The sequence below is a fragment of the Shewanella goraebulensis genome, from assembly GCF_030252245.1.
Lineage (GTDB): Bacteria > Pseudomonadota > Gammaproteobacteria > Enterobacterales > Shewanellaceae > Shewanella > Shewanella goraebulensis.
Genome location: NZ_CP126972.1, coordinates 2,306,862 through 2,422,204 on the forward strand (window position 1 = coordinate 2,306,862; position 115,343 = coordinate 2,422,204).

General features: G+C 38.8%; 90 protein-coding genes and 2 tRNA genes (2 of these 92 cut by a window edge). 55 read left to right on the forward strand and 37 right to left on the reverse strand.

Going from position 1 to position 115,343, the window contains the following annotated elements; translation table 11 throughout:
- Positions 1-162: the 3' end of a transporter gene (locus QPX86_RS09690; protein WP_285165043.1), read on the forward strand. 798 nt of this gene lie to the left of the window's left edge; only the last 162 of its 960 coding nucleotides appear in the window; its start codon lies beyond the left edge, outside the window; it ends in the stop codon at positions 160-162.
- 178 nt (positions 163-340) lie between these two features.
- Positions 341-1,273 carry a DUF808 domain-containing protein gene (locus QPX86_RS09695; RefSeq protein WP_285165044.1) on the forward strand — a complete coding sequence of 311 codons (933 nt, stop codon included), beginning with the start codon at positions 341-343 and terminating at the stop codon, positions 1,271-1,273.
- Positions 1,274-1,284: 11 nt separating this feature from the next.
- On the opposite strand, the gene QPX86_RS09700 is transcribed toward QPX86_RS09695, so the two are convergent.
- From QPX86_RS09700 to QPX86_RS09720, 5 genes are all read right to left on the reverse strand, one after another.
- A complete protein-coding gene (locus QPX86_RS09700; RefSeq protein WP_285165045.1) occupies positions 1,285-2,631 on the reverse strand; it encodes a diguanylate cyclase domain-containing protein in 1,347 nt (448 codons plus the stop codon).
- Positions 2,625-3,725 (reverse strand): ABC transporter substrate-binding protein, encoded by a 1,101-nt coding sequence (locus QPX86_RS09705; protein WP_285165046.1) that lies wholly within the window; start codon positions 3,723-3,725, stop codon positions 2,625-2,627. The genes QPX86_RS09700 and QPX86_RS09705 overlap by 7 nt, the downstream gene beginning before the upstream one ends.
- Positions 3,726-3,933: 208 nt before the next feature.
- Complete coding sequence (locus QPX86_RS09710; RefSeq protein WP_285165047.1) at positions 3,934-6,453, reverse strand: glycoside hydrolase family 15 protein; 2,520 nt, start codon at positions 6,451-6,453, stop codon at positions 3,934-3,936.
- Positions 6,454-6,568: 115 nt separating this feature from the next.
- Entirely contained in the window at positions 6,569-8,152 is a 1,584-nt protein-coding gene (locus QPX86_RS09715; RefSeq protein WP_285165049.1) for an MFS transporter, read from the reverse strand.
- An 854-nt stretch (positions 8,153-9,006) separates the two neighbouring features.
- Positions 9,007-10,998 (reverse strand): glycoside hydrolase family 97 protein, encoded by a 1,992-nt coding sequence (locus QPX86_RS09720; protein ID WP_285165050.1) that lies wholly within the window; start codon positions 10,996-10,998, stop codon positions 9,007-9,009.
- 604 nt (positions 10,999-11,602) lie between these two features.
- Between QPX86_RS09720 and QPX86_RS09725 the strand changes: the two genes are divergently transcribed.
- Together QPX86_RS09725 and QPX86_RS09730 are read left to right on the forward strand one after the other, a co-directional pair.
- Positions 11,603-13,882, forward strand: a complete 2,280-nt coding sequence (locus tag QPX86_RS09725; RefSeq protein WP_285165051.1) for a molybdopterin-containing oxidoreductase family protein — start codon at positions 11,603-11,605, stop codon at positions 13,880-13,882.
- A 24-nt stretch (positions 13,883-13,906) separates the two neighbouring features.
- A complete protein-coding gene (locus QPX86_RS09730) occupies positions 13,907-14,449 on the forward strand; it encodes a 4Fe-4S dicluster domain-containing protein (protein ID WP_285165053.1) in 543 nt (180 codons plus the stop codon).
- Between the two features lie 126 nt (positions 14,450-14,575).
- Here the strand turns inward: QPX86_RS09730 and QPX86_RS09735 are convergent, their stop codons facing one another.
- Positions 14,576-15,022, reverse strand: a complete 447-nt coding sequence (locus QPX86_RS09735) for a hypothetical protein (protein ID WP_285165054.1) — start codon at positions 15,020-15,022, stop codon at positions 14,576-14,578.
- Between the two features lie 183 nt (positions 15,023-15,205).
- Here QPX86_RS09735 and QPX86_RS09740 point away from each other — a divergent pair, with 183 nt between their 5' ends.
- The 3 genes from QPX86_RS09740 to QPX86_RS09750 all read left to right on the forward strand — a co-directional run bounded on the left by QPX86_RS09740 (position 15,206) and on the right by QPX86_RS09750 (position 19,697).
- On the forward strand, positions 15,206-15,886 hold the full coding sequence (locus QPX86_RS09740) for a TorD/DmsD family molecular chaperone (RefSeq protein ID WP_285165055.1): 681 nt from the start codon (positions 15,206-15,208) through the stop codon (positions 15,884-15,886).
- 989 nt (positions 15,887-16,875) lie between these two features.
- The gene (locus QPX86_RS09745; protein WP_285165056.1) at positions 16,876-19,131 is read left to right on the forward strand and encodes a molybdopterin-containing oxidoreductase family protein; all 2,256 of its coding nucleotides are present in this window, start codon (positions 16,876-16,878) and stop codon (positions 19,129-19,131) included.
- 23 nt (positions 19,132-19,154) lie between these two features.
- Positions 19,155-19,697 (forward strand): 4Fe-4S dicluster domain-containing protein, encoded by a 543-nt coding sequence (locus QPX86_RS09750; RefSeq protein WP_220755508.1) that lies wholly within the window; start codon positions 19,155-19,157, stop codon positions 19,695-19,697.
- Between the two features lie 233 nt (positions 19,698-19,930).
- On the opposite strand, the gene QPX86_RS09755 is transcribed toward QPX86_RS09750, so the two are convergent.
- Entirely contained in the window at positions 19,931-20,374 is a 444-nt protein-coding gene (locus QPX86_RS09755) for a hypothetical protein (protein WP_285165058.1), read from the reverse strand.
- Positions 20,375-20,556: 182 nt separating this feature from the next.
- Between QPX86_RS09755 and QPX86_RS09760 the strand changes: the two genes are divergently transcribed.
- The gene (locus tag QPX86_RS09760) at positions 20,557-21,237 is read left to right on the forward strand and encodes a TorD/DmsD family molecular chaperone (RefSeq protein ID WP_285165059.1); all 681 of its coding nucleotides are present in this window, start codon (positions 20,557-20,559) and stop codon (positions 21,235-21,237) included.
- 90 nt (positions 21,238-21,327) lie between these two features.
- Here the strand turns inward: QPX86_RS09760 and QPX86_RS09765 are convergent, their stop codons facing one another.
- From QPX86_RS09765 to QPX86_RS09780, 4 genes are all read right to left on the reverse strand, one after another.
- Positions 21,328-23,385 (reverse strand): alpha-amylase family protein, encoded by a 2,058-nt coding sequence (locus QPX86_RS09765; protein ID WP_285165060.1) that lies wholly within the window; start codon positions 23,383-23,385, stop codon positions 21,328-21,330.
- 81 nt (positions 23,386-23,466) lie between these two features.
- A complete protein-coding gene (locus QPX86_RS09770; protein WP_285165062.1) occupies positions 23,467-25,416 on the reverse strand; it encodes a glycoside hydrolase family 13 protein in 1,950 nt (649 codons plus the stop codon).
- A 13-nt stretch (positions 25,417-25,429) separates the two neighbouring features.
- Entirely contained in the window at positions 25,430-26,905 is a 1,476-nt protein-coding gene (locus QPX86_RS09775) for a tryptophan halogenase family protein (RefSeq protein WP_285165064.1), read from the reverse strand.
- Positions 26,906-27,001: 96 nt separating this feature from the next.
- Positions 27,002-29,740, reverse strand: a complete 2,739-nt coding sequence (locus QPX86_RS09780; RefSeq protein ID WP_285165066.1) for a TonB-dependent receptor — start codon at positions 29,738-29,740, stop codon at positions 27,002-27,004.
- Between the two features lie 500 nt (positions 29,741-30,240).
- Here QPX86_RS09780 and QPX86_RS09785 point away from each other — a divergent pair, with 500 nt between their 5' ends.
- The 4 genes from QPX86_RS09785 (at position 30,241) to QPX86_RS09800 (ending at position 37,188) form a co-directional block, all read left to right on the forward strand.
- A complete protein-coding gene (locus QPX86_RS09785; RefSeq protein ID WP_285165067.1) occupies positions 30,241-31,869 on the forward strand; it encodes an alpha-glucosidase family protein in 1,629 nt (542 codons plus the stop codon).
- A gap of 128 nt (positions 31,870-31,997) precedes the next feature.
- The gene (locus QPX86_RS09790) at positions 31,998-33,263 is read left to right on the forward strand and encodes a sugar MFS transporter (protein ID WP_220754273.1); all 1,266 of its coding nucleotides are present in this window, start codon (positions 31,998-32,000) and stop codon (positions 33,261-33,263) included.
- A 183-nt stretch (positions 33,264-33,446) separates the two neighbouring features.
- Positions 33,447-34,664: an RsmB/NOP family class I SAM-dependent RNA methyltransferase gene (locus QPX86_RS09795; protein ID WP_285165068.1), complete on the forward strand. Its 1,218-nt coding sequence runs from the start codon at positions 33,447-33,449 to the stop codon at positions 34,662-34,664.
- A 271-nt stretch (positions 34,665-34,935) separates the two neighbouring features.
- Positions 34,936-37,188 carry a sensor domain-containing phosphodiesterase gene (locus QPX86_RS09800; RefSeq protein WP_285165069.1) on the forward strand — a complete coding sequence of 751 codons (2,253 nt, stop codon included), beginning with the start codon at positions 34,936-34,938 and terminating at the stop codon, positions 37,186-37,188.
- A gap of 54 nt (positions 37,189-37,242) precedes the next feature.
- On the opposite strand, the gene QPX86_RS09805 is transcribed toward QPX86_RS09800, so the two are convergent.
- Both QPX86_RS09805 and ald read right to left on the reverse strand, forming a co-directional pair.
- Positions 37,243-37,662: a secondary thiamine-phosphate synthase enzyme YjbQ gene (locus tag QPX86_RS09805; protein WP_285165070.1), complete on the reverse strand. Its 420-nt coding sequence runs from the start codon at positions 37,660-37,662 to the stop codon at positions 37,243-37,245.
- A gap of 445 nt (positions 37,663-38,107) precedes the next feature.
- Entirely contained in the window at positions 38,108-39,223 is a 1,116-nt protein-coding gene (gene ald / locus QPX86_RS09810; RefSeq protein WP_285165071.1) for an alanine dehydrogenase, read from the reverse strand.
- Between the two features lie 179 nt (positions 39,224-39,402).
- Here ald and lrp point away from each other — a divergent pair, with 179 nt between their 5' ends.
- The 8 genes from lrp (at position 39,403) to QPX86_RS09850 (ending at position 49,094) form a co-directional block, all read left to right on the forward strand.
- Positions 39,403-39,909 carry a leucine-responsive transcriptional regulator Lrp gene (gene lrp, locus QPX86_RS09815; protein ID WP_055026025.1) on the forward strand — a complete coding sequence of 169 codons (507 nt, stop codon included), beginning with the start codon at positions 39,403-39,405 and terminating at the stop codon, positions 39,907-39,909.
- A gap of 253 nt (positions 39,910-40,162) precedes the next feature.
- The gene (locus QPX86_RS09820) at positions 40,163-43,048 is read left to right on the forward strand and encodes a DNA translocase FtsK (RefSeq protein WP_285165072.1); all 2,886 of its coding nucleotides are present in this window, start codon (positions 40,163-40,165) and stop codon (positions 43,046-43,048) included.
- A gap of 38 nt (positions 43,049-43,086) precedes the next feature.
- Entirely contained in the window at positions 43,087-43,725 is a 639-nt protein-coding gene (gene lolA / locus QPX86_RS09825) for an outer membrane lipoprotein chaperone LolA (protein WP_285165073.1), read from the forward strand.
- Positions 43,726-43,785: 60 nt separating this feature from the next.
- Entirely contained in the window at positions 43,786-45,063 is a 1,278-nt protein-coding gene (locus QPX86_RS09830; protein WP_407696632.1) for a replication-associated recombination protein A, read from the forward strand.
- Position 45,064: 1 nt separating this feature from the next.
- The gene (gene crcB / locus QPX86_RS09835) at positions 45,065-45,442 is read left to right on the forward strand and encodes a fluoride efflux transporter CrcB (RefSeq protein WP_220754285.1); all 378 of its coding nucleotides are present in this window, start codon (positions 45,065-45,067) and stop codon (positions 45,440-45,442) included.
- A gap of 18 nt (positions 45,443-45,460) precedes the next feature.
- Positions 45,461-46,747 (forward strand): serine--tRNA ligase, encoded by a 1,287-nt coding sequence (gene serS, locus QPX86_RS09840; protein WP_220754265.1) that lies wholly within the window; start codon positions 45,461-45,463, stop codon positions 46,745-46,747.
- 136 nt (positions 46,748-46,883) lie between these two features.
- Positions 46,884-47,594 carry a hypothetical protein gene (locus tag QPX86_RS09845; RefSeq protein ID WP_285165075.1) on the forward strand — a complete coding sequence of 237 codons (711 nt, stop codon included), beginning with the start codon at positions 46,884-46,886 and terminating at the stop codon, positions 47,592-47,594.
- A gap of 333 nt (positions 47,595-47,927) precedes the next feature.
- Positions 47,928-49,094: a DcaP family trimeric outer membrane transporter gene (locus tag QPX86_RS09850; protein WP_285165157.1), complete on the forward strand. Its 1,167-nt coding sequence runs from the start codon at positions 47,928-47,930 to the stop codon at positions 49,092-49,094.
- A 112-nt stretch (positions 49,095-49,206) separates the two neighbouring features.
- Here QPX86_RS09850 and QPX86_RS09855 read toward each other — a convergent pair whose 3' ends face one another.
- From QPX86_RS09855 to punR, 6 genes are all read right to left on the reverse strand, one after another.
- Positions 49,207-49,545, reverse strand: a complete 339-nt coding sequence (locus QPX86_RS09855; protein WP_220754263.1) for a TusE/DsrC/DsvC family sulfur relay protein — start codon at positions 49,543-49,545, stop codon at positions 49,207-49,209.
- Entirely contained in the window at positions 49,539-49,829 is a 291-nt protein-coding gene (gene tusB, locus QPX86_RS09860) for a sulfurtransferase complex subunit TusB (RefSeq protein WP_220754262.1), read from the reverse strand. Before tusB ends, QPX86_RS09855 begins: the two co-directional genes overlap by 7 nt.
- Before the next feature lies 1 nt (position 49,830).
- A complete protein-coding gene (gene tusC / locus QPX86_RS09865) occupies positions 49,831-50,187 on the reverse strand; it encodes a sulfurtransferase complex subunit TusC (RefSeq protein ID WP_220754261.1) in 357 nt (118 codons plus the stop codon).
- A 24-nt stretch (positions 50,188-50,211) separates the two neighbouring features.
- Complete coding sequence (gene tusD / locus QPX86_RS09870) at positions 50,212-50,601, reverse strand: sulfurtransferase complex subunit TusD (RefSeq protein WP_220754260.1); 390 nt, start codon at positions 50,599-50,601, stop codon at positions 50,212-50,214.
- Positions 50,602-50,697: 96 nt separating this feature from the next.
- Entirely contained in the window at positions 50,698-51,360 is a 663-nt protein-coding gene (locus tag QPX86_RS09875; protein WP_153913230.1) for a Bax inhibitor-1 family protein, read from the reverse strand.
- A 311-nt stretch (positions 51,361-51,671) separates the two neighbouring features.
- Complete coding sequence (gene punR / locus QPX86_RS09880; RefSeq protein WP_220754259.1) at positions 51,672-52,574, reverse strand: DNA-binding transcriptional activator PunR; 903 nt, start codon at positions 52,572-52,574, stop codon at positions 51,672-51,674.
- 127 nt (positions 52,575-52,701) lie between these two features.
- On the opposite strand from punR, the gene punC reads away from it, so the two are divergent.
- From punC to QPX86_RS09905, 5 genes are all read left to right on the forward strand, one after another.
- The gene (gene punC, locus QPX86_RS09885) at positions 52,702-53,979 is read left to right on the forward strand and encodes a purine nucleoside transporter PunC (RefSeq protein WP_220754258.1); all 1,278 of its coding nucleotides are present in this window, start codon (positions 52,702-52,704) and stop codon (positions 53,977-53,979) included.
- Between the two features lie 81 nt (positions 53,980-54,060).
- Positions 54,061-54,151: transfer RNA gene (locus QPX86_RS09890), tRNA-Ser, on the forward strand.
- Between the two features lie 858 nt (positions 54,152-55,009).
- Positions 55,010-55,441, forward strand: coding sequence for a GNAT family N-acetyltransferase (locus QPX86_RS09895; RefSeq protein ID WP_220754257.1), 432 nt, complete (start codon positions 55,010-55,012; stop codon positions 55,439-55,441).
- 784 nt (positions 55,442-56,225) lie between these two features.
- Positions 56,226-57,836: a BCCT family transporter gene (locus QPX86_RS09900; RefSeq protein WP_285165076.1), complete on the forward strand. Its 1,611-nt coding sequence runs from the start codon at positions 56,226-56,228 to the stop codon at positions 57,834-57,836.
- 232 nt (positions 57,837-58,068) lie between these two features.
- Positions 58,069-58,159 (forward strand) — tRNA-Ser (locus tag QPX86_RS09905).
- Between the two features lie 563 nt (positions 58,160-58,722).
- On the opposite strand, the gene yegS is transcribed toward QPX86_RS09905, so the two are convergent.
- On the reverse strand, positions 58,723-59,640 hold the full coding sequence (yegS, locus tag QPX86_RS09910; RefSeq protein ID WP_285165077.1) for a lipid kinase YegS: 918 nt from the start codon (positions 59,638-59,640) through the stop codon (positions 58,723-58,725).
- 267 nt (positions 59,641-59,907) lie between these two features.
- Here yegS and QPX86_RS09915 point away from each other — a divergent pair, with 267 nt between their 5' ends.
- A complete protein-coding gene (locus tag QPX86_RS09915) occupies positions 59,908-61,680 on the forward strand; it encodes a DUF885 domain-containing protein (RefSeq protein WP_285165078.1) in 1,773 nt (590 codons plus the stop codon).
- 116 nt (positions 61,681-61,796) lie between these two features.
- Here the strand turns inward: QPX86_RS09915 and QPX86_RS09920 are convergent, their stop codons facing one another.
- From QPX86_RS09920 to QPX86_RS09935, 4 genes are all read right to left on the reverse strand, one after another.
- Positions 61,797-62,114: a hypothetical protein gene (locus QPX86_RS09920; RefSeq protein ID WP_285165079.1), complete on the reverse strand. Its 318-nt coding sequence runs from the start codon at positions 62,112-62,114 to the stop codon at positions 61,797-61,799.
- Positions 62,115-62,191: 77 nt separating this feature from the next.
- Positions 62,192-62,542: a putative quinol monooxygenase gene (locus QPX86_RS09925; protein WP_220754225.1), complete on the reverse strand. Its 351-nt coding sequence runs from the start codon at positions 62,540-62,542 to the stop codon at positions 62,192-62,194.
- A gap of 289 nt (positions 62,543-62,831) precedes the next feature.
- Positions 62,832-63,914: an ACR3 family arsenite efflux transporter gene (arsB, locus tag QPX86_RS09930; protein WP_285165080.1), complete on the reverse strand. Its 1,083-nt coding sequence runs from the start codon at positions 63,912-63,914 to the stop codon at positions 62,832-62,834.
- 124 nt (positions 63,915-64,038) lie between these two features.
- Positions 64,039-64,377 (reverse strand): ArsR/SmtB family transcription factor, encoded by a 339-nt coding sequence (locus tag QPX86_RS09935; RefSeq protein WP_220754224.1) that lies wholly within the window; start codon positions 64,375-64,377, stop codon positions 64,039-64,041.
- A 398-nt stretch (positions 64,378-64,775) separates the two neighbouring features.
- Between QPX86_RS09935 and QPX86_RS09940 the strand changes: the two genes are divergently transcribed.
- From QPX86_RS09940 to QPX86_RS09955, 4 genes are all read left to right on the forward strand, one after another.
- A complete protein-coding gene (locus QPX86_RS09940; RefSeq protein WP_285165081.1) occupies positions 64,776-65,447 on the forward strand; it encodes a response regulator transcription factor in 672 nt (223 codons plus the stop codon).
- A gap of 341 nt (positions 65,448-65,788) precedes the next feature.
- Positions 65,789-66,919, forward strand: coding sequence for a M14 family metallopeptidase (locus QPX86_RS09945; protein ID WP_220754222.1), 1,131 nt, complete (start codon positions 65,789-65,791; stop codon positions 66,917-66,919).
- A 7-nt stretch (positions 66,920-66,926) separates the two neighbouring features.
- On the forward strand, positions 66,927-67,244 hold the full coding sequence (locus QPX86_RS09950; protein WP_285165082.1) for a zinc ribbon domain-containing protein: 318 nt from the start codon (positions 66,927-66,929) through the stop codon (positions 67,242-67,244).
- Positions 67,241-67,522 carry a YeaC family protein gene (locus QPX86_RS09955; protein ID WP_220754220.1) on the forward strand — a complete coding sequence of 94 codons (282 nt, stop codon included), beginning with the start codon at positions 67,241-67,243 and terminating at the stop codon, positions 67,520-67,522. The genes QPX86_RS09950 and QPX86_RS09955 overlap by 4 nt, the downstream gene beginning before the upstream one ends.
- A gap of 112 nt (positions 67,523-67,634) precedes the next feature.
- On the opposite strand, the gene ansA is transcribed toward QPX86_RS09955, so the two are convergent.
- Together ansA and sppA are read right to left on the reverse strand one after the other, a co-directional pair.
- Positions 67,635-68,654, reverse strand: a complete 1,020-nt coding sequence (gene ansA / locus QPX86_RS09960; protein ID WP_285165083.1) for an asparaginase — start codon at positions 68,652-68,654, stop codon at positions 67,635-67,637.
- A gap of 197 nt (positions 68,655-68,851) precedes the next feature.
- Complete coding sequence (gene sppA / locus QPX86_RS09965) at positions 68,852-70,693, reverse strand: signal peptide peptidase SppA (RefSeq protein ID WP_285165084.1); 1,842 nt, start codon at positions 70,691-70,693, stop codon at positions 68,852-68,854.
- A 163-nt stretch (positions 70,694-70,856) separates the two neighbouring features.
- Here sppA and QPX86_RS09970 point away from each other — a divergent pair, with 163 nt between their 5' ends.
- The 5 genes from QPX86_RS09970 to QPX86_RS09990 all read left to right on the forward strand — a co-directional run bounded on the left by QPX86_RS09970 (position 70,857) and on the right by QPX86_RS09990 (position 77,553).
- Positions 70,857-72,872, forward strand: a complete 2,016-nt coding sequence (locus QPX86_RS09970) for an NADPH-dependent 2,4-dienoyl-CoA reductase (protein WP_285165085.1) — start codon at positions 70,857-70,859, stop codon at positions 72,870-72,872.
- Between the two features lie 191 nt (positions 72,873-73,063).
- On the forward strand, positions 73,064-73,333 hold the full coding sequence (locus tag QPX86_RS09975) for a hypothetical protein (protein ID WP_285165086.1): 270 nt from the start codon (positions 73,064-73,066) through the stop codon (positions 73,331-73,333).
- 268 nt (positions 73,334-73,601) lie between these two features.
- On the forward strand, positions 73,602-74,264 hold the full coding sequence (locus tag QPX86_RS09980) for an SDR family oxidoreductase (protein ID WP_220755648.1): 663 nt from the start codon (positions 73,602-73,604) through the stop codon (positions 74,262-74,264).
- A 309-nt stretch (positions 74,265-74,573) separates the two neighbouring features.
- Entirely contained in the window at positions 74,574-76,121 is a 1,548-nt protein-coding gene (locus QPX86_RS09985) for an AbgT family transporter (protein WP_285165158.1), read from the forward strand.
- A 136-nt stretch (positions 76,122-76,257) separates the two neighbouring features.
- The gene (locus QPX86_RS09990) at positions 76,258-77,553 is read left to right on the forward strand and encodes a sensor domain-containing diguanylate cyclase (RefSeq protein WP_285165087.1); all 1,296 of its coding nucleotides are present in this window, start codon (positions 76,258-76,260) and stop codon (positions 77,551-77,553) included.
- A 119-nt stretch (positions 77,554-77,672) separates the two neighbouring features.
- Here the strand turns inward: QPX86_RS09990 and QPX86_RS09995 are convergent, their stop codons facing one another.
- On the reverse strand, positions 77,673-79,073 hold the full coding sequence (locus QPX86_RS09995) for an MATE family efflux transporter (RefSeq protein ID WP_285165088.1): 1,401 nt from the start codon (positions 79,071-79,073) through the stop codon (positions 77,673-77,675).
- A gap of 123 nt (positions 79,074-79,196) precedes the next feature.
- Between QPX86_RS09995 and QPX86_RS10000 the strand changes: the two genes are divergently transcribed.
- Complete coding sequence (locus QPX86_RS10000) at positions 79,197-80,093, forward strand: LysR family transcriptional regulator (protein WP_220755549.1); 897 nt, start codon at positions 79,197-79,199, stop codon at positions 80,091-80,093.
- A gap of 176 nt (positions 80,094-80,269) precedes the next feature.
- On the opposite strand, the gene yfaE is transcribed toward QPX86_RS10000, so the two are convergent.
- The 5 genes from yfaE to ubiG all read right to left on the reverse strand — a co-directional run bounded on the left by yfaE (position 80,270) and on the right by ubiG (position 86,203).
- Complete coding sequence (yfaE, locus tag QPX86_RS10005; protein ID WP_285165089.1) at positions 80,270-80,623, reverse strand: class I ribonucleotide reductase maintenance protein YfaE; 354 nt, start codon at positions 80,621-80,623, stop codon at positions 80,270-80,272.
- Positions 80,598-81,728: a class Ia ribonucleoside-diphosphate reductase subunit beta gene (gene nrdB, locus QPX86_RS10010; protein WP_285165090.1), complete on the reverse strand. Its 1,131-nt coding sequence runs from the start codon at positions 81,726-81,728 to the stop codon at positions 80,598-80,600. The genes yfaE and nrdB overlap by 26 nt, the downstream gene beginning before the upstream one ends.
- Positions 81,729-81,782: 54 nt before the next feature.
- Entirely contained in the window at positions 81,783-84,071 is a 2,289-nt protein-coding gene (nrdA, locus tag QPX86_RS10015) for a class 1a ribonucleoside-diphosphate reductase subunit alpha (protein ID WP_285165091.1), read from the reverse strand.
- A gap of 609 nt (positions 84,072-84,680) precedes the next feature.
- The gene (locus tag QPX86_RS10020) at positions 84,681-85,349 is read right to left on the reverse strand and encodes an HAD family hydrolase (protein WP_285165092.1); all 669 of its coding nucleotides are present in this window, start codon (positions 85,347-85,349) and stop codon (positions 84,681-84,683) included.
- Positions 85,350-85,474: 125 nt separating this feature from the next.
- Positions 85,475-86,203, reverse strand: coding sequence for a bifunctional 2-polyprenyl-6-hydroxyphenol methylase/3-demethylubiquinol 3-O-methyltransferase UbiG (gene ubiG, locus QPX86_RS10025; protein ID WP_285165093.1), 729 nt, complete (start codon positions 86,201-86,203; stop codon positions 85,475-85,477).
- 356 nt (positions 86,204-86,559) lie between these two features.
- Here ubiG and gyrA point away from each other — a divergent pair, with 356 nt between their 5' ends.
- Positions 86,560-89,250 carry a DNA gyrase subunit A gene (gene gyrA, locus QPX86_RS10030; RefSeq protein ID WP_220755555.1) on the forward strand — a complete coding sequence of 897 codons (2,691 nt, stop codon included), beginning with the start codon at positions 86,560-86,562 and terminating at the stop codon, positions 89,248-89,250.
- Between the two features lie 109 nt (positions 89,251-89,359).
- Here gyrA and QPX86_RS10035 read toward each other — a convergent pair whose 3' ends face one another.
- Positions 89,360-90,526: a serine hydrolase domain-containing protein gene (locus QPX86_RS10035; RefSeq protein WP_220755556.1), complete on the reverse strand. Its 1,167-nt coding sequence runs from the start codon at positions 90,524-90,526 to the stop codon at positions 89,360-89,362.
- Between the two features lie 419 nt (positions 90,527-90,945).
- On the opposite strand from QPX86_RS10035, the gene serC reads away from it, so the two are divergent.
- A complete protein-coding gene (gene serC, locus QPX86_RS10040; RefSeq protein ID WP_220755414.1) occupies positions 90,946-92,037 on the forward strand; it encodes a 3-phosphoserine/phosphohydroxythreonine transaminase in 1,092 nt (363 codons plus the stop codon).
- Between the two features lie 72 nt (positions 92,038-92,109).
- Here the strand turns inward: serC and QPX86_RS10045 are convergent, their stop codons facing one another.
- Entirely contained in the window at positions 92,110-93,300 is a 1,191-nt protein-coding gene (locus QPX86_RS10045) for an amino acid aminotransferase (RefSeq protein ID WP_285165094.1), read from the reverse strand.
- A gap of 406 nt (positions 93,301-93,706) precedes the next feature.
- Here QPX86_RS10045 and aroA point away from each other — a divergent pair, with 406 nt between their 5' ends.
- From aroA to QPX86_RS10100, 11 genes are all read left to right on the forward strand, one after another.
- Entirely contained in the window at positions 93,707-94,987 is a 1,281-nt protein-coding gene (gene aroA / locus QPX86_RS10050) for a 3-phosphoshikimate 1-carboxyvinyltransferase (RefSeq protein WP_220755416.1), read from the forward strand.
- A gap of 181 nt (positions 94,988-95,168) precedes the next feature.
- On the forward strand, positions 95,169-95,846 hold the full coding sequence (gene cmk, locus QPX86_RS10055; protein WP_220755417.1) for a (d)CMP kinase: 678 nt from the start codon (positions 95,169-95,171) through the stop codon (positions 95,844-95,846).
- Positions 95,847-95,938: 92 nt separating this feature from the next.
- Entirely contained in the window at positions 95,939-97,627 is a 1,689-nt protein-coding gene (gene rpsA / locus QPX86_RS10060) for a 30S ribosomal protein S1 (RefSeq protein WP_259651398.1), read from the forward strand.
- 78 nt (positions 97,628-97,705) lie between these two features.
- Entirely contained in the window at positions 97,706-97,993 is a 288-nt protein-coding gene (gene ihfB, locus QPX86_RS10065; protein ID WP_153914705.1) for an integration host factor subunit beta, read from the forward strand.
- A 143-nt stretch (positions 97,994-98,136) separates the two neighbouring features.
- Complete coding sequence (locus QPX86_RS10070) at positions 98,137-98,433, forward strand: LapA family protein (RefSeq protein ID WP_220755418.1); 297 nt, start codon at positions 98,137-98,139, stop codon at positions 98,431-98,433.
- A gap of 1 nt (position 98,434) precedes the next feature.
- Complete coding sequence (gene lapB, locus QPX86_RS10075) at positions 98,435-99,595, forward strand: lipopolysaccharide assembly protein LapB (protein ID WP_220755419.1); 1,161 nt, start codon at positions 98,435-98,437, stop codon at positions 99,593-99,595.
- Between the two features lie 154 nt (positions 99,596-99,749).
- Positions 99,750-100,445, forward strand: a complete 696-nt coding sequence (pyrF, locus tag QPX86_RS10080; RefSeq protein WP_285165095.1) for an orotidine-5'-phosphate decarboxylase — start codon at positions 99,750-99,752, stop codon at positions 100,443-100,445.
- 117 nt (positions 100,446-100,562) lie between these two features.
- A complete protein-coding gene (locus QPX86_RS10085) occupies positions 100,563-101,405 on the forward strand; it encodes an SDR family oxidoreductase (RefSeq protein WP_374758527.1) in 843 nt (280 codons plus the stop codon).
- Between the two features lie 27 nt (positions 101,406-101,432).
- Positions 101,433-101,984, forward strand: a complete 552-nt coding sequence (locus tag QPX86_RS10090; RefSeq protein WP_220755422.1) for a DUF2058 domain-containing protein — start codon at positions 101,433-101,435, stop codon at positions 101,982-101,984.
- A 142-nt stretch (positions 101,985-102,126) separates the two neighbouring features.
- Positions 102,127-102,951: a CLCA_X family protein gene (locus QPX86_RS10095; RefSeq protein ID WP_285165096.1), complete on the forward strand. Its 825-nt coding sequence runs from the start codon at positions 102,127-102,129 to the stop codon at positions 102,949-102,951.
- Positions 102,952-103,153: 202 nt separating this feature from the next.
- The gene (locus QPX86_RS10100) at positions 103,154-104,911 is read left to right on the forward strand and encodes an acyl-CoA dehydrogenase C-terminal domain-containing protein (RefSeq protein WP_285165097.1); all 1,758 of its coding nucleotides are present in this window, start codon (positions 103,154-103,156) and stop codon (positions 104,909-104,911) included.
- A 114-nt stretch (positions 104,912-105,025) separates the two neighbouring features.
- Here the strand turns inward: QPX86_RS10100 and dacB are convergent, their stop codons facing one another.
- Positions 105,026-106,546, reverse strand: coding sequence for a D-alanyl-D-alanine carboxypeptidase/D-alanyl-D-alanine endopeptidase (gene dacB / locus QPX86_RS10105; protein ID WP_285165098.1), 1,521 nt, complete (start codon positions 106,544-106,546; stop codon positions 105,026-105,028).
- A gap of 378 nt (positions 106,547-106,924) precedes the next feature.
- Here dacB and pssA point away from each other — a divergent pair, with 378 nt between their 5' ends.
- From pssA to QPX86_RS10130, 5 genes are all read left to right on the forward strand, one after another.
- Positions 106,925-108,238 (forward strand): CDP-diacylglycerol--serine O-phosphatidyltransferase, encoded by a 1,314-nt coding sequence (gene pssA, locus QPX86_RS10110; RefSeq protein ID WP_285165099.1) that lies wholly within the window; start codon positions 106,925-106,927, stop codon positions 108,236-108,238.
- 177 nt (positions 108,239-108,415) lie between these two features.
- On the forward strand, positions 108,416-109,228 hold the full coding sequence (locus QPX86_RS10115) for a tRNA-uridine aminocarboxypropyltransferase (protein ID WP_285165100.1): 813 nt from the start codon (positions 108,416-108,418) through the stop codon (positions 109,226-109,228).
- Between the two features lie 78 nt (positions 109,229-109,306).
- Positions 109,307-109,630 carry a hypothetical protein gene (locus QPX86_RS10120; RefSeq protein WP_285165101.1) on the forward strand — a complete coding sequence of 108 codons (324 nt, stop codon included), beginning with the start codon at positions 109,307-109,309 and terminating at the stop codon, positions 109,628-109,630.
- A 34-nt stretch (positions 109,631-109,664) separates the two neighbouring features.
- Complete coding sequence (locus QPX86_RS10125; protein ID WP_285165102.1) at positions 109,665-111,671, forward strand: RecQ family ATP-dependent DNA helicase; 2,007 nt, start codon at positions 109,665-109,667, stop codon at positions 111,669-111,671.
- A complete protein-coding gene (locus QPX86_RS10130; protein ID WP_220755429.1) occupies positions 111,661-111,939 on the forward strand; it encodes a hypothetical protein in 279 nt (92 codons plus the stop codon). The genes QPX86_RS10125 and QPX86_RS10130 overlap by 11 nt, the downstream gene beginning before the upstream one ends.
- 59 nt (positions 111,940-111,998) lie before the next feature.
- Here QPX86_RS10130 and eco read toward each other — a convergent pair whose 3' ends face one another.
- Positions 111,999-112,565 (reverse strand): serine protease inhibitor ecotin, encoded by a 567-nt coding sequence (gene eco / locus QPX86_RS10135; protein WP_285165104.1) that lies wholly within the window; start codon positions 112,563-112,565, stop codon positions 111,999-112,001.
- A gap of 387 nt (positions 112,566-112,952) precedes the next feature.
- Between eco and QPX86_RS10140 the strand changes: the two genes are divergently transcribed.
- Positions 112,953-113,927, forward strand: a complete 975-nt coding sequence (locus QPX86_RS10140) for a GGDEF domain-containing protein (RefSeq protein WP_285165159.1) — start codon at positions 112,953-112,955, stop codon at positions 113,925-113,927.
- A gap of 223 nt (positions 113,928-114,150) precedes the next feature.
- Here the strand turns inward: QPX86_RS10140 and QPX86_RS10145 are convergent, their stop codons facing one another.
- A protein-coding gene (locus tag QPX86_RS10145; RefSeq protein WP_285165105.1) for an acetate--CoA ligase family protein crosses the window boundary here: on the reverse strand, positions 114,151-115,343 show its 3' portion. The gene runs 1,522 nt beyond the window's last position; the window shows 1,193 of its 2,715 coding nt (coding positions 1,523-2,715); its start codon lies beyond the right edge, outside the window; the stop codon is at positions 114,151-114,153.

A 115,343-nucleotide genomic window follows, 5' to 3' on the forward strand; every position in this document is an offset into this window, starting at 1 on the left:
ATTGATGCAGATGATGAACAAGACAACTCACGGTTTGGGCTCACATACTCTTTAGCTTTCAATCAACACCATAGTATGAAACTTTATGCCAGTACCGGTGTTATTACCCGAATTGGTAATGATTTCGATACGCTGGGGCTTGTCTGGCAATATGCTTTTTAACTGAGTCATTATGGCCTGTGTCGCTCATTTTATCGATAACACAGCTGATTGATAACACAGTTTATTGATAATTTAGTTCATTTAAAGCAACGTTTATTGAATTGGTACTCACAAGACGTATGTTTAAATCTCTCAGCTATAAATAATAGAAACGCATTAAACAACGCAAGGAAGAAACATGGCAGGTGCAAGCTTATTAATGTTATTGGATGACATAGCTGCGATTTTAGATGATGTTGCTGCAATGAGTAAAATTGCGGCCAGAAAGACTGCAGGTGTGTTAGGTGATGACTTAGCCCTTAATGCTCAGCAAGTCTCAGGTGTTGCCTCAGAGCGAGAGTTACCCGTAGTTTGGGCCGTAGCGAAAGGCTCCTTTATGAATAAACTCATATTGGTACCTGCTGCATTACTCATCAGTGCTTTTATTCCTTGGGCGATCACTCCGCTGTTAATGTTTGGTGGTTTATTTTTATGCTTTGAAGGGTTTGAAAAAATTCATCACTCCTATGTCTACCGAAAAGACAAAAAAGACGACATTTCAGAACAAGAGATTATTGAAAAGTCTCAGCAAGATATTGACGACTTTGAAAAGAAAAAAATCAAAGGCGCTATCAGGACCGATTTTGTTCTATCAGCTGAGATTATTGCTATAAGTTTGGGCGTAGTCGCTGAAAGTAGCTTACTAAGTCAATTTCTTACCTTGAGTGTGATTGCTATTATCATGACTGTTGGGGTTTACGGATTAGTGGCCGGTATTGTTAAAATTGATGACTTGGGGCTGTACTTAACTCAACGAAAAGGTGAGGGCACATTGGTCGTAATGTGGCATAAGCTTGGCTTTTGGTTACTTGCTTCAGCGCCTTATTTGATGAAAGGGTTAACGATTGTGGGCACTATTGCCATGTTTATGGTTGGAGGCGGTATTTTAACTCATGGTATTCACGCGATCAGTGCCCAGATAACAGTGATAGCCACAATGGTGAGTGACATAAGCTATATTGGCGGTTTACTTGGCGTACTCACTCCAAGCATTTTAAATGCGGTGTTTGGCGTGATTGCAGGTGCGATAGCGCTAAGCTTGATAAATCTACTATCGAAAATACGCAGTTAACCCTCATAACACTATTTGTTTAATTGCGCAGCATCGAGTAAATCAACATGGGCAAGTAACTCTTGCCCATCAAAACAACCACTTCCTTTGATCTGTTTGGCCTTATACATAAATTCGTCAGCTTGTTTGATTAAACTGTCTCTTGTATTAGCTTGAAATGGAAAATAGCTAACTCCCATACTGATATTTATTGATAGCTCTGAATGATTAATCCTAATTGGTGTGCTAAGGGAATCTAAAATCGTTTGTGCCTTATGGGCTATTTGGTCAAAGTTATCTACTAAGCCTAAGCAGATCACAAATTCATCACCACCTAAGCGCCCAACAATATCTGATTTACGTGTACAGGCCTGTAACCGTGACGATACTTGTTGTAGCACCTCATCACCGGCGTCATGACCAATTGAATCGTTTATATTTTTAAAGTCATCAATATCTAGAAAAAACAACGCCACCTTGCTTTGTGAAATTTTAGCGTTGAGTAAAATACTATCGATTGCTTTTTCTAAAGCTCTACGATTCATAATTCCGGTTAAATGATCTTTCTCAGATAGAATTAATAACTGCTGTTTTTGCCTCTCAAGCTCACTGGTTTGTCTATCAACTTCTTGTTGTAACGCTTGTTTTGACACCATACTCGCATCAAGCTTGCTGGTCATATTATTGAAGAATGAAGCCAGCATGCGAAATTCAGTATCTAAATTCTCGGAGTTTATTTTATGGGTCAATTCACCTTTTGATAGTTCATGTATCCCAAGCTTTATTCTGCCGAAACCTATCTTGAAACGTTGATAGATTGAGAAATTAATTGCAAGTACGAACATGGCTGCAAAAATTAACCCCAGCGCTGAATAAAGCATGACAGATGTGATAGATAACTCGTTGCTGTCTAGCGTTTTCTTATTTAAATAGGCGACTTCTTCCGACATGTTTTCGATCAAAATATTATAGCGGTAACGTAATAGCTGACGGGCTTGGTTAATTTGTTGCTCAGATAGTCTATTTGATTGGATTGAAAGCCTTTGCTCTTGTGATATTAATGACGCCATGTCATCGGTTAATTTTTTAAGGTTAAAAATACGTTGAGTATAAAAACTTTGCTTTTCCAGTTTAAGCGCAAGTGTTTGATGGGATAACTTTACTTGAGTAAAGCTGGCACTGTCTTGTCTTTGAGCAAATAACCACAATTGGCTGCGAAGGTCATCAATATTTTGCTGTAAACCAGAAAAAAACCTAAGCGCATCTGTCGTTTTATGCTGAGCTGAATGAATTTGTAAAAACGAAAAACTTAACAGCAAAGTAAAAATAAAACTAACGCAAAGCAAAAGTATCAGTTTTCCATTGATGGAATTTACCATTTCGCCTCCTTGGAGGCTTTGGATTGTTCAAATGGTTGTCTATAAATAACGTCACGAAAGTTAGGCTCTTGTCCTTCAACTAGACCACCTTGTTTTGCCCAGTGAGATTGAGTTTGCAGGCTTGATAGTAGAGAATTACCGATCGATAATCTAAATATGTAATCATTCCATGACCATTTAATTTGGTTTAATGGTACGTCAAGGTGTTTAGCCACGATAAGCATTGCTGCATCTGGGTGACTGTTTATCCAGTTTATTGATTGTTCCAGTACATTGATAAGTGAGGTTACTTGCTTATTTTTAACGTTGTTATCTAGTGATAATTTAGATCTTTTAGCGATTAAGTTGAAGCTAAGTTGGTAAATACCTTGAATGCCTAAATTGGTAATTGTGCTACTGGCACTCATGTTTAGTTGATATCCATAAGGCTCCCAAATAGATATTGCATCCACTTGATTTGCAATTAAGGCATTAACCAGCTGTTTAGGTGATAGGTATACTTTATCGATATGAGACACATCACCACCTTGTGCTACCAGTAAGGTGTCGAAATAATATTCGCTAGCACTGCCTTTGACTATACCAACCTTGTTAATATTGGTTTGGGCTGGGTTTTCTACTGAGTTACTTATGTTAGTGCCAGTAATTGCTTCTTTAGAGTCTTGATTGTTATTAAGCAGCAGATCCTTGTTTAAAGTAAGCAGCTTTAAATCATTTGTGGATTGGACAAAACTGGTTAACAAGGCAATATCTTGGGTTTGGTAGCTTTTAAACATCACTACAGACTCTGACACAGTTGCATAGTCAACTTGATCAGCAATTAAAGCCTCGCTGCAGGCAACACCGCCAAAACACTCGACCAATTGTACATTGAGATTAGCTTGTTCAAACATTGCAAGATGTTTTGCAATGATAAAAGGCGCGGTAAGCGGGGTTTGAGAAACGCCAATTTTGATTTCTGCAAAATGAGGTTGGGTAGAAACTCTGGTAGATAGAGTAAATAACAATAATGTGAGTGCGACACAGCTAATCAAGGTAATGGCCAGTCTTATAGAGATAGTCGAGTATAGTATGGCGCAGCGCTTACTTTTCAAAGTCCATTCCTTAGACAAATAAATACCTATTGTTAATACTAGAATAACTAACAATTTTTGTGTGGTTATTTAAAGTTTTTTTACGATTATTTTGACTGAATTAACTAATGCGATGCAAATTAGCTCAAATCACTGCTTGGATGATGCAAAAAAGCCACTTAATAAGTGGCTTTTTTGGGCTGAAAGATTACTAAAGATCCAATGTTGATTACTTAAGTCTATCTGCAACCACAGGGTAGAAATCCCAAACAGCTTTATCTGTCATAGATCGAACTAACTTAACGTATTCGGCATGGGTCCAAGCTAATGGTGTCGCAGAGTTTGTTCCTTGTCCCATTTCGTAGTTATAGCGTGTTGGGTTACCCACACCATCCCAAGATTGCTCTGGCAACATCATTCCTTCATTGGCAAAGGTTTCCATCCCTTGGACATAGGTATTAATGAGCTGCTGATGAACTTCAGGTGTTAGCGTATCAGTTGACTTCGCTAGAGCTAATTCGTAGTGGCCACGCTCACCAGTAAAGAAAGGCCAAACGCGACCGCGTTGATCTGCAGTATTGCCTTTTTCAGCGTAACTTAACCCCGTGGTGATATCTTCACCGTAACCGTCGTTACCATAGCGACGATAACCAGGAACTGTACTGCCATCTTTCGCGGTAAATTCATACTTTACTCGCAGGTTATGCTCTAAAGACGTATCGTCTATAAGCATGACACTGTTTTGAATGACGCTATCACTGGCATCTTTAACGCCATAACGGACTAACTCTAAAAAACCACCATCCAAAATGGTACGTTGGTCTAAGCCTGGCTTACCATTATTATCAAGTAACTTGTCATTATTGTTCGGGTTACCGTTAGGACTAATACGGACATAATAAGGTTTATTATCTTTAGCCAGGTTGCCGTTATTTGTCACCATGGTCGTTTCTAAACTGGCTTCAAGTTGTTTGGCGATAGCTAAGTACTCAACGCCTTGGTCATCTTTTGCAAGTTTGGCTAAATCACTGGCTGCTACAAGACCTGCTATCACTGCAGCAGTCGTAGAAGGGGAGAAACCGGCTTGCTCTTCCCAGCGCTCTTGTTGAGTATTAGGTGGAGTAATTTCAGTCTCGTTCCAGTCGAGTTTTACTTTACCGCCAGTCACTAAAAAGTCTGCTGCAGGTTTCAGCATTTCTTGATACCACTGGGTAATTTCAGCGTCAGTTAAAACACCAGCTTGCCATAATTTCCAACCTAGCATGATTGGCATTGCAGTTTGATCGAGTTGCACCCCAACCCATTCTATTTCACCATCAACATGAGTTTTTTGTAAGAACCAACCGGGTGTACCTACATATTCAGGTGTTTGTTGACTGACTTGTACCTTTTTCAAATACTCAAAGGCAACTTTAGGTGTTTCGGTATCGCCCATAGCCAGAAATGCCATAGCGCATTGATAGAAATCACGCGGCCATACAGCTTTATAGCCAGTGCTACCCACTTTAGCTGAAACTGAATCGCCCCAAGGGTTTGATAGAGATGCAATCAATGCACCTGCGTGGGTTTTGTCTTCTTGGGCTTTTAATACCAGTGCGCTGGTATAAAGTAGTTGTCCATTATCGGTGGTATTAGCGCTCATGGCGTTTATAGCAGGTAAAGAGGCTAGGTAATCTTTCCATCCGACATGTTTTTCGTCGCCTAAATATGCACTTAATACTTTATCGTAGCCCGCAGCAAGCGTCGCTTCAGTATTCGCCATACTACTTTGCTTATCAGCGCCGAAACCAATCGCCACATTCATCTCAAGTGTGTTGCTACCTTGTGCTTTATTGAGTGTTGGGTATTGCGCGGTAAGTGCAACGTTACCTGCAGAGTTGTTATCACTGTTAGAAGTAGTTAGATAAAGATTATCCAGTTTGCCATTGTCTTTTAAGTCAACTAATCCACCAGATGTGCCAACAAAACCTGCACTAGCTTGAGTGAAGGCTACATCTGATTTGATGGTCATCACTGATGAATCAGCGTTGCTGGTATGGGCAATAAGTGCTTGGCCTTCTACTGACGCAATATCATTGGCTCCGCTATTATCAATATGAGGGTTAGCATATAGATGCGGAGTAATACCATCAGCAAAAGCCGTGAACAGCACTTTCATCATCATGCTGTCACGATTAGGATCGGTGAAAAAATGTTTCTCAATTTGATATTGACCATTTTTTGCTTTGTTGGTGACTTTATAGGCTAAAGATAGTGGGCGACCTTGTTCATCTTGGTGTAAATATTCAATGGTGCTGATGGTGTCTTCTTTTTCTGTATCGACGAAGTCTTCGCCAGTGATGACAAACTGCATTTCTTTCAGCTGGGCATTGTGGATCATGCCGTACATGGTTTCAGTTAACACTCCTTGGGCAAGCGAAAACCATACTTTACTAACAGGGTTTTCAGCGCTGCTTTGGTATTGACCATCAACATAAGGCTCATAAGAGGTTCCAATGCCTGTTTTGCCCGAAAAAGCCCATGTTGGATCGATACCTGGAGCACCTGGTGCTACGTTAACAGGTGCATTGGTTACAGTTGATTTGGCAACTGCTGGAGACGTTTGTTTTTGAACACTTTCTTTAGTAATTGAATTAGTATCTGAACAAGCAGATAGGGTTAAAATTGATGCACTAATGATGACGGTATTAACTGCTTGTGCGATGGCCGATCTTTTAAGAATGGCTTTATTATTTAACAAGGTTTTCATTACTGACGTTCCCCAAATTGAATTCTTTTTTATAAATTTTTTGTTTTTTGATGAGGCAAATCCCTCATCAATATAATTTTTGTAAAATGATGATTGGTCCTATTATGATTAGTCCTTAGACATCATGAGTGGGTTGCTCAACAAATAGCACTGCGATACCTGCAATAATCATAAATACACCACCTGTAATAAGTGCAAAAATCGGTTCACCGTCAAACAAGGTTTTTAAAATCACACCTAATACACTCGCCGCAAGTAGTTGAGGAATGACGATAAAGAAGTTAAAAATACCCATGAATACGCCCATTTTCTTTGGCGGTAAAATTCCCGATAACATGGCGTAAGGAACTGAAAGAATTGATGCCCAAGCGATACCAACACCAATCATAGGTATCCATAATAAGGCTGGGTCTGTGATGAAGAAGAAGCTGATTAAACCTAAGCCACCTAACGAAAGGTTAATGGTATGAGCAAAGCGAATACCAACAGCTTTAGCAAGAAAGGGAATGGCAATAGCAGCTAATGCAGCAAAGCCATTGTATGAAGCGAATAACATCCCAACCCAGTCAGCGCCGTCATTGTAGGCTTTAGTTAATACATCTGACGTGCCGTAATGATATGAAGTGACCGCTGAAGTGGTGTAAATCCACATTGCGAACAAGGCAAACCATGAAAAGAATTGCACGATAGCAAGTTGATGCATTGCTTTTGGCATATGAAATAAATCATCTACTACATTAAATACCATGCCTAAAGATTCACGTTCTGAACTTTGATTGGACTTAACGGTTTTGAGTGCCATTGAGCAATACCATTGCAGTGGACCAAAAGCGAAAATACCAATTGTTAAAATATACAGTTGTTTATCTAAATCAAAACCAAAAACAAGCCCTGTGGTGATAGCACCGAGTGCCATCCATAACATAGCGGCGAACTGGTATTGACTCGCAGTGCGTGAACGTTGCTCGTCGGAAGACTCTTTGCCACTTTCAGCTTCATCTTGAGCCTGAAAAGCGCTGATTTCTTCTGGCGAATATTCTTTTGATGTAATGATTGTCCAACCAACAGCGAGAAATAATACTGCTCCTCCAAAGTAAAAGGCATATCGCACTGAGTCTGCTATTTGTCCTTCTGGTGCGGTATTAGCGACATCAAAATAATTGGTTAATATATAAGGTAGGGCTGATGCGACTACTGCGCCAACACCAATGAAGAAACTTTGCATTGCATAGCCTTGAGTACGTTGACTCTTAGGCAGGTTATCGCCCACAAAAGCGCGAAATGGCTCCATGGCAATGTTGATTGATGCGTCCATGATCCATAGCATGCCAGCTGCAACCCAAAGTACTGGAGAGTGAGGCATGATGAACAAGGCGAGGGTAGTACAGATTGCACCAATTAAAAAGTAAGGGCGGCGACGACCAAGACCATTCCAAGTGTTATCACTTAGGTAACCAATAATGGGTTGAACAATTAGCCCAGTTAGAGGCGCAGCAATCCACAGGATTGGAATTTCATCTATTTCGGCACCTAAGGTTTGAAAAATACGACTGACGTTAGCATTTTGAAGCGCGAAACCAAATTGGATCCCCAAAAATCCAAAGCACATATTGAAAATTTGCCAAAAGTTTAATTCTGGTTGTTGACGACGCTGTACCGGAGCTGAAGCCTGAGGCTGGTTATTATTCTCGGCAGACATGTATCTTCCTTTATGTTCCATTTTAAATGGTCGTTCAGCATCATGGCTGAATTCTTATTGTTACTGTTTTTTACAGAACTATCGTACTCGTTATTCTTGTTAGTTAACTTTGCTAGGTTCCCATTTCGACTTGGTTAAATCTAAAGTTAAAAAAATGGCGAATACTCATCTCCCTTAGACGGGTATTCGCCAAAGACCTCGTATTCTTAACTTCGGTTGATAATGAAGGTAAGAAAGGTACTCAAAACCTGATGCAACCCGATGAAGGTGATGCGTCAGTAACGACCTAGCCCATTCCATCCCCACAAGCAGAGGAAGAAATTTAGCAGGTTTTATATTAGCCTTGAGGCGGAATTTGGCACAACTAATTACATACGTATTCATCATTTCTGCACAACTAAATATGATCAAACTTGTAACAGTGCTGTGGTTGGAGTTTCGAATTTTCAAGGATCGCATTAGTTTTTATTATTTTTAGCTAAGTTAGGGCCTGTTGATCTTTCAAGGTTGTTTTGCAGCGAATTGTTAGCCATTTATACAAGGCAGAGACTTTGTGGTGTAGTTATTCTATATAAAAAGTCTATAACTCAGTAAAAATGGCCAACAAACGCTGCCCAAAGGGTTCGACAAAAGTGTTTTACTCTTTGTTGGATGAATCTTTTTAAATTAAGAGTTGCTTAGATGACTATGCATCAATCCATCCGCCTCAGTTAAAACGCTTTTATGTTGAACGAAATTTAACCAGTAATGAACAACAGGCCCTAATGTAAATGAAGAAAAACCTGAAGGCAATGAAGACATTGCACATCAGGCTTTTGGGGGGAGAACTAAGTTTTAAAATCTAGTATTTGATATTAGATTGCTTTAAAGCGGATAGCTGTGCCTCCACTTGTCGCCAGTGATAATGTCAGTTTATCTTTAGCAGTTACGGTCTTAGTTTCAATGACATAGTCATAAGGATTGGTCTCCCAGTTAGCTTTGTCACCGTCACGATATATTTGTGCTTGGTATTGTTTATCAGGAGATAAGAAATCCAATTTAATATCAAGCTTACGAGCATTTTCATCAGTCAATGCACCTAAATACCAATCTTCTGAAGCACGGTCTTTACGGGCAAAAGCAACAAAGTCTCCGATTTCACCAGCAACGGCGATACTCTCGCTCCAATCAGTTGGTACATCTTGAATAAACTGGAATGCATCTAATCGCTCGACATAGTTTCTCGGTAAATCAGCAGCCATTTGAATTGGGCTATACAGCACAACATATAATGCTAATTGTTTAGTGAGGGTGGTTTGCACACGATTAACCGCATCTAACCCTTTAGGTGCAAGGTCAAAAATACCCGGAGTGAAATCCATTGGGCCTGACAACATCCGTGTATAAGGTAAAATAGCCGTATGTTCTGGATTATTTGGCGGTGTGCCCCAAGCGTTGAACTCTTGTCCTCGGGCGCCTTCACGGGCTATCCAGTTTGGATATGTGCGGCGCAGACCGGTATCTTTAACGGGTTCGTGAGTATTAATGCTGATGCCCCGTTTAGCGGCTTCAGTCACACTGTAGAGGTATTCATTGACCATGAATTGTCCGTCGTGCCATTCATGTCGGGTAATACCGTTTTCATCAACACGCTTGATGTCACCACCATCTGCGACATAGCCCGTTTTTATTTGGGTTACCCCATGCTTTTTATATAAATCGTATGCATCACTCATTTGATTACGGTAGTTCGATACTGAGCCAGACGTTTCATGATGGCCTATCAATCGAACATTTTGTTTTGCACTGTATTCACTAACAGCATCAATATCGAAATCATCATAAGGCTGAGTAAAGCTGAACACATCGCCGTTATGAAACCAACTGCCATCCCAACCAATATTCCAGCCTTCAACAAGGACACCGTCAAAACCGTATGTGGCAGCAAAATCCATATAGCGTTTAGTTTCGCTTGTAGTAGCACCATGTTTATCACCCGAGCCCCACGTATTTTCATTTAAATGCATTCCCCACCAAATACCGACGTATTTACCAGGCTCAACCCAGGACACATCACCGAGTTTGTTAGGTTCATTTAAGTTAAGAATTAAATCTGAATTTAGTAACCCTGTAGCTTGTTCTGAAATTTGAATCGTACGCCAAGGAGTTGAAACCCCGGGTTTAGTTTTGACAAGAGTCCCATCAGACCACGGGGTTAAATCCGCTTTTAATGTACCGTCTCTGCGTTGATCAAGCACCATAGCAGCATAGTCGGTCAATGCTGCTTCATGAATACTTAGATGAGTGCCGGATTTTAGTTTATAGGTAAAAGGGGTATGAGCTCGGTCAACTTTATTTAAGCTTGTCGTGTTATATAAGTATTCATATCGGTTCCAGCCTCGTCCGGGGATCCACCAAGCGGTGGCATTGTGCGCGTCTGGGACTGAAAATTCGGTTAATTCATTGGTGATATTCAGTGATGCGGTGTCTGCCAGAGCAGTTTGTTTAGGTACGGTATAACGAAAACCAATCCCATCATCGAAGGCTTTAAACTCAATAGTAAAGCGGTAAGTACCATCAGAAAACGAAGAGGTGAGTTTGTTGTGGTTATCTTCAATCCATTCACGTTCACCCCAAGGTTGTTGCCAGCGACTTGATGAAGATGTTTTGGATGAATCTATGATATTAAAACCATTTCCAAATTCACCTTGTTGCTCAAATACCAAGCCCAAACGTGATGAAGAAACGACATTATTACCGTTGAAATTGACAGAGTATTCCGGTTGCCCATTCTTATCTGAAAGTATGACCTGAATTTTATTATCGGGTGAGTTGATTGAGACTGTTTTTGCGTAAACATTAGACATCGAGCTGGTCAATACAATGACGAACAAGAAAAGGAGAGGGCTAAGATTAAGCCTTCGCTGTTGAAGCGCACTACCAAATAATTGAAAACATCTATTGGTTAAGTTGGTAAGCGAAATGAGCATGTTGATTCCATATAATGTTTAGATTGTCCTGCACACATCATAGTGGTTAATTTTAGCGCCGCAATTTATTGCATACGTATTCAAAATGTCGCTAAACCAATTATTGATTTTTATATAAGTAATTGCGAGTTGTAACAATAATGCCGACATAAAAAGGTCAAATTTAACATTGGTTTAGTTCATGTTTTGCAACTGTTTTTGTTGTTGTATCACCTGGTTGGTGTTATGAGGTTTGATGCGCACACCCTTTACTGATACATCTGTTGGGTTGGTGTTGGGTTATTGTTTGTTTATGGGTGTATTTTTAAGTTGATTGTATAAAAACAAAGACTTTTACATTGTCAACTTTGTTAAAAAAAATTGTGATTGCTATCTTTTTTTTAACGAAACTCTGAGTTGTTAGCGCTTTTTATTAACTTTATTTACTTGCATGATAATGCGGTTGTTATGCTTTTTTTGAAAAAAATAAAAAGGAAAAACCATGACAATGAACAGACGTAGTTTTATAAAGGGCAGTAGTGCATTCGCATTTTCAGCCAGTATTATGGGGTGTTCTAGCAGTGATGATGATGACATTATTGAAGAACCTCCGGTAGTTGAGCCACCAATCGAAGTGCCACCTGAAGAAAGTATTCCAGATGGCGTTTATCATACAACGTGTCCACGTAACTGCGGTGATAGATGTAGCCTTATGGTTACAACTAAAGATGGCATCGCAGTGTCAATTACTGGTGACTCTACTCACCCTGTAACCGCAGGAACGCCCTGTGTGAAAGGTCACTCTTATTTACAATCTGTGTACAGTCCTGACAGAATTCAACAACCGATGAAGCGAGTTGGTGCTCGAGGTCCAGGTGCAACTTTTGAACCGATTACCTGGGAGCAAGCAAACAGTGAAATTGCAGCAAAGTTAAACGAAATCATCAATTCACATGGTGGTAATGCAATCGTTCCTTATTCATATTCTGGTTATAGTGGTATTAGTGCCGGTACTGGCGCAAACCGTTTCTTTAACCGCATTGGTGGTCGTAACCTACAACGTAATATTTGTGCGAGTGCTGGTTATTCAGGCATGAGTTCAATTTTGGGTGAATTTAATGGCCCAAGCCCTGAAGATTATGCCAATACAAAATGTTTTGTTTCTTGGGGTACCAACGAGCAAGCGACTAATATTCATCACCTTAAATTTATCAATGAAGCACGTGATAACGGTGCAAAAGTGCTTGTTGTTAACCCTGCACGAACTCCTCTGGCTTCTCAAGCTGATGTTTGGCTTCAACCAACACCAGGTACTGATGCAACATTAGTAGTCGGTATCAGTAAAATACTGATTGAAGAAAACTTACATGACACAGCATTCATCAGTGCAAACACCCAAGATTATGATGCTTTAGTGGCACGTCTTGCTGAGTTTACTCATGAAGAAATTGAATCAGAAACGGGTGTGTCTAAAAGCGAATACCAAGAATTTGCAAGAGCTTATGCAGAAGCTGAATGTGCGATGATCCGTATTGGTTACGGCTTACAGCGCTCATTAAATGGCGGCCGTATGGTTAAGGCTATTCCAACAATAGCTGCTTTGACAGGTAATATTGGTAAAGTTGGTGCTGGCGTTGTTTACTTGAATGTTATGTCTGGCGGGTTATTTGATTGGGGCTACAGTGGCGCAAGTCATTTAACGCCAGAAGGTGCTGAGCGTGGCACTGTCAGTATCAATGAAATCGGTAAGTTCCTATTGCCAGAAGATTATCAGCATGAAAATGGTTTAGTCGGTCCTATTTCTTATGGTGAGCCATCAGATCCAATCAAAGCGATGATTGTTTACTCTAGTAACCCAATGGCCATTGCACCTAATACTGATTTAATTGAAAAAGGGTTAATGCGCGATGACTTATTCTTAGTCGGTATTGATTTGTTCCAAACCGATACGATGGACTACGTTGATTACTTGCTGCCTACATCAAGTTACATGGAGCAATCGAATTTAATTGATAGTTACCAATGTTACTACGCTAAGCACAGTGCAAAAGCGATTATGCCTTTATATGATTCAAAGCCAGATACCGTTATCTTTAACGAACTAGCGAAAGCAATGGGCTTTGATGATGCTGAGTTTGATGAGTCAATTGATGACATCTTGCGTAATACTTGGAAAGGTAATATTAGTTACGATGAACTTTTAGTTCAAAAGTGGGACAGTCCTATTGTTGATTACCCATACCGTAAAGATTTAATCTTCCCAACAACAAGTGGCAAGATTGAATTTAAAGATACCAGTAATAAGTATTTTGATTCTGAGAAATTTAACCCTGTTATCGATACAGGCACACCAGAAAGCAATGAGTATGATGACAAGGGGATGACTGATGCTGAAAAAGCACGTGAATTCAGATTGTTATCACCTGCGCATGCGAAGTTAAGTAACTCGCAGTGGGCAAATGTAAAATACATTACAGGCACATTCCCACAACACACTATTTATGTCCATCCAACAGATGCAGCTGCTAAAGGCATTAGTGACGGTGACGAAGTGATTGTGACAGCAAGTCGTTATGGCAATGCAAATGCTCAAATTCAATACGTTGCGAGGGTTGAAAAAATGACGCCTAAAGGCACTGTATTTATTTGGAAAAACGGTTGGAAAAAACTTAATGAAAACGGAAGTAACACATCGGTTAACCAGCTAACAAACTGTGACTTAACCGATATGAACTACGGTTCAACTTTCCATGCAACCCGTGTTGATATCGCACTGGCGTAATTATAATCATTAAGGAATTTTCTAATGACTGAACAAAAAGTTTTTGTATTTCGCCAAGAAAACTGTGTTGGCTGTGAAGCATGTACTGTTTCATGCCAAGCTGGAAAGGATGCGAATGAATTTGTAACACTAAGGGATGTATCTCAAGGCGAGAAAACAAACATCTCTGGTAAAGAGGTTGCTGTATTTTTATCGCAATCTTGTCATCACTGTGAAGACCCTGTATGTGTCGCTAAATGTCCACAAGGCGCTATGATTAAACGTGAAGATGGCATTGTCTTTATCGATGACTCTTTGTGTGTTGGTTGTGGTATGTGTCGTTTGGTGTGTCCTTATGATGCGCCTAAACTTGACGCAAAACGTGGCATTTTGTCTAAATGTGATATGTGTAAAGACAGATTAGATGAAGGTCAAAAACCTTTCTGTGTTCAAGGTTGTCCTGTACAAGTGTTAGATGTCATGGATAAATCAGAAGCATTGAGTTTACCTGGTGCAAGTTTAAGTGGTGATGGCCATGAAGATTTAGGCACAGGGCCAACAACAGTGTTTATTAAGCTAAGAAGTTAATACTGATGTATGACAAGAATGCCAGCATAATAGCTGGCATTTTTATGTTGTTTAAATAACACTTTCTTATTATTAATTTATTTTTTATGACATTGTGTGATAATAAGGTTGAGGGAAGGGTAATATCTATTTTATTTTGAATCTTACATTTGCGCGTTGATTAACATTTCTAATATGTTTGTCCCAGTTTTTACCAACTTTAATAACTGAACTTGCATGTTCTAATAAATATTGGTTGTGTGATAAATCAATATTTTCAGCAAAACCTCTGGCGAGTGAAATAATAGAGTAATCTGTTTTGGTGATAGTTTGCTGGTTAATGCTTTTGTTTATAACAATGCTAAAACCAGAGAAAAAAGCAGACAATAATTCAGCCTCAGTGAGGCATTCTGGTAAGTCATGAATGCGCCTAAAGTCAGATGTCACAAGGCTAGATAGCTTTCTGCTAATAACATCAATAGACTTAGCAGGGTTTGAAGACTCAAGCCAAACTGCTTCATCTTTTAAGCTTTTTTCAATTGCGCTAGCTAACTCAGCGGCGCGCCATCTTTCTTTAAAACTCGTCACTAACATTAATGTGCTTACCAGGTGTAATAGCAATTAATTAATAATACGTCTTATTTAATATTGGGTTAATGATCTAAGTCACTGTCTTATATAAATAGTGGAAGTTGTTTTGTTTAATTGTCCTGTGTATCACAGACATTAATATTAACCTGAAATACTATTGAGGTAATTAAAGAATAAGGAAATAACATGAATAATGCTGATAACGTTAAATCTATGGCGTTAATGTTTAATCTTTTAGCTGAAATATTTTATCGAAATCCCGATGAAGATTTTAAAAAAATGATATCTGAACTAGATACCTCATTATTTGATGCAAATGGCACTAAAACGCAAGAACCAATTTTACATCTGCTAAATGACATAAAAGGCTGTGCCAATGAGCTGCCATTAGTTGAATTGAATCATGATTTTAATATGTTATTTGTTCGGCCAAAAGGTAAGCTCGCTTATCCTTGGGGCTCGGTTTATCTTAACAAGCAAAATCGTCTGTTCGATTTAACAACCTTAGCGTTCATGGAGTTCTGTAAAAAATACCAATTGAATTTTAAGTTAAGCCAACAAGAGCCGGTCGATCATTTTAGTTTAATGCTGGTAGCATTGATCCATTGTATGGAACTTGATGAGGCAGAAGAAAATACCAGTATTAATGAATTCAATGGATCCCTTTGCGAACATCCTGAGGCTTTTCGGGCTAAAATTATGCTGAAGGAACATTTGTTACCATGGAGTGGTCGCTTTTTATCTTTAGTTGTTGAAAATAGTCAGTCAGGATTTTACGGTGCAGCGGCGCAGTTAAGCCAATTATTGCTTGAACAACTAGAGTGTGATTACCAATTATCTATAGAACCTGTTGAGCTATATAAATAGATAACTAAGCTGAATGCGTATTACGGTAAAATCCTGATTTTAAAGAGTTTAAATGTGATTAATTCACTCATTAAAAGCCAGTTAGTTTTTTGATAAACTAATTGGCTTTTTTGTATCTGACTATTTTGTATATGGCTATTTTGTAAGCCGTAGCGGTTTCGTTGTGGGCACCTGGGACAGAAACCTCGGTTTATTCATTGGTGTTGCTAAGTACTGCAGTTTTCCCAGAGCGTATAGTTAGATAGAGAATAACGCAAACCAATCCCATTATCGCAGGCTGAAAACTCAATAGTTGAGCGTTAAAAATTTACTGAGCTATCAGGTTTACTGTTGTCACCAGTCAGTTTAAATTTAACGCTTTTGTCTGGCGAATTAACTGAAGCGGTTTTAGCAATAGCTGTTAAATGTACTCTCACTGGTGCTAAACCAATATAGCGGTAAATTGGCAAGTTTACACTGGCATTTGAGATTGGTAGATGTAGACATTTGGGACGTCAGTTTTAATAATTTATTCCGTATTATCGTGATTGTTCCTTAAAGTGATATTCGGGGGGAAATCATCTTACTGCAATTTTATTTTATACGTATTCAGCATTCATCTTATGAGATGCAAATTTCTCAATTTGAAATTTGGTCGTTATTTCTACATCTTTTGGTAATCGAATTGATTCTTATCTGCAATAATATTTTATTTCAAAAAAATAGATGTATCAATGTGGAGGTGGTCATAACGACTTTGTGTAAGTTATTTGGGTGTATTAATGTTCATTTAAGTTTGTATTCACACCGCCTTTACTCTTTTTTGTTGATTGAAATAAACCCTCAACGTCTTAGTCTGATATCTAAAATTTACGTTTGCAAAACTAGCAAATGTGATGAAAGGTTATAAATTTTTAAATTATTGAACCAGTTATATTTTTTATCCTTTTTTTATTATTTCAAAAAGCAATGTTGTTATTGTTTTATGGAATAACAATAAGGATTAAATGATGGCAATGAATAGACGTAGCTTTTTAAAAGGCAGCAGTGCATTTGCATTTTCTGCGAGTATTATGGGGTGTTCAAGTAGTGATGATGACACGACTGAACCACCAGTAACAGAACCACCAACACCTGAACCAGACGGTGTATTTCACACAACTTGTCCTCGAAACTGCGGTGATAGATGTAGCCTGTTAGTTTCAACCAAAGATGGAGTGGCAGTGTCTGTAACGGGCGACCCTTCACATCCTGTGACAGCCGGTACACCTTGTGTTAAAGGTCATGCATACCTTGAGTCTATTTATAGCCCAGATAGAATTCAACAACCTATGAAACGTGTAGGCCCACGTGGACCTGGTGCGACTTTTGAGCCTATTAGCTGGGAACAAGCCAATAGTGAAATTGCGGCAAAGTTAAACGAAGTGATCGAGACTTACACTGGTAACGCAATCGTTCCTTATTTCTATTCTGGTTATAGCGGCATTGGGGCAAGCTCTGGCGCTAACCGTTTTTTCAATCGTATCGCTAGCCGTAACTTGCAAAGAAACATTTGTGCCAGTGCGGGTTATTCAGGCATGAGTTCAATTTTAGGCGAGTTCTCGGGCCCAAGCCCTGAAGACTACGTGAACACTAAGTGTTTCGTGTCATGGGGAACGAACGAGCAAGCCACCAATATTCATCATCTAAAATTTATTAACGAAGCCCGTGATAAAGGCGCAAAAATTTTAGTGGTTAACCCTGCAAGAACGCCATTAGCTTCGCAAGCTGATATTTGGTTGCAACCAACACCAGGTACTGATGCGACATTGGTTATTGGTATTTCAAAAATATTAGTTGAAGAAGGTCTACACGATACTGGGTTTATCGATGCATACACCCAAGATTATGATGCCTTATTAGCGCGCCTTGAAGAATTTACTCACGACCAAATCGAAGCTGAAACGGGTGTGAGTAAAGCACAATACCAAGCCTTTGCAAGAACTTACGCGAGTGCAGAATGTGCGATGATCCGAATTGGTTACGGCTTACAACGTACTCTAAACGGTGGTCGTATGGTAAAAGCCATTCCAACGATTGCAGCACTAACGGGTAATATAGGTAAAGTCGGTGCAGGTGTTGTTTACTTGAATACTCAATCTGGCGGCTTGTTTGATTGGGGATACTCTGGTGGTGGTCACTTAACACCAGAAGATGCTGTTAGAGATACAGTAAACATCAGTGAAATTGGTAAATCATTACTGCCTGAAGATTATCAGCATGAAGATGGCCAAGTAGGCCCTTTAGCCTACGATGAACCGTGTGATCCGATTAAAGCTATGATTGTTTATTCAAGTAATCCAATCGCTATTGCCCCTGATGCTGATTTAATTGAAATTGGCTTAATGCGCGAGGATTTATTCTTAGTCGGTATTGATTTATTCCAAACCGATACAATGGATTATGTTGATTACTTATTGCCAACATCCAGCTATATCGAACAAGCAAATATGATCGATAGCTATCATTGTTACTATGCTAAGCACAGTACGCAAGCAATCAGCCCGTTATATCAATCAAAACCCGATACTGTTATTTTCCAAGATTTAGCAAAAGCCATGGGTTACAGCGACCCAGAATTTAGTGAAAGTATCGATGATATTTTACGTGGTAGTTGGAAAGGTAACATCAGTTACGACGAATTGTGTGTTCAAAACTGGGATAGTCCAGTTGTTGATTATCCATTCCGTAAAAACTATGACTTCCCAACGCCAAGCGGAAAGATTGAATTTAAAGATACCAGTGGCACATACTTTGATCCTGAAAAATTCAATCCAGTCATTGATACTGGCACACCAGAATCAGATGAATTTGCAACTAAAGGTATGACTGACGAAGAGAAGGCGCGTGAATTCCGTTTACTTTCACCTGCTCATCCCAAATTGAGTAATTCACAATGGGCTAACGTTAAATATATCGAAGGTACTTTTCCGCAGCATACCGTTTATATACATCCAGATGATGCGATGCGTAAAGGGATCAGTGATGGCGACCAAGTTAAACTCGTTGCCAGTCGTTATGGCCAACGTGATGTGACGATTCAATATACTGCAAGAGTAGAGCCGATGACCGCCACTGGCACTATCTTCGCTTGGAAAAATGCTTGGAAAAAGCTTAATGAAAATGGGAGTGGTACAGCGATTAATCAGCTGACCAATAGTGAGTTAACCGACATGAACCATGGTTCTACTTTCCACTCAACTCGTGTTGATATCGCTTTGGCGTAACCAATTCATTAAGGAATAAACAAATGACTGAACAAAAATGTTTTGTATTTCGTCAAGAAAACTGTGTAGGTTGTGAAGCATGTACCGTTGCCTGTCAAGCAGGTAAAGATTTAAATGAATTCATAACTTTACGCGATACTAGTCAAGGTGAAAAAACCAATAACCAAGGCAAGCAGATAGCAGTATTTTTAAGCCAATCATGCCATCACTGTGCTGATCCGGTTTGTGTTGAGAAATGTCCTGAAGGCGCAATGGTGCAACGTGCAGATGGTATTGTGTATATTGACGATAGTATGTGTATTGGTTGTGGAGCATGTAAATTTGCTTGCCCTTATGGTGCGCCTAAAGTTGACCCTAACCGCGGTATTTTATCTAAGTGTGATATGTGTAAAGACCGACTGGCAGAGGGTGAAAAACCGTATTGTGTACAAGGGTGTCCTGTTCAAGTTCTGGATGTAATGGATCAAAGTGAAGCTCTTGCTTTACCAGGAGCCAGCTTATCGGGCGACGGCCATCAGGATTTAGGTACGGGTCCTTCGACGGTATTTATTAAACTACGTAATTAATATTATAATTTTAATTTATAAAATTTTAACTTACTAAAATTACAATTCGTTAAATTTAAGCCTGAAGAATATTTCTTCGGGCTTTATTTTTATTGATATAAAAAAGCCCGCTTATGCTGGCTTGTTATATATGTTTCTACACCTTTGTTACTAATAGAACTGTTATGGGTATAACAGTTCTCTAAATGAAACTACATCATTTTATAAAACAACCTAATACTTTATTACTAGATTTATACTGTGAATCGTGTATTTCTACGTTGATTTAACTCTCTAATATGTTTATCCCAGTTATTACCAACTTGAATAACTGAACTTGCATGATCTAATAATTCTTGGTTATGTGATAAATCAATATCTAAAGCAAAACCTCTCGCTAATGCAATAATTGAATAATCTGTTTTAGTAATCGATTTTTGATTGATGCTGGCATTGATTATAACGCTAAAACCAGAGAAGAAAGCTGATAATAGCTCAGCTTCAGTTAAGCATTTGGGGAGTGTTTCGACACGTCTAAAATCAGAAATAACGAGGCTTGATAGCTTTCTACATATTGCATCAATCGATTTGGCAGGGTTTGATGATTCAAGCCAAACTGATTCATTTTGTAGGCTTTTTTCAATGGCGCTAGCGAGTTCAGCAGCACGCCATCTCTCTTTGAAACTCATTACTAACATAAATCTACCTATCATGTTCAATAGCAATAATTTAATAATACGATTTATTTATTAATGGATTAATGATCTAAGTCACTGTCTTAAATAAATCGTATAAATTGTTTTATATTAATTGGAATGTATCACAGACATTAATAATAACCTGAAATAGTATGAAGGTAATTAATTAAGAAGGAAATGACATGACTAATGCTGACAACGTTAAATCTATGGCGTTAATGTTTAATCTTTTAGCTGAAATTTTTTATAGAAATCCCGATGAGGATTTAAAAAAAACGTTCTCTGAACTGGATACATCATTATTCATAACAAATGGTACTAATTTGCAAGATCCTGCTTCAAAGTTGCTAAATGACATTAAAATTCATGCCACGAAGCACTCTTTAGCTGAATTAAAACAAGATTTTAATATGTTATTTATACGTCCCAAAGGAAAGCTGGCTTATCCGTGGGGCTCAGTATATCTGAATAAACAAAACCGTTTGTTTGATTTAACCACTTTAGCGTTTATGGAATTCTGTAAAAAATATCAACTCAATTTTACATTAAGTCAAAATGAGCCTGTTGATCATTTTAGCTTGATGCTGGTGGCATTAATTCATTGTATGGAGCTTGATGAAGCAGAAGAGAACTCTAGCATCAACGACTTTAATGAATCTTTATGTGAACATCCTGAAACCGATAGAGCGGCAACATTACTGCAAAGGCACTTATTGCCTTGGTGCGGGCGTTTTCTGACTTTAGTCAATGAACATAGCCAAACAGGCTTTTACAGTGCAGCTGCGCAATTAAGCGAGTTACTGCTTGCGCAATTGCAACATGATTATCAACTCACTATTAAACCTGTTGAACTGTACAAATAGTCATACGGTTAGTTTTGTGCATCTCATAAAATTAAAGCCAAATAACATCATGTTATCTGGCTTTTTAAGCTTTATATGACTTTATAGTGATTATAAATCAATTGCTAATATCTGAGACTCTAACGGTATTAGTGTTACTTTTAACTCACCAAGTCCGTGTGCAACATTGAGTTGATGAGTTATTCGCTGCTGAGATTGAAGTAAATTACTGAGTTCATACTGACCTTGATTTAAATTGGCGGATTTAACTAGCTCAGACGGTAACGTCAATGTGAATGAGTTGCTATCAGTTTGGCTGAAATTACTGATAACAATTAAAAATTGATTTTCATTGTAGCGGCTAAAAGCAAAGGTTTTATCGTTATAGCTATTTGAGACGGTATTATTATCAGTAGCAGTATCCGTTGTTTTATCAAAAGCAGTATCTACAGCCTTATCGATAATCTTATCAGCAGTACGATTAGTCGTATCAAGCTCAAAGTACTGGCCGTTGAGTGCTGGTGCTGTATGGCTTAAATTCATTAAGGTTTGATAATAATGACGTAAGGACTTTTCTTGTTCACTAGACTGGCCTCCGTCAAATTTCCCGTTATTCATCCAGCGTTGATGAGCTGGTACGCCAACATAGTCGAAAATACTGGTTCTAGTTGGTTGTCCAAAGCCTGCATTTTCAGCGCCTTGTTCACCGACATCTTGGCCAAAATACAGTAAGGTTGGCGCGCGGCTGATAGTGGTAGAAATCACTATCGCCGGTAGCGCGGCCTCTGGACTACCTGCAAAGTCTTGTGTGTTGATACGTTGCTCATCGTGGTTTTCCAGAAAGTGCAGCATATGCTGCTCAATATCCATTACTTTTGCTTGGTCTACTGCAATTTGAGCGGTGGACTCTTTACCATGAATAATATCTTTTAAAGTGTCGTATAAATCGACTTTATCGTAGAGGTAATCCATTTTTCCTAAGTGAATGTAGTCACGGTAAAGGCTGGGGTTATAAACCTCTGCTAATAAGAAAGCATTTGGGTTGTGATGTTTAATGTTGCTGTTAAGATAACTCCAAAACTCTACTGGCACCATTTCAGCCATATCATATCGAAATCCATCAACGCCTTTGGCTAGCCAGAACTCGGTGATGTCTTTAAATTTTATCCAAGAATCTGGAATGTCGCTGGCTGCTGTAGATTGCCAAAATGCATAATGCTCGGCGGATGACTTTTGCGCATAATTATCAGGAAGAGTAGGGAAGTCATGGCTGCCATCTGGCTTTACACCATAATTTACTTTGACTGTTTCATACCAGTCATTTGCTTCAGGTTTAGCTAGCCGCGAACCATTTCCAGTCCATTTTGCGGGAATTTCTGTAAATTTTCTGTCCGATAATGAGTGTTGCTCACCACCTAATGGTTGGTAGTTATCGCTAGCGTCAGGTACGCTGAAATTTTCACCAACAACATAATAAAAGTTATTATTTTTAGCGTATTCAACTTGAGTATTGTCGTGCTGGCCAAACTGACGATTGGTAGGGAGTTCACTCTGCTGGTCTAGTGAAACATAATTACGCGCCACGTGGTTTGGCACAATATCTATGATGACTTGCATTCCGTTTTGATGAGTGCGCGCAATTAATGCTTCAAATTCAGCTAAACGCTGCTGTGGGTTATCAGCTAGATCAGGGTTAACGTTGTAATAATCTTTAACAGCATAAGGCGATCCCGCGCGACCTTTAACTACATCTGGATCATCATTGCTGATCCCAATATTAGTGTAGTCATTAATCAATGCATGGTGAGGGATCCCTGTGTACCAAAGATGGGTTGTGCCTAATGATTTAATATCTTGCAATGCGGTATCAGTAAAATCGCTAAATTTACCTACACCATTTTCATCTATTGTGCCCCAAGGTTTATTGGTGGTATTGGTATTTCCGTAAAGGCGTGTGAATACTTGGTATACAACTGGCTTACCTTGTAATGGGGCTGCATTGTTTAACGTATTTGACGCCTTTTCTTTGACGTCTTGGTCATTTTTAGATGTCATCACGGTTGATGTATTGTTACTACTCTCTCCTGAACACCCACTTAGTATGAGTGATAAGGTAAGTGTCAGAGTTAATAATGGCAAACTTGAAATCATTGTCGGTTTTAATTGCATATCTGTCTCTTTTGACTGATGTAAATTTTGTTTTATATGCTAAATCGTATAAATCACGTTAATACAGTTGACTAAGCTTGATTAGTTTAAGCTTAAGATAATGACACCTTTCTCTTTTAAAGTGAGCGGCTTATCTAATGAATACGAATGTTGGCTTAAAATATCGAAACCGGTTTTGTTATCTTTAATCACAGCGTGAAACCGAGATAGGTTTAACTCCATCGCGTTATCATTTTTGTTATATATGATCATTACACTTTCTGATTGATCACCTTTTTGATAGTGTCTGGCCTGAACATATACCCCATCTTTTGGCACGTAGTGAGACAATTTACCTTGTTGGAGTGCAAGTGAGCCTTTACGGAAGTTCAACAAGGTTTTGTTAAACGCTAAAGCATCGATTTGAGCGGGGTTTAAGTTTTGCTGAGTGAATACATCAATCTCATCGCTTTCCCATCCCCCTGGAAAGTCACTGCGAACTAGGCCGTCATTACGATCTTTAGTGGGACTTTCCATAAGAACTTCAGTGCCATAAAACATTTGTGGAATTCGATTGCTGCTCATCACATAAGCCATTGCCATTTTATAAGCGGCTATGTCATTGTCCATTAAACTGTATAAGCGGTTAGTATCGTGATTACCTTCAAATAACACTAGGTCAGTTGGTTTTGCGTACACCACATCGTTAGCTAGCATCTCATATAGATTAATTAAACCGCTGCCCCAATCTTCTTTTTCTGTCAGGCTTGAAATAAGAACCTCATACAAAGGAAAGTCCATCATGCTAGGTGTGTGGGATACATAGCCGTCGGCGTTTTGTTTACCAGCTTGCCAGTAACTGACAGTAATTGGGTTATCAGTCCATTCTTCACCAACGATATTAAAATTTGGATATTCATCCATGATAGCTTTTGACCAACGAGTCAAAAATGACTTGTCTGCATAAGAATAGGTGTCTTCACGAATGCCGCTCAATCCTGCATATTCAACCCACCAAATACTATTTTGAATGAGATAGTTAGCCATAAACTCATCTATTTGGTTCATGTCAGGCATGGTGTCAGTGAACCAGCCATTTTCGAATTCTGTTCTATCTTCTTTCATCGCATAAGGACCTTGCACTGTGGTTCTGCGATGACTGGTATACATGATATCTTTTGGATTCTGTTGCCACTCTTTTTGACCATTTATCCAGCTTGAAGTAGGAAAGTCTGCCATCCATCGATGACCTGAACCCATGTGATTAACAATCACATCTTTAATAATACCAATGCCAAATTGATGCGCTTCTTCTACTAAGGATTTGTATTCTTCGTTGCTACCAAAGCGCGGATCAATTTTGTAGAAATCAGTGGTGGAATAACCATGATAGGAATATTTAGCTTGGTTATTTTCAAGGAGTGGATTTATCCATAGTTGAGTGACTCCTAGTTCATGTAAATAAGGCAAGGCTTTACGGATCCCCATTATATCGCCGCCATGACGTCCGTCTTTATCAGAACGATTGACAGTTTCTAACATGCTTGGATAATTGTCATTGTCCGGATTACCGTTTACAAATCGGTCAGGGGTAATGAGGTATATAACATCTTTATTGCTAAAACCTTGTCGCTCTCGAGAACCAGTGGCTCTTGCTTGTATGGGGTAATTAATACTTTGGACAAATTTATCATTGTCATAAAGTCCAAATTGCAGTGTTTGTGGCTCTGCCTGTTTTAAATCTAGATCGATAAATAAATGGTTTTGACTGCTTGATTGATGAACTTGTGTAAGTTTTACCCCTTGAGATTGCTCAAGTTTAATTTGCATTTTGCTGATATTTTCGCCATATACCAGTAATTGAAGTTGGCTATTTTCCATGTCTGCCCACCATGATTCAGGCTCAACAGTTAAATTTATAGCATGTGTTTGCGGAATAAATATCAACAAAAATATTAGTGAGATAAGACGGCTAAACCGTGTTAACTTTAAACTAAAATAATGTAAATCATGCTTAGTTTGTTGGAAATTGTGCTTATTATTTTTGATCATCTTACTTCCCTGATTATCTCTGTAAGAATTGTTCATGAGTTGATAATTCTGCTAAATAATGCTGATAAATAGCTTTTAAGTTTGTTAAAAATTCCTGACTGTCTTCTTGATTTATAACATCAGCTAGAGGGTTATAGTCTTTTGGTAAAATACCTTGACCTATCATGACTTGAAGCCAAGCTTCTTCAGTAAATAACTCATTGTTATGGCGAAATAAATTGCCCGTTTGTTTAAATAATTCAATTTTCTTTTTTAAAGTATTAGGAATATCCATTGCACTTGATACTTTCCATAAATCTCCGTTTTCCCGTTGATTTAACTTGTAATGAAGAATAATAAAATCTCGTATTTGCTCAAACTCTAATTTTGATTGTCGATTATATTCATTTACCAAAGTAGGGGAGATATGCCCGTTTGGCATGAATTTAGTTAGTCTAATGATTGCAGTTTGAACCAAATGTAAACTTGTAGATTCAAGAGGCTCTAAAAAACCTGAAGATAAACCGATAGAAATACAGTTTTTATGCCATTGCTCAAGCCTTCTACCAGGTTTGAAGCGGATGAGTTTAGGAGGAGCGAGTGGTTTAGTATCTAAATTTTTTAATAACGTATTTTTTGCTGTTTCATCATCGATAAACTCAGAAGAATAGACAATACCATTACCTGTTCTATGTTGTAGTGGAATACGCCATTGCCATCCAAACTCATGGGCTATTGAGCGGGTATATGGAACAATTGGTGAAGATTTTTCGCTTGGTACAGCCCAAGCTCTATCGCATTTCAACCAATGTTGGTAACTTTCGTAACCTACATCAAGAGTTTTATCTATCAGTAAGCCTGCAAATCCAGAACAATCTATAAATAAATCACCATTTATCGTTTTATCTGAATTTAGTTTTAAGCTTTCGATAAAACCATTTTCTCTAAGTTTAACTTTTTCTATATCTCCTACTATGTGTTTGATGCCTAATTCGCAACAGTATTGTTGTAATAACTGAGCATATAAGCCTGCATCAAAATGGTAAGCGTGAGTTAACCCTGATAATTGATCGTTATGAATGCGTGGTTTTACAGCAAACTGGTTATTTATTGCGGCTTGATAGTTAAAAGAATAATCCCATAAAGAGTTTGGTTTTGGTTTACTTGCTAACCAATAATGATGAAAAGCGGTATACCCAATATTTTTGCCGATATCCCCAAATGCGTGCATGTAAGCGTCATTTTCTTTTCCCCAGTTTTCAAATTGAATACCGAGCTTGATACTTGCTTGTGTCTTTTCAATGAAGTCTTTCTCATTAATGCCTAAAACATCATTGAAAATCTTTAAAGGTGGGATCGTTGCTTCACCAACACCTATACTACCAATAGTGTCTGATTCTACTAAAGTAATTTTAATTGTTTGTTTGTACATTTTGCAGAGCAATGCAGCTGTCATCCACCCAGAAGAACCACCACCGACAATAACAATTTCGTTAATTTTACTCGTCATTATCAAACCTCAAAATTGTTGGTAATTTAAAATTAGAATTATAAATTGCTATAAAAAAGCCCCTGTAAATACAGAGGCTTTTAGTTATCTACTTCATTAGAATTTGTAGTTTGCGCCTAACATATAATTACGACCATAGTTTTGATAGTCACGAATTTCTCGTGCATCATCACCAAAATATGTTGTGAATGGTTCATTTGTTAAGTTATTAACTTGAAATTGAACTGAAAGGCCTTCAAGAGTGGTAAATCCACCCTCACCAAAGTCATAACCAATTTGCGCATCTACAACTGTTTCTGCTGCAACATTCTGGTTTTCTCTGCTTAAACTAATTGCAGTAACTTCACCTAGGAAATCACTACGGTAGCGAGAGCTGACTCGTGCTTCAAAGCCTGAGTTTTCATAGTAAACAGTTGCATTGAACGTTTTCTCTGAAAGACCAGGTAAAGTGGTTGGTTCACTATCTGCAGTTTCTTTAACTTCTGATTCATTGTAAGAACCATTTAGAATTGTACCGAAACCTTCTAATACATCGGCGAACATACCGAAATCTAGAGATATTGAAGCTTCAATACCTTGAACGTAACCACCTTCACCATTTTGAGGAGTAGTAAATTTACCTGCTTCTTCTCCCGGTTTTACATCAGGCAGAATTTCGCTGAAATCAACAAATGCATCTTGATCATATACGAAGTTTTCTAAGTCTTTGTAATACACAGCTACAGAGAAATAACCTTGGTCACTAAAGTAGTTTTCATAACTTAAATCGTATTGACGGGCCATCCAAGGTCGAAGCTGAGGGTTACCTGCTGAACCAGTCCAGTAAACTCCATCTGTTGGGTTTTCATTGTATGAATAATTTAAATTCGCATTCATTTTATCCATACGGGCACGACTTAAAGTACGTGCAGCTGCAAAAACTAAACGCTGGTCTTCAGCCACTTGTAGCGCCAGGTTGAAACTTGGTAACCATTCTAGATATGAGTCTTCACCATAACTTGGTGTTAAGGTAATTGATTCATCATCTTGAACTGAAGCAGCTGTGCCGTTTGAACTTTGTTCACTATCGACGGCTTGTACACCAAAGTTACCTGTTAAAGGTAGTTCACCTATTTCAGTTTCAAAATCAGCTTTAACATAGAAAGTATTAACTTTCTCTTCTATCTGCCATGAATTTACAGCGCGATCGACTTGGACTGTTGCTGCATCAAGCTCGTCGTAGTTACCGTCGTTATAAAATGCAAGCGCATCGTATGACAACATATCACCCATACCGAAAAACGCTAATGATGTTGGGTCAAGTAAATATTTATCAGGTACTGTCATCATATAATCAGGAGCAGTATTTATGTCATAACCTTTTAGAGTTAGGTAATAACCTTGATCATCTTTAGTCTTCTCACGTTGGGTCAAATTGACACCAAATTCAACGCTTCGCATAAAACCGTCATCGAAGGTATAAGTTGTACCTAAACGAAGAGACTTAAGCTCATCTTCAATTTCTGGTTTGTTGATGAAGCCGTCTTGCATATTGCTATCAATACTTCCTGGGCCCCAGCTGAATGCTCCACCAAGTCTAACTAAGTTTGGATCTGAATAATCTAAAGCCGGATTAAATGTGTAACCACCTTCTCCATTAAATTTAAAACCTAAATCTTCAGTGGCTCCATTCCCATTACCACGACCCGTTCCTGCATAAGTTTCAATTCCGATATCAGTTCGTTCAACCTTGGACATTGCAATGTCAGCTTCTACGCTCCAATTAGTATTGATGATGTATTCAGTATTCCATCCGATTGAGATTGAGTCTGCATCACGAGTATTGGCATCGTTACGAATCAAAACGCCTGCATCACGGATAACGCCTTCAGTAACAAGTCCATTTTCAGCTGTAATTGAGTCAGTTCCTGAGTTAGCCCAACCGCCACCCCAAGCGCCAGGTATTTCAATACCACGTAAGATTTGTTCATCGTAGAATTTAGTATAAAAAACATCTACAACAGTTCTGAAATTGTCATTAGGAGTATATTCAAAAACCCCCATAAATCCGTCACGTTCAAGTTCACTTGAGCGAACGTAAGGTTTTGCACCACCTAAAATTTTATCGCCATTAGCATCTTCTGGATATCCCCAAGAATTCCAGCGCTCTTCTTGGTTAGGTGACTGCATTCTAGAATAACCTAATGCAATACCAATCGTATCATCAGCAAACTGATCAATGTACGAAATACTACCTCGGTAACCCTTATCTTCGGAACCAGAATTTAATGCGCCTAAATCGTTACTTTCAGCACGTAAGTTGACAGCAACGGTACGCTCACCATGACGAAGAGGGCTAATTGTCTGCATATCGACAGTGCCGCCAATTGCTTGCGTCATTAGTGAAGCATCTGGCGTTTTATAAACAATTACAGTATCAAGTAATTCAGAAGGGTATTGGTCAAACTCAACCCCACGATTGTCATTAATAGAAGCTTGCTCACGCCCATTTAATGTAGCCATTGTGAAATCAGGGCCTAAACCACGGATTGAAACAACATTTGCACGACCGTCTAAGCGTTGAGCTGCAATACCTGGAAGGCGAGCTAATGACTCTGCAATACTCACATCCGGTAACTTACCGATATCTTCAGATGAAATAGCTTCAACAACTGAAGAATTTGACATTTTTAATGATTGAGATTTTTGTAAGCTACGGCGAATACCGGTGACTTTTAGTACTTCAATTGATTCATCTGCAGATACAGCATCTTCTGCTTCAGCTGCGAAGCCGTACATACTTGTACTGGCAGCAACCATTGCTAACGTCAGTAAGCTTGGTTTAAATAGCGACATCCATCTTTCCCCTTCTGAATGGCCAATAGCTCTTAATGTGTAAGGTAGAGCTATTAGATTTCTATTATTTATAATTACAGTCTTTATAGTATTTCCTTCAGCTTGCTTAATTGACTGCATAAGCGCTGAGGTATATTTCCGTTTTGTTGCGGAACAGTGAAGATACTACTCCTAGCTTTCTTTCCTCGACAACGTTATGCATACGTATTCAAAGGATGCGCAAGCTAAAAGTGACTGTTTTTTTACTTTTAGTTAACATTCAAAAGTCATATTTGAGACTCTTTAAGTGTCTGAATTGTAGCACTTAAATTTGTTGTAAGTATTTTTTAAAAATGTATTAATTCTTTGCATACGTATGCAGCTCTATTGAACCTGATTTCCATAATCACGTATCCTCGAGTCAATTAAATAATAATGACGACCTGTTACTGGGTCGCAACAAAGGGTTAACTACGTCAAGTTTGTTTAGTAGTTGATTCGCTTATTACAGAGGGTGTGCAATGAGTCAGTTATCATGGTGGCGCGGCGGAGTGATATACCAGGTATATCCACGAAGTCTGATGGATTCCAACGGAGATGGAGTAGGTGATTTACAAGGAATTATTGCCAAACTTGATTACATTGCTAGTTTAAATGTCGATGCGATTTGGATTTCCCCTTTCTTTAAATCACCAATGAAAGACTTTGGTTATGACATTAGTGATTACCTCGACGTCGACCCTATGTTCGGTTCGATGAATGACTTTGATGAATTAATTGCAAAAGCTCATGAGTTAAATATCAAAGTTATTATTGATCAAGTGCTAAGTCATACCTCTGATGAACATGCTTGGTTTAAACAAAGTAAATTAAGCCGTGATAATGATAAAGCTGATTGGTATGTGTGGGCCGATCCTCAAGATGATGGTACCGCGCCTAATAATTGGCTAGCCATTTTTGGTGGCTGCGCTTGGGAATGGGAGCCTCGTCGTCAACAGTACTATTTACACAACTTTCTAAAAAGTCAGCCCGATTTAAACTTCCATAACCCAGAAGTAAGACAAGCTGTTTTAGATAATGTGGAATTTTGGCTTAAAAAGGGCGTTGATGGATTCCGCTTAGATGCTATTACTTTTTGTTATCATGATGAGCAGCTTAGAGACAACCCTGCAAAACCTAAAGATCAACGCCAAGGTCGCGGTTTTAGTGAAGATAATCCATATGCTTATCAGTATCACTATTACAATAACACTCGCCCGCAAACCGTTGGCTTTATTGAAGACTTACGTTCGTTGATTAATCAATATCCTGGTGCAGTTACCTTAGGTGAAGTGTCTTCAGAAGACTCACTAGCCACCATGGCTGAGTACACCCAAGGCGATGACCGTTTACACATGGCCTACAGCTTTGAATTACTGACTAATGATTTTAGCGCGGCTTATATACGTCAAACGGTAGAAGAGCTGGAAGCCAGTATTGGCGACGGTTGGCCTTGCTGGGCTATTGGTAATCACGATGTTCAGCGAGTCGCTACACGTTGGGGCAAAGGTGAAAGCAACCCTAACTTAGTTAAAATGCTAAATGCTTTACTGTGTTCATTGCGCGGTAGTGTGTGTAGTTACCAAGGCGAGGAACTAGGATTAACTGAGGCTCCTATTGAATTTGAACAGCTACAAGATCCGTTTGGCATTACTTTTTGGCCAATGTTTAAAGGCCGTGATGGCTGCAGAACGCCAATGCCTTGGGTTAAAGAGCATCAACAAGCTGGTTTTAGCGAAAGTAAACAAGCTTGGCTACCTATTCCTGATGCACATAAAGCATTATCAGTTGATTTGCAGGAAGCCAATTCAGACTCAAGTTTGCATACATATCGTCACTTTTTGGCTTGGCGTAAGCAATACCCTGCGTTAGTTGCTGGTGATATTCAGTTTATCGATACCGATGAACCAGTATTAGCTTTCACTCGTCATTTTGAAACTCAAACTTTGTTAGTGGTATTTAACCTGGCAAATAGTGCTAACCAGTTTGATGTTTCAAGCTTCTCAATCAAGCAAGTTATTGACAATCATGGATTAGCGTCTGGTGAACTCGTTGACGGAAATAACTTAACACTTGCAGCATATAATAGCTTTTATGCCGTCATTGATTAAATGTTAAAACAGCAACCTTATGTTGCTGTTTTACGTTATAGCTTGGACATTGAGCTAGGCTACATATAAAGCTCAATAATCAACATTTACACAATCATTTTTTATACAATAACAAGAGTACCTTAATTATGGCCTCAACAATTACAAGCGGTGCCACAACCGTTAGCCATTCAGGCGATGGTAAATATCGTTTTGCATTGGTATCCCTGACTTCATTGTTTTTTATGTGGGGTTTTATCACCTGCTTAAACGACATTTTAATTCCTCATTTAAAAGCAGTGTTTTCATTAAGCTATACCGAAGCCATGCTGATTCAGTTTTGTTTTTTTGGTGCTTATTTTTTAGTATCACTTCCGGCTGGTAAGTTAGTTAAGAAATTAGGTTATCAACGCGGTATTGTCACAGGCCTTGTTATAGCAAGTTTTGGTTGTGCATTGTTTTATCCCGCGGCTGACTTTGCTGTTTATGGCTTATTTCTTGGCGCACTTTTTGTACTTGCATCTGGAATTACCATTTTACAAGTAGCAGCCAATCCCTACGTTAATGCATTGGGCAGTGAAGAAACGGCTTCAAGTCGTCTAAATCTAACTCAGGCATTTAATGCGCTTGGAACGACTGTTGCACCGTATTTTGGTGCAATACTCATATTATCGGTGGCAACAGGTGCCGTTGGAGAGTTAAGTCATTCGCAAGCAGAAGCTGAAGTTGTAAAAATGCCTTATCTTTTCCTTGCTGCTACTTTAGCGATATTGGCTGTGATTTTTGCCAAATTGAAGCTACCAGTCATTGAAGCTCACGTTGAACAAAATACGACGGGTGAAGTGACCTACAAAGGTAAAACCAGTGCGCTACAAAGTACTCATCTTGTTTTAGGTGCAGTAGGTATTTTTGTATATGTTGGCGCTGAAGTCTCAATCGGTAGTTTCTTAGTCAACTTTTTAGGCGAGGAGCACATTGTTGGGCTTCAAGAAGCAGATGCAGCAAAATACATTACGTATTATTGGGGCGGAGCTATGGTTGGTCGCTTTATCGGCTCAGCAGTAATGCAAAAGATTTCAGCAGGCAAAGTATTAGCCTTTAATGGTTTAATGGCTGCAGTTTTAGTATTAGTTGCAATGTATACCAGTGGTGAGATTGCGATGTGGGCAATATTGGCTGTTGGCTTGTTCAATTCAATCATGTTCCCAACGATTTTTAGTTTAGCGCTCAGAGATCTCGGACCACATACTTCTCAAGGCAGTGGCTTCTTATGTCTAGCGATTGTAGGTGGTGCTATTATACCTTTATTACAAGGGGTAATGGCTGATTCTATGGGCTTACAACCAGCATTTATTTTACCAGTTGTCTGTTATGCATTTATCGTGTTTTACGGCGCGAAAGGTTCTCAAATGTAATTCTTCAGAATGACAAGTTTTATTTGTTAAACTTAAGCAGCCATTCGGCTGCTTTTTGTTTTTAGGTAAATTGATCTCAATGCGTTAAATATCATAATCATTACTTGCGCTAAAGCGCGTTAACTCCTATGATCCAAGCGCTTTTCTGTAATTACTTCTTTTTCTTTACTCTGTGAGATCCCAATGCTGACTTTCCCACTTTCTGGCAGTTCTTCTGAACTGGTAATTGATGTGCTAACCATGGTGTTAACTGATGGTAAACCATTAGATAGAGCATACTCTCACAACTTTTCTGGCATGCAATATCCGCCTGCAGAACTTGCCCGTATTACCACCGTTACCGGTGATATCCTTCGCCGTCTAAACCTTTACTGCTTCATAGTAGACATGAAAGCTGAAGATATTGAGCGTATGGGTTCAAAATTGATTAATGGCTGGCATTTATTCCATGAGCTTGAATTACCCAAAATGGAATATGCATTACAGGTTGATGCAGAAGACTTTGCAGCGCGTGTTGCTCAAGCTAAAACACAGCCAGCATTATGGGATGGCTGTCCTGAATGGTTAGATACATTAGGTGCTAAGCAGTTAGGTGATAAATGGCCTGCAGAAAGAGCAGCCTTAGCCGCAGTGCCTAAGCGTTATATTCGTGCTAACTCACTTAAAGGCACACGCGATGAATTGAAGCAGCGTTTAACCAAAGAATTAGTGGCTACTGTTGAAGTAGAAGGGGTAGATAGTGCCCTTGAAGTTCGTTCTGATTCTGCATTATTTAAAACTACCGCTTTTAAAGAAGGTTTTTTTGAACAACAAGATGCAGGCTCACAGCTTGTAGCTGCCGCAGTGGATGCAAAACCAGGTATGCGTGTAGTTGATGCTTGTGCTGGTGCTGGTGGTAAAACCTTACATATTGCTGCACAAATGAAAGGTAAAGGTCGTTTATTGGCCATGGATGTTGAGCAATGGAAACTTGATAATCTAAAAGCTCGTGCGCGAAGAGCAGGTGCACATAACGTAGAAACTAGAATCATCGCTAGCAGCAAGACTATTAAGCGTTTGAAATTAACCGCTGATCGCGTGTTATTGGATGTACCTTGTTCAGGTTTAGGCGTACTTAAACGTAACCCTGATTCGAAATGGCGCGACACGCCAGAGCGTTTACCAGTATTAATCGAATTACAAAAAGATATTTTACAAAGCTATAGCCGCATGGTGAAAGTGGGTGGCATTTTAGTCTATGCCACATGTTCTATCATGCCTGATGAAAACCGTAATCAAGTCGATGCTTTTATCGCAGCGAACCCGCACTTTAAACTCATTGATGATGAAGAAATTTTAGTTTCTGAACATGGTTTTGATGGTTTTTATCTTGCTCGCATGGAGCGCATCAGCGAAGTGTGAATTCAATTATTTTAAAATAAAACAAGTATTAAAAGCAGTTTTGTTAGCAGACAATACTGCTTTTTTTGTTTAAATAGCATATAAAATGGTAATTTTGGATTTGACTAGCTGAAACAGAGGTTTACTAAAGCCAACTACAAAATGCTTGTTATGGTGTTGTAATACCTTTGTTGATTTTGTCTGGAATTATGAATAATCTTCTTATTATTAAACATAGGAAATAAAACTGTCATATGTAGTTGCAGATAATGATTTAGGTTATAGGAGTTCTATGGATAGCGCGCAGTATATTAGTACTAATACTGAAAACTATGATGTGTTAACGCACAGGTCTTCTAGTATTGAGCGTTACAGTACCATTTTATCTATGGTTCTTGCAGGTTCTCCACTTAGGGAAATACTCCATTCATTAGTTCTTTCCATTGAAGCTCAAAAAATAGGTACCAAAGCATCGGTACTGCTAATCAGTAATGACAAAAAGCGTCTGCTAAATGGCGCAGCGCCGAGTTTACCTGAAGAATACAATCAAGCTATTCATGGCGTCGAAATCGGTCCTGAGGTTGGCTCTTGCGGCGCTGCAGCTGCAACAGGTAAACGAATTATCGTTGAAGATATTGAAACTCACCCCAATTGGGCTGCATTCAAAGAGTTACCCCTTAAAGCGGGTTTAAAGGCCTGCTGGTCTGAACCTATTATCGATTCAAATGGTGAAGTACTCGGTACATTCGCCATGTATTACGATACCAAAAAGTCGCCATCAGATTTAGATTTAGAGTTAATTCAAGAAGCCGCAAAATTAGGCAGTTTATCAATAGAGCGCAGTCAAGCTCTGCATTTGCAACGATTAACTAGTCGTATATTCAGCAAGTTACCCATGGGATTGGTTATTACGACTGATACTCACTCGTTATTGTTAGTTAATCCTATGTTCAAAACAATAACCCGGGATTTTACTGCTGACAAAACCGTATTCGAACCCGAAGTCTTTTTTGAAAAATCAGATCCAAAGGTTTTGGCGTCAATGCTTAAAAATTTAACCCGAGGAAATACATGGCAAGGTGAGCTAACGGGTTATAAACGTAATGGCAAAACATTCGATGCTGAAGTGACCGTGACGACTTTTAGAGATTACCACGGTGAACAAAATTGTTTATCTTGGCTCATTACCGACATCAGCGAACATAAAGATGCTAATAAACTCATTCATTTTCAAGCCAATAATGACGCCTTAACCAGCCTTGCTAATCGACGGTGCTTTTTAGATAAAATATATGATTATGTTTGGCAATTAGAACGCACAAAGCAAACAGATATCGCATGTAGTGTTTTATTAATGGATATTGATAACTTTAAACTAATCAATGATAGCTTAGGACACGAAAACGGTGATGCGTTACTTAAAGAAGTATCTGACCGATTAACCACCATCACGCCAAGAGGCTGCCTACTCGCTCGTATTGCTGGTGATGAGTTCGGTTTATTTATCCCAGGTAAAGTTTCCGACAATCAACTTATTTCATTAGCGAAACAAATTAATTCATCCATAGCCGATGTCGTGATTATCGAGCAGCAACATATACATCCTTCTATGAGCATTGGGATCTCTCGTTATCCTGACGACTCTACCATTGTCGAGTCGTTAATCAATTTTGCTAGTCAAGCAATGTATGATGTAAAACTCAAAGGCCGTAATCACTATCAGTTTTTTAATGAAACGATGCAAAAAAATGCTGAGCGGACTGCCTACCTGCAAATGGAGTTGGGTAAAGCGTTAAACAAAGAATCATTTGAACTGTATTTTCAGCCGATTGTGTCAGTGGATTCTATTCAAATTGAAAAAGCGGAAATATTACTGCGCTGGCAATTGAACGGAGAGTTTATTTCCCCAGAAGAGTTTATTCCAATAGCAGAGCAGTCTGGGTTAATTGTGCCGATTGGTAAGTGGGTTAGGCAGCAAGCATTAACAATCATTGCTGAGCAATGGCAAAAGGGCTGTCCAATCGCTTTAGCGGTGAATGTTTCAACTTGCGAATTTTTAACTGATGAACTTCAAAAAGAATTTATTTATTTCTTTGAAGAGTTTGTAGGAACACTGGCAGTATCTGATTTCCCATTTGATTTACTGACTCTAGAAATTACAGAGTCATTGATGATGGATCAGCATCAAAATATTGAATGTCTATTAAATCAGTTACGTAATTGGGGCATTAAGATTTCAGTGGATGATTTTGGAACTGGCTATTCATCATTATCTTATTTAGCCAATTTCCCAGTTGACCAAATTAAGATTGATAAAGCCTTTATACAAAAAATTGAACAAGGTCCAAGGCATAGAGCTCTCGTAGAAGCGATAGCAAGCATGAGTAATGCTCTTGAATTAGCGGTTACGGCAGAAGGCGTGGAAACACAAACCCAATTAGATTTTGTCAAACGTAACCATGTTGATGCCATACAGGGCTACTTTTTTTATAAACCAATGCCTCAAGCAGATTTCTTTGATTTATTAAATAAGCAAAATAATTAAAAAAACACTAATTCAAGACAAAAAAGTCTGATTAAACTATTTAACTTATCAAAATCATTCGCCTTGAATCGTTATTAGTACTTTTCGGCTTCCACCGTGGTTGCGATGCTCACCTAAATAGACCCCTTGCCACATTCCTACCGCTAATTGCCCATGACTGATGGGAATTGATAGCTCACACCCTAGTAAACTAGATTTTAAATGTGCTGGCATATCATCGCTTCCTTCATAGGTATGCACGTAATAAGGCTCATTTTCAGCAGCTGTTCGGTTAAAGTAAGATTCAAAATCTTGTCGAACACTTGGGTCTGCATTTTCGTTGATGGTGATTGACGCTGAGGTATGCTGTAAAAACACATGCATCAATCCCACAGAGAAATTCGTTATCTCAGGGATTTGATGCAAAATTTCATCGGTAATTAAATGAAAACCTCGAGGTTTAGCTTTTAATAGGATCTGTTTTTGAAGCCACATTTTAACATCACTTTTTGTGCTGAATAATGGTTAAATTGTAGAGATATTTAGCCTTCACGCCAACAGTGTAAAACACTGGTTTAAAAAAAATCAGCAGGATATAACACTATTGAGCTATTTTTACGTCGTATTCAATGCAAATTTTTACTTGTTATTACTAAAAGCCTTGCTGTATAGGGGCTGCGTAAATCCTTAAATTAAATATGCTTATTATTTAAAGATTTTTATTTCAATGATATTTTATCTAATTCACATGTCGAGTGTTCTTAAAATTTCAGCAAACATATGTAAGCTGTGTATAAAACAAACGATTGATACAAAATGTTACCTTATAATGATTAGACTAATCTATCTTGAAGTATTTTTTGCATACAAAAAAGCCGCTAAATAAGCGGCTTTATCAATCTATGTAAAGTTTAAAGTAAGCTAAAAAGCAATACTCATATTAACCAAGCATGATTTTAGGTTCAGTAAATTCAAGTTCTAATGCTTCAGCCACTTCTTTACATACCAATTTACCGTGGATGACGTTTAATCCATTCAGTAGGTGTTGGTCAGCAAGTAGTGCCTTCTTATAGCCTAAATTAGCAAGCTTTAAGATGTAAGGAAGGGTAGCATTATTAAGAGCAAACGTTGATGTACGTGCTACTGCACCAGGCATGTTAGCTACACAGTAGTGAACAACTTCATCGACAATGTAAGTAGGCTCTTGGTGAGTGGTAGCATACGATGTTTCTACACAGCCGCCTTGGTCAATAGCAACGTCAACGATGGCACTGCCAGGCTTCATGCGTGAAATCATGTCACGAGTAACAAGTTTAGGTGCAGCAGCACCAGGAACCAATACGCCACCAATCACAAGATCAGCATCAATAACATGACGTTCAATGGCATCCGCAGTTGAATAAATCGCTTTAACAGAAGAACCAAATTGTACGTTTAGACGACGTAATGCATCGATGCTACGATCAAGTACAACAACATCTGCGCCCATACCTACGGCCATTTGCGCTGCATTGGTACCTACCATTCCGCCGCCAATAATCACGACTTTAGCTGGCTCAACACCTGGTACGCCACCAAGTAACATGCCACGGCCACCTAATGACTTTTCAAGAGCGCGTGCGCCTGCTTGAATTGACATGCGACCTGCGACTTCAGACATAGGAGCAAGTAATGGAAGACCGCCGCGATCGTCAGTCACTGTTTCGTATGCGATACATACTGACTTACTTTTAATTAAGTCTTCAGTTTGCGGCATATCCGGTGCTAAATGGAGGTAAGTGAATAGAATTTGATCTTCACGAAGCATAGCGCGCTCAACGGCTTGAGGCTCTTTTACTTTAACAATCATGTCTGATTGTGCGAAAACTTCTGCGGCAGTTTCTAGAATAGAAGCACCAGCGTCAATATAATCTTGATTGGTAAAGCCGATGCCTGTACCAGCATCAGATTGAACGAATACATCATGGCCTTTAATCGTTAATTCGCGAACGCTTGAAGGAACCATACCTACACGGTACTCGTGGTTTTTGATTTCAGTAGGGATACCAATAATCATTTTGTGCCTCTATTTGATCAGTTGTCGTTGTTGACAATTCAATTGTTATTATAATCGCTCACCTGAACGTGCTTATTTCAGGGAAGTCTAGTATAGTGCCCAAGACGCAGTTTATGCTGCTAAACTTTACACATTAAAAGATGAATATGTTGTTTTTGTGCTAAAGCAAGGTTAATAATATGGCAAATAATAAAAAAAATTCTGTAAAAGATTTAGATCGGATTGACCGTAATATCCTCAATGAACTTCAAGTTGATGGTCGCATATCAAACGTGGAGTTATCGAAAAGAGTAGGGCTTAGTCCTACTCCTTGTTTAGAGCGAGTTAAGCGTCTCGAGAAACAAGGTTACATTAATGGCTACACTGCATTAGTTAACCCTCATTATCTTGGTGCATCTTTACTTGTATTTGTGGAAATCACGTTAACACGCGATACGCCTGATATTTTTGAGCGCTTCAACAAAGCCGTTCAGTTACTCGATGATATTCAAGAATGTCATTTAGTCTCTGGTGACTTTGATTATTTATTGAAGACTCGAGTATCTGATATGTCAGCATATCGTCGTTTATTAGGTGAGACTCTACTTAAGTTGCCATCAGTTTCTGATACTCGTACTTATGTGGTCATGGAAGAAGTCAAACAAACTAATAAAGTCGCATTAAATTTATTAGCGGATAGCTACTAAACTTTCTGGCCATCAAAAATAAAGGGCATCGCCCTTTATTTTTTTATCTAAAATCAGCAAACCTTCAAAAAGCTCCTTCATTTTGATGTAAAAACAACCAAATTTTTCTTACTCAATTAAATTTTGGTTAAGCATCCATCTATCTGAAAACATTAGGTTGAGCTAGACTTATTCACGTAGCATAATCGCTGCAACATCAGTGATATTCTGTTATTGTTATCATTCTTTTTAATTCTTATTCGGGTGTTTTCGTTTGTCTCAGGGAAATAGTCTTCAAACACTTAGTGGCCTTCAACGTCTTCTCGAAGGTGGATTGATCATTTGTTGCATGACAGCAACTTACATTCTTCTTGCGCTTAGCAGCTTTGATCCTAGCGATCCTGGCTGGAGCCAGTCTCATTTCCAAGGTGAAATCAATAACCTTACTGGTGCTGTAGGGGCATGGACTGCTGATGTCCTTTTTTATTTCTTCGGTTTTATTGCTTACCTGATCCCTATCATTATTGCAGCCACAGGCTGGTTTATTTTTAAACGCACTCACAAATTATTTGAAATTGATTACTTCTCAGTGGGGCTAAGAATTATTGGCTTCATGTTGATGGTATTGGCATTAGCAGCACTTGCGAGTATGAATGCTGATGATATGTATGTGTTTTCTGCAGGTGGTGTTGCTGGTGATGTGATTGGTCAGGCCATGCTGCCTTATTTCAATAATCTAGGTACTACATTACTCTTATTGTGCTTTATCGGCGCAGGTTTCACTTTAACTACAGGTATTAGTTGGTTAACAGTTATTGAAGCAACTGGCTACGGAACTATTTGGTTGTTCAAAAAATTAATTAGTCTTCCAAGTTATTTGAATGGGTCAAAAGAAACAGAAGATACTCGTGGATTTATGTCTGTGGTTGATAAGTTCAAACAGGGACGCGATAAGTCAGATGAATATGAAGCTATTGATGGCGAAGTAGCGGAAACTACTGATACACAATCTACAGAAAGAACTGATACTCAATCAACAGAAAGAACCTACGGCGGTAAGTTAGAGCCACAATTTGAAACTCATTCAGATGCAGTATCCGCAGCAGAGACTGATGAAGACGAACATGAAGTTGAGCCAGTTAAGCAATCTATCTTCGCGAGAATGAAGTCCAAGATTAATCCAACTCAAGAGAATACCCCTGACGACTATCAAGATCATGAAGTTGATAACCAAAATCAAGTTCTGCCAATCAACGGTCAGCGCAGAGTAGAGCCGCAAGTTAGTATCAATAGCGAAAATGATGGTACGTCAGAACCTTGGGCTGCAACAGGCGATGCGCCAGCTGTTGACTTAACTCATGCTAATCAAGCTACAGAAGCCAACAATGATGAAACCATAGAGTTCGGTGATGAGTTTGACCGCACAACATCTATTGGTGCGACAGTGATGGCAGCAGCGGTGAAAAACCAGCAAAGCAGCGAACAACACAATTCGGATGACAGTGCTAACGCAGCAAGTCACGTAGCAAGTGCCGTTGCAAATAGTGCTGCAAATAACCCTGTTGCGTCACCAGCGGCTACTGACAAGCCTTATATTGCAGAAGGTGTGGTAATAATTCCTGGTCAAGAACCACAAGTGGTAATGAGTCAGCCACGAGTTGCAATGCCGCCTTTACCAAGCATTACACTGCTTGATGTCCCTGATCGCAAAGAAAATCCAATTACTAAAGATGAGCTTGATATTGTTGCTCGCTTAGTCGAAACCAAATTAGCCGACTTTAATATTGTGGCTAATGTGGTTGGTGTGTTCCCTGGTCCAGTCGTAACGCGTTTCGAACTTGAGCTGGCACCAGGGGTGAAAGCTTCGAAGATTACTAACCTTTCAAAAGATTTAGCTCGCTCATTATTAGCGGAAAGTGTCCGTGTAGTTGAAGTGATTCCAGGTAAGGCTTACGTTGGTTTAGAGTTACCCAATAAGTTTCGTGAAACCGTATTCATGCGCGATGTTCTCGACAGCAAAACCTTTGAAGAAAGTCAGTCAAACCTATCTATGGTGCTAGGTGAAGATATTGCAGGCGACCCTGTCGTGGTTGATTTAGGCAAAATGCCTCATTTATTGGTTGCTGGTACTACAGGTTCAGGTAAATCTGTCGGTGTGAACGTGATGATCACCAGTATTTTATATAAGTCTGGTCCTGAAGATGTTCGCTTCATCATGATTGACCCGAAAATGCTAGAACTGTCGGTATATGAAGGTATCCCGCATTTATTATGCGAAGTTGTCACCGATATGAAAGAAGCCGCCAATGCACTGCGTTGGTGTGTGGGTGAAATGGAACGTCGTTACAAATTAATGTCGGCATTAGGTGTACGTAATCTTAAAGGTTACAACACTAAAATTAAATTAGCGAAAGAAGCTGGTACGCCAATTGTTGATCCGCTTTGGAAGTCATCAGAAAGCATGGATGAGCAAGCGCCAGAGCTTGATAAATTACCTTCAATTGTTGTCGTAGTCGATGAATTTGCTGACATGATTATGATTGTGGGTAAAAAGGTTGAAGAGTTAATTGCCCGTATTGCGCAAAAAGCTCGTGCGGCTGGTATTCATTTAATCTTGGCAACACAACGCCCCTCAGTTGATGTGATCACTGGTTTGATTAAAGCGAACGTACCAACGCGTATTGCATTCCAAGTTTCATCTCGTATTGATTCTCGTACCATTTTGGACCAACAAGGTGCAGAAACCCTACTTGGTATGGGGGACATGCTTTATTTGCCTCCTGGAACAAGCGTACCAATTCGTGTTCATGGCGCCTTTATTGACGATCATGAAGTGCATAAAGTAGTCGCAGATTGGCACGCACGAGGTAAGCCACAATATGTTGAAGAAATTTTAAATGGCGTCAGTGATGGGGAGCAAGTTTTACTTCCTGGTGAAACAGCTGAAACCGATGACGATACGGATCAACTCTATGATGAAGCTGTTGCCTTTGTAACCGAAACCCGTAGAGGATCAATTTCGAGCGTGCAACGTAAATTCAAAATTGGTTATAACCGCGCAGCACGAATCATTGAAATGATGGAGTCACAGGGCATTGTAAGTAGCCAAGGTCATAATGGTAATCGAGAAGTATTAGCGCCACCGCCACCACGCGGTTAGTTATCCATTTACGCTATTTGAATGTAGTAGGAAAGAATATGAAAAAATGTATGGGTTTATTATCAGTCATAGCCGTGATGTTAACTTCATCCGTTCAGGCGGATGACTCGGGTGTACTGCGAGAAAAGCTGGAAACTCTGGCTTCTTTAAAAGCCGACTTTAGTCAGACAGTTACTGACATTAATGACAAAGTTATTCAGTCTGGTGAAGGCGTTTTTGCACTGGCTTACCCAAACAAATTTTACTGGCATTTAACTCAGCCTGATGAGTCACTCATCGTTGCTGACGGTCAGGATTTATGGATATTTAACCCGTTTGCAGAAGAAGTCACAGTAATGGATTTTGCTGATGCAGTTGAAGCGTCGCCGATTGCATTATTAGTTCATCGTGATGAAAACACATGGGCTCAATACCATGTTAGTCAAGTACAACCAGAATCTGGCAAAGCTTGCTATATGATCAAGCCTAAATCATTAGAAAGCAGTGTTGTCACAGTTAATGTCTGCTTTAATGAAACACAACTTACTGACTTTAACTTACTCGATGAGCAAGGTAATCACAGCCAGTTTGTTTTAAGTAATCAAACTACTGTGGCTAAAGATGAACAGTCTTTATTTGAATTTGTTGTGCCAGCCAATGTTGATATTGACGATCAACGTGCCAATGCAGAGCAGTAGATTATTGTGGCTAATTTAGGTTTTGATTTTGCGCCCGACTTTCGTCCTTTAGCCGCTAGAATGCGTCCGAGGGAGATAAGTGAATACGTGGGGCAAAGCCATTTGCTTGGTGAAGGCCAGCCGTTAAGGCAAGCATTAGAAGCAAACCGTGCTCATTCAATGCTGCTTTGGGGGCCACCAGGAACCGGCAAAACAACTCTCGCTGAATTAGTTGCTCATTACGCCAATGCTCATGTTGAACGTATCTCAGCTGTGACCTCTGGGGTAAAAGAAATCCGCGCAGCTATTGAGCAAGCAAAAGCTGTAGCCCAAAGCCGCGGCCAACGTACCTTACTGTTTGTTGACGAAGTCCACCGTTTTAATAAAAGCCAACAAGATGCTTTTTTACCGTTTATCGAAGACGGTACCGTGATTTTTGTTGGGGCTACCACTGAAAACCCATCGTTTGAGCTGAATAATGCATTATTGTCTCGGGCAAGAGTGTATTTGATTAACCGCCTCGACGCTGATGATATTGCTAACATTATCAATCAAGCATTAACCGACACAGAACGCGGTTTTGGCAAGCGTAACTTTGTCATGCCTGATGATGTGATGCAGCAATTAGCCGCCACTTCTGATGGGGATGCACGTAAAGCATTAAACTTACTCGAGTTAATGAGTGATTTAGTCAGTGATAATGATAGTTTTACCCAAGAGATGCTCACTCAGGTCGCCGGCCACCAAATGGCTGCTTATGATAAAAACGGCGATCAATTTTACGATTTAATTTCAGCGGTACATAAATCTGTTCGTGGTTCATCACCGGATGCCGCGCTGTATTGGTATTGCCGTATTTTAGAAGGCGGTGGCGATCCACTTTATGTTGCGAGACGATTATTGGCCATTGCTTCAGAAGACATAGGCAATGCTGACCCGACAGCAATGAATATAGCACTAAATGCATGGGACTGTTTTCACCGCGTTGGTCCCGCAGAAGGTGAACGCGCTATAGCACAAGCCATTGTTTATTTAGCCAGTGCGCCCAAAAGTAATGCGGTATACACTGCATTTAAAGCAGCGAGAGTACTTGCCCGAGAAACTGGCCATGAGTCAGTGCCCGATCATTTACGTAATGCGCCTACTCAATTAATGAAAAACATGGGACTAGGTGCTGAATACCGTTATGCCCATGATGAACCCGGCGCTTTTGCTCCTGGTGAAAATTACTTCCCAGAATCACTGCAACAAAGTCAGTTTTACTATCCAACAGAGCGTGGATTTGAAAAACGGATTAAAGATAAGTTAACCCATTTAGCTGAGCTCGATAGAACAAGTGAGGTAAAACGCTATGATTAGCATGACCAATATCATGTTTGTGGCACTTGGCGGATCAATTGGTGCTGTTTTTCGCTATGTTATTTCAATTTTAATGCTTCAGCTATTTGGAAGCAGTTTCCCTTTTGGTACACTGTTGGTCAATATATTGGGATCTTTCTTGATGGGTGTGGTTTATGCCATCGGTCTTGAAACAAGTCACCTAAGTCCTGAAATTAAAGCCATGGTTGGTGTTGGATTATTAGGCGCTTTAACGACTTTTTCGACTTTTTCCAATGAAACATTATTGCTGATGCAAGAAGGACTTTTTGTAAAAGCAATTCTCAACGTGTTGTTGAATGTCATCCTATGTATTTTCATGGTGTATGTCGGTCAGCAGCTAGTATTTTCTCGCATTTAACTATTAAGAATATAAAACATGTTAGATCCAAAATTTTTGCGTAACGAACTTGAAGTCACAGCTGAGCTGTTAGCTAGACGTGGCTTTATCCTTGATGTTAGCCGTCTTACAGCTTTAGAAGAAAAGCGTAAGTCGCTACAAGTGGAAACAGAAGAATTACAAGCGTCCCGTAATGCAATCTCTAAATCCATCGGTCAAGCTAAGTCTCGTGGTGAAGATGTTAGTGAAATCATGGCAAAAGTAGGGGATTTAGGTTCTCAGCTAGATGCGAAGAAAACTGAACTGGCTGATTTGTTAGCTGAGTTAAACGGTATTGCGATGAGCATGCCAAACTTACCTGACGATGCTGTACCTGCAGGTGCTGACGAAAACGACAATGTTGAAGTTCGCACTTGGGGCGAGCCAACAAAATTTGATTTTGAAGTTAAAGATCATTTAGATCTTGGTGAAGGCCTAGACGGTTTAGACTTCAAAAGTGCAGTAAAAATTACTGGTTCACGTTTCATCGTAATGAAAGGCCAAGTTGCACGTTTAACTCGTGCAGTTGGTCAATACATGCTAGACCTTCATACAGAAGAGCATGGTTACACTGAAATGTATGTGCCTTTGTTAGTGAACGAAGAAAGCTTATTAGGTACAGGTCAATTACCTAAGTTTGGTGAAGATTTATTCCACACCAAACCAGCAACTGAAGAAGGTCAGGGTCTAAGCCTTATACCTACTGCAGAAGTGCCATTAACCAATATGGTACGTGATACGATTGTTGAAGAAGCTAACCTTCCACTTAAAATGACGGCATTAACCTCTTGTTTCCGTAGTGAAGCAGGTTCATACGGTCGTGATACTCGTGGTTTAATTCGTCAGCACCAGTTTGATAAAGTAGAACTTGTTCAAATCGTTAAGCCAGAAGATTCAATGGCGGCACTTGAAGAATTAACGGGTCATGCTGAAAAAGTATTACAAGGTTTAGGCCTTCCTTACCGTACAATGATTTTATGTACTGGCGACATGGGCTTTGGCGCATCTAAAACCTATGACTTAGAAGTATGGTTACCAGCACAAAATACCTACCGTGAAATTTCTTCTTGTTCAAACATGAAGGACTTCCAAGCGCGTCGTATGCAAGCTCGCTACCGTGGTGTGAATGACAAAAAGCCAACGCTTTTACATACATTAAATGGTTCTGGATTAGCAGTAGGCCGTACAGTAGTGGCGATTTTAGAAAACTACCAAAATGCTGACGGTTCAGTTACGGTTCCTGAAGCGCTACGTCCTTATATGCGCGGTCTTGAAAAAATCGGCTAATGCTAATTAACTGTTAAATTAACAGCTTAAAAAAACCAAACTTCATGTTTGGTTTTTTTGTACCTGTAGTTAGCTGTTATAATCATATTTACAATTTGTAAGACATCCACTTTCCTAAATTTAAAGCCTGAATTAGATGTTAGAAATAGAATACTCAATCAATGAGTTAACCACATTAATGTACGTCGAAAGCACTCATGAATTTTGCTTTGAAAATCAGCAATGGATCGTAGCTTCGAAGCTTAAAGTAGGTGATAAGATTCTTACTCGTAGTGGCGTTATAGCAGCAGTTATAACTATCAATACAGTAGATACTCGTTATCCAGAACCGCATCTTGTGAGTAAGCTACGTGATGTAAAACTGAGTCACAACCATCATTTTTTTGTAACTAAAAAACCAAACTCTGCTTTAGATGTTAGTTGCGAAGATCCACCGACAGACCCACTTGAACTGATCCCATATGAACTTGCCAACAAACCCTCTTATTTTCCTAATGGTGAGCCAACAGGCCACCATAGTGGGCCATGGGTCGCTGCAAAATATATAGATGATTCAGGTTTTGAAACTTTTGGCTGGGGTAGAGCTGATGATACCCAATGCGCTGAAGATGCTGCGGTGTCAGATTTAAAGTCAAAGATTGAAATACCATTGTTACTTAATAGACAGAATGTATCTATTTCACATGCCTATATTCGTAAATATTCAAAACGTGGACGATTAATCAATACAATGAGCCCGTGCTCTTACTGCCGTGAAAATTATGGCGAGGCCCTTAATGATAAGAGGATTGGTGACAGTAACTTGAAGAAAACTGGCCGCGAATATTTGCCTGACAATGAATTTTAATTCTATCAAATTCAAATGAAATATGAGCGCATTAACAATGCTCTTATTGGCTACCGATAAGGACTATTCACTAGTACTATTCACCAAACGTAAAAGATGTCATTCACAATTTGGACTTGGTGCCAAAACTTCTTGTTCATCACTAAAATCCATAATATCTAACACGCATTTAACTTTTTAAAAGCAAATGCGTCATTTATTTTAAACCACCTTGTAACTCTCGTTTTGGAATCAATTCTAAAACTATGATTTTGTTATTCAAATAACAAGGGTGATGTAATGAAAAATTCTCTAATTTCTGCAAATAAAAAAACAACCAACAATCCTTTCTTACTGAAAAAAAAGCAATTGAGTGTAATCGGGGTCATGATTGCTAGTGCACTTAGTGCAGCCAGTGTCAATGCTTCAGTTCTTGATGACACTGACATGCAATTCGGCGGATATATTAAAGTCGATACTATGTTTAGTAATTATAGCAATGGTGCACCTGATTCAGGGCATATTTCTAGACAGTTTTATGTGCCAGGCACCATCTACGGTGTCGATGGTAATAGTGAGCAGGTTGTTGATTTTCAGGCAAGGGAATCTCGTTTTAACTTTAAAACAATGACTGATATGGATGGCCATAAGCTTACAGGTTTCATTGAACTTGATTTTATGACACATGCAGATGGTAATGAACGAGTTTCAAACAGTTATTCACCTCGTATTCGTCATGCTTTTATAAGTTATGACAACTGGACATTCGGTCAAACGTGGACAACATTCCAAAACCCTTCAGCTTTACCAGAAAATTTAGACTTTGTTGGCGCTGCAGAAGGGACCCCTTTTGTTCGACAAGCTCAGATCCGTTATACAAATGGTGGTTTCCAGTTCTCAATAGAAAACCCTGAAACGACTTTAAACAAAAATCAAAGTGCTTCTCGAATTGTGAGTGGCAGTGGTATGGTGCCAGACTTTGTAGCACGCTATAACATTAAAACGGAAGGTGGTGCTAAGTTGTCCTTGGCAGCTTTAGCAAGACAATTAAATGTTGACTCGACATATGACGATATACAGCTCGACTCTACTGCACTGGGTTATGGTGTTAGTTTTAGTGGTATTTTGCCTATTGGCAAAGATGACATTAAATTCAGTGCAACCTATGGCGAAGGGCTTGGACGTTACATGGCGCTTAATTATGTCAATGCGGGCGTGCTTGATAGCGACGGAGACATTGAAGCAATAAGTTCATTTGGTGGTTATATCGCTTATCGCCATTGGTGGAATGATAAGTGGCGTAGCAGTATCACAGCATCCGCCTTCAGTGCAGATAACGATGTGGAGTTAACTGGAGAGAATGTTAACAAAGATTCTTACTCAGGCTATGTCAACTTACTCTATTCACCTATTAAGCCTTTAACATTTGGTATTGAATATATGTATGCTAAAAACAGTAAAGAAAATGATATCGACGGAGAATTGAATCGAGTTATGTTTTCGGCTAAATACGTTCTTTAAATCTTGCAGTAACGGCGAGTAGAGATGTTAGTACTATTGCGAATTTAATAGTAACTTCATAAATAAAAAGGAGACTTAATGTCTCCTTTTTATATTCATTAATGTGAGATATTTAGATGCATTTTGCAGGCTTTGGTAATCCTGCAATTTTAGTGGCTTGCTTAGCAGGTCCAACAGGGAATAGGGTGTAAAGGTATTTTGAGTTGCCTTTATCTGCCCCTAATGACTGGCCAATTGCTTTAACTAAAACCCTGATCGCTGGGCTAGTTTTGTATTCTAAATAAAAATCACGTACAAAATTAATCACTTCCCAGTGTTGTTCGGTGAGCTCAATTTCTTCGGTTGCAGCAAGCACTGGCGCCATGTCTGGTTGCCAGTCTGTGTAATTTTTTAAATAACCTTTTGCATCAACTTCAATTTTTTTACCATTAAATTCGATTGAATCTACCAAGTGATCACCTTCGTGTGTTGCAGTGTTGCCAGAACAAACTGGTCATAATCTATGATGGAAATATTAACTAATTGAGGTAAGCGATGATTTAAGCCTCTCGCTTCAATATCTTCAATTAATACGTATAACTTGTAGTTAGCTAAACGCTGTTGCCATTGAGTGTTAAGTAAGCAATTAAGTGCATCGTCAGCTAACAATATGCTGTCTTGGTCATCAATGTAACGTAAACAGCAATTAAGTGCGTTGTCGGTCGTGGCAGAGCTCTGGACATGGTGCAGTATCATATTAGTAAACCACCACTTCGTTAGCTTGTTGGATCAATGTTTGGATCTGATGAGTTGATGCCATTTCTGCTTCAAAATTGAAATCATTAGCACTAAGGCCAAATTGTTTAGCTGATTCTTGGCACACTAGGACAGTTTCAATATCGTATAAACTCAATGCTTTAAAGGTCGAAAGGTAATCTTTGCTGCCAACGAGTTCAGGTTGTTGTTCCGCCAATAAATGCATTACTGCTTCATCAGTAAACACAATAGAAACTTCTTGTTCAAAACTTGCACTTAGCATTGCAAAGTCTAACCCTTCACGGTTCGAAGCATTGCCGATAGGACTGTGCCTGAATATGACGCAAATTTTTTTCATTTATTTAAACCCTTTAGCATCATATTAAAAGCATATTAATCGATCGGATTGTTCAATATTGGTAACAAGTTCTCCTAAACCACCCATCACAAATTGCTTACTGGCGTTGGATGTTTCCTTACGGTTTTCTTTGGCATCTTGATCTGACAACACGCCACGTCTTAAGGCTGCGGAAACACAGTTAACTAGATTGAGATTATGTTCAGTTGCAAGTCTGCTCCATGCAAGATGTAAGTCATGCTCGTCAGACGCAGGGGATATAAGTTTACTGCTATTAGTCACACCATCTTGATAAAAGAACACACTGGTAACTTGGTGACCGAGGGATAATACGCTTTCAGTAAAGCGAAGGGCCCTAAAGCTCGCAGTTGAGCCATAGACTGTGCCATTAACCTGGATAATAAATTTGTTCATAACAATAAAAATGGCTCCTGTAAGGGAGCCATTTTAGCGTAGATAGCTGTTTAATCACAAGGTCATAACCCGATGATTAACACAGTTACTCAAAGATTAATCATCGTTACCCATGCCTAACAAGTGAAGTAGAGCCATGAATAAATTGATGAAATTTAGAAATAATGAAATCGTAGCGCGGATGTAATTAGTTTCGCCACCATTTACGATACGGCTTGTATCATAAAGGATTAGACCAACCATGATCATTGCTACAGCAGCTTGAAGGGCCATAAACATTGCACCACTATTAACGAAGAACATGTTAATAAGTGAAAGGCCGATAACAACTAATAAGCCAGCAAATAAGAAACCACCCATGAAGTTAAAGTCTTTCTTAGTGGTGATTGCATATGCTGAAAGCGAAATAAAGATAACAGAAGTTAAACCAAAAGCTTGCATGATTAACTCAGGGCCATTAGCCATACCGACATAATGGTTAAGGATGTAACCTAGTGATGCACCTTGCATACCAGTGAAAGCGAAAATCCATGCTAAACCAGATGCGTTATCTGCTTTTTTCAACGTAACCATCATTACTACGATACTACCTAAAGATAGACCGATAGACATGAAAGGACCGATATTCATCGCCATTGCAACACCTGCCATAACAGCAGCAAATGCTAATGTCATTGACAATAACATGTAAGTGTTTTTAATGAGTTTATTCGTTTCCATCGTCGTGGCTTGCTGGCCAGACAAAGTTTGTTGATTCATAACAGTCTCCAAGACGTTAAAGGGCATGTTCCATGATGAAAAAACGTTGGAACATAGTGATAAATTACTAATTACTTAAGTTGATGATACCCCAGCTTTACTACAGCTTAAAGTTATCTTCACAAACGAATTAATTTAGCTCCAAAAATTGTAAGCTTTTGCCGGTATATCAACCCGTTTTATTAATTTTATTAATATCAACGACCATTGTTAATAAATTAGCTTAACTGAACATTAATTATTGAATTCACTCAAGGCTGTTAAATACTTGCCATAAACTAAATATGGGGGTAAAACCTGTTAATTCAAGTTTAGGCTAACCATTCACTGTGAAGCTTTTCAGTATCACCTAAGTATTCAAGCACCCACTCAAGCGCTGGCGACATCTTCTCTTGGTTCCATGCTAGACAGCACGGACTAGCATTCTTAGGGTTTTCTAACGTTTTTGAAACTAGTGACCCAGATTGTATAAACGGTTTAGCCAAATTAAGCGGCATATACCCAATACCTGAACCGTCTCTGAAACAATTAATTGCTCTGATCCAATCTGGCACCACTAAGCGACGTTGATTATCCAATAACCAAGTTGTGCGTTTAGGAATTTCTCGTGAGGTATCTTCAAGGCAAATAGAAGGGTACTGGCGTAATTCGTCATCAGTAAGCGGTCGGTCTATTTCTGCCAGTGGATGATTTTTGCTCACTAAGAAAGCCCATTCAATATCACGCATATCTTTATATTGGAATACGCCACCGACAGGAATAGCAGTGGTTGCACCAATAGCAATGTCGCTTCGTCCTGTGGCTAATGCTTCCCACACACCATTAAACACTTCAATGCGAATAATTAATTCAACATCATCGAAGTGGCGATAAAAGTCAGCAATTAATACGCTGATACGATCGGCACGGACAATATTATCTAATGCAATAGATAAGGTTGGCTGCCAACCATTGGCAACACGTTGAGTACTGCGTTTTAAGTCATTCATTTCAGCAAGCAGTTCACGGGCATGTTGCACAAAATGTTTACCTGGCTCTGTCAAGCTAACACTTCGGTGGTGCCTTTCAAACAAAATGACACCAAGTTCATCTTCAATTTGTTTAACGGCATAACTAACGGCTGATGGAACTTTATGCAATTGATTGGCTGCTGCGGTGAAACTACCTACACGAGCGACAATATCGATCATTTCCAATGCTTGTTCTGAAAGCATAGAGGGCTATCCTTTGCTATGAAAAAATATGAATGCAGTCATCAAAAGTAAACGTTTCACAATCATTTTGCAAGTGATTAGACTGCTCGCTGATTTCTAACAGTCCCAATTCGGAATACTTTTTCATATGAACAATGCATCATCAATTACCACTAATTCAAAGCCTGCAAACTTGCAGTACTTTATTCTATTAGGTTACCTAGCACTATTAAGCATGCTTGGCTTTATTGCTACAGATATGTACTTACCTGCTTTTCAAAATATCGCTGACTCATTTTCAACAAGTTTGAATAATGTGGCATTTTCTTTAACGACCTTTCTAGCAGGACTTGCGTTAGGTCAATTGCTATATGGACCTTTAGTTGAAAAGGTGGGTAAACAAAAAGCACTGATTATTGGTCTTAGTTTGTTTGCAGCTGCCAGTGGCGCCATTGTAATGAGCGACTCAATCCTTATGCTCAATATTGCTCGATTTTTCCAAGCATTAGGTGCGTGTAGTGCTGGCGTTATTTGGCAAGCCATTGTGGTTGAGAAGTATGATGCAGAAAAAGCACAGAAAGTATTTTCAAACATTATGCCGCTTGTTGCATTATCACCAGCGGTAGCACCGTTAATTGGTGCATCAATTGTCAGTAACTTTGGCTGGCGCGCAGTATTCATCACTTTAGTGATTGTCGCTTTATTGCTAATTGTTTTAACTAAATGGCTAGTCGCTGGTGAAAGCAAGCAAGCTGAAGTGCAAGAGAGTATTAGTTACAAAAGCATTTTAAAGAACACCCGCTACTTAGGTAATGTGGTTATCTTTGGAGCGTGTTCGGCAGCGTTTTTTAGCTATTTGACCGTTTGGCCAAGTGTGATGATTAAATATGGTTATGAAGCACAGGCAATTGGCTTAAGCTTTATTCCACAAACCATCATGTTTATTGTGGGTGGCTACATGAGTAAAGTGCTCGTTAAAAATTGTGGCGGTTCTAAAGCACTTAACTACTTACTAGGCTTATTCTTCGTTTGTGTTGCAGTCATTGGATTGGTAACGCTAATCATACCTGCGGAAACTATTTTCCCATTGCTTATTGTTTTCTCTGTTTTAGCTGCAGCTAATGGTGCGATCTATCCAATTGTTGTGAACAATGCGTTACAACAGTTCAGCAAAAATGCGACTAAAGCGGCTGGATTACAGAACTTTATTCAAATCGGCATGGCGTTCGGTGCGTCCAGTATTGTAGCTATGTTAGCCCAGTACGCTGAAATGACTATTGGTTTAGGCATTGTATTAAGTGCAATTGGTGTTTTTGTTGGTTACCGTTTATCAAAGCATGATAGCTGGGATTCAGTTAAACAGTGTTTTGTTAAGCCTGATCCTGCTCGAATAGCACTCCATGCTGATAAAAATTCAGCAGATTGATGCTAAGTCAGCCAGTCGTTAAGTTTTTATTAGTTTAGTACTTTACATACAACGCTGAGGACATTATTATTCTCGGCGTTCGGAGAGATGGCAGAGTGGTCGAATGCACCGGTCTTGAAAACCGGCATGGGTTTGTAGCCCATCTAGGGTTCAAATCCCTATCTCTCCGCCATATTTAACGAAAGAGCCCGCTAGCAATAGCGGGCTTTTTTGTATCTGGATTCGAAATTTTAATGAAATGGTTTATAGCGTCCCAATGTAGGGTTCAAATTCCTATCTCTGTGCCATATTTATCGAAAGAGCCCGTTATTGAAAAATAGCGGGCTTTTTTGTATCTGGATTCGAAATTTTAATGAAATGGTTTATAGCGTCCCAATGTAGGGTTCAAATTCCTATCTCTGTGCCATATTTATCGAAAGAGCCCGTTATTGAAAAATAGCGGGCTTTTTTGTATCTGGATTCGAAATTTTAATGAAATGGTTTATAGCGTCCCAATGTAGGGTTCAAATTCCTATCTCTGTGCCATATTTATCGAAAGAGCCCGTTATTGAAAAATAGCGGGCTTTTTTGTATCTGGATTCGAAATTTTAATGAAATGGTTTATAGCGTCCCAATGTAGGGTTCAAATTCCTATCTCTGCGCCATATTTAGAAAAGCCCGTTACTGCAAAGTAACGGGCTTTTTGCTGCTTGAATTTTGGAATATCCTCAACAGGTTTCTAGCCCAATGAATGTAGCGTTTAACCCCGTAGCTCAGCACGATATTTAAAAAGCTTACGAAGTTACTAGCAGGTTTTTATTATTTTAGTTCTGGATAAACTAAATATGGGTTTGTAACATATGATGTAGAGGGAAATGATAAATTGTTAATTAACAACAACTTGTTTTTTTGCTTACTTGTTACTTTGTAAGTTTAGAGAAAGATGATCTATTTCACTTAGTTTGAATTGACTGCTGTAAATTTAGCCTAAGAAGTTTATAATTCATATTGGCGGCTGCACATGTATATATTCTAAATAGTGAGAAACAATATGATTATAGAAAATGTGCTTCCTGAAGATTATTCAGAGATGCTTAATGTTTGGGAAAATTCAGTCCGAGCTACTCATGACTTCATAACAGAAGAAGATATTGAGTTTTTTAAACCCATTATATTGGAACAGGCTTTTCCAGCTGTAACATTAAAATGCATAAAAAATAGTAGCGGCGAGATACTTGGTTTTGTAGGTGTTTATGATGCCAAAGTTGAAATGCTATTTATTTCTAATGCAGAAAGAGGGAAAAGTATCGGTAAGGTTCTTTTGCAGTATGCTATTGAACACCTTGGCGCTAACAAAGTTGATGTTAATGAACAAAACCCATTAGCAGTTGGTTTTTACCAACATATGGGTTTTAAAGTTATATCGCGATCTCCGCTTGATGATATGGGTAAACCATTTCCAATTCTACACATGACGCTTTAAGTCTCGGTTTGTCATAAGCAAATCTGTAAGAAGATACGCCCAAAGCTAATAACTAAGGGCGTTCCGTTATTTGATACTTAATTGGTCATTTACCCCTAGTTTGTAAATCAAATAACGTCATTTATCCGATCTAGTCAGCTAGTTGCCTATACTCTGCCTGTAAACTTTCTAACTTTAATATATAACCGAACTTAAATGAAAAATTTTTCACAACAACTCTAATGCACTGATGCATATCAGTTTAAAATGAATTTCGTTTATTGCAGGTCGTTTATTGCAGGTCGTTTAATCAGGCGGGTACTCATAATTATGAAATATGTAGAGTAAGAATAAACTTTTTGATCCCTATATTTTCCCCAAATGCCAATAATCGTTTTCAATTCCTAAGTCTAACGCATCTATGCTCAAAAATGGGATGTAACGTTTAGCCCCAAGTAATTTGGTTTTAATACCGTAAATTTTTCCATTTCACTCTCAATATAATTGAATTAAACAATTATCTTTGTTACCGGATACCTTAAGCTTGTGTCCAGTGTTACTGAGACATTGCATTTTTGCAGAGAGTTGATTTATTAATCTGCATTTCTCTTAGTGAAATGGGGCAACATCAAAGAATGCAATCGTTATTATGTTACAATCTTAAGCTTGGGATTTGCTTATAGCCTTGATTTTCCTTATTAAGGAGGTATCACAAGCGTTCTAGTGGTGCTGCTAGCTAATCAAACATTAAGCAAAATGGAGTGGTCTTTATATTCGTTAAGCGGATATATGAACATCATAATTTATGAGTTTTAAATCAGACAAATACAGCATAGAATCTACAGATTATCAAATTGGACAAGATAACGTTAATAAATTGGGCATGGATGTCCATAACACCGTTTTTACCGCCTCAGTCGGCTTATCACTTCTGTTCATCATTACCTTATTAATCCTTTCACCAGCAGATGCCAAAGCTGCCATCGATTCAGTAAAAGGTGCTGTGCTTTCAAATTTTGATTTCCTATTTATGTGGGGAGCAAATTTAATGCTGCTGTTTGCAATCGTTATTGCGTTTTCGCCTTTGGGTAAAATTCGATTAGGCGGTGATAAAGCAGAAGCAGATTATTCCATGGTGTCCTGGATAGCCATGCTATTTGCAGCAGGAATGGGGATTGGTTTAATATTTTGGGGCGTTGCAGAGCCAACAGCATTTTTTACTAATTGGTTCGGTACTCCATTGAGTGTTGACCCTTATACTGCCGAAGGTAGAGAAGTTTCATTAGGTGCAACCGCTTTTCACTGGGGTTTCCATGCATGGGCGATATATGGAATGACGGCACTTTGTCTCGCTTATTTTGTTTATAACAAAGGGTTGCCTTTATCAATGCGCTCAGTATTTTACCCATTATTAGGCGATAAAGTCTGGGGTAAAACAGGCGACGTAATTGATGTACTTACTGTATTGGTCACCTTGTTTGGTTTAGCAACATCGCTCGGGTTAGGTGGCACACAAGCAGCAAGTGGCATTAGCCATGTGTTTGGTTTTGAAAATAATATTTTCCTACAGCAAAGTATTATTGCACTCATTATGGGGTTAGCTATTTTCTCGGTATTGCGCGGCATGAATGGAGGCATTAAATTTCTAAGTAATCTGAATATGATTATCGCCTTTATCTTTATCGCGTTTATTACAGTCCTTAACTTCACCACTGTGCTTGATTCATTAGCTACTGCGGTTACTGGTTATGTAAAAAATATTATTCCCTTAAGTCAATCTACTGGGCGTGAAGATACGACTTGGTTACATGGTTGGACGGTATTTTATTGGGCATGGTGGGTGGCATATGCGCCATTTTTCGGCATGTTTGTTGCTCGTATTTCTAAAGGCCGTACTATACGCCAATTCCTGTTATGCGTATTAATTATACCTACACTCGTAACAACAGCATGGATGTCAATATTTGGTGGCGTCGCTATTCAACAGGTTATGGATAAAGTCGGGCAGCTAGGAATCGATCAAGGTATAACAGACGTTTCGTTAAGTTTGTTCTATATGTTAGAGGCTTATCCTCTTGGTAATATTTTATCGCTTATTGCGATCGCACTGATTATTGTGTTCTTCGTTACTACCTTAGATTCGGGCTCTATCGTCATTGACGGTATGACCGCGGGCGGTAAATTACAAGTTCCTGATCGTCAAAAAGTTGTTTGGGTTGTTATTTCAGGTGCAATTGCAATGGTAATGCTGTGGATTGGTGGAACACAGTCAATACAAGCTTTACAGTCTATAACGATTATTGCTGCGTTGCCTTTTACCATAATATTACTTTTAGGCTGCTTTAGTTTGATTAGAGGGTTACTGACTGAAGTTGAGCAGAAAAGTAGATTTGATAAAGCCGATGAAGTCGCTTAGAACAGATATGAAAGTTTGAATAAACCAATGAAGTATACAAGAGCCTGTTTATAACAGGCTCGAAATATAATAAATATATGTTTTAAAACTGGTTTGATGACTTTAATTACAACTGGAATTGGCCAAGTGTTGCTAAAAAAACATCATGATGGCGCTATGTTGAGCAAACAATACCTTTTTTTTAAATTATGCTTTACACCGAACCTCGAGACCCTTATGATTCTCGGCGTTCGGAGAGATGGCAGAGTGGTCGAATGCACCGGTCTTGAAAACCGGCATGGGTTTGTAGCCCATCTAGGGTTCAAATCCCTATCTCTCCGCCATATTTATCGAAAGAGCCCGCTAGCAATAGCGGGCTTTTTTGTGTCTGGATTCGAACTTTTAATGAAATGGTTTGTAGCGTCCCAATGTAGGGGGCAAATTCCTATCTCTGCGCCATATTTATCGAAAGAGCCCGTTATTGAAAAATAGCGGGCTTTTTTGTGTTTGTATTTTGGAGTACTGCCAATTGGTTTGTATCGTCAAAATGTAGGGTTCAAATCCCTATCTCTCCGCCATATTTATCGAAAGAGCCCGTTATTGAATAATAGCGGGCTTTTTTGTGTCTGAATTCGAACTTTTAATGAAATGGTTTGTAGCGTCCAATGTAGGGGGCAAATTCCTATCTCTGCGCCATATTTATCGAAAGAGCCCGTTATCGAAAAAAAGCGGGCTTTTTTGTGTCTGGATTCGAAATTTTAATGAAATGGTTTGTAGCGTCCCAATGTAGGGGGCAAATTCCTATCTCTGCGCCATATTTATCGAAAGAGCCCGTTACTGTAAAATAACGAGCTTTTTTAGTATTTGAGTTCAAGAAAGTTATTAGAATTTATTCGTAAATTGACTATTAAAGTAGTTGACTAGTTTGTGGTATAACAAATTGAATTGCCTTGGGTTTCACTTCAAAACGAACTTGCTCGCAATGATATGGTTCACCATCAAGGTTTAATGGCAAAGTTAACGGGAAGTCGATTTCTAACCAATGGGTTTGAAAGTGAAAACAAAACTCGCCATCGGTGGTAGAGGAGCTGATTTCTTCAATGACTTTTGGTAAGTCTATGGGAGTAAACCCTTTTAATAGCGTGACATCCATTAATCCATCGTTAATTTTGGCATTAGGTGCGAGTACTTGTCCGCCACCAGCTTGGCGTCCATTGCACATTGCGCCTACGACTATATTTCCGCTATAGCTGCCTTTGTCAGTGTTAATAGTACCCTCATAAGGTTTGAAGCCAATGGCTTTAGCTAAACCTGTAAGGGTATACGCACCACCACCTAGAAAGTCTTTTAATTCAACAGGTGTTTCAGCGGTCACTTGTGCGCCAAAGCCTGCAGCTGCGACATTAATGAAGTGGCGATCGTTAGCGGCGATTAAATCGATCGCTGATGCCTCTCCTGTAATTGCAAAGGTTAAAGCTTGAGTAATTCCGGTTGGAATTTGAGCTGACGTTGCAAAGTCATTGGCTGTTCCCAGCGGTAACACGGCAACCTCTGGCAATAACAGTGGCGATTCTTTATGTTGGGCTTGTAGATGCATTAAAGCTGTTACTGCTTCGTTAAGTGAACCATCGCCACCACCAATGATAACTCTATCAAAACCTGCATCCATCGATTCTTGAATCAAACGCTGCATATCAGCGCCTTCCCAAGTGACTTTGACTGCTAAGTCATAACCTTGCTCTCTCAGTGCATAAACAGCATTACGTATTTCCGGTATCCCAGCTTTTTTACCATTAAGAATAAGACTAAACCGTTTTGCTGTCATTGTGTTTTCCTTTTCAAACATTATAAAGAACTCGATCATTTATTTAGTTAACAATTCAGTTGTACCAGTTTCGAGTTGTCACTAGATTAAGTACCACTAAAAGATGTCACAAAAGATGTCAAATATAGGAATTGAGCTGAAATTTATTTAAGTTCATGATTTACTTATGCCACAAAAAAGTTAACAACAAAATGCTAATCGGTTTATTAAAGCGAATTAGTTAAAAATAATAATAAAATTATCACATTGATTAAAGGAAGCCAGACAATGAAAAAAGCTACAATCTCACTTGCTGTTGTACTTGGATTGAGTGCATTAGCCGGTTGTAACAGTGCTAGTACTCAAAGCGAAACCGTAACCGCTGCTGAACAAGTTCAAGTTAATTTTGCGGATTTTTCTGATGGGTTCATTAACGATTTATGGCAATGGTCACCGACTTGGGCACTGTACAGTGGCAAGCATGTTAATGATGGTTACTTAGAAGTGCCAAATGAAGCTGCTCGAGCGAAAACATTAGCGTTTGTAAATACCCAGCAAGCTAAGTTGTCAGCGTTTGATAAAAGCACATTAAGTACCAATGATTTGATTGATTATGAATTAATTTCAAACTTATTAGCCAGTATCAAATGGCAGCAAGAGCGCTTTAAAGCATGGCAGTGGAACCCTTCACAATACAATGTAGCTGGTGGGTTTGCCCAGATCATTAACGAAGATTTTGCCCCTTTGGATGAAAGACTTAAATCTGTAGTGGCTCGTTTAGAAAATGTGCCTGCTTATTACCAAGCTGCGCAAGCAAATATCAACAACCCAACCATCGAGCATACTCAACTTGCGATCATGCAAAACCAAGGTGCTTTTTCAGTACTGTCTGATGATCTTGCTCAAAAAGTTGCGGACTCTGGTTTAACTCAAGCTGACAAAGACCTATTTACTAAGCGTTTTGAACTAGCCAAAGTAGCAGTAACTGAACACATTGAATGGTTAACTCAGCTTGAAGCTAAACTTGAAAAAGAAGGCGCGCGTAGCTTTAGAATTGGTGAGGAATTGTATGAAGAAAAATTTGCCTTAGATATTCAAGCAGGCATGTCAGGCAAAGCACTATTTGAAAAAGCGACTGCTGATAAACATCGCGTGCAAGCGGAAATGGCAAAGATCACCAATGACATTTGGTCTAAGTATATTGATACCCCTAAACCACAAGATGACAATGTGGCCATTAAGCAACTGATCGATGTGTTATCAGTTAAACACGTAAAGCGCGAAGACTTTGTTGATGAAGTCAGAGCACAAATCCCTGAGTTAGTGAAATTCGTCAACGAAAAACAACTGATGACGTTAGATCCTTCAAAACCGTTAGTTGTACGTGAAACCCCAGAGTATATGCGTGGTTTTGCTGGTGCATCAATCAGTGCACCTGGTCCCTACGAAAAGGATGCGAATACCTATTACAATGTGACTCCTCTTGATGGTATGAGTGACGAATCAGCAGAGAGTTATTTGCGTGAATATAACCACTGGATTTTACAAGTGCTCAATATTCATGAAGCGATTCCTGGTCACTACACTCAACTAGTGTATTCAAATGAGTCACCAAGTTTAGTGAAAAGCTTATTCGGTAATGGTGCAATGGTTGAAGGATGGGCGGTTTATACTGAGCGTATGATGCTTGAAGAAGGCTATGGTGATTTTGAACCTGAAATGTGGTTGATGTATTACAAGTGGAACTTACGCGTTATTGCTAACACCATTTTAGATTACAGCATTCAAGTGAATGGCATGACAGAAGAACAGGCTATCGACTTAATGACCAATGAAGCATTCCAGCAACAAGCGGAAGCTGAAGGCAAGTGGCGCCGTGCAACATTAAGCCAAGTTCAATTAACAAGCTACTACTCAGGTTATCGTGAAATTTACGATTTACGAGAAGAGTTAAAGCTAGCTCAAAAAGACGACTTTGATTTGAAAGAGTTCCATGAAAAGTTCTTAAGTTATGGTAGCGCACCTGTTAAGTACATTAAGCAATTGATGACCAATAAATAACTCAGTTTACGGTTAAGTACACATCAAAAAGCCGACTTAATAAAGTCGGCTTTTTTTTCTATATTTCGAGCATATCAATCACTAAATCATTTACATATATTTGAAGTAGATATATGTCATTTAAGTTGATGTTTGTTTGGAATATATAAACTCAACAAAGATAAAATTGCAGCGCATACTACCCAAAACATCACAGTAGTAATTATTATCGTCAATGACGTATCCATCACGCCAAACTCGCTATAAACGATATTAGGTTCAGCTGTAATATTGCCTAGGCCTAACTGAAGCGGAATATTTGCCCAAAATGCTAATGACATAATCAGTAGCACAGGTTCCAGTCCAATCGGAATTAAAATTAGCGCGATCAATGGAGGCGAATTTAGCAACATCGCCAAAATGAAAACTCTTTTGAAAAATAAAGGGTAAGTCATCGTATTCAAGTCCTTTTGAATTAATAGTTAAGCTGGAGAATCGGTAATCAAATAATCAGTGCAGCTATTAAGCGTTTCTATTCATAAATTGGCGCATCATAGTGATAACCTTCGTCTGAGTATGCCGTTACTTTGGCATCTTCTACTAAACCTGATTCAGCTTGAACTTGAGTTTCAAAGAAATGTTGAATTTGCTTTCTACGCCCATGTGCAGCCCAAGATTCGGCATTGTCCCAGATTTCGTTGAATACAATTGGGTATTCGTTTCTGGTTGCACTTGGGTGATCGATTTGTCGAGTCAGCATATATTGAATGCAGCCTTCCTCACGATACGAGTCAGGTTCTAGGGCTTTAAGAATTTCAAACAGTTCAGCTTCTTTGCCTTCTTTAGGCTTAAACTGTGCTAATACGTATACGCGAGTTGTCATGAATGTATCCCTTTAATTTAATAACTAATACAAGATATTAGAGTAATATGACGACAATTGGAACGATGTGGACTCTGCAATGAGGTGGGGTGCCATGTTTAGACAGTTTTTATTAATCAGTAAATAAGATTAAATCTTTAACTGCTGAGGAAAAGATAAGTGATGCAGTGATAAGTAAAGAGTCATTATGTAGTGATATTTATGGCCCGTTCTATAATACAAGCCTGTCATTACAGGCTTGTATTCGACTTAATTCAGCTTATTAACGTTATTATGTTATGAAATAATGCTATGAGTTAGAGACCACTTGATTATGTTTTTGTTCTGATTTAGCTTTCATTCTTAATGCAATATTTACTAATGCTATCAAAACAGGCACTTCGATTAATGGTCCAATAACACCGGCAAACGCTTGGTCAGAATGAATACCAAACACAGCGATGGATACTGCAATGGCGAGTTCAAAGTTGTTACCGGTTGCAGTGAAAGCAATCGAGGCATTTTTGTCATAAGGAATACCCATCTTGTTGCCAATAAAGAAACTGATAAAGAACATTAAAATGAAGTAAATCCCCAGCGGTAAAGCGACTCTGAGTACATCCATTGGTAGCTCAAGGATCATGTCTCCTTTTAAACTGAACATCAATACAATGGTACCCAATAACGCAATTAAGGTCATAGGCGATATCTTCGGGATAAACACTTCGTTGTACCATTGCTCACCTTTACGAGCGACTAAGATTTTACGGCTTAAAAAACCAGCTAAGAAAGGTATACCTAAGTAAATTAGTACACTTTGGGCGATATCAGCCATTGAAATATCAACAACAAAACCTTCGTAGCCAAATATCGGTGGTAAAACAGTGATAAACAACCATGCCATCGCACTGTAAGTTAATATTTGGAATATGCTGTTAATTGCAACAAGTGCTGCACCTAGTTCTTTGTTACCTCCGCCAATATCATTCCAAACAAGCACCATAGCAATACAGCGTGCAATACCAATTAAAATAATGCCAACCATATAACCTGGGTAATCACTTAAAAATGTAATAGCCAGAATAAACATTAAGATTGGGCCAACAATCCAGTTCATGATTAATGAAAGGGTGATAGCTTGTTTATCTTTTGTCACTTTACCTAACAAGCGATAATCTACTTTTGCTAGTGGTGGATACATCATCAAAATAAGACCAATAGCGAGTGGAATGTTAGTACTACCCACGCTCATTGAATTGGTGATTTGTTCGACTTGTGGGAATAGGGCACCAATAGACACACCAAGTGCCATAGCGACAAATATCCATAGGGTTAAGTAGCGATCAAGAAAACTCATTTTCTTGGTGGCTGAGTCTGTATTCATTTCACTCATGGTCAGTTCTCTTTGTTTGTATATTCTAACAATTGCTTCGTTTATCGTCGAAGTACGATATAAGATCTTAAAATCTTCCATAGATATTAAAAGATTTAGTCAAATACTTTGTTTATCAGAATAGTTAAAATAATTGATTAAATTGCTGCTGATAATTATTAAGTGCTTGGCGGTTGATGCGATAACAAATTTTAGGTGGATTCGGTTCAGCACTAATAAAACCTGCTTGTTTTAAAATACGAATATGTTCTGACACAGTGGATTGCGCCAATCCAACTTCGGCTACTAAATCACTACTTAAACAGCCGCCAAGTTTATCTAAGTTAAACAGTATTTTGAGGATCCTTATGCGGGCAGGGTGGGCCATCGCTTTAGCTTGAGCCGCAAATGACTTCTCATCGTTTAATTGCTGCTCTGTGGCTTTAAATGCGAGCGCTGATTTCTGACTGCAATCTTGTGCCATAGCGTAAAATCCTATTGATGTAGATAACGAAAAATCCTATTGATGTAGATGACGTAAAAACTAACCAGCTATATCCAACGTAAATTGGTGTAGAGCTTGTTTTGACTATGACTAAATTCTATAAAACATTTTATAAGTCTAAATAACTTACTCACTATGATTACGAACGGCATACTTGTACTTAGTTATTAGTTGTGACTCATAGTCAATCGTCGATTAACGATTAATATATACCTCTCATCTAATACTTGCAATGATTAATTACTGACTAGAAAAAATCCATTGAATTAACAGATCAAAATAAAGCTTGGTTCGCAAATTTACATTAATTTGCTAGTAATAATAAATTCATGGTGATAATCTAAATGGTAATTGTTCTCGTTTAGATTAAGACCGCTATGAAAAAGATTCTCTTGATTGATCAACAACTCACCAATAGCTTACACCTATGCCAACAAATGGAGTCGATGGGATATGAAATTCACATCGTTGATAATGGCTTTAATGCGCTGGTTGAATTAGAGAGACACGAATTTGAAGTAATTTTATTGGATTACAATGTCCCTAAGATGGATTCTTTTTGGTTACTCATGGCTAAGCACTGTCAAACGCCAGTCATTGTGTTGGCGAACAACAATGTAGATCAAGAGCGCATTAATGCATTTGAACAAGGTGCAGATGATTACATAGCAGCACCTTTTAACGTAAAAGAATTGTTATTGAGAGTAAATGTTTTGCGGCGCCGTAGTGAGAAGGTTGTTCATCAGTCAGATTTTGATGATATTTTATTTGAAGACGTAAATAATACCGTCATGTTAAATACTCAGCATTTAAAACTGACTCAAACTGAATACCGCTTGTTTAAGTACTTATTCCAACGAAAAGGCGAAGTGGTTACTAAAGCTGAGTTGCAAATGCGAGTATTGCACAAAGAATTAGGTGAGTTTGATCGTAACCTTGATATGCACATCAGTAATACACGCCGAAAAATGGCTAAAAAGTCTTTACCACGTGAGTTAATCAACACTGTGCGTGGTAAAGGTTATTGTTTTAGTCCAATTTTGATTTAAAGCTTTTATTACAATGTTATAAGTCGCAGTATTTAAGTTTTTGGCGACAGTCAAACTTACTATGAAGACGACGGACATTGTTTAAAATCATTTAACTGTAAAGATTCTTAGATGCCGAATATCTGTATATTCGGCATTTTTGTATTTGAATCCACTACATTCATTATTGTTAAATAGCCCATACTGTGATGCTTTGTTTGTATCACTGCCATATTATGACTAAAACCTGACATAATTTGAGCAGATGTTTAGCTGTTGTTCACCATTTGATTTTATTGAGTAACGGCATTTGATAAGATGCAGGCATAAAAATCGATAATAACCTTACATAAGGAAGTCCTATGCGTATTAGCGCGAATTTTGATGGTGGTAACATTGAGACTATCAATCTAGACAAGCACGATGACATTCAATTGGCTATCAGACCTGATGAAGGCGGCGAGTTCTATCAATGGTTTAACTTCCGAATGGAGGGTGACATCGGCCAAACTTATAATTTAAACATTATGAATGCTGGTTCTGCATCATACCCTAAAGGTTGGGAAGACTATCAAGCAGTAGCGAGTTACGATCGCCAACACTGGTTCCGTCTACCAACTAGCTACCAAGACGGCAAGCTAACGATTCAAGTTGACTTAGACTGCGAAGCAATTCAAATTGCGTACTTTGCACCATACAGCTATGAGCGTCATTTAGATTTAATTAGTTCAGTGCAATTGCACCCATCTGTAAGCCTTGAAAACTTAGGTTTAACTCTTGATGGCCGTGACATGAGCTTACTTAAAATAGGTGATAACGACCCAGCTAAAAAGAACATTTGGATTACAGCAAGACAGCATCCAGGTGAAACAATGGCTGAGTGGTTAATTGAAGGTCTATTAAACCAATTGTTAGATAGTGATTGCCCAACAGCGAAACTGTTACTGGATAAAGCCAACTTTTACATTGTGCCAAACATGAATCCAGATGGCAGTGTAAGAGGCCATTTACGCACCAATGCTGTAGGTACTAACTTAAACCGTGAGTGGCAGTCGCCTAGTTTAGAGCGAAGCCCTGAAGTGTATTACGTTACTAATAAGATGAAAGAGACAGGTGTAGATTTATTCTATGATGTCCACGGTGATGAAGGCCTACCTTATGTGTTTGTTGCAGGCTGTGAAGGCGCACCAAATTACACTCCACATATGGCCAAGTTACAAGAACAGTTCCTTGTTGCGTTAGGAATGGCTAGTGCTGATTTCCAAACTAAATATGGTTATGACAAAGATGAGCCTGGTAAAGCGAACTTAACGGTCGGTTCTAACTGGGTAGGTAATACATTTAAATGTCTTGCAAACACGTTAGAAATGCCATTTAAAGACAACGACAACTTACCAGATCCTGTTGTAGGTTGGTCTCCAGCACGTTGTGAATACCTAGGTGAAGCATCGCTAGTGGCTATGCTTGCTGTTGTTGATAATTTAACAGAGTAGTCAAGTTATGGCGTTAATTGAATGCCCTTCATGTCAAAAGCGTATTTCCAGTAAAGCGAAAGAATGTTCTCATTGCCGTTCTAAAACTGACGGTGATAATGAATCTGTTCGTATTATTAGTCATATTCAGCAATCAAATAAGTTAATGACCCAGAGCTTTGTGTTTTTAACTTTATTTATTGCAGGTGTGTTGATTTGGTTTTGGGGCGGTGAAACTGCAACCGGTATTCAGTCTCATATAGCAACTGGCTGCTTTGTTTTTGGTTTTGTTGGCTATAGTGTTACTCGTGCCAGAATTGTATTACACAAACGGAAAAGCGTATGAATGATATCAATAAAGTCATCGATGATATGCCTGAAGAAGTTTACCATCGCCTGCGTTCAGCCGCTGAAACAGGAAAGTGGGACGACGGTACAGTGTTATCTGATGAGCAAAAAGAATCAACTTTGCAGGTCGTTATGCTTTATCAAGCTCGTAAATTAACCCAAACAGATCATTTTACAATTGGTGCTGGTGGTAAAATTAATGAGTTGTCTAAGTCAGAACTCAAAAAGGAATTTCGCGGTGAATCGATTGCCGAATTTAAAGAATCTGATATTTAGTCATTAGCATAAAGCTTGCAATGAATTAATTGCTTAGCAAAATAAAAAAGCCGCATCCATGAATGCGGTTTTTTATCATATATTAACAGAGGTTTAAATTAGGCTTGATGGGTTATTCGGTTAATTCGCCTAATAAGTTTTTCTTCATCGCTGATTTTACTTCACTTGCAGTTAAATTTTTTGATAGTAAATAATGAAGTTTAGCTAATGCCGCTTCGATGGTCATATCGGAGCCGCTGATCACCCCAGCTTGTTCCAAAGCATTACCGGTTGCATAACCGCCCATGTTGACTTTACCTTGGAAACATTGCGTTAAGTTAACAATGACAATTCCACGTTCATCAGCTTGCTTTAACGTATCTAATAGCGCTTTGTCTTGCGGGGCATTACCGACGCCAAAAGTTAGTAGGATTAATGCTTTGACAGGCTGCATTAAGATATTGGCAAAAATTTCAGTAGATATTCCTGGATAAAGTGTAATCACTCCCACAGGCTGTGGGCTGATGTTAATGACTTCAAGAGGCATTAATGGTGCTTCATTGGGTACAGTGACTTTACCAGCTCTCAGGTTAATTTTTATTCCAGCTTCCAGTAATAGCGGGAAATTAGGAGATGCAAAGGCATCAAAACCATCAGCGTGGGCTTTGGTTGAGCGGTTACCACGAAACAGTTTGTTATTAAAAAATAAGCAGACTTCAGCAACTGGGTAATTTGCTGCGATATACAGTGAGTTAAGTAAGTTAGTTTGGCCATCTGACCGAAGCTGAGCTAACGGTATTTGCGAACCAGTCACAATCACAGGCTTTGATAGGCCTTGCAGCATAAATGACAATGCAGAGGCGGTATACGCCATGGTGTCCGTGCCATGCAAGATGACAAAGCCATCATACTTGTCGTAATTGTCTTTAATGTCGTTAGCAATAAGTTGCCAGTCTGTCGGAGCCATATTAGATGAGTCAATTAACGGCGAGTACTCATTAATAACAAAGCTTGGCATCTCTTCATGATAAAACTCAGGCATAGATTTTACGCAGTCAGTTAAAAAGCCTGCCACGGGTGCAAAGCCGTGGTCAGTTTTGCGCATACCTATGGTACCGCCTGTGTAGGCGACATATATAGAACGTTTTGTCATTGAAGTCGGATCTCAGAGCTGGAAATTATCAGATCTGCAAATTATACGTCTTCGATTAACTAAAACCCAATAAAAATGCCCGCAATGCGGGCATTTTTGAATATTATTCAATTTGAGCAGTTCAACCTAACAAAACTTGAGCTTTGTGCTGGCCAAAATTCAGCTAACTGTTGCCCATAATTGCTGTAATTGAAGTACTAGTAATTACAGTGTTCGCAATATAGGTACATGCCATTAGGGTCATCAAACATGGTGAACTCTTCAACTACAGATGACCATTCGCTGAATAGCTGTTCAAGCATTGGAGATTGCGTCGAAGCAGCAGGCAGGTATGGTGATGCTGTCGCTAACATTTTCTGCACAAATACTTCTTCGGTTGAGAGTTCTCTTTCAATTATTTTAGTATCAAATTTTTCGATTTTAGCAAGTGTAGCTGCTTTTGTTACAGCGCTATCGATATCTCCTAGTTCGTCAACCAAACCCAGTTCAACAGCGCGCGTACCAGACCAAACACGGCCTTGAGCGATACGGTCAACTTGTTCTAGGCTCATATTACGCTCTTCAGCTACTAATGAGATAAATTCATGATAGCCATGTTCGATGTGACGTTGTACAACGGCTGATACGTTCGGATCTAAAGCGCGTGTTGCTGAAATACCAGCCCATTCTGAGGTTGAAACACCATCAGAATTAATGCCCCAATTTGAAAGAGCTTTCTCAAAGGTGGCAAACATACCAAAAATACCAATTGAACCGGTTAATGTCGTTGGCGTAGCGTAAATATAATCAGCACTGGCTGAAATCCAATAGCCACCAGATGCAGCAAGGCTACCCATACTCACTACAACAGGTTTACCTGCATCTTTTAATGCAATAACTTCTTGGCGGATTTTCTCTGAAGCAAATGCGCTACCACCTGGGCTGTCAACTCTTAAGACTACGGCTTTAACTTTATCATCAAAGCGGGCTTTTTTAAGAAGTGCTGAGGTGCTTTCTCCACCGATTTGACCTGCTTGTTGCTTGCCGTTAAGAATATTACCTTTAGCCACAATTATGCCAACAGAATCTTGTTCGATTAAGCTAGGGATTGGTTTTACTGCAGCATAATAATCAGAGAATGAAATTTGCTTATATGATTCGCCATCTTTATTAGTACCAACTCTTTCTACCATTGCTAAACGGAATGCTTCATCAGATACCAGTTCATCAACCCATTTCATATTCATGGCTAATTGCGCAGAGTCCCCAGATACATTATCAAGTTTGCTTAAGTAGCGTTGCGGACTTAATACAATGTCGTTTTCGTTAATGTTACGGTTTGTCGCCACTATAGATTCATAGTTTTGCCAAATATCATTCAGTAACGCACTGCTTGCTTCTTTAGCAGGGGCTGACATGTCATCACGAATGAAAGGTTCAACTGCAGACTTGAAGGTACCAACACGGAACACGTGGGTACTGACATTTAATTTTTCTAGTGCAGATTTATAAAATAAACGGTAACTACTTAAGCCTTCCAGAGACACAGCACCTTTATTGTTGAGATAAATGCTATTGGCGTAACTGGCGAGGAAGTATTGGTTTTGCTCATAAGAGTTACCAAAGGCAACAACCGTTTTGCCAGCTTCTTTAAACTCATTAAGGGCGTTACCTATGGCAGTCATTTTACTGATCCCGCCAGCACGTAGGTTACTCATTTGGAGAACTATAGTATTGATGCGTGGGTCTTGGGTGGCACTTTCTATGACATAAATAATGTCTGAAAGCAGCACTTCGCCTTCAGGATCATTACTCTTACCTTGTTTGAATAGGGCTTCTATAGGGTCTACATGACGCTTTTGATCAACGATGCTGCCAGCAAGGTTTAACACTAAAGCAGATTGATCTTCAACAACGATTTCATCCTCTGCGCTTAGTGCTACAACAATAATGGCAATGAAACCGAAAAAGATTAAGTTAAGGATGATTTTGCGAATACCGTTAATGGTTTTCCAAATCAGGGTAAAAATTCGTTTTATAATTGATGGTTTGGCGGACATTAGCCACTCCTATAACATTCTAATACTGTAATGCTAACTGATTATGACCGGCTTTGGTAAATTGAATTGTAACGGTTTTTAACAATAGCCTTGTTAAAGCATTGAGCTTATTAATTACACGTTGTATGCTAGTTTAAATCACTTGTTTAAAAAGGATGTTTGAATGTCGTTCCCACATTTATTAGAACCCTTAGATTTAGGCTTCACTCAGTTAAAAAACAGAGTACTGATGGGCTCAATGCACACAGGTCTAGAAGAAGAAAAGGGCGGATTTGAGAAACTGGCCGCATTTTATAAAGAACGAGCAGCGGGTGGCTGTGGTTTAATTGTCACTGGCGGTATTGCACCGAATTTTCGTGGTCGCTTAGCGCCACATGCTTGTCAATTAAGTTTTCCTTGGCAAGTTCGTAAACATCGCATTGTAACTGACGCCGTGCATGAAGCAGACGGGAAAATCTGTATGCAAATATTGCATGCCGGTCGTTATGGTTATCATCCCTTTACTCAAGCTCCGAGTAAAATTAAGTCTCCTATTACTCCGTTTACCCCTTCTAAAATGTCTGCAAGACAGGTTAGAGGGACAATAGACGATTACGCTACTAGCGCCAAACTTGCTAAAAAAGCGGGTTATGACGGCGTTGAAGTCATGGGCTCAGAAGGTTACTTGATCAATCAATTTATTAGTTCGCGTACTAACAAACGTACAGATGAGTGGGGTGGTGGATTTATTCAACGCGCACGTTTTCCACTTGAAATCATTAAAGCGATACGCGAAAAAGTTGGGGATGATTTTATCATCATTTTCCGTCTTTCAATGCTGGATTTAGTTGACAACGGTTCGACTTGGGATGAAGTCGTTAAACTGGCTAAATGGCTTGAAAGAGCGGGTGTGACCATCATCAATACCGGTATTGGTTGGCATGAAGCGCGTGTTCCAACTATTTCTACAAGTGTTCCTCGCGGTGCATTTTCTTGGGTCACTGAAAAATTAAAATCTGAAGTATCGGTGCCTCTGATTGCTACAAACCGTATTAATACGCCAGAAATTGGTGAGTCCATTATAGCTTCTGGACAAGCTGATATGGTGTCGATGGCGCGTCCTTTCCTTGCTGATGCTGAGTTTGTAAACAAGGCCGCTGCAGGAACCAGTGAGTTAATTAATACCTGTATTGGCTGTAACCAAGCTTGTTTAGATCATACTTTCTCGCTAAAGCGTGCCACGTGTTTGGTTAACCCTCGTGCATGTTATGAAACCGAAATTAATTTCTCTCCTACAAGCAATAAAAAACGTTTAGCTGTTATGGGCGCAGGCCCTGCAGGTATGGCGTTTTCAGTTTATGCAGCATCTCGTGGGCATGAAGTGGTCGTTTTTGAAGCTAAATCTGAAGTTGGCGGCCAATTTAACTTAGCCCGTAAAATTCCTGGTAAAGAAGAGTTTGATGAAACAATCCGCTATTTCACTAATCAAATGAAACTGCATAATGTTGAATTACGCCTTAACACACGATTAGATGCGGAAGTGTTTGTTCAAGAAAAATTTGATGAAGTGATTATCGCATCCGGTGTAGTACCTCGTTCACTAGATTTGCCAGGTTTTGATAATCCAAGAGTGGTTGATTATCAGCAGGTTCTGAAAGGTGAAGTATATATTGGCGAAAGGGTCGCCTTAATTGGCGCTGGCGGGATCGGTTTTGATATAGCCCACTTCTTATGTGAGCAAGAGTCAACCACATTACAACCAGATAAATGGCTTAAACAATGGGGAATTGATAAAGACTACGAACACGCTGGCGGTTTAATGGATGTTCAGCCACATAAACCATTACGTGAAGTGCACTTACTGCAACGTAAAACCACTAAAATGGGTAAAGGCTTAGGCAAAACAACGGGTTGGATCCACCGTAGTGTATTGAAACAGCACCAAGTTAAAATGAAAACTGGTGTCAGTTACGAAAAGTTTGATGAGCAAGGCTTACATATTAAAGTTGGTGAACAATCTGAAGTTCTCGCTGTTGATAATGTCGTCTTGTGTGCAGGCCAAGAGTCTAACCGCAGTTTAGTTGATGATATGAAAGCGACCGGACTTCCAGTCCACCTAATTGGTGGGGTTGATGTTGCTGCTGAACTTGATGCAAAACGTGCTATTCGACAAGGTGCTGAGTTAGCGATGACGATTTAACTCTGTATTAAATTGCTTATTGTGTCGATAAAACCTAGCATTTTGCTAGGTTTTTTGTTTTTGAAAGTTTATAAGTGTCATGTTAGCACTCATAATTTATTATTAGTGCTAAAAACTGATATTAATGCTCAAAACTGATATTAGAGCTCAAAACTAATATTAGTGCTCAAGTGTCCTACGGGAAGTAATATTTGAACCAGCAAACAATACAAAACTTGTTCGATGACTCAGTAAAAAAGATACATCAAGATCAAAACTTAAGTTTCAGTGTCAGCAGTCCAAGCGTAAACCAATTTAATGAGCTCAGAAAAGATGCTGGCTGGGGTGAAATGGCCGTTGCCTTGGCGCAGTTTAGTCTGATTAATTCTATATTCCATATTGGTATTTACAGTGATGTAGCGTTGTTAGCTTATGGCAGAGTGATTGGTGATGGAGCATTATTTTTTATATGCAGGATATGATGGTAATTCAAGCGAAACAGAGCAAAAGTTTCGTGGCGTTATTATGCAAGCTATTAAATCTTACCTTTCTAATACAGTAAATAAAGGCGCAACGGTCGGTTATTATCAGTAAAAGGTAAAGAGTCTTTCTATTAAGGTTATGGTTATACAACTAGAGATGGCATTAATTTAGGTCTTGGTATGTGCAAATTTTATTGATACTTTTTGTATTAAGTTTTTGCTTACTTATTTTTATGATTGATTTAACTTATTTTTATAGGATATAGAAATGTCTAACGTTGTGATTACAGGTGCCAATAGAGGCATTGGTTTAGCATTAGCAAGTTTGTTTAAACAACAAGGATTCAAGGTTTTTGGATTATGTCGCCACACTTCTGATGAACTAGAAGCATTAGATATTAATGTGATTACTCAAATTGATGTCGCTACCGATGAAGGTATCCATAACATGCACACTTCATTAGCAGGTGTTGCTATCGATATTTTAATTTGTAATGCGGGTATTTTACGGGATGAGCAATTATCTCATCTAAATTTAGATACCATCAGACAACAGTTTGAAGTTAATGCTGTTGCGCCGTTAAGGGTTGTTGCTAGTTTACAAAATCAACTTAATGCGGGTGGTAAAGTCGCTATGATCACTTCGCGTATGGGGTCAATTGAAGATAATACTTCTGGTGGACGCTATGGATACCGGATGTCGAAAGCGGCGTTAAATGCGGCCTCTATGTCTTTAAGCCACGACTTATCTGATAAGAATATTGCAGTGGGAATTTATCATCCAGGTTACGTGCAAACGGATATGGTGAACCATGGTGGTGATATTTCGGCCATAGAATCTGCAGGCCGAATTGTGAGTCTCATTAATGATTTAGATATGGACTCGTCAGGTGTATTTAAGCACTCTAACGGTCAAACATTACCTTGGTAAGATAATGTTGTTTGAATTATCGAAGAGGGCGTTTGATCTCTATATTAAATTACATTTTTAATTTTTATCAACAGTAAATTCTCGTAAGTGTCTTAGTTCTCAATTTCAAAAATCTTGTTTTATTTTGTCTATTAAGTGACTGTTTTATGTACTACTTAGGTTTGAATTTAAGTTTGATTACAGACTCTTTGTTTATTCTTTAGGGCTAAAAATTATATTAAGCAGATTTTTGGCGATTGTTTGTGCAATAATTTTTATTTTATTTGCACAGTAACTTGCCAAATACTGACAAGGTAGGAAGTGATGACGATGAAAAGTGACTCTACGGAGAAAGCTCCGGGATTACTAGGTAGAGCGTTAGATAGCATTGAGAGAGTGGGAAATAAACTCCCAGATCCGGCTATGTTATTTTTAATTTTAATGTTTGCAGTTTGGGTTATTTCAGCATTGCTTTCGGGCGTTAATTTTGAAGCAATCGATCCAAGAACCAATAACCCTATTGAGGTTAATAATTTATTAAGTGCAGATGCGTTAACGCACTTTTTGACTTCGATGGTGACTACTTTTACTGCATTTGCTCCTTTAGGTGTTGTATTAGTTGCTATGTTAGGTGTGGGTATTGCTGAGCAGTCTGGCTTTATCAATACTGCATTGAAGCAAATGCTTAAAGTGACTCCTGCAAAGTTTTTAACACCAGCAGTTGTGCTTGTAGGTATTATTTCACATACCGCAACTGATGCAGGCTACGTGGTGGTTATACCGTTAGCTGGCGTTATCTTCTTTACTGTAGGTCGTCATCCTTTAGCAGGTATTGCTGCTGCGTTTGCCGGTGTTTCTGGCGGATTTTGTGCTAACTTTATCCCATCTGGCATCGATCCTTTACTGCAGAGTTTTACCCAAGCGGCTGCGCAAATTGTTGACCCAGAGATTCAAGTTAATCCGTTAAACAACTGGTTCTTTGCTGCATCTTCATGTATTCCGATTACGCTAGTTATTTGGTATTTAACGGATAAAATTCTTGAGCCAAGACTCAATAAATCCCATAAAGTTAACCGTGATGAAGTTGACTTACCGGCGATGGATGAAGCTAGCGATAAAGAAATGAAAGCTTTTAGAATCGCTTCAGCTGTGATGTTAGCCGCAATAGTCGGTTTCTTTTCATTAACGATTCCTGAAACGTCTACGCTGCGTGATGCCAATGGATCGCTAACGAGCTTTAGTGCCCCATTGATGCAATCAATTGTGCCGTTAATTTTCATCTTCTTTATGTTACCAGGTTTAGTTTATGGCTACATGACAGGCAGCTTTAAAACATCGTCAGATGTTGTGCAGGCAATGTCGAAGTCAATGAGTGGTATGTCTCATTATATTGTGATGGCATTTTTCTGTGCTCAGTTTGTAGCGGCTTTTTCTGCTTCAAACTTGGGAGCCTTAATCGCTGTTGAAGGCGCAGGTGGTCTCAAAGCATTAAATTTACCTGCAGAAGTGACCGTTGTTGGGATGATTATCTTAGTCGGTTTTGTAAACCTGTTTGTTGGTTCTTCATCAGCTAAATGGGCGTTAATCGGTCCTGTGTTAGTACCAATGTTAATGCAGTTAAATATCAGTCCTGACTTATCGCAAGCGGCTTATCGTATTGGCGATTCAAGCTCAAATATCATTACGCCACTTATGCCTTATTTCCCTCTGGTTGTTGTTTACTGTCAGCGCTATGTAAAGGGAATTGGGATTGGAACCTTGATTTCGATGATGCTGCCATTTAGCTTGGCGTTATTATCGATCTGGAGTGCTTGGCTATTAATTTATTGGTCAATTGGTTTTCCTTTAGGTTTAGGTGCGAGTTACACCTACGGATAATTTATCAAATCATTACAGATTTAAAGCAGCGTATTTACGCTGCTTTTTTTTGCGTCCGATAATTATTAATGACGGCCATTAGAGTTATCAAATAATCAAATACCAACTGGTTGAATTTATCTGTTAACGACTATAATTGACATTAATTAATCTTATAAAGAGTGTTTTACTTAAAATTTCTATGCCACAAATTAATATTGATTCAAGTTATGGTGTCATCATTATTCAAGACATGAACGCTGTTCATGTTGACGAGATTTACGCTAAAATTTTTGGTTATGAATCACCAGAATCTTTGTTAAGTCATATAGATTCTTTTCTTGATTTACTTCCTGTTGATATACATAAGTTAGCTACTCAAAATTATCATAATATTGTTGCTGGTAAGATGTATCCACGAGGTCATACATTTACCAATATTGATAGAAATGGTCGAGAATTTACTGTGTTTTCAGTTGACCATTTGATCCAGTGGCATGGAAAACCGGCTTTGCAAGTCACGGTTATAGATTTATCTGTCTTAGTAGAGGCAAATGAACGGATCAGAGAGCAAGATTTAATGTTTAAAAGGTTAATAACTGATTCGGGGCAAGGAATTATGGTGCACCGTAACTTTAAACCTTTAATGATTAATGATGCATGTGTGAAACTATTGAGAGCTAACTCTAACGAACAAGTCATGGGTATTGATTCCGTTTTAAAATTAATTCCTCACCAATATCAAGTGCTAGCTAAACAACATTATCAAGAAATTATTTGCGGAAATACAATTGGAAGTACGAGTGTGGTTGAAAACATCTGTTTTGATGGTTCCACTCGTTTTTTCAATATATACGATAACTTAATCGAATGGGATGGTGAGCCAGCAGTACAAGTTGTGATTGAGGATGTGACTGATAAAGTACAACTTGAGAAAGAACTGGCGTACAAAGCAACTCATGATGAATTAACGGACATTTTTAATAGAAGTGCTATTTATGATTGGTTAGATAAGCATTTGGGTAATTCAGCTGATTTAACTTGTTTTTTGTTAGACATAGATGATTTTAAACTGGTTAATGACACCTACGGTCATCATAGTGGTGACAAGGTTATTAAAGCGTTAGCAGATATTATCAAAGCGGTTATTGAAGATAATCAAGGTGCAGTTGGTCGTTGGGGCGGCGAGGAGTTTATCGGTTTCATTCCAACATTGGATATGCAGCTTGTGTTGGAACTTGCTGAAACCATTAGAGCTAGCTTTGAACGACTAGAGTTCAAATCTGAGGAAAGAGCTTTTACTGTTACTGTCAGCATTGGGATTAGTGAAGCAAAACAATGCCATGATATGAAGCGAATAGAAAACCTCATTAAAGCTGCAGATAAATGTTTATATCTTGCTAAAAGTAATGGTAAAAACAATGTTAACATTTCAGATTTAACTGCTATATGAATAACGTTATCCTTGGCATTCACACTAGAGCTGTCAAAGTCTCAATGTGGATGCCTGATATTTATTATTCAAATACAAAAGCCCAGTTGCTGCTATTTATACTTCAACTAGACTTACAGTTAAATGATAGCGTTTACCTGTTTAGCAGTAGTTGCATCAACATTAATAACGCTGCCAAGCTTTAAATTGTTAACTCTTTTAATTTCATTGAATATTAACGGTGACAATAGAATACATAAAGCAACGTTCGATAAAGGTACAGAAAGCCAGATTCCGTTTACCCCCAATATTGATGGCAACATTAATAGAAAAGGAATTTGAATCAACATATTGCCTAACGAAATAGTCAAAGAGCGACCACCTTGGTTTACCGCCATAAAGTACATAGTAGCGATAAAAATAAGTCCATCTAATACCAGTGCAAATAAGTGCAAACGCATACCCACTAAGGTTTCCGCCATTAACACCTTATCTTCACTGCTAAAAAAGCCGATTACAAACTCAGGAAATATATTAATAATAGCTAGCGTAGATAGCGCCAATATGACTATGACTTTTACTGCCAGTTTAACTGTGCTTTTGATGTTATCTATTTGTTTAGCGCCATAGTAATAACTCACAGGTGGCTGCATACCGCCAGCGATACCTTCAGCCAGTAGAAAGAAAGTTGTTGCTACATAACCAACAATGGCAAATGCAGCGACATGGATTGCAGAACCGAACTTCATGAACAGATAATTATGCAGTGCTATGATAAAACTGAAATACAAAAACATGAACAAGCTCGAACTACCTAAAACAATGATGTGCTTCATTTGTTTTGGGTTTAATAAACCAAGCTCAAATTTAATTCGTGTATTGGCATGCGATGAGAGAAAGTAACTAAACCCAAGCACAACTACGGTTGCTTGCGATAAAAGTGTTGCAATAGCAGCGCCTTTTAATCCTAACGGATATACAGCTATCAGTAGATAATCTAAAACAATGTTAAGTGTTGCACCAATAATCAGTAATTTGGTTGCAATGCTCGGGTTTTCATCATTACGCACCAGCAACGGAAATGCAGTGGCTGCGGCGGTAAAAAATGCGCCGTAGGCAAACACCTCGATATAGTTCATCGCCATATCAAAGTTAGTCCCATTTGCAGACTGCAGTAGCAATAATGATTCACCTAAATAATGTATAAACACAGCTGCAAGTACACTAAGAATAACAATTAATGCGACGGCGTTATTTAATACACGTTGACCATCTTTGGGTTTGTGTTCACCGCGACTAATTGATAGCAAACTACCACCACCCATGCCAATCATCATTCCCACACCTGCAATACAACAGATAACAGGCCAAGCCATATTAATACCTGCTAAACCTTCAAAACCAATATAATGGCCTACAAAAATACCGTCGATGATTTGATAAAGACCGCTGACTAACATAGCTGCGATCGATGGAATGGCATATTTCCAAAAATGCTGGCTGACGGTTAAGGTCGATGGCTTAGGTTTTACGTTAGACATGATCCACACTCAAAATTATTCTACAAGCTAATAGTGCGTATTATTGCTATTTGTAAGATAGAATAAAGTTGGTAACTATCCGGTATTCGGATAGGTGGGTTGGTTTAATCTTGTGGAGTTGAAATGAATTGGTCAATAGAGCAATTACAAGCTTTCGTAGCAGCTGTGAATACGGGCTCTTTTTCTGCAGCGGCGCGGACCTTAGGCAAAGCCCAATCACGAGTGAGTACCGCGGTTGCCAATTTAGAAATTGATTTAGGATTCAAGTTGTTTGATAGAGCAGGTCGCACGCCTATTTTAACAGAGCAAGGCAAGCAAATGCTTATTGAAGCCAACGCTGTGCTAGCACAGTGTGAGCGATTAAATTCAAGAGCTATGATGGTACAGACTGAAGATGAGTTAGCCCTAACCATAGCAATTGATGAAGCTGTGCCAATTTCTATTTTTGAAGAGTTTTATATAAAAACTGCGCTGACATTTCCTTTATTAAAACTTACCATTCTTAATGGATCAAGAGATGATATTGCTCAATGGGTTGACGATGGTAAAGCTGATCTAGGTGTATTGTTCAGAGGAGAACAATTATGTGAACGGTTAGAGTTTTTTAGTATCGACAGCTTTCATCATTCATTGATCGTGTCAGTAGATCATCCATTAGCTGAAATCCCAGTACCTAATATTGCAGAGCTAAATCAATATAGGCAGTTAGTCATTTGTGACTTACAAACAGCTAGCAAGGCCATATCGGCTAACTGCTGGCACGTTGACAGTTATTATCATATTACCTCTTTAGTTGTTCGAGGTTTAGGCTGGGCGCTTGTACCTGAGCATATTGCTGATTCGTCTTGGTATTCAGGTGAGATAAAAGAATTGAGTTGTTATCACATTCCTGATTCGATTTTGATTGAAATGGGGTTAGTAAAACGTCGTGATAAAGGTGCAGGTAATATCATGAACTGGATGTTTGGCGAAGTCGATAAAATGTTTATAGAAGCAAAAAAAGCGAAACGTGCTCGTTAGTATAGATGGCTCATTAAGTATGTTTGAAGTTGCACTTTTTGAGGTTTATGAAAAAGATTTATGAATTAAGGATTAAGGTAAAGGTTTCAGCTAACTTACTTTGCGGGATATTGCTTTCTATGTGTTTAATACTAATAAACTAACTATACCAAGCTAATTTTATTAATCTGACTCTATCAATCTAGAATAACCACAGACTTATTGTGCTGAACATAAAGGTTGCTTGGTTCGTCTGTGGTTAAATCAAGGTCTAAATTAGAATCTGGCACACAACAACAAGGCAAACACTCATTGTCTTTAAGTTCAACTAAAGGTTTAGTGATATAACTGACACTGCCTTTGTTTACTGTTGTTTTGCAGGCGCCACAAAAGCCATTTCTGCATTCAGAGAATACATTCACTTTTTTTATTTCTAATACTTCAAGCAGAGTGTGTTGCTGTTGATTGAACAGCAACACAGGCTCACCATTTAAACTGACAATGGGCGCTTTTTTAAAGTTGTGCTTATAGGTCAAAGTCAGAAAACTCATCACTGTCTACAGCAGAGTCAATTTGACCCACTAAATAAGATGACACTTCAACTTCCTGTGGTGCAACTTGTACAGCATCACTTTCTAGCCAGTTTTTCATCCATGGAAGCGGGTTAGATTGCTCTGGATAAGGTTGTGGCAGGTTTACGGCTTTCATACGTTGGTTAGTGATGTATTCAACATACTGACACAAAATTTGCTCGTTCAAACCAATCATTGAGCCATCTTTAAACAGGTATTGTGCCCATTCTTTTTCTTGCTCAGCCGCTTTGAAAAAGATGTCATAAGCTTGGTCATGACATTCTTTGGCAATCTCTCCCATTTCTGGGTCATCTTTGCCGCCTTGCATAATATTAACAATATGCTGAGTGCTATTAAGGTGTAACGCTTCATCACGGGCGATTAAGCGGATAATTTTAGCGTTACCCTCCATCAACTTACGTTCTGCGAATGCAAACGAACAAGCAAAGCTCACATAGAAACGAATAGCTTCTAATGCATTCACAGACATCATACAAAGGTAAAGTGATTTCTTAAGAATTCGCGAACTGACCGCGATTTCTTTACCATTGATATTATGAGTGCCTTCACCGTGTAAATTGAATACTTGAGTTAACTCAATAAGGTCATCATAGTATTGTGCAATATCACCAGCGCGCTTCAGAATTTCTTCATTTACCACGATATCGTCAAATACTACTGATGGGTCGTTAACAATATTACGGATAATATGAGTATAAGAACGCGAGTGAATTGTCTCTGAAAACGACCAGGTTTCAATCCATGTTTCTAATTCTGGCAGTGACACTAAAGGTAGAAGGGCGACATTAGGTGAACGACCTTGAATAGAATCCAATAATGTTTGGTATTTAAGGTTTGAGATGAAAATGTGCTTTTCATGCTCAGGTAAGCTTTGGTAATCAATTTTATCTTTACTTACATCTACTTCTTCTGGGCGCCAGAAAAAAGATAATTGCTTTTCAATTAACTTTTCAAAAACTTCATATTTTTGTTGATCGTAACGCGCAACATTAACCGATTGGCCCATGAACATTGGCTCGTTCATTGGGTTGTTAGGTGTTTGACAAAAAGTAGAGTAAGCCATTTATATATCCTAAAAAAGCGGGGAAACTCCCCGCGATTGTATGCAAATTATTGATTAAATCTTACAAGCGCCGCCGGCACAATCATCGTCTTCTTTTTCGACTACAGTGATGTCGTCTAAGTTGTCTGATGCACCATCACGAGTGTTGTGATAATAAAGGGTCTTAACCCCTAATTTGTAGGCTGTTAGCAAATCTTTAAGCAAAGTTTGCATCGGAACTTTCTGACCGTCAAAACGTGTTGGGTCGTAGTTAGTGTTTGCCGAAATAGCTTGGTCGATAAACTTTTGCATAATGCCAACTAACTCTAAGTAACCATTGTTGTTTGGCATATTCCAAAGCAGTTCATATTGATGTTTTAGTTCATCAAAGTCTGGTACTACTTGCTTTAACTGACCGTCTTTACTTGCTTTAACACTAATCAAGCCACGTGGAGGCTCAATACCGTTAGTCGCGTTAGAAATCTGTGACGATGTTTCAGAAGGCATTAGCGCTGACAAGGTTGAGTTACGTAGGCCATGTTGCTGAATATCGCTGCGTAAACCTTCCCAATCCATATGAAGTGGTTCACTACAAATTTTATCAAGGTCACGTTTGTAAGTATCAATTGGCAAGATACCTTCAGCGTACGTTGTCTCGTTAAATAACGGACAAGCACCTTGTTCTTTCGCTAAATTCATAGAAGCTTTTAATAAGTAGAACTGAATTGCTTCAAATGTTTTATGGGTCAAGTTGTTACCTGAGCCATCAGAATATTTCATTCCATTTTTCGCTAGGTAATTTGCAAAGTTAATAACACCTATACCAAGAGTTCGACGATTCATTGAACCAAGCTGAGCTGAAATAATTGGGTAGTCTTGATAATCTAATAAGTTATCAAGTGCACGAACTGCCAAATCAGCCAGCGGCTCTAACTCAGATAAGTTATTGATTGCGCCTAGGTTAAGCGCTGAAAGAGTACAAAGGGCGATTTCACCATTTGGATCTTCAATGTTTTTCATTGGCTTAGTTGGCAAAGCAATTTCTAAACAAAGGTTAGATTGCTTAATTGGCGCAACTTTTGGGTCGAATGGGCTGTGGGTATTACAGTGGTCGACGTTTTGAATATAAATACGACCAGTTGAAGCTCGCTCTTGCATCATCAGTGAAAATAATTCAACTGCCTTTATCTCTTTGCGACGAATGCTAGTGTCAGCTTCATACTGTAAATACAGACGTTCAAATTCAGTTTGATCAGCAAAGAACGCATCGTATAAACCAGGTACGTCAGATGGGCTAAATAAGCTAATGTTTTGAGATTTAATTAAACGCTGATACATCAGTTTGTTTAATTGCACGCCGTAATCGAGATGACGAACACGGTTGTCGTCAACACCACGGTTATTTTTAAGGACAAGAAGTGATTCAACTTCTAAATGCCAAATAGGGTAGAACAAGGTTGCTGCGCCGCCTCGTACACCGCCTTGTGAGCATGACTTAACCGCGGTTTGGAAATACTTGTAAAAAGGCAAACAACCGGTATGGAATGCTTCGCCGCCTCGGATTGGACTACCTAAAGCACGAATACGACCAGCGTTAATTCCTATACCTGCACGTTGGCTGACATACTTAACAATAGAAGATGCAGTCGCGTTAATTGAATCTAAGCTATCGTCACATTCAATCAATACACATGAGCTGAACTGACGTGTCGGTGTACGAACGCCAGCCATAATTGGAGTCGGCAGTGAAATCTTAAAGGTAGATACCGCATCATAAAAACGTTTGATGTAATCAAGACGTGTTTCTTTAGGATATTTAGCAAATAAACATGCCGCAACCAAGATATATAAGAACTGAGCACTTTCGTATATTTCGTTAGTAACACGGTTTTGAACTAGGTACTTGCCTTCTAATTGCTTTACTGCAGCATAAGAGAAGTCCATATCACGCCAATGATCCATATAGCCATCAAGAATAGTTAATTCTTCAGCTGTATAGTCTTCAATAATATGCTTATCGTATTTACCAAGCTCAACCAAACGGTTTACTTGATCGATTAATTTAGGTGGTTCGAACTGACCGAAAGCTTTTTTACGTAAATGGAATACAGCTAAACGAGCAGCAAGAAATTGGTAATCAGGTGATTCAGGAGAAATTAAATCAGCTGCTGCCTTAATAATTGTTTCGTGGATAGCTTCAGTAGGAATACCATCGAAAAATTGCAGGTGAGAGCGTAATTCAACTTCAGAAACTGAAACATTCTTCAGTCCTTTTGCTGCCCATTCGATAACGCGATGAATTTTGTCTAAATCAATTTTTTCGCGTTCGCCACTGCGTTTAGTGACTGTCATATTGCTGTTCATTAAAAAAAGCCTTGGTTCTATATTTATTGGTGCAATTTATTATTGGATCTTTTTCTACCGTGTTATTTACGATCGCCAATAAATCACATTACGTTCCCTTGTAAGCAGATCATCCAAAAGTATTCACAACATAATATCAACAAAAATACTAGTGTTACAGCGAGATACGTAGGTTTTAAGCTAGTGTCTCTTAGTGATGTCACACACAAGATATGGTGTTTTTAAATTTAATACATACAAGATAGTGAGGTTCCTCACTATTTGCAAGCAAGATTTTGTTGAATAACTTGTGGATATCTCATGTATATTGAAACAAGTTAGTAAAAGCTAACCTGCTAACGTAAAATACGCTTAATTTTTTTGGTTTAGGCGTTTTTTTGTTCGAAAAGTTACGCTAGTTCGATCGCTAAAATAAACAGCGATCGATTGTTTCAGTATAAAAATAGTTTGATTTTTAAATGTAAGGTTTGCTAAGCAGACTTATACCTGAATTAGAGACGTTGCTGATGCAGTTTCTTCAAATATAGCAGGCTAGACTTGCTAGATTAACTAACGATTTTATAAGTTGTAAAAGGCCATTTAATGGCGACCATTTCGCAATGATTTTGGTTACGAAATAACTTTCGTCAGGAAAAGCTCGTGCAAATCAGCAACGGTATTAAATTCAATTTTACTTGGCCATTGATCTGGAGTATCTGATTCAGATAAATACCCCCACAGGGCCGTTCCGCCAATCATCCCTGCATTGTCAGCTGCGACTAAGTCACGTTCTGCGTCGCCCAAATATAATATCTCTTGGGGTTTACAATTAATTTGCTGTGCAGCTAATAACATTGGAGCGGTATGGGGTTTGGGGTGATGAGTTGAATCTCCACTTATAATCGATTTCGCCCGATGCGTTAAGCCTAAAGCATCGATAAGTGGTCGAGTGAATTTTGCTTGTTTGTTAGTGACAATGCCAAATGGAATTTCGTTACTGTCCAACAAATCTAGAAAGACATCAAATCCATCAAATAACTGTGCCTTTTCACCATTGACCATTTTGTAGTAATCCAACAATGATTGCTGAATTTCAAGTTGAGTGGTTTCATCAAGGTGAGGTACGCCGGCTTTAACTAAAGCAAGACTGCCATGTGAAGCCGAATACCGCAGCGCTTCAACACTCTGAGGTGCTATTTTACGATCTAGCAGGCTTAGATTTAACGCATGGATTAAATCAGGTGCAGTATCAGCTAAGGTGCCGTCTAAATCGAAGAGCACAGCTTTAATAGAATTCATAAATGCCTCGTGTTATTAACAAGCTTATCGAGCTATTACATCAGTAAGTTTAATTTGGAACTAAGAAGGGTGGTAACGCCAGAAATGACGTTACCTTTTGATATGACAACTTAATCTTACTTTGTTTAGTCAGCGACCTTTTGAGTGGCAATCATGTAATTAACATCGACCTTGTTAGTGTACTTATATACACCAGAAAGAGGATTATAAGTGATGCCTAATGCGTCGCGACAAATTAAGTCGGTATTATCCACTAAATTTATTAGCTCTGAAGGTCTGATGAACTTACTGTGATCGTGTGTGCCGACAGGCAGCATTTTTAAAACATATTCTGCACCTACAATCGCTTGTATATATGACATCATGCTACGGTTGATGGTTGAAAAGAAAACATGACCTCCAGGCTTAACCATGTCACAACATGCTTGAATAACTGATAATGGATCTGGTACGTGTTCAAGCATTTCCATACAAGTGACGACATCATAATGATTTGCGTGAGTGGCAGCATGGTCTTCAGCAGTCATGGTATCGTAATTGATGGTTACCCCAGTTTCTAAGGCATGAAGTTTTGCGACTTCAATTTGTGCTTCGCCCATATCTAAACCCGTCACCTTCGCACCAATTTTTGCCATGCTTTCAGACAATATTCCGCCGCCACAACCAATATCAATGACTTGTTTTTCAAATAAACCACCGCTGGTTTGATCAATATAATTTAATCGCAAAGGGTTTAATTGATGTAATGGTTTAAAGTCACCATTTGGATCCCACCAAGACTCTGCCATTTGGGCAAATTTTTCGATTTCTTGATGATCAACATTCTGTTGAGTAGTGTGTTCTTGGTTAGACATAGCAAGGACCCATGTTTTATTTATGATTATTGCATGCATTATAACCATACGAAGCAATAAACATAGTGAGATGAAACAAGATTCATTTCTAATCGGTTATATATTCGGCAGTAACTGCTGATAAAAAAGCCATTGGGGTTTTGTTAGCAGCCTTTAGGCATTTCAAAAGTAGTTAAACCTAAACAATATTGACTAATTCTTGCTGTTTTTATTCAGTTTTTCACTTGCTTTAACTTTTCGTTGTTCTAAGGTCTAGCCACTTTATTTATCTGTGTTAGAATGCAAAATCACGTTTTTGAGCTACACAATAAAATGGAATAATTATTGTGCGCTAATTTTAGGGGAACGAGCAGTTTATGACTGATCTGGCATCATCAATTTCGCCAATTAACATCGAAGACGAACTAAAAAATTCTTATTTAGATTATGCAATGAGTGTAATCGTAGGTCGTGCATTACCCGACGTTCGTGACGGTTTAAAACCTGTTCACCGTCGTGTGCTTTTTGCAATGAACGAATTAAAGAACGACTTTAATAAGCCTTATAAAAAATCAGCTCGTGTTGTTGGTGACGTAATTGGTAAGTATCACCCACATGGTGATTCTGCTGTTTACGATACAATCGTACGTATGGCACAACCATTCTCAATGCGTTATACCCTAGTAGACGGCCAAGGTAACTTCGGTTCTGTCGATGGTGACTCAGCAGCGGCAATGCGTTATACCGAAATTCGTATGGAGAAGTTAGCGCATTCATTGCTAGCTGATTTAGAAAAAGAAACCGTGGATTATGTACCTAACTATGATGGTACTGAACATATCCCTGCGGTTCTTCCTACACGCATTCCTACATTATTAATCAATGGTTCTTCTGGTATTGCTGTTGGTATGGCGACCAATATCCCGCCGCACAATATCAATGAAGTTGTCCAAGGTTGTTTAGCGTTAATTGAAGAGCCTAGTCTCTCAATTGAACAGCTAATGGAGTATATTCCTGGACCTGACTTTCCAACAGCTGCGTCAATCAATGGCCGTAAAGGTATCATTGATGCATATAAGACTGGCCGCGGCCGTGCTGTTATGCGCTCTAAAGCCGAAATTGAAGAAGAAAACGGCCGTGAACGGATTATCGTTACTGAAATTCCTTATCAAGTTAACAAAGCACGTTTGATTGAAAAGATCGCTGAGCTTGTAAAAGATAAGAAAATTGAAGGTATCAGCGGTTTACGTGATGAGTCTGATAAAGACGGTATGCGTATTGTTGTTGAAATCAAACGCGGTGAAGTAGGCGAGGTTGTTCTTAATAACCTGTATGCTCAAACTCAAATGCAGTGCTCTTTTGGTATCAATATGGTTGCGTTGACAAATGGTCAACCAAAACTGTTTAACCTAAAAGAAATGCTTGAGTGCTTTATTCTGCACCGTCGTGAAGTTGTGACTCGCAGAACTGTATTTGAGTTACGTAAAGCTCGCGAACGTGCACATATCCTTGAAGCATTAGCGATTGCACTTGCTAACATTGACCCAATTATTGCATTAATTAAAGCATCACCAACACCAGCTGAAGCAAAAGTTAAATTAGTTGCCCAAGGTTGGAAACTCGGTAATGTGCAAGGCATGCTTGAAAAAGCAGGTGATGATGCAGCGCGCCCTGAGTGGTTAGAGCCAGAATTTGGTATTCGCGATGGCGAGTACTTCTTAACTGAACAACAGGCACAAGCGATTCTTGAATTACGTCTGCATCGCTTAACTGGTCTTGAACATGAAAAAATTCTTGCTGAATATGAAGAGTTATTAGAGTTCATTGCTGGTCTTCTGTTCATCCTTCGTAGCCCTGAACGTTTGATGGAAGTCATCAAAGAAGAGCTAGAAGAAGTATTAGAACAGTACGGTGATGCTCGACGTACTGTAATTAATCAAAACGAAGTTGATATGAGTCTTGAAGACTTAATTAACGAAGAAGATGTCGTGGTGACATTATCACATATGGGTTATGCCAAGTATCAGCCACTGACTGACTACCAAGCACAGCGACGTGGTGGTAAAGGTAAAGCTGCAACTAAAGTTAAAGACGAAGATTTCGTCGAGAAGTTACTTGTTGCCAATACCCATGACACCATCCTTTGTTTCTCTGACTTCGGTAAAATGTACTGGCTTAAAGTTTACCAATTACCATTGGCAAGCCGAACAGCACGTGGCCGTCCCATCATTAACTTACTACCATTATCTGATGGTGAACGTATTACTGCGATTTTACCAGTACGTGAATATGCTGATGATAAGTTCATTGTTATGGCAACAGCGCACGGTACAGTTAAGAAAACCGCATTAACGGCTTACAGTAATCCTCGTGCAAACGGTATTATTGCCGTTAACCTGAAAGACGATGATCAATTAATTGGTGTAGATATTACTAATGGTAGTGATGACATCATGTTGTTCTCGAATGAAGGTAAAGTAGTTCGCTTTAACGAGAAAGTACGTGACTCTGAAACAGGTGAAGTGAAGAAAGATCCTGAAACAGGTGAAGACTTAATTGCTATCCGTCCAATGGGCCGTACGGCTACAGGTGTTCGCGGTATCAAACTTGAAGATGGTCAAAAAGTCGTTTCAATGATCATTCCTAAAGAAGAAGGTTCTATCTTAACTGTGACTGAAAATGGTTATGGTAAGCGTACTGACCTTTCTGAATACCCAGCTAAAAGCCGTGGTACTAAAGGTGTGGTTTCTATTAAGGTGAGTGAACGTAATGGCGCAGTTGTTGGCGCTGTACAAGTCACTGAATCAGAAGAAATCATGTTGATTAGTAACAAGGGCACGTTAGTTCGTACTCCTTCAAGTGGCGTATCACTGATTGGTCGTAACACGCAAGGTGTGACTATCATCCGTACCGCTGAAGACGAGAAAGTAGTTGGTTTGCAAAGACTAGACGAAATCGAAGTAACTGAAGAAGAGTTAGCAGAAGGTGTTGAAGGTGAACAATCTGAAACACAAGCTGTAGAGAATACAGCTGATGACTCTACTGATACTCCAGAATCTGATGCTTAAGTAAATCAATAAGCTATTATAAAAAAGGATGCCAATGGCATCCTTTTTTTATGTCTGAATCTAGTAATTAAAAAGCTTTGATACTACTCATAGATATTAAGTTGAGTGCTTAATGACTATTCTTCGCAAGTGTATCGGCTCTTTTAAAGGTGTCACGCCAGAAATTTGAGCTTAGTTTAGCGATGACTCGTGATTCACCATTGAGTAGCATTGCCATACCGATATTAAGCTCTGGAGAATAAGACACTTCAGCGACATAGCCCGCAACCCAACCAGCATGATAAATTAAAGGCCTGCCTTCAAATTCATATACTCGCCAGCCTTTACCATAATGAGCGTTATCTAGATATGTACGCCAATCACGTCGTCTAAGCTCTTTCGTCGTTCTGACACCAGCTGTTGTGACATCCTTAATTACACTATTTGATAACACACCAGGGTTTTCGCCAAGGTTAGCAATGAGCCATTTTGACATATCAGTAATACTGGCATTAATTCCAGCAGCAGGTGCAACTGAATAATAGTTTGGTTTTACCGTAACTTTTCTGAAACCAGACTTTGTCTTAACGTGAGGTTCAGCGCGATTACTTTGCTGATCAAATGCATCATAGCCAATAGATGCAGTTTTCATGTTGAGAGGGGAAAATATTTTCTGCTGTAGTAACTCTTCGTAAGATTGACCAGATTGTTGTTCAATCGCATTTTGTATAAATGAAAACGCGACATTTTGATAGCTGTAACAAACACCTGGTTGGCACATAGGTGTCAACTCAGAGAACTTATTGATAATACGCTCCATGTCGACATTAGCATTGATTAAATTATCGTAGCTGTTTGGCATCAAACCGGTACTTTGGCCAATGATATGACCAAGGTTAATGTCCTTAGCTTGTTGTTTGTCTGCCAGGGTAAATTCAGGAAGATAATGCACAATAGGTTGTTGCCAGTTTAATTTTTTCTCATTAACCAACATACTAGCCAATGTGCCAGCAAATGTTTTTGACACGGACGCTAGTCTAAAAACAGTATCAGCGTTTACATTTAAACTGCCGCCTTTAGTACGCTTACCATAAGTACCAAGCTTTAATACTTGATCACCTTCAACAATAACAAAAGCGCCACCGGGAACTTTACTTTTTCTGAGTTGACTGTGGAAATTTTGTTTAAAGTTATTTGTTATTTGAATATATTCAGATTGCGTTGCGGCTAAAGAAGAAATAGGGCTAAGAGCCCCGATAGATAGAGTGCCTAAAAGCAAAATAGGTTTTAAAAACATTTACAGTTCCAATGACCGTTTAAACGGCTTATTTTTTATTGTATTTGTGACGCTATTAGAAAACTAAAAGGCGTTTGTTACTAACTTGTGTACAAGTATTGTTGTTCATAACAGGTTAATTTACTAGTAATTAATAATGAAACTTTGCTAATGGACCAGCAAAAGAGTCGATATAAAAGTATCTTAACTTGCTTAAATAGTAGCTTTTAAAATCTAAAGCTTTTAACCGTCAAAAAAGCAGTGAATTCTATCAAAAAATACTCCAAAGATAATATTTAAACATATCTTAAATTGAATAATTTCAATCCTTAGCAGCTTTATGATTATTTTTCATTTTAGCCACTAAACAGTTGATATATACTGCTTGTCAAAATGCTATCAATTTAATGTTTTAACCCAAAACGATAAAGGACAATGCTGTGAGCGCTATTTATAATTTTTGTGCTGGACCTGCCATGTTACCACAAGCTGTAATGCAAAAAGCACAGCAAGAGTTAATTGATTGGAATGGCTTGGGTGTCTCCGTCATGGAAATTAGTCATCGCAGTAAAGAGTTTATTGCATTGACCCAACATGCTGAAAAAACATTACGAGATCTGATGGATATTCCAAGTAACTACCATGTGTTATTTATGCATGGCGGGGGACGTGGGCAATTCACCAATGTGGTTAATAATTTTTTAGGTGATAATGGTAAAGCGCTTTATTTAGTCAATGGACAATGGTCGACTGCTGCAGTTAAAGAAGCGGTAAAGTTAGTCGGTGAAGATAATATTGATCAGCTTAATATTGTTAAAAACAAGTCTGGGCTAAATCAAGTAGTTCTACCTGATTTACATAGCATTGATAAAGATTATCGTTATGTGCATTTTTGTGCCAATGAGACAGTAGATGGTATTGAGATTTTTGACAATTTAGATAGCCCTTGGCCTGTGGTTGTTGATTTATCATCAACTATCATGTCACGTAAAATTGATGTGAGTCAGTACGGTCTAATCTATGCGGGTGCACAAAAAAATATTGGTCCTTCAGGTTTATCAATTGTCATTGTGCGTGATGATATGCTTAAACTGCCTAGCTTACCTCAATCTTCTATTATGGATTACAGTGTGGCTCAAGCAAATGATTCAATGTTTAACACGCCGCCGACTTTTGCTTGGTATCTTGCAGCTGAAGTGTTCGACTGGTTAACAGTACAGGGGGGTGTCAGTGCCATAGAAGCTGTAAATAAACAAAAAGCTGACACGTTATATCAGTGCATCGATGAGAACCCATTTTATAAGAATGGTGTTGTAGCTGCGAATCGCTCAAGAATGAATGTCACTTTTCAGCTTACTGACAGCAACTTAGATAGTGAATTTTTAAAGCAGGCTGAACAAGCAGGATTAGTGGCGTTGAAGGGACATCGTATTGTTGGTGGTATGCGTGCAAGTATTTATAACGCAATGCCGTTATCTGGTGTACAAGCTTTAGTAAGTTTTATGAAAGCATTTGCCAAAAAGCATGGTTAGTCTTGGGAAATAGCGATACTAAAAGATAAAAAGAAAAGCGAATGACATCTAGGTCACTCGCTTTTTTTTAAATTACAAAATAGAGCTGATAGATTTAGCTAGGTAATCAACATTTGTTTCGCTTATTCCTGCGATACTCATGCGGCTTGAACCGACCATATAAATACTATGTTGCTGTTTTAAGGTTTCTACTTGCTCTGCATTAATGCCTAAAAACGAAAACATACCCTTTTGATTGGCAATGAAGCTGAAGTCTTGCTTAACGCCATTCTCAATTAATTTATTGACTAACATTTGACGATTACCATTTATGCGGTTTCGCATTACTGTCAGTTCATCTAACCATTGTTGCTTAAGTTCTGGTGTTCCTAGGATTGTTTCTACAATAGCAGCACCGTGCGCTGGCGGCATAGAGTAAATACAGCGGACAACATAAAGTAGCACTGAAAAAGCAACATTGGCGGTATTACTGTCCTTCGCGACTAAAGTGCACGCACCAATACGTTCACGATATAAACCGAAGTTTTTAGAGCAAGAGCTACACAAAATCATTTCTTCGACCGCTGTAGCCATTTGACGAACGCCATAGGCATCTTCATCAACACCATCTCCAAAACCTTGGTATGCCATATCGATTAAAGGCGTAAAACCTTGCTTAGCCGTAATTGCGATGACTTCATCCCATTGTTCGACCGATAAGTCCATCCCACTAGGGTTGTGGCAACAAGCATGAAGTAAAACAACATCATCTTGGCTTATTGTATTAAGCGCTGCTTTCATTTCTTCAAATTTTAGTGTTTTTGTATCGTAGTCATAATAAGGATACGTTTTAACTGTTAAACCAGCAGCTTCAAATAGACCTGTATGGTTAGCCCAAGTCGGATCGCTTACCCAAATTACAGCGTTAGGATTGCAGCTTTTGATAAATTCCGCAGCGACTCTTAGAGCGCCAGTTCCACCAGGCGTTGACACAGTACGAATACGATCCGCAAGTAATACAGCATGTCCTTGACCAAAAGCAAGTTCTGTCATTAAACGATTAAATGGTTCAGAACCCGTTGGCCCAATATATACTTTGGTGTTTTCTGTATCGGTTCTGAGTTGCTCTGCTCTTTTTACACAATCTAAGATAGGCGTGTGACCAACTGGATCTTTATATACGCCTACACCCAAATCGATTTTTTGAGGGTGATTGTCTTGGCGGTATTGGGTGAGTAATCCCAGGATTGGATCTGCAGGCATTGCAGTTAAAGTATTGAACATGGCCGTTGACCTTATATTGTAATCAGCTAATAAATCAGCGTTAGTAGGATTTACTTAAGGGTAACGTAGATTAATTGCTGATTGAAATGCCTTTTTTTCAATATCGTTGAAAACCTCATTTTTACCACTATCAAGTTTACAGTTTTAACCTAAAACTGATGGTGTAATAGACAAGAAGTCTTTAAATCGACTGTTTTTCATTCATTTTATTCAAGTTGGCTAAAAAACAGTGAAGAAATGTCATATTTACCTTGAATCATGGGCTGCAATCAGTAAATTTGTAGGCATGAATAATTAATCAAACTAATAGTGCACTAATCGTATAGATAAGTTGACAACCTGGTCGTTATCTATTGACTACAGACATTCTCGCGTTTAGCTAGAAAATATTTAAGAAGAATCACAAATGAAAAAATTGCGTCTAGAACCAGTAAAAAAAGTAAGCGGTGTGGTTAATATTCCTGGCTCAAAGAGTATTTCAAATCGAGCATTACTCCTTGCGACGCTTGCTAAAGGGAAAACGACGTTAACTAACTTACTAGACTCAGATGACATTCGTTATATGTTGGCATCACTGAAACAACTTGGTGTGAACTATCAGTTATCTGAAAACAATACGGTATGTGAACTTGAAGGATTAGGTAAGCCTCTAAGCGCCGAACAAGCTCAAACGTTATTTTTAGGTAATGCAGGCACGGCAATGCGACCATTATGTGCTGCACTAACATTAGGCTCAGGCGAGTTCACCTTAACTGGTGAGCCGCGTATGGAAGAAAGACCTATTGGAGATCTTGTTGATTCACTAAGACAACTTGGCGCGAATGTCACTTATTTAAAAAATGATGGGTTTCCACCGCTCACAATTAACGCCGATGGCCTTAGTGGAGGTGAAGTAGAAATTGCAGGCGATTTATCAAGTCAGTTTTTGACAGCTTTATTGATGGTTGCCCCTTTAACCAAAGATACCGTAAATATTAGTATTAAAGGTGAGTTAGTTTCTAAACCTTACATCGATATTACCATTGCTTTAATGGCGCAGTTCGGTGTGAAAGTGATTAATCATGACTATCGTAGATTCGAAATTAAAACCGGTCAGCAATATGTATCACCTGGTAAAGTGTTAGTTGAAGGTGATGCTTCTTCAGCATCATATTTTCTGGCGGCTGGTGCCATCCAAGGTGGTGAAGTTAAAGTCACTGGTGTAGGTAAGTTAAGTATTCAAGGCGATGTTAAATTTGCTGATGTGCTAGAAAAAATGGGGGCGGATATTGAGTGGGGCGATGATTATATTATTGCCAGACAAGCAAAATTAACTGCTGTTGACTTAGATATGAACCATATTCCTGATGCGGCAATGACAATTGCTACTGCTGCGCTATTTGCGGAAGGAACAACCAGAATCACAAATATTTACAATTGGCGAATTAAAGAAACCGATCGTTTATCAGCTATGGCTACCGAATTACGTAAGGTTGGCGCAACAGTTGAAGAAGGTCATGATTTCATCGCAGTGACTCCACCAGCAGTGTTAAATACCGCAGCAATTGATACTTATAATGACCATCGTATGGCAATGTGTTTTTCTATGATGGCCTTTGCTGACTGCGGGATCACCATTAATGATCCAGATTGTACTTCTAAAACTTTCCCAAGCTATTTTGCTGAGTTTGCTCGCCTAGCTCAGTAATTCGCAAGATTTCATTCTTCATAAAAATGACGGCAGTCAATATACTGCCGTTGTTTTGATCTGTTTAGTGAACTTACAAAATACTCCAGTTTTTTGATCAAAATTATTATACAATGCTGCGCGCTCATTTTGATGAACCTTTTTTACTTTCATGGAAGATTGTTTTTTTTCGGAGGAATTTATGTCTGAACGTGCTCCAGTAGTCACAATCGACGGACCAAGCGGTGCAGGGAAAGGGACCATATGTCAACTAGTTGCGCAAAAACTAGAATGGCACTTATTAGATAGCGGAGCTATCTATCGCGTATTAGCCCTAGCTGCGATTCATCATAATGTTGAATTAGAAAATGAAGAAGCTATTACATTATTAGCCGCTCATTTAGATGTGCAGTTTTTAACAGGTACAGATCTCGTAAAAGTGATTCTTGAAGGCGAAGATGTTTCAACAAGCATCCGCACTCAAGAGTGTGGTAATGCGGCATCAAAAATAGCAGCATTTCCACGCGTTCGTGAAGCATTACTTCGACGTCAGAGAGCTTTTAGTAGTGAACCTGGTTTGGTCGCTGATGGACGTGATATGGGAACTGTCGTTTTTCCTAAAGCGCCAGCCAAAATTTTCTTGACCGCATCGGCTGAGGAAAGGGCGCAGAGACGCTATAAACAGTTGCAGGACAAGGGCTTCGATGTTAATATCGATCGCCTTTTATCTGAAATCATTGAACGTGATGACCGCGATATTAATCGTTCAGTCTCACCTTTAGTACCTGCAGATGATGCGCTAGTTATTGATACTAGTGGCATAGGCATTAATGAAGTGCTTGAGCTTGTGCTTGAGCACATCAATAAAAACTTAACGTAATTTCTTAATTCTGAGAAATTATGAAACAACATTTATATCACGGATGATGTAAATAAATTAATTGACTCCACATCTAGGATGGATGGTGGTTTATAAAAGAAAGTAATCATAAAATGACTGAATCTTTTGCTGATCTATTTGAACAATCTCTAAATGAACTTGAGTTCCGTCCTGGTTCTATCGTTCGCGGTGTAGTTGTACGCATCGAAAACGGTACTGTACTAGTTGACGCTGGTCTTAAGTCTGAAAGCCCAATTTCTGCTGACGAATTCAAAAACGCTCAAGGTGTTTTAGAAATCGCTGTTGGCGACGAAGTTGATGTTGCACTTGACTCTGTTGAAGACGGTTTCGGTGAAACTCAATTATCTCGTGAAAAAGCGAAACGTCACGAAGCTTGGATTGTTCTAGAAAAAGCTTACGAAGATGCTGAAACTGTTATCGGTATCATCAATGGTAAAGTTAAAGGTGGTTTCACTGTTGAATTAAACGGTATCCGTGCCTTCTTACCAGGTTCTCTAGTAGACGTTCGCCCAGTTCGCGATACTGCTCACCTAGAGTACAAAGAATTAGAATTCAAAGTTATCAAACTTGACCAGAAGCGTAACAACGTTGTTGTTTCTCGTCGTGCTGTTATCGAATCAGAAAGCAGTGCAGAGCGTGATGCTCTTCTTGAGAACCTTCAAGAAGGTCAAGCAGTTAAAGGTATCGTTAAGAACCTTACTGACTACGGTGCATTCGTAGACTTAGGTGGCGTTGACGGTCTTCTACATATCACTGATATGGCTTGGAAGCGCGTTAAGCACCCATCTGAAATCGTTAATGTTGGTGACGAAATCAACGTTAAAGTTCTTAAGTATGACCGTGAGCGTACTCGCGTATCACTAGGTCTTAAGCAACTTGGCGAAGATCCATGGTTAGAAATCAGCAAACGTTACCCAGAAAGCACACGTCTTACTGGTCGCGTAACTAACCTAACTGACTACGGTTGTTTCGTTGAAATCGAAGAAGGCGTTGAAGGTCTTGTTCACGTTTCTGAAATGGATTGGACTAACAAGAACATCCACCCATCTAAAGTTGTTAACTTAGGTGATGAAGTTGAAGTTCTAGTTCTAGACATCGATGAAGAACGTCGTCGTATTTCTCTAGGTCTTAAACAATGTAAGACTAATCCATGGGATGATTTCGCTACTCGTTTCAACAAGGGCGATAAAGTTTCTGGTAAGATCAAGTCTATCACTGACTTCGGTATCTTCATTGGTCTTGACGGCGGCATCGACGGTCTTGTTCACTTATCTGACATTTCTTGGAACGGTACTGGCGAAGACGCTGTATCTGAGTACAAGAAAGGTGACGAAATCCATGCAGTAGTTCTTTCAGTTGACCCTGAGCGTGAGCGTATCAGCTTAGGCGTTAAGCAAACTGAAGACGATCCTTTCAATGCCTACTTGGCAGACAAGAAGAAAGGTACTATTGTAAATGGTGTAGTTACTGCTGTTGACGCTAAAGGCGTTACAATTGAACTAGCTGAAACTGTTGAAGGTTACCTTCGCGTTGCAGATATCTCTCGCGAGCGTATCGAAGACGCATCTACAGTATTCGCTGTAGGTGACAAAGTTGAATCTAAGTTCATGGGCGTAGATCGCAAGAACCGTTCTATCAGCTTATCTATCAAAGCGAAAGATGAAGCAGATGAGAAAGAAGCAATGGCAACTATTAACAAGCAAGATGATGCTGTTATTAGTAATGCAATGGCTGAAGCGTTCAAAGCAGCTCGTAAGTAATAAATCGCCTGTTGTGTGGGAAACGAACTTTGTTTCCCATTAGGCGACTGTGTTTGGCTTGATAATAGAGGGTATAGGATGACAAAATCCGAACTGATCGAAAAACTCGCCACTAGGCAGTCGCAGCTGTCGGCGAAAGAAGTGGAAAGTGCTATTAAAGAAATGTTAGAGCAAATGGCGACAACATTAGAAGGCGGTGATCGTATTGAGATCCGTGGCTTTGGTAGTTTTTCACTTCATTTCCGTGCACCACGTGTAGGCCGTAATCCAAAAACTGGAACCTCAGTTGACTTGGAAGGCAAATATGTACCGCACTTTAAGCCTGGCAAAGAACTGCGTGAACGTGTCGATGCGGTTAATCATTGATTAACGCTTGATTAAAAAGCCTCCTTTTGGAGGCTTTTTTGTATCTAATGCTCACCAAAGCTGGTTAGTTGACTAAAATTCTTGGATAATCATTATATTGGTAAATTTCGGTCCTATCTTTCACAGATAAAATGGAGCTGCACGTGAAATCTTTTATTGCCATTGTTATTGTCGGATTATTCTTTGTTCTTGCTCTTCTATTCGGTGCCAAGAACGAGCAAATCGTTACAGTCAGTTATTTTGTAGCTGAAGGTCAGTATCGATTACCTGTGGTACTTGCAGTTGTATTTTTAGCTGGCTTTATCATTAGTTGGTTATTTGCCGCTTACTACATTGTTAAATTAAAAATGGTGCTAAGAAAAAGAAATAAGACCATTGCACAGTTAACAGACAAGGTAGCAGAACCAATAGCTTCAACAGCACAGGATACCGCCGCGTAATATGCTAGAGATCCTCTTTCTGTTGTTACCTATAGCTGCCGGATATGGCTGGTATATGGGACGAAGAAGCATACGACAGAATCAAAAACAGCAAAGTAAAAAACTCAGTAGAGACTATTTTACTGGGCTTAACTTTCTGCTTTCAAACGAATCTGACAAAGCCGTCGATTTGTTTATCACCATGCTAGATGTCGACGACGAAACGATTGATACACACTTATCTTTAGGCTCACTATTTAGAAAACGCGGTGAAGTTGACCGCTCTATACGCATTCACCAAAACCTTATTGCAAGACCGAGCCTTACCACTGAGCAACGTGATATTGCTATGATGGAATTAGGCAAAGATTATTTAGCTGCTGGCTTTTACGATAGAGCGGAAGAAATATTTTTAAACTTAGTAAGCCAAGATGACCACAGTGAAGAAGCTGAAACTCAATTAATTTCAATCTATCAAGTCACCAAAGAATGGCAAAACGCCATTAATATCACTAAAGGTTTAAGCCGAAAACGTCAACAAACACTCAAATCAATTACGGCGCACTTTCATTGCCAACTTGCTGACGAGGCAATTGATGCGGCAGAAAAAATCAAATTACTACAACAAGGTATTAAACTAGATGATAAATGTGGCCGCGCTTGGTTAACGCTGGCAAAAATCTATCTTGATAGTGAGCAAGTCAGTTTATGTAAAAAGGCACTTCTTGAGTTAAAGCTTGCTGACATTGAATTATTTTCGGACGCTATTGGCGTTGCGCGACAAGTTTACCGTGACAGTAATGATTTAGATGGTTATCAATCATTACTACAACAAGCATTAGAGTCCGGTGCTGGTGCGAGTGTTATCATCGCCCTTGCTCAACATAAGATTGAGCAAGGGCAAACAAAAAGTGCTGAAAAAATGGTGTTAGATCATCTATATCGACATCCGACGATGAAAGGCTTTCAGCATTTAATGCAACTACATATCAAACAAGCAGAAGATGGCCAAGCAAAACAGAGTCTGGCTATGCTTGAAAAATTAGTTGAACAACAAATTAAATTTAGACCGAGTTATCGTTGTTGCTCATGTGGATTTCCTGCTCATAGCCTTTATTGGCATTGTCCTTCATGTAAAGAATGGGGCAGCATTAAAAGAGTCAAAGGTCTTGATGGAGAATAAAACTGAACACTTGCAATTGATTTAGTTATATTTTCTCAAGGTTCACTTACTCATGGCTTTTACACGATAAGAATTTATAAGAAACAAGCAAATTAAATACACTGCAATCAGTCATTAAATTGTAGTGTGTAAATTAACACCTTACGGAGTAAACATGGCAGATAAACCGATTGTAGTAGCCTTAGATTATGACAATAAAAGTGAGGCTCTATCACTGATTGATAAACTTGATCCGACAATGTGTCGCTTAAAAGTAGGCAAAGAAATGTTTACTTTATTTGGCCCTCAATTGGTAAAAGATATTCACGACCGTGATTTCGATTTATTTCTAGATTTAAAATTCCACGATATTCCTAATACTGTAGCTAAAGCGGTATCAGCAGCAGCTGATTTGGGTGTTTGGATGACTAACGTACATGCAAGTGGCGGTTTAGCCATGATGCAAGCAGCTAAAAATGCCTTAACTAAATACGGTGATGATGCGCCATTACTCATTGCTGTGACCGTGTTGACGTCAATGAGTGATGAAGATCTTGCATTACTTGGCATTAACGTACCAGCATCAGAGCATGTTAAACGTTTGGCATCTCTTACAAAGCAAGCAGGACTTGACGGCGTTGTGTGTTCAGCTCAAGAAGCCACAATGCTTAAAACAACCTTTGGTAAAGATTTCAACTTAATTACCCCTGGTATTCGACCTGTAGGCGCAGATGTTGGCGATCAACACCGCGTGATGACACCACCAAAAGCAATTGCAGCTGGCTCTGATTATTTAGTCATTGGGCGACCGATCACAAAAGCTGCAGATCCACTTGCGTCATTACATCATATAGTTAATTCGTTGAAATAATTTAAGCGACTCAGTGCCATTAATATCACGTTATGGGTCGCGTGTTCATCGAATGCTGTATTTATCGTTACTGTTTATATAGCTGTTGTTTATATAGATGCCGTTTATCAACAAAGTATGCAGGAGTGCAATATGTTTGATTTTCAAGGAAAGAACGTAGTTGTAATTGGTGGAACCAGTGGGATTAACTTAGGCATCGCTTGTGCCTTTGCTAATCAAGGTGCCAATGTAGCAGTAGCCAGTCGTAGTATTGAAAAAGTTAATGCAGCAATTGATACATTAAAGCTTTCTGGAGAATCAGGAAAGCATATAGGTGTCAGTTTTGATGTAAGGGACCCTGAAGCGGTGGCCTCGGGTTTTGCTACGATTGAGGCAGAATTTGGTTTTATTGATGTATTAGTCAGTGGTGCAGCTGGAAACTTTCCAGCGAGGGCTAAAGATTTATCTGTTAATGGTTTTAAATCAGTTATGGATATTGATTTACTTGGCAGTTTTCAAGTTATTAAGCAAGCTTATCCTTTACTTATAAAAGGCATTAAAGAAAGAGGTGAAGGGGCCAGCGCTAATGTTATTCAAATTTCGGCGCCGCAAGCTTATGTCCCTATGGCATTACAAGTCCATGTTTGCGCTGCAAAGGCGGGAGTCGATATGTTAACTCGTACTTTAGCGATAGAGTGGGGCGTTGATGGTATTAGAGTTAACTCTATTGTGCCTGGTCCCATCGCAGAAACAGAAGGTTTTGATCGCTTAGCGCCGAGTGAAGGATTAAAATCAATGATAGCAGGCAGTGTGCCGCTCAAACGTAATGGTCAAAAACAAGACATTGCCAATGCAGCTTTATTTTTAGCATCAGACATGGCTTCATATATAACCGGTACCATATTACCCGTTGATGGTGGTTGGTCATTAGGCGGAGCGGGTGCTGCAATGGATGCACTGGCTAAACATTTGCCTAAATAGTATTAGTAATTTTTAAAGGTGATTTAAATGGCAAACGCATTGCAAGAGCAATTGCTTAAAGCAGGACTTGCGAGTAAGCAAAAAGCGCGAGATGTAAAAACTCAAAAGCGTAAACAAAAGAAGTCAAAAGTAGATGACGGTAGCGCTGATTTAAAAAAGCAAATTGCAGATCAAAAGTTAGCGCAGGCTGAAAAAGATCGTGCATTAAACGAAAAACGTTTTGCTGAGGCTAGTGAGAAAGGCCAAGTACGCGGGCTTATTACTGAATTCACTAAATTTGCTATCAAGATCCCAAAAGATGCTGAAATCAAATTTAACTTCACTATGGACAACAAAATTTTATCCATTTATGTGGATGAAAAACTTCAAGGCCAGCTGTTAACTGGTGCTGTAGGCATCGTACGCCATGAAGATAAGAGTTACCTAGTACCACATAAACTTGCCGAACGCGTTAATTTACTTGTTCCTCAATGGTGCGGTTACTTATGGGAAGAAACCAGTAATAACCCTTCTGATCAAGTAGAACAAGCTGATGATCCTTATGCTGATTATGCAATTCCAGATGATTTAATGTGGTAAGTGGTAACCCGTAACTCATAATCATAAACGCATCTGCGTAAAGTTAACATTATAAACAGCCTCATATAGAGGCTTTTTTATTAGCACGTCAATTTAAATTATTTGTAGTAATTAATTCTTAGACTCATATTAGGCTGCCACTTTGCTCAAACATTCCAACTATTATCGAAATGGTGCTGATTACCGACAAGGTCAACAAGCAAACTTTATTGACATAAAGCACACCTTTGGTTTGCGACATATTAGTGTGGGAAAGTGGGTAACCCGAGAAGAGTCTGATATAGCAGCAAATCTAGTGTTTGATTCATTAGCGGATTTATCGCAAATCTTACAAGTGCCTACCGAGCTAATAGGTTTACGTAAAACGCTCAATTTATTATTTGGACGAGGTGGTCAAAAAGGTGTGCAAGCCCATTATTCACCAACAACACGTGAGCTCGCATTAGCTAAAAATGCAGGAGCTGGCGCCTTGGCACATGAGTTTTGGCACGCTTTTGACCATTATATTGTCGATAAAGCGTTTGATATTTCCAGCCAACGAACAAGAGACAATCAAGCGTCAGCATTTAATTTAAAGTACAGCTGCGCTTCGGATCTATGGCTTAAAGATGTTTTACTTAAACCTCATGCACTGAATGATAAGTTATCAGCTTTATTCAAATTAGTTTTGTTAAGTGGCGATGGTGAAAGGCCGAGTCAATATGTGACTAATGCAATTTCAGTTGATAAACAGCAAGGTAGTTACTATTTCTCGAAACCCACGGAACTTATGGCTAGAGCATTTGAGGCTGCAATAGAGTCTGACGGTTATCTTCAAAATCAATATTTAGTTTCAGGTACGATGAACAGAGATACGGCTTCAGAAATGATATATCCCACGTTAGAACATCGTAAATTGATAATGGCAAGCATAGCAGATTACTTTGCTTTATTAGGTGAAGCTTTCAAGCAACAAAAGGGAGTTTAGGTCGTTATTAATTTAATGAGAAGCATAGTAAAACCCATGCATTTAAAGGCTTGTAAGCTAAATTTTATTATCTGCAGAACTTCAATATCTAGATTGAAATTTTATACTTTTTATCTATTTTAAATGCAGAATCAACTTGTGTTTAACATGACTTTTGTATAAATTGAAACAACTGTTTTAATTATCTGTTTAAGAGTCTTATATGAACCCTTACCAAGCTCCTTTGAAAGACATGCAGTTTCTACTAGAAAATGTTTTTGATGCCACTAACACTTGGCAAAGCATGCCTAATATGGCTGAAATGGTCGATATGGACACCGCAGTCGCTATTTTAGATGAAGCGAGCAAGATTAGCCGTGACCTAATTCAACCTATTAACCGAAATGGTGATGAACAAGAAGTTAGGCATGTGGGTGGTAAGGTCATTACGCCTGATGGTTTTAAAGAGACTTATCAACAATTTTCAGAAGGTGGTTGGGTTGGGTTGTGTGGTGAGCCTGATTTTGGTGGCATGGGAATGCCGAAAATGTTGGGTGTATTAGTTGATGAAATGAATTACAGCGCATGTAACTCGTTCACTTTATACAGCTCATTAACCGCTGGGGCAGCGTTATGCATTAATGCCCACGCAACAGATGAATTAAAAGAAAAATATTTACCTAATTTATATTCAGGCCAATGGTCTGGCGCAATGGACATGACTGAACCTCAAGCTGGTTCAGATTTGCGTAATATCCGCACCAAAGCCGAGCCACAAAATGACGGAAGTTACCTCATTTCTGGTAGTAAAATTTTTATTACTGGTGGCGATCATGATTTAACAGAAAATGTTATTCACCTTGTATTAGCCAAGCTTCCAAATTCTAGCGGTATTTCATTATTTTTAGTGCCAAAAATAAGTGTAAATGATGATGGTACATTGGGAGAAGCTAATGGCGTAACCGTCGGTTCAATAGAACATAAAATGGGCCTTAAAGCGTCAGCGACATGTGTAATGAACTACGATAATGCTAAAGGCTTCTTAGTTGGCCGCGTTGATCGTGGTTTAGTGTGTATGTTTACTATGATGAACTACGAACGGCTAGCAATTGGCATTCAAGGCCTGGGTAGTGCACAAGGTGCATACCAAATGGCTGCTGACTACGCTAAAGAACGTGTCCAAGGAGTTGCAGCTGGTGGTTCACCAACAGGCGCCAGTGCAGATCCAATTATCGTCCATGGTGATGTGCGCCGTATGTTACTAACCATTAAATCTATAACAGATGCAGGTCGTGCATTATCTGTATTTACAGGTAAACAGCTGGACTTAGCGAAACATGGTGAAGGCGATGTCAAAGCCAAAGCGGCTAAATATGTAGGTTTACTCACGCCAGTATCGAAAGCCTTTTTAACAGATCGTGGTTTAGATTCAACGATTATGGCACAGCAAGTCTTTGGTGGTCATGGTTATATTCGCGAAACAGGTATAGAGCAATTTGTCCGTGATACACGTATCGCGCAAATCTATGAAGGTACTAATGGTATTCAGGCCATCGACTTTTTAGGTCGTAAAGTTACTGGTGATAATGTTGCAACGCTGACAAGCTTTGTCGCTGAAATCAATACTGAATTATCGAGCCTTGAGCATGTTTCAGAAGCGGACAAGAAAGCGATCAGTTTACGTTTTGATAATTTACTAACGATTGCTAATCACATTAATGAGCACAAGTTATCTCAACCTGCGTTAATCAACTCAAGTGCTGTCGATTTCTTAGATGCCTTTGGTTATATCCTCTACGGTTATTATTCATTATTAATGGCTGAGCGTGCTCACGGTCATGAAGACCAAGACTTTGCAACGCAAAAACAATATGTTGCCAAGTTCTACATGGATAAAGTATTGCCTAAGGCGGACTTCCATATTGCACAAGTTAGTCAAGGCGATGACTCTATCATGGCTATGCCTATAGATTTATTCTAATTAAACAGCGCTAAAAAAAATAAAATAAGCACTTTGTGAATACAAAGTGCTTTTTTATTAACAGTGCTTTATTGATTAATCAGGCTTGTATTTTGAGGTAATTTTAAAAGTGGCTTATGGTAACTCGTTTAATGTTTGCAGTAGTAATGCACTAAAGGGCGCTAGCCTGGATTTTTTAGCTTTAGGGCTTAAACCATTTTCGATAATAACAAATGCATATTGTTTTCCATTATCTGCATTAAGATAGCCTACAAGGTTTTCGACTCCCATCATCGTGCCTGTTTTAGCAGCCACTTCATTTTTTAATGGTGCTTGATTAAAGTACTTTTTATAACGCAGCGTGCCGGACTGTCCTGACACGGGAAGTAGCGTTTCAATATACTGTAGGTCTTTATCGTTTTTAATTAACTGTAATAAGCTCATCATTTGATGCGCAGTCATCAAATTATAACGAGATAACCCTGAACCATCGACAATATTAGCCTCTATAAATGGTAAGCCTAATGCTAACATAATGTGTTCAATGGCTTTTGCTCCTACAGCAAAACCGTCTTGCTGCTGGCCATTAATTGCTTGCTTAGATTGATGAAAATATTCTTTCCCTATCTGTTTTAATAAACTGTCAGCGATTAAATTATCTGACTTTTGCAACATGGTTTTAAGTAGCGCCGGTAAGTGCTCTGATTCATGTGTAGCTATAACTGTGTGTCCATTATGAGTTGTGTCGACAGATCGGGGAAGATTCTTGTTTGAACTTATAGATATTGCTTGATAGCTGATATCGTTTTCAGTTAATAAGTCAGCAACAACGTTTTTGCTATATAAACTGGGATCATTTACAGCAATAGCTAATCGAATTGACTTATTACCAGGGTAACAACCATCAATTTCATAGTGATTATTATCAAAACGTTGCATATGTAGTTCACAAAAATGCTTTTGTGCATCTTTTACATCAATGCTTGAATCAAATTCAGCCGTAGAAGTCATAGTAATGGGATATATAGATTTAATCGAGACTGACGATGCTTCTTTGGTGGGCTTCAACGTCGTTTTAACGCAGTTTCTATCAATAATGTAATTTGATACAGGCGCCGCGTAACAAATGCCTAGATCGTCCCATGCCCAGCCAGGTGCACGTATTTGTTTAGATTCATCTGCAACTAAGAGCACTGAACCCGTTATTTGATTAATATCTTGTTGTTTTAGCTTACTGATGAGTGCACTAAGGTGTTTTCGTTTAAGAGTCGGATCACCCTGAAAATGGATATATAGGTTACCTTCTAGGATATTGTTGCTGATTCTACCGTCGTAACTTAGCTCAGTTTGATAATGAAAGTCCTTACCCAGTTGATGACTCGCTGCTACTGCTGTAATCACTTTTTGAATACTCGCAGGCAACATCAAAGTATTATCGTTAAGACTGTAGATAGTTTGCTTAGTTTCAACATCCCAAATACTCACTGAAATTTGAGACTGCGGTGGGCTAATGATATCCATCATGCTTGCAAGATAGTCATCAGCGATTGCAGGAATACTTAATGTCACTAAAATGAGTGGTACGGATAAGGCCCGACAGAGAAAAGACATAATTAAAAAAGTACAATCAATAAAGGTAAAGTTAAAATACGCCATTTATCTTTCGTTTACATTAAACATCTTCGTTTGTAGTCGATTTAACGCTATTTTAACTGTAAATAACTGGTCTTTTTCGTGAGTAATTCGTTAGAGTTTGATCCCAAATATATTAATTGTTTCTCATAAACTAACCAAACGAGTGTTTAAGTTAAGAAAAACCTTGCTCGAAAGCGGTTAAGTCGGTAATTTCTATTTCCAAATATTTTGTTAATCAGTTATTGCGACGTTTAAAAACAGCCAATTGATAGATTTAGTCATTTTAAACTTTATTTGCCTATTAAAAATAGGCTTATCAACTAAATCTTAAACGTTACATCAATCAGCTATAACGTCGAACTCAATGGAATGCATTGAGAAACATTTAAGGAGGTTGCCTTGCTGGACAAGCTAGGTGGTATCGCATTACAAGCCGAATCATTAAAATGGTTATTAGATCCGATTCAGTTCAAGACTGAATTGCTCACACGCATCGCCAATGCGCAAAATGCGATCTATATTGCTGCTTTGTATTTAGAAGATGATGAAGCAGGGCGCGAAGTATTAAATGCGTTATTAGCCGCTAAGGCAGCCAACCCTGAATTAAACATAGTCGTGTTAGTCGATTATCATCGTGCACGACGTGGACTGATTGGTCATAAAGGTGATAGCGGTAATTATATTATGTACCGTAAAGCTATGGCTGATGCAGAAGTCCCGTTTGAAATCTTGGGCGTTCCGGTTAAGTCTCGCGAGTTTATGGGGGTTTTGCACCTTAAAGGCTTTATTATTGATGATGCTGTGATTTTCAGTGGCGCTAGTATTAATAATATTTACTTCCAACAATTCGAGAAATATCGTTTTGATCGCTATCATTTGATTGAATCTGCTGAACTTGCAAGAAGTATGATTGCATATATTCATCAGTTTCTCGTTAGTGATCCTGCAGTTTGTTCTTTAACTCAAGATAGTAAAACTGAACAATGTCCTGAAAAGAATGATATCCGTACTTTTAAAACTCGTTTAGGCCGTTCTAAATATGAGTTTGAAAGTACTCGTATTGGAAATCGCGTTACTCCGCTTGTAGGCTTAGGCCGTAAAAAGAACAAGCTGAATGAAGTTGTTGTTAAGTTAGTTGATGAATCAAAAGAATCATTATTCATTTGCACTCCTTACTTTAACCCGCCTAATGCCTTAGTACGTGCACTAACTCGTCATCTACGTAACGGTAAAAGTATTGATATTGTCGTAGGCGATAAAACTGCAAATGACTTTTATATTCCACCTGAAAAAGAATTCTCAACGATTGGCGCACTGCCTTATATGTATGAGCAGTCTTTGCGTAAGTTTGTTAAGCGTCAGCAGTGGGCGGTAGAGAATGGTCAGTTACGGATTCACCTTTGGAAAAATGGTATCAATAGTTACCATTTAAAAGGGATTAGCGCAGACGGTCGTAAGCATCTTATTACCGGTTCAAACTTAAACCCGCGTGCTTGGGCATTAGATTTAGAAAATGGCTTACTGCTTCATGATGAAAGCGGTGCATGGAAAGAAAATTTTGAAGCTGAGCAATCTCTCATTTTAACTCATACCGAAAAGCTATTTCATTACAGTCAAATAGAAACTTTACAGAAGTATCCAGTTCCTGTGAAAAAAATTATGACTAGAATAAAGCGCTTAAAAGCTGATTTCTTACTACGTAGAATCCTATAGTTTAATCTACATTAGCTTAGATACTTCTAAGTGATGAATTATTTTGAAGGTTAACACATGATCGATGAGCTAAAATTTGCTTATATTTATGTGTTGGCCTAATAATTTTTAGTAACATTTTATTAGCGTTATATCATTCCTCCTTAATAAAGCATTGAGTTAGATAGAGAATCCATCATGTTGGCGTTACCTTCAGAGCAGCAACACGCTGTTCATCGTCTTTATCAATATAGAAAGTCCATTTCAACAAAGCCATTTGCAGCAAGAGGAATGAAGCTAATTCGTTGCCCTTGGTGTTTGTTAGGCGAGCTATTTTGTACTTGTGAACACAGACAATACCTTAATACTTCGGCTAATTTTATGCTGATAATGTATGATGATGAAGTGCTTAAACCGACTAACAGTGGTCGATTAATTGCAGATACTGTGCCTAACACCAGTGCTTTTTTATGGTCTCGTATAGAGCCCAATAAGCAAATGGTAGAAATGATTAATGACCCGCAATATCAACCATTATTAATCTTTCCTGCTCAATATGCTCAAGAAGGTCAGTTAGTGGTTGAGCATATTGATCAAGTTACTCACGCAGTAGAATGCGACAAGTTAGAAATTAATAGTGACACTACAAAAAATAAAAAGATCCCATTATTGATTCTTTTAGATGGCAGTTGGCGACAAGCAATTAAAATGTTTCGTAAAAGCCCATATCTTCATGAATTGCCTTTGTTATCATTTAATCCAGAAACGTTAGCAACTTATGAGCTAAGAAAGGGCAGTCATGACTTCCAATTATCTACAGCGGAAGTAGCAGCATTGGCCTTTAGTGCTATTAATGAACCTAAAAACGGTGAAGCATTATCCACTTGGTTTGATTTATTTGTAGAGTCTTCTCTACTAGGCCGAAATAGGCGTTTAAAAGAAGACATAGTGCCGATTGAAAACTATATTGATAAGTTCAAACAGGCTATGATAAAAGCTAATGAAGCTTAATTCTGCTTCAGGTGATGTACCCCTTTAGGAAAGTTTGTAAATTAGCTCAACTGTTTACGCATAGGATGCGCGCTTAGTATGTTTGATAATAAATTAATTGTTCTTTACCGACTTGAACCTGGTTGTTTAGGGCCTGATGGTACAGACCACATTGAAACGTTCTGTAACCTTGCGCAGCAAGCTTTAGCTGCATTCGATACAGATAGCTGCCAATGGTTTCTTGAACCAAGATTTAACAAACAGTTAGATGAAATGGCTTATTGTCTTGCCAACAAGATGTTAACTCGTGAGCAAGCTGCCAAGTATCTAGCGCGTTTAGGTGATGATCTTGAGCAAGTACAAGAAAGCTTCGAAGATAAACTTACTCTCCTGATCAATCAATATATTGCTCGTAAGTCGTAACGTTCGACTGCTTTCAATCAATAAAGGCATCGGCATGTTAACTCCTACAGGGCATTCACCAGTCAATATATCTGAGCTATCGGCTTCTTTACAACAAAGATTAAAGCAACAGTTTGGCTTTGAACAATTTCGAGAAGGCCAGCAAGCAGTCATTGAACACATCTTATCTGGACATTCGTCTTTAGCTATTTTCCCAACAGGTTCAGGAAAATCTTTATGCTATCAATTTAGTGCATTACAACTAGCTAATGTCACTTTAGTAGTGTCTCCTTTGCTGGCATTGATGAAAGATCAAATTGCATTTCTTAATAGCAAAGGGATTCATGCTGCCAGTATTGACTCAAACTTAACATATGATCAAAGTCAGCAAGTCATGCGGGATGTGCGAAGCGGTCAGACAAAAATACTTATGGTGTCTGTGGAGCGTTTTAAGAATGAGCGCTTTAGACAGTTTCTATCTTCAATCAGTATCTCCCTGTTAGTGGTTGATGAAGCGCACTGTATTTCAGAGTGGGGTCATAACTTCAGGCCTGACTATTTAAAAATCCCTGTTTATTGTCAAGAGTTCGCCATACCTCAAGTGTTACTGCTTACTGCCACAGCTACGGCAAAAGTGAAGCAAGATATGGCCGAACGCTTCAATATTTTGCCTCAGCAAGTGGTTCAAACAGGATTTTATCGTTCTAACCTTGATATTAGTGTACTACCGGTTTTAGAAACCGAAAAAAACGCTGCCTTGCTAGAAAAAGTTCACCAACACAATGTTGTAGAGAATGGCGCAGGGATTATCTATGTCACATTACAAAAAACGGCGGAAGAAGTTGCTCAATTTTTAAACTCTCAAGGGATCAGATGTACGGCTTATCACGCTGGTCTTGAGTCTGATATGCGTAATGGGATTCAAAATCGCTTTATGGCTGATGAGATTAATGTGATTGTCGCTACTATCGCCTTTGGTATGGGGATTGATAAAAGTAATATTCGTTTTGTAATCCATTATGATTTACCCAAATCGATTGAAAATTACAGCCAAGAGATCGGTCGTGCAGGGCGCGATAACCAATTATCCCATTGTGTAACCTTAGCCAATAAAGATGGGCTCAGTACCATCGAGAATTTTGTTTACGGTGATACACCAGAACCGAGTGCCATTACCAAATTAATACAACATATCAGCGTCGAAGTAGATAATGGTCGATGGGAGATGCAAGAATCTGCTATTTCAAGTAGTTGTAATATCAAATTACTGCCGCTTAAAACTTTATTAGTCCAGCTTGAATTAGCCAAGGTCGTAAAACCCAGTTTTGCCTATTTCGCAGAATTTAAATATCAATTTCTGGTTGATAAGCATCAAGTGCTTGCGAGTTTTGATGAGCAAAGGCAGACTTTTTTAAATCAAATTTTTGAACATACTCAATTTAAGAAAATTTGGGGACAATTGGACTTTGATAGCTTGTTTCAGCAGTATGGAGCTCAAAGGCAGCGGGTGGTTGCTGCACTTGAATATCTTGCAGACAAACAAATGATTTTATTAGAAACCAAAAAAATCACCCAAGTGTTCGATGTTAATCCTGCGCTATTAGTTCAACAAGACCTTGTTGAACATCTATCAAATTACTTTCAAAGTAATGAAGTTAAAGAAATCGCTCGTCTAAATCAGTTATTGGCATTTTTTGAGTCACCAACGTGTATCACTTCAAGACTGGCAAGATATTTTGATGATAAAGCCGCGCCAAAGCAATGTGGCCATTGCAGTGTATGCCGTGGTTATCCAGCTATTTTGCCACAAAAATCTATCGTGCCGATTGAGTCTCAAATCAATATCAAACAGTACTTAGATGGTTTCATTCAGCATATGCAGTCTAAAGGATTCGAAGCTGTGTCGGTTTTAGTACAAGCAAAGTTTCTTGCTGGCATGACGGTTCCCATTTTTGCTCGTACTCGTGTTAAGCAGCTAGCTGGTTTTGGTTATTGTAGTGAATATCGATACCAAGATATTATTAATTATATTGATAATGGGGCAGGTTATAGTGAAAAATAAAGCGGTTGAAGGCTTACTCAATAAGCATGAAAAACTTAACCATTTGGAAGGTATTAAAGTCATCTCTCACACCCAAAGAGAAAAGGATGAGTGGGTTCTTCATACATTAATGATTGACGGCTATGATGTGCCCTTTAAATTTAAGCGACCTAAGAAATATAAGTCGCTTAAAGATCAGTTAGTCAGTCTCATCTATTATGCAGATGAAGAAACAGTTGCTGGCTTTGCCATTGAAGTGATGCAAGTGGTTCGAGTCAAACGATATTAAGTCATACTCTTTATTTACCTTGACTAGTGCAGTTGTTTACTCAGCTTAGTAGTGCCATTTTATTGCCCTGAGTATTCAAAAGCCCCTTTTACTTCCCATACACGATAGCGCAGCTCAGCACCTTCTGGTAGATAAAAAACCTTAGGTAAACGGCTATCGTAATCGATAGTGATACTGTCACCTAATGTGACAAACTTTATTGTTTTAGGATCACGGCACATCATCATTGTACTTGGGCCGTCTGTCATTTTATCCACTGAGTAATAGCTGTATCCCCAGCCTTGTAGGCTCAGTTTTTCTACAGAGCCCATCAATCTGTGCTGGTTACAATCCACCATCTTATTTTGACCGATTTGAATTTCGACTTTGTAATTTGTTTCATCATCTCGTTTAGTCAGCGATAAAATATGTTGTACTTGATTTTCTGTTGGCTTAGGAAACATCTTTGCTTGTTCAATTTCTTGATAACTCTCTTGCGTAAATGAATGACTTTTAATCATGCTAGGGCGCTCAAATTGATTAGGCACGGGGCTTGTGGCCGCTGATGAAAATGACAGCGTGGCAATCAATCCAATTGCTGACATCTTGAATAGGTTTTTTAATGTGCTGTTTAGACTTTTTTTCATATGGATTCTCGCTTCTAAAGTGCTAATGTAATACTTGTGTTTGATTGCGTTGTTATAGTTATAAACGGCTCTGATTTGAAAAAGGGTTTTATTTTTATAATTATTTTTTAATTTTAGAATGTAAACTCTATTTTTAAATAGATCATTTTGATAAAAACCTTTTTGTTTTCAATGTTTTTCAGTAAGTATTTTCAAACACCATTGCTTAAATTAATATTTTAAATAAACTAATACAGTATACTTTTCATGTGTAGAACAGGATAAATCTACAGAAATTTGCCTTATTTATTATTAAGCTGGCATCTTGGATTTTTCAGTAACATATTTTTGATGACATAGGATGTTCAATTGAATACAAATTTAGAAAATTCCGCTCATATTTTACGCATGGCTGTTCCGCAAATGTCAGCGTTAAACATTCCTGTTACGCCCGAAAATTATGCTATTTGGTATCAGTATTATTCTGAGACTAATTTAGGTCTAAAGCGTGCCATAGACGGTTTACTCGCGAATGAAGTTGAGTTTACAGCTTCTGTTAATCAAGGTTTATATAATAATTTTATTCAAGAACAGTCGCCCGAAGTGATTGAGAATGTTCAAATTGAGACCCAAATTTTAATTAATAGTTTAGTCAATAAAATCAGTCAGTTTTCAACAGGTACTGATGACTTTTCTAATAATTTATCTCACTTTACTGACGAATTACAATCTGGAGCTAATCCTCAAACGTTAAATGAACTGGTGGTTAATATTAGTGCTGAAGTTGAAAAAGTTATCGCCAACAATCAATCAATGAAAAATGATATTGAAACTTTAGGCGATGAGCTAAGCCAACTGAAAGGAGAAATGGATAATCTCAGTAAAGTGGCCATGACAGATGAACTCACTTCTTTAAATAATCGCCGAGCCTATGAAATTTTCTCGACTGAACAAGTTAGCCTATTTACCCAAAATCAAATACCTTGTTGCTTGTTAATGATTGATATCGATCATTTTAAAGCTTTCAATGACACCCATGGTCACCTAGTGGGTGATAAAGTATTAGCGTTTGTTGGGTTTGCTTTAAAGCAATCGGTTAAAGGCAATGACTTTGTTGCACGATATGGTGGTGAAGAGTTTGTCGTTTTATTGCCAAATACAGAATTTAAAGATGCTTTCACAGTGGCAGAAAATATTCGTGAACGTATTGCTGCTAGGCAGCTGACAATAGGTAAAGAAAAGAAACAGCAATTAGGTAATATAACCGTGTCTATTGGGCTTGCTAATATCCAACCTGGCGATGACTCTGAGACATTATTAAAACGTGCTGATGATATGTTATACCAAGCTAAGTCTTCTGGAAGAAACTGCGTCAAAGGTTAGCAATCAATTGTGTAGGTAATCAGTTATGTCATTAGTGACAGCTTACTGTCTTGACCCTTGCTAATTTATCAAATCTTGCCATTAAAAAAGCTAAGGATGATTTCCTTAGCTTTTTTTTGTTTACAGTTACAAGCGGTTGGTTCTGAGGATCTGCTTTTCAGACTAACCATTCAAAGCCGTGACCATCAAATGTTCACTCTTGATATCTTTGCTCAATAAAGCCTTAATCTTTAGATGCCGCTTTTGAGGTGGGTAAGTCCATGTGCATTTTGATCAAATGTTCTTCCATATCAAATGATACCGCAAAGCCGAGGTTTTTAGCCAAATTTGCCATGCTACGATTTTCGAACATGGTGAAGCCTGCAAGTATTGGTGTATCTGTGGTTTTATAATAATTAACCAGTTTTTCTAATAGCAGTTTACCTAATCCAATGCCTTGGTAATCACCACGAACAGCCATTGCAAACTCAGCTTCAGTGTTATCGGGATCAGTTGATGCTCTTACAGCCCCAAGGGTAATGGATTCACCATTATCATCGACTGCAGTGGCAATGAATGCCATTTCGCGGGCAAAATCGATTTGAGTGAGTACCGCCATTTCTTCGTGGGTCATACGGGAGCGAACACCAAAATAACGCTTATATCTATCTTCATCACTGAGTGAATTATCGAACGCTAAATGTTTTGGCTCATCTTCAGGCAATATAGGTCTTAACATGACCTCAATGCCATTTTTCAAAGTGGCTGTTTGCTCTAACTCTTTAGGATAAGGCATGATCGCTAAACGCGTTTTTGGATCGATATCTTGCTGATTTAACTTCATATTGACATCTAACAAGGTAATTGTTTCGCCTGCTGCTAATACTGGGTTTAAATCAAGTGAAGCAATTTCAGGGCAATCAATAATCAAATGAGATATCTGGGTTAACATGATACACAATGCGTTCATGTCTAAACCAAGAGGCAAATGTCTGTCTCGTAGCTTATTTGCTTTTAAGGCTTGAATAACCATGTATCTTGCTAGGGTCATATTTAAAGGCGGTAGGGCAACTGCAGCATCCCGAGTTGGATCCCATTCTGAACCTCCTTCACCTAAGCAAATGGCTGGGCCAAATACTGGGTCATTAATGACTGAAACGCGCACTTCTTGTGCGCCAGCGGTTAGAGCCATTTTTTGCACAATCATGCCGTCAATTTTAGCATCTGGATTAATTTCTTTGACTCGACTTGTAATGGAATGGGCAGCTTGCTGCACTTCATCATCATTAGTCAGGTTAAGCATGACTCCATGGGCATCTGATTTATACATTAAGTCTGGTGATTGAACTTTAAGTGCCACAGGGTAACCGACCTTATTAGCAAGTTTTATTGCTTCGTCGGCAGTTTTAGCAAAACAGGTTTGAATAGTATTCAAGC

Coding starts and splice junctions, on each gene's coding strand:
- QPX86_RS09695 (WP_285165044.1), top strand. CDS start 341: ATGGCAGGTGCAAGCTTATTAATGTTATTGGATGACATAGCTGCGATT.
- QPX86_RS09700 (WP_285165045.1), bottom strand. CDS start 2,631: ATGGTAAATTCCATCAATGGAAAACTGATACTTTTGCTTTGCGTTAGT.
- QPX86_RS09710 (WP_285165047.1), bottom strand. CDS start 6,453: ATGAAAACCTTGTTAAATAATAAAGCCATTCTTAAAAGATCGGCCATC.
- QPX86_RS09715 (WP_285165049.1), bottom strand. CDS start 8,152: ATGTCTGCCGAGAATAATAACCAGCCTCAGGCTTCAGCTCCGGTACAG.
- QPX86_RS09720 (WP_285165050.1), bottom strand. CDS start 10,998: ATGTCTAATGTTTACGCAAAAACAGTCTCAATCAACTCACCCGATAAT.
- QPX86_RS09725 (WP_285165051.1), top strand. CDS start 11,603: ATGACAATGAACAGACGTAGTTTTATAAAGGGCAGTAGTGCATTCGCA.
- QPX86_RS09730 (WP_285165053.1), top strand. CDS start 13,907: ATGACTGAACAAAAAGTTTTTGTATTTCGCCAAGAAAACTGTGTTGGC.
- QPX86_RS09735 (WP_285165054.1), bottom strand. CDS start 15,022: ATGTTAGTGACGAGTTTTAAAGAAAGATGGCGCGCCGCTGAGTTAGCT.
- QPX86_RS09740 (WP_285165055.1), top strand. CDS start 15,206: ATGAATAATGCTGATAACGTTAAATCTATGGCGTTAATGTTTAATCTT.
- QPX86_RS09745 (WP_285165056.1), top strand. CDS start 16,876: ATGGCAATGAATAGACGTAGCTTTTTAAAAGGCAGCAGTGCATTTGCA.
- QPX86_RS09750 (WP_220755508.1), top strand. CDS start 19,155: ATGACTGAACAAAAATGTTTTGTATTTCGTCAAGAAAACTGTGTAGGT.
- QPX86_RS09755 (WP_285165058.1), bottom strand. CDS start 20,374: ATGTTAGTAATGAGTTTCAAAGAGAGATGGCGTGCTGCTGAACTCGCT.
- QPX86_RS09760 (WP_285165059.1), top strand. CDS start 20,557: ATGACTAATGCTGACAACGTTAAATCTATGGCGTTAATGTTTAATCTT.
- QPX86_RS09765 (WP_285165060.1), bottom strand. CDS start 23,385: ATGCAATTAAAACCGACAATGATTTCAAGTTTGCCATTATTAACTCTG.
- QPX86_RS09770 (WP_285165062.1), bottom strand. CDS start 25,416: ATGATCAAAAATAATAAGCACAATTTCCAACAAACTAAGCATGATTTA.
- QPX86_RS09775 (WP_285165064.1), bottom strand. CDS start 26,905: ATGACGAGTAAAATTAACGAAATTGTTATTGTCGGTGGTGGTTCTTCT.
- QPX86_RS09780 (WP_285165066.1), bottom strand. CDS start 29,740: ATGTCGCTATTTAAACCAAGCTTACTGACGTTAGCAATGGTTGCTGCC.
- QPX86_RS09785 (WP_285165067.1), top strand. CDS start 30,241: ATGAGTCAGTTATCATGGTGGCGCGGCGGAGTGATATACCAGGTATAT.
- QPX86_RS09790 (WP_220754273.1), top strand. CDS start 31,998: ATGGCCTCAACAATTACAAGCGGTGCCACAACCGTTAGCCATTCAGGC.
- QPX86_RS09795 (WP_285165068.1), top strand. CDS start 33,447: ATGCTGACTTTCCCACTTTCTGGCAGTTCTTCTGAACTGGTAATTGAT.
- QPX86_RS09800 (WP_285165069.1), top strand. CDS start 34,936: ATGGATAGCGCGCAGTATATTAGTACTAATACTGAAAACTATGATGTG.
- QPX86_RS09805 (WP_285165070.1), bottom strand. CDS start 37,662: ATGTGGCTTCAAAAACAGATCCTATTAAAAGCTAAACCTCGAGGTTTT.
- ald (WP_285165071.1), bottom strand. CDS start 39,223: ATGATTATTGGTATCCCTACTGAAATCAAAAACCACGAGTACCGTGTA.
- lrp (WP_055026025.1), top strand. CDS start 39,403: ATGGCAAATAATAAAAAAAATTCTGTAAAAGATTTAGATCGGATTGAC.
- lolA (WP_285165073.1), top strand. CDS start 43,087: ATGAAAAAATGTATGGGTTTATTATCAGTCATAGCCGTGATGTTAACT.
- QPX86_RS09830 (WP_407696632.1), top strand. CDS start 43,786: ATGCGTCCGAGGGAGATAAGTGAATACGTGGGGCAAAGCCATTTGCTT.
- crcB (WP_220754285.1), top strand. CDS start 45,065: ATGACCAATATCATGTTTGTGGCACTTGGCGGATCAATTGGTGCTGTT.
- serS (WP_220754265.1), top strand. CDS start 45,461: ATGTTAGATCCAAAATTTTTGCGTAACGAACTTGAAGTCACAGCTGAG.
- QPX86_RS09845 (WP_285165075.1), top strand. CDS start 46,884: ATGTTAGAAATAGAATACTCAATCAATGAGTTAACCACATTAATGTAC.
- tusB (WP_220754262.1), bottom strand. CDS start 49,829: ATGATACTGCACCATGTCCAGAGCTCTGCCACGACCGACAACGCACTT.
- tusC (WP_220754261.1), bottom strand. CDS start 50,187: ATGAAAAAAATTTGCGTCATATTCAGGCACAGTCCTATCGGCAATGCT.
- tusD (WP_220754260.1), bottom strand. CDS start 50,601: ATGAACAAATTTATTATCCAGGTTAATGGCACAGTCTATGGCTCAACT.
- QPX86_RS09875 (WP_153913230.1), bottom strand. CDS start 51,360: ATGAATCAACAAACTTTGTCTGGCCAGCAAGCCACGACGATGGAAACG.
- punR (WP_220754259.1), bottom strand. CDS start 52,574: ATGCTTTCAGAACAAGCATTGGAAATGATCGATATTGTCGCTCGTGTA.
- punC (WP_220754258.1), top strand. CDS start 52,702: ATGAACAATGCATCATCAATTACCACTAATTCAAAGCCTGCAAACTTG.
- QPX86_RS09895 (WP_220754257.1), top strand. CDS start 55,010: ATGATTATAGAAAATGTGCTTCCTGAAGATTATTCAGAGATGCTTAAT.
- QPX86_RS09900 (WP_285165076.1), top strand. CDS start 56,226: ATGAGTTTTAAATCAGACAAATACAGCATAGAATCTACAGATTATCAA.
- yegS (WP_285165077.1), bottom strand. CDS start 59,640: ATGACAGCAAAACGGTTTAGTCTTATTCTTAATGGTAAAAAAGCTGGG.
- QPX86_RS09915 (WP_285165078.1), top strand. CDS start 59,908: ATGAAAAAAGCTACAATCTCACTTGCTGTTGTACTTGGATTGAGTGCA.
- QPX86_RS09920 (WP_285165079.1), bottom strand. CDS start 62,114: ATGACTTACCCTTTATTTTTCAAAAGAGTTTTCATTTTGGCGATGTTG.
- QPX86_RS09925 (WP_220754225.1), bottom strand. CDS start 62,542: ATGACAACTCGCGTATACGTATTAGCACAGTTTAAGCCTAAAGAAGGC.
- arsB (WP_285165080.1), bottom strand. CDS start 63,914: ATGAGTGAAATGAATACAGACTCAGCCACCAAGAAAATGAGTTTTCTT.
- QPX86_RS09935 (WP_220754224.1), bottom strand. CDS start 64,377: ATGGCACAAGATTGCAGTCAGAAATCAGCGCTCGCATTTAAAGCCACA.
- QPX86_RS09940 (WP_285165081.1), top strand. CDS start 64,776: ATGAAAAAGATTCTCTTGATTGATCAACAACTCACCAATAGCTTACAC.
- QPX86_RS09945 (WP_220754222.1), top strand. CDS start 65,789: ATGCGTATTAGCGCGAATTTTGATGGTGGTAACATTGAGACTATCAAT.
- QPX86_RS09950 (WP_285165082.1), top strand. CDS start 66,927: ATGGCGTTAATTGAATGCCCTTCATGTCAAAAGCGTATTTCCAGTAAA.
- QPX86_RS09955 (WP_220754220.1), top strand. CDS start 67,241: ATGAATGATATCAATAAAGTCATCGATGATATGCCTGAAGAAGTTTAC.
- ansA (WP_285165083.1), bottom strand. CDS start 68,654: ATGACAAAACGTTCTATATATGTCGCCTACACAGGCGGTACCATAGGT.
- sppA (WP_285165084.1), bottom strand. CDS start 70,693: ATGTCCGCCAAACCATCAATTATAAAACGAATTTTTACCCTGATTTGG.
- QPX86_RS09970 (WP_285165085.1), top strand. CDS start 70,857: ATGTCGTTCCCACATTTATTAGAACCCTTAGATTTAGGCTTCACTCAG.
- QPX86_RS09980 (WP_220755648.1), top strand. CDS start 73,602: ATGTCTAACGTTGTGATTACAGGTGCCAATAGAGGCATTGGTTTAGCA.
- QPX86_RS09985 (WP_285165158.1), top strand. CDS start 74,574: ATGAAAAGTGACTCTACGGAGAAAGCTCCGGGATTACTAGGTAGAGCG.
- QPX86_RS09995 (WP_285165088.1), bottom strand. CDS start 79,073: ATGTCTAACGTAAAACCTAAGCCATCGACCTTAACCGTCAGCCAGCAT.
- QPX86_RS10000 (WP_220755549.1), top strand. CDS start 79,197: ATGAATTGGTCAATAGAGCAATTACAAGCTTTCGTAGCAGCTGTGAAT.
- yfaE (WP_285165089.1), bottom strand. CDS start 80,623: ATGAGTTTTCTGACTTTGACCTATAAGCACAACTTTAAAAAAGCGCCC.
- nrdB (WP_285165090.1), bottom strand. CDS start 81,728: ATGGCTTACTCTACTTTTTGTCAAACACCTAACAACCCAATGAACGAG.
- nrdA (WP_285165091.1), bottom strand. CDS start 84,071: ATGAACAGCAATATGACAGTCACTAAACGCAGTGGCGAACGCGAAAAA.
- QPX86_RS10020 (WP_285165092.1), bottom strand. CDS start 85,349: ATGAATTCTATTAAAGCTGTGCTCTTCGATTTAGACGGCACCTTAGCT.
- ubiG (WP_285165093.1), bottom strand. CDS start 86,203: ATGTCTAACCAAGAACACACTACTCAACAGAATGTTGATCATCAAGAA.
- gyrA (WP_220755555.1), top strand. CDS start 86,560: ATGACTGATCTGGCATCATCAATTTCGCCAATTAACATCGAAGACGAA.
- QPX86_RS10035 (WP_220755556.1), bottom strand. CDS start 90,526: ATGTTTTTAAAACCTATTTTGCTTTTAGGCACTCTATCTATCGGGGCT.
- QPX86_RS10045 (WP_285165094.1), bottom strand. CDS start 93,300: ATGTTCAATACTTTAACTGCAATGCCTGCAGATCCAATCCTGGGATTA.
- aroA (WP_220755416.1), top strand. CDS start 93,707: ATGAAAAAATTGCGTCTAGAACCAGTAAAAAAAGTAAGCGGTGTGGTT.
- cmk (WP_220755417.1), top strand. CDS start 95,169: ATGTCTGAACGTGCTCCAGTAGTCACAATCGACGGACCAAGCGGTGCA.
- ihfB (WP_153914705.1), top strand. CDS start 97,706: ATGACAAAATCCGAACTGATCGAAAAACTCGCCACTAGGCAGTCGCAG.
- lapB (WP_220755419.1), top strand. CDS start 98,435: ATGCTAGAGATCCTCTTTCTGTTGTTACCTATAGCTGCCGGATATGGC.
- pyrF (WP_285165095.1), top strand. CDS start 99,750: ATGGCAGATAAACCGATTGTAGTAGCCTTAGATTATGACAATAAAAGT.
- QPX86_RS10085 (WP_374758527.1), top strand. CDS start 100,563: ATGCAGGAGTGCAATATGTTTGATTTTCAAGGAAAGAACGTAGTTGTA.
- QPX86_RS10090 (WP_220755422.1), top strand. CDS start 101,433: ATGGCAAACGCATTGCAAGAGCAATTGCTTAAAGCAGGACTTGCGAGT.
- QPX86_RS10100 (WP_285165097.1), top strand. CDS start 103,154: ATGAACCCTTACCAAGCTCCTTTGAAAGACATGCAGTTTCTACTAGAA.
- dacB (WP_285165098.1), bottom strand. CDS start 106,546: ATGGCGTATTTTAACTTTACCTTTATTGATTGTACTTTTTTAATTATG.
- QPX86_RS10115 (WP_285165100.1), top strand. CDS start 108,416: ATGTTGGCGTTACCTTCAGAGCAGCAACACGCTGTTCATCGTCTTTAT.
- QPX86_RS10120 (WP_285165101.1), top strand. CDS start 109,307: ATGTTTGATAATAAATTAATTGTTCTTTACCGACTTGAACCTGGTTGT.
- QPX86_RS10125 (WP_285165102.1), top strand. CDS start 109,665: ATGTTAACTCCTACAGGGCATTCACCAGTCAATATATCTGAGCTATCG.
- eco (WP_285165104.1), bottom strand. CDS start 112,565: ATGAAAAAAAGTCTAAACAGCACATTAAAAAACCTATTCAAGATGTCA.
- QPX86_RS10140 (WP_285165159.1), top strand. CDS start 112,953: ATGGCTGTTCCGCAAATGTCAGCGTTAAACATTCCTGTTACGCCCGAA.